Genomic DNA, 83,092 nt, shown 5'->3' on the forward strand with positions numbered 1-83,092 from the left:
GGCGTGGTCCGACCGGTTGGGTCTACCTCGACTCTGCTGACCTCAACTTCTCGAACCGCCCGGTGCGGACCCGCATGCCGGGTGGTGTGGCAGGGGCGCGGCCAGATGGCCGTCCCCTATGCCGATTGCAAAAGCGGCAAAGTAACCAAAGCGCTTTCGCCCCAGCGTACGGCCCTCGCTGCGCTCAGGTGTCCCTCACTCCGGTCCCGCTCCGTGGGCCCGCCGTGACGGGCCATCCCTGGCCCAACACGGCTCTCCCGGCATCCATGCCGGTCGACCCACTGCGCAGAACCTCCTCTCGGCCTCCCGAAGGGGCGGGCAGATCAAAAGCACTGCCCGCCGAGGCGGCCGACCGGCCGGCCTGGTTGGTGGGTTGCATTCACGACCTGTAGTCGCTGACGAGTCGTGCGAGGCTGCGTTCGGCTTGGTGCGCCATTGCGACGTAGCAGTCGTGAAATCGGCCTGCACGGTTAATCAGGCACTGCGCGTGTACCTGTTTTGCGACCGCTGTGCGATCGAACGCAGCCTCGCACGACTCGTCAGCGACTACAGGGGCGCGCCGCTCAATGCCCTTCAAACCGCGCTGCACGTTTCTCGATAAATGCCTGCATCCCTTCTTTTTGATCCCTGGATGCAAACAGCAGCGCATTGGCCTTGCGCTCAAGGGCCAGCCCGGTCTCCAGCGGTGCGTCCACGCCCGCCAGTATCACTTCCTTGATTTGCTCGGCAGCCAGCGGGGGCATAGCGGCGATCAACTGGGCCATCTCCAGGGCATAAGCCTGTACCTGGTCATCATCGACCACGTTACTCACCAACCCCGAAACCCAGGCCTCTTCAGCCGTAATTGGCTGCCCGGTCAGGGCCATGCGCATCGCCTTGGCCTTGCCCACGGCACGTACCAGCCGCTGGGTGCCGCCGATGCCCGGCATGATGCCGATGCGTATCTCGGGCTGGCAAAACCTGGCACTGCGCCCGGCCACGATGATGTCGGCCAGCATCGCCAGCTCGCAACCACCGCCATAGGCATAGCCGCACACCGCAGCAATGACCGGTTTGGGGCAATGCTGAATCGGCGCCCAGACCCGCTCGGTATGGCGCTGGTAAATATCAATCGGGCCGACCCCGGCCATGCTGTTGATGTCGCCGCCAGCGGCAAACACTTTGTCACCGCCAGTCAGCAGGATGCAGCGCACGTCAGGGTTGTGCGCCAGTTCCGTGAAATAGCGTGACAACAACCCTTGCAACTCAAGGCTCAGGGCGTTGGTGGCCTGGGGGCGATTAAGGCGCAGCAAGGCCACGCCCGGGGTCGGGAATTCAAGCAATACCGGCGCGGCAGATGGGTCTGACATGGGGTTCCTCGTTAACAGGGGCTGTCACCACAGCGTGCGCTGGATTGTTGCGTTCACCCGGTTGCGCTTCATCGTCCGTTCAGACGACGAGCAGCCCCCGGATTGCCCCTAGAGTGGCTCCATCAGTAGAAAAGGAGCATGTCATGGGCCAACTCTCAGGGCTGGACTACAGCGGTAAAGTGGTGCTGGTCACCGGCGGTACAAAAGGCATCGGCGCCGGTATCGCCCGCAGCTTTCTGCAAGCCGGGGCACAGGTGATTGTGTGTGGCAGGACAACACCTGAAATGTTGCCCGGGGCAGGCTCGACGCAGGCGATTTTCATGGCGTGCGATGTGCGCGACCAGGAATCGCTCAAGGCATTGTTCGAGGGCATTCGCGCTGACTTCGGTCATCTCGATGTGGTGATCAACAATGCCGGCGGCAGCCCGCCAGCAGAGGCTGGCAGCGCTTCGCCACGTTTCCACGAAGGCATTATTCGCCTCAATCTCATCGCCCCCTTGAATGTTGCGCAACAGGCCAACGCCTTGATGCAGCAACAGGCCGAAGGCGGCTGCATCGTGTTTATCGGCAGCATCAGCGCCTTGCGCGCATCCCCTGGCACCGCGGCTTATGGCGCGGCCAAGGCCGGGGTATTGGCGCTGGTGCAATCCCTTGCCGTGGAGTGGGCGCCCAAGGTGCGGGTGGTCGCGGTCAGTCCGGGGCTGGTACGCACCGAACAGGCGCATCTGCATTACGGCGACGAACAAGGCATCGCAGCCGTCAGTGCCGGTATTCCGGCCGGGCGCATGGCGTTGCCGGAAGACATCGGCAACGCCTGCCTGTTTATCGCCTCGCCCATGGCCGGCTATGCCAGCGGCTGCAATCTGTTGTTGCACGGCGGCGGCGAACGGCCGGCATTTCTGAGCGCTGCGCATTGACGACCTTCAGCGGCGACCACCGGGTTGCTGCACTTGACACGCAGGAGACGAACTTGGCTGATTCTCAATTGCTAACCGACGTGCGCGCCCTGGTGGGGCGTGAGTATGGTCGCGTCTACGCCTGGGACGAAGTCAACGCCCCGATGATCCGCCAATGGTGCGAGATCATGGGCGTGGACAACCCGCTTTACACCGATCCGGCCTTTGCCGCCATCAGCGCTCAGGACGGGCTGGTGGCACCGCCTGCGATGTTGCAGGTGTGGTGCATGGAAGGCTTCCACCTGAACAACTACGCACCGGGCTCGACCACCGAAAACCCCTATGAAGTGCTCAAGCTGATTGAGTCTTATGGCTATGCATCCGTGGTCGCGGTGAACTCCGAGCTGACCTTCGAACGCAATCTGCGTCCGGGGGAAAAACTCTACTACACCACCCGGCTGGACTCGGTAGGCGACGAGAAAACCACCGGCCTGGGCACAGGTTTTTTCGTCACCCTGGTGATGAACTACTTCGTTGAACACAAAAGTGGCGACGAAGCGGTGGGGCAGTTGCTGTTTCGCGTATTCAAGTTCCGTCCGGCCAACAACCACGCGGCCAAAGAAGCACCGGCCAAGGTCGAGGCAGCCCCGGCAGTCAAGCGTCCCAAGCCGGGCATGAGTGATGACACCCGTTTCTTCTGGGAAGGCTGTGATGCGGGCAAGTTGCTGATCCAGCGCTGCACCCAGTGCCAGACTCTGCGCCATCCTCCTGCTCCCGTGTGCATCGAATGCCACTCGTTCGATTGGGACAGCGTGCAGGCCAGCGGCCGTGCCAGCCTCTATTCGTTTGTGATCATGCATTACCCCGAAGTGGCACCGTTCGACCATCCCAACCCGATCGGCCTGATCGAGCTGGAAGAGGGCGTGCGTCTGGTGGCCGGGCTTACAGGCGTCAAGCGCGAAGAGCTGAGTATTGGCCAGCCCTTGCAGCTTGAATTCCAGACCTTCGACGGCGAGCTGACCTTGCCCATGTTCCGGCCTGTGGTCGAGTAAGGGGAGGGCAGCATGGATTTCGAATTCACCGAAGACCAAGGCGCCATCGCAGAAATGGCCGGCAGTGTGTTTGCCGACTATTGCACCGATGACCGCTTGCGTCAGTTCGACACCCGCGAGCAGGCCTACATGGAGCCGCTGTGGCAGCTGTGTGTAGAGACCGGCCTGCAAGCCCTGGCCATCCCTGAAGCGCAGGGTGGCAGCGGACTGGGCATGACCGAGTTGATGCTCGTACTGCAGGCCCAGGGTCAGGCGTTGGGGCAAGTGCCGTTGTGGCGTCATCAACTGGCGGCCGCCACGCTGGCGCAATTTGCCGACCCTTCCTTGCAGTCGTGGGCGGTTGACGCTGCAGCGGGCAAGGCGCTGCTGACCCTGGACTTGAGTGGTTTGTACAACGCCCGGGGCATTGGGTTGCACGCTCAATCTGTGGACGGCGGATGGTGCTTGAGCGGTCATGTCGGTGCGCTGGCGCTGGCTGAACAGTCGCAAGCGGCCCTGCTGCTGGTGACGGTCGAAGGGCAAGCCCGGCTGGCGTTGGTCGAACTGGCAAACAAAGCCGTCAAGCCTGTACCCGGTCGCATGACTCACGGTGAGGCGGTTGCCGATTTACACATCGACGGGCTGCTGATCAGCACCGGGCAATTGCTCCCCGCAGCCGCACTCGGCTGGCTGGAGCCACGGGCCATCGCCTCGCTGGCTGCGCTGCAACTGGGGGTCAGCGCCGAACAGATCCGCCGCACCGTGGAGTACGTCACCGAGCGTCGTCAGTTTGAACGCAGCATCGGCAGCTTTCAGGCCGTGCAAATGAGCATGGCCAACGCCCATATCGCCCTCGAAGCCCTGCGCAGCTGCCTGTGGCAATTGTGCTACCGCCTGGATGCCGGTCTGCCTGCGCCGAGCGAAGCACTGGCCACCGCCTGGCAGGCCTGTGAAGCGGGGCATGTGATTGGGCACAACGCCCAGCACGTACACGGCGGTATCGGCGTCGACCTGACGTACCCGATGCATCGCTTTCTCTACTGGAGCCGCGCTTTGGGCTGTGCCCTGGGAGGATCGCCAGCCTGCCTGGAACGCCTCGGCGACTGGCTGAGCCAAAACGACAAGCTGGGATGGAAATATGACCTTGCAGAACACCAAGCGCTTTGACGACGTGCGCCCCGGCGAAACCCTGCCGGAACTGGCGATCCCGATCACCGTGGGCCTGGTCACCGGCGGCGCTATCGCCACCCGCGACTACTTCCCCGGCCACCATGACCTGAACGCCGCTCAGGCCCTGGGCTCACCGCACATCTTCATGAACATCCTCACCACCAATGGGCTGGTGCAGCGGTATGTCGAAGGTTGGGCTGGCCCTGAGGCACGTTTTGCCTCGCTGAAAATCAAGCTTGGCGCGCCGAACTACCCCGGCGACAGCATGACGTTCAATGGCGCGGTTACCGGCCTGGACGCCGCCACCCGCACGGTGGAAATCACCCTCAGCGGCAAAAATTCCATGGGCAACCACGTGACCGGAACGGTCGCGCTGGTTCTGCCCTGATCGCGGGAGACAGCACACATGACGCAATCGACACTTTCCGGCAGCGCTGCCATCGTTGGCCTGGGCGCGACCGAATTTTCGAAAAACTCCGGGCGCACCGAATTGCGCCTGGCGCTTGAAGCCACGTTGGCTGCGTTGAAAGACGCGGGTATCGACCCGTCCGAGGTTGAGGGTTTCAGCTCGTACTCGGTGGACAAAGTCCCGGAATACGAGATCGCCCGCTTGCTGGGTTGCAAGGACGTCAAATTCTTCTCCCAGGTACCCCACGGTGGTGGTGCGGCCTGCGCGCCGATCATGCACGCGGCCATGGCCGTCGCCACAGGTGTGGCCAAAGTGGTGGTGGTCTACCGCGCCATGAACGAGCGCTCGTGGTATCGCTTCGGCAGCGGCAGCTACGGCTTTGCTTCCACGCCGATCTTCGAAAACGTCAACTACGGCTGGTACATGCCCCACGGCCTGCACACCCCGGCTTCATGGGTCGGCATGTTTGCCCAGCGCTACATGCACACCTACGGCGCCACCTCTGAAGACTTCGGTCGCGTGGCGGTGGCGGTGCGTGACTTTGCCGCCACCAACCCGGCGGCGTTCTTTTACGGCAAGCCGATCACTCTGGAAGAACACCAGGCCTCGCGCTGGATCTGCGAGCCGTTGCATTTGCTCGATTGCTGCCAGGAATCCGATGGTGCGGTGGCGATGGTGATTACCTCGGCCGAGCGTGCCAAGGACCTGCGCCAGAAGCCGGTGATGATCAAGGCCGGCTCCCAGGGGATCACGTCGGGCCAGCAGATCATGACCTCCTTCTACCGCGACGACATTACCGGGCTACCGGAAATGGGCGTGGTCGCCAAGGAGCTGTATCGCCAGTCGGGCCTGGGCCCGGAGGCGCTGCAAACCGCGGTCATCTACGACCACTTCACCCCGTTTGTACTGCCGCAGCTCGAAGAGTTCGGCCTGTGCGAGCGTGGCGAAGCCAAGGAATTCATCCGAGCCGGGCACCATGCCCGTGGCGGCAAGTTCCCGATCAATACCCACGGCGGGCAACTGGGCGAGGCTTATATCCACGGCATGAACGGCGTGGCTGAAGCGGTGCGCCAGGTGCGTGGCAGTGCGGTCAACCAGGTCGACAATGTGGAAAACGTGCTGGTGACTGCTGGCACGGGTGTTCCTACCAGCGGCCTGATTCTGGGAGCAGCCTGAATGTTCGTCGACCTCACGCCTGAACAACACGCCCTGCGCCTGAAGGTGCGGGACTACTTCCAAAACCTGATGACCCCGCAGTTGCGTGAGCAATTGCGCGGCAAAGAGGGCGGCGAACTGTACCGCGACACCATCCGCCAGATGGGGCGCGACGGCTGGCTGGCCGTGGGCTGGCCCAAGGAGCACGGCGGGCAGGGCTACGGCCCCACCGAGCAGTTCATCTTCTTTGAAGAAGCGAACATTGCCGGGGCGCCGCTGCCGTTTGTGACCATCAGCACTGTTGGGCCTGCGCTGATGGCTCACGGCACCGAATTGCAAAAGGCCAAATTCTTGCCGGGCATCGCTGCGGGCGAAATCATCTTTGCCATCGGCTACTCCGAACAGGATGCGGGCAGCGACCTGGCCGTGCTCAAAACCATGGCCCGCCTTGAAGGCGACAGTTTTGTGGTCAATGGCAACAAGCTCTGGACCTCGGGTGCCGAGTCGGCGGATTACATCTGGCTGGCGGCGCGTACCGATCCAGAACGACCACGGCACAAGGGCGTGTCGATCCTGATTCTCGACACCCAGGCGCAAGGCTTCTCGACCACGGTGATCCCGACCACGAGCAACCCGACTGCGGCCACCTACTACGACAACGTCCGGGTGCCCAAAGACATGCTGGTGGGCGAGCTGAACGGTGGCTGGAAGCTGATCACCGCCCAACTGAACCACGAGCGGCTGGGCCTGGGTGCCTGGTCGGACAAGGTTGTCGGACTGTTTCGCCGGGTGCTGATGTGGGCCAGGGAAGCGGATGAAAACGGCGTGCGTGCCACCGATAAAACCTGGGTGCGCGCAGGTCTGGCGCAGTGTTACGCAAGGCTGGAAGCCATGCGCCTGATCAACCTGCGCATTGCCGCTGATCTTGAGCGTGAGCGCATGGACGTGGCGCTGGCCTCGACCACCAAGGTCTATGGCTCCGAATCGGCGATCGAGATTCTGCGCCTGTTGAGCAACATCGTGGGTGCCAATGGTCTGGTGCGCGGCGGTTCGGCGGCGTCGTTGTTGCAGGGGGACCTTGAGTACGAAGTACGTGCCAGCGTGACCCTGACGTTTGGTGGCGGTACCAATGAAATCCAGCGCGAGCTGATCGCCCAATTCGGCCTGGGCATGCCCCGTACCCAGCGTTAACCATCGCCGACACTCTGTAGCCGCTGACGAGGTACGAGGCTGCGATAAGGGCCGCAGGACCTTCAAAATACCAGGGCCGCTGCGCAGCCCGTCGCAGCCTCGTACCTCGACAGCGGCTACAAGAACCGAAAGGTAGAAAACATGAACACCATTGACCAGTTCAGAGAGCAAACCCGCAGCTGGCTTGAGGCCAACTGTCCACCCTCGCAGCGCAAGGCGATTCCTGAAGGCGAGTTGGTGTGGGGTGCAAGGGATGTCGAGTTTCCCAATGCCGATGCCCAGCTGTGGTTTGAGCGCATGCGCGACAAGGGCTGGTTCTGCCCGGACTGGCCTGCCGAATATGGCGGTGCAGGGCTGAGCGCGGAATATAACGCCGTGCTCGAAAGTGAGCTGCGCCGCCTGAAGTGCCGCCCGCCACAAATCAATCTGGGCATCTGGATGCTTGGCCCGGTGCTGCTGGAGTTCGGCAGCGAAGCGCAAAAGAAAGACCTGCTCACCCCGATGACTCGCGGTGAAGTGCGCTGGTGCCAGGGCTTCTCCGAGCCCAATGCCGGCTCTGACCTAGCGAGCCTGAAAACCGCCGCCCGGGATGCTGGCGATCATTTTGTAGTGGATGGCAGCAAAATCTGGACCTCGTACGGGGACAAGTCGGACTGGATGTATGCGTTGGTCCGCACCGATCCCGCCGCCAGCAAGCACGCGGGCATCAGCCTGATCGTGCTCGACATGAAAAGCCCCGGGGTGAGCGTTGCGCCGATTGATTTGATCAGCGGCAAATCTGCGTTCTGCCAGGTGTTCTTCGATGCAGTCAAAGTCCCGAAAAGCCAGCTGATTGGCCCGTTGCACGGCGGCTGGAACCTGGCCAAGCGCCTGTTGCAGCACGAACGCAAAGCCATGTCCAAATTCGGCGAGTTCAGCCTGCCGACGCACTTTCACTTGTTGTCGTTGGTCGGCCAGTACTTGCCCGAACCTGCGGGGCAAAGCGAATCGGCGCTGGTGGCGCGGGCTGTGGCCTGTGCCATGGACGAGCACAGCTACAACCTGACCGTACAGCGCATGGGTGAAGAAGCCCGCGCCGGGCAAGACGTCAGCGGGCTGATGTCGATCATGAAACTGGTCCACACCGAACAGGAACGGGACAAGTTCGAAGTGCTGCTGGATGTCATGGGTTATCACGCATTGGGCTGGGACAAGGAGGCGTTCAGCCCCCAGGAGCAGGCCATCACCCGTGGCTGGCTCAACAGCTTCGCCCTGACCATTTCTGGCGGTGCCTCAGAAATCCAGCTCAACGTGATTGCCAAGCGGGTCCTCGGCCTGCCTGACGTGAAGTAAGGAAACCCACCATGAACCTGCTTTATAACGATGATCAACGGATGTTGGCCGACAGCGCCCGCGAGTTCCTGGCGGCGCGCAGCCCGGTGTCCCGCCAGCGCGCCTTGCGCGATGAGCCCCAGCCCGACGGTTTTGACTCGAGACTGTGGCAAGACGCAGTGGCGTTGGGCTGGAGCGCTATACCGTTCCCCGAAAACCTCGGCGGGCTGGACTTCGGTTGCATGGGCCTGGGCCCTGTCTTTGAATCCATCGGTTGCACGCTCAGCGCCTCGCCGCTGCTCTCCAGCGTAGTGCTCAGCGGTTCCTTGCTGCACCTGCAGGGCAATGCCGAGCAACAGGATTGCTGGCTGTCGACGACCATCAGCGGTGAGCGGCGCCTGGCGCTGGCGCTGGACGAACACGCGCGTCACAACCCGCAAAAGGTCTCGTTGCAAGCCGTGCCCAATGGCGATGGCTACAGCCTGACCGGGGATAAATATTGTGTGATCGACGGGCTCGGTGCCGACGGTTATCTGGTGGCAGCACGCACGGGCACCCAGGGTATCAGCCTGTTTCTGATACCGGCCGACGCTGCGGGCCTCACTGTGGTTGCGTTACCGCTGATTGACTCGCGCAACCATGCACGGTTGCAGCTGGATCAGGTACAGGTCGGGCCACAAGCACTGCTCGGCGAGGCCGGATCTGCCATGCCTGCGTTGATTATTGCGCTGGATCGCGGTCGAGTGTGCCTGGCTGCCGAGATGCTCGGCATGTCTGAAAAACTCTTCGGGATGACCCTCGATTACCTCAAGACCCGCGTCCAGTTTGATGTGGCCATTGGCTCTTTCCAGACCCTGCAACACCGTGCGGCGCAGCTGTATGTCGACCTGGCACTGGCGCGCAGCGCGGTGATGGCCGGGCTGGCGGCGCTGGACGATACACGCCTGAGCGAGGTCGAGCGTCAGCGCCTGGCCAGTCTGGCGAAGTGGAAGGCCGGGCAGACGGCGATCAAGGTCGCGAATGAAGCGGTGCAGATGCACGGCGGCATTGGCGTCACCGATGAGCTGGATGTGGGCTTGTACCTCAAGCGTATCCGGGTGGCTCAGGCAATCCTGGGCGATGCCGATTTTCACTGCGAGCGCTATGGCGCCCTGGAACTGGCGCACGCGCACGCTTGAGCCTGTTGTGAACGGTTCGAGTCAGGAGAATAACAAGATGAAACTTGAGCAATGGCAGAGCGCCTGGCAGCAGTTGGTGGGGGTGGGCTCGCCTTTTGAAGTCGTCACGCCGCCAGAAGGCGGGCCGAAGTATTTTCGACACACAGCAGCCAGCGTCTGGGCCGCCATCGACAGTGGCCGGGTGCATGCTGACCGCGAGTTTCTGGTGTGGGAGCAGCAGCGCCTGACGTTCAGTCAGTTTTTCGATCAGGTGGATCGACTGGCCGGGCAGTTGGTGCAGCGCTTTGGTCTGCACAAAGGGGATCGCGTCGCGATTGCCATGCGTAATCAGCCCTCCTGGCTGGTCGCGTTTGCAGCCATCCAGCGATGCGGTGCAGTGTGTGTGCCGCTCAACAGTTGGGGGCTGCGTGACGAGCTGTTTCATGGCCTGCAGGACAGCGGTGCGTGTTTGTTGCTGTGCGACGAGCCTCGCTTGCAATGGCTTGCCGCTGACCTGCGGGATCAAGGGCTGGCAACCATTGTGGTTGGCCTGTGTGAAGACGCGCCGCTGGAGGAACACTGCCAGCGCCTGGAAGACCTGCTGGCGGCACCCGCGTTGAGTACGCCCGTGCAACCCGTCAGTGCCAGCGACCCGGCCATGATTCTCTACACCTCGGGCACGACCAGTCTGGCCAAGGGCGTGCTGTCAACCCACGGCGCAGTCTGCCAGGCGCTGGTGGCGCTGGAGTTCCAGGGTGCGTTTTGCGCGCTCAGTTCACCGCAGCGCATCAGTGTGGTGATCAACAGCGGTTATGCACCCACCACCTTGATGGCAGTCCCGCTGTTCCATGTCAGTGGCTTGCATGCGCAGTTTTTGCTGGCCTTGCGCAGCGGTCGACGCCTGCTGCTGATGTACAAGTGGGACGTGGAAAAAGCCTTCGATCTGATCCGCGATGAGCAATGCACCCAGTTCAACGGCGCACCGGTGATGATGCAGCAACTGCTGACGTCGCCACGCTTTGGCAGCCCTGACACGGCCAGCCTGTTTGGTCTGGGGCTGGGGGGTGCGGCACCGTCCAGCAGCCTGCTGGAACACCTGACCCAGCGCAAACCCGAGGCAATCGGCGGCAGTGGTTATGGGCTCACCGAAAGCAACGGCATCTGCGCAGCCATTGGCGGTGATCAGTTTGTCTACAAACCGGCATCGGCAGGCTGGCCCTTGCCAATTGTCGAGGTGCGCATTGGCGACAGTCCGGATCGACCACTGCCCGGCGGTGTCAGTGGATTGATCTGGGTGCGCTCGCCAACGCTGATGAGCGCGTACTGGAACCTGCCCGAGGCCAGCGCACAGACCCTGCGCGATGGCTGGCTCGACACCGGCGATATCGGGCTGCTGGATGATGAAGGTTTCCTCTACATCACGGATCGCGCGAAGGATTTGATCAATCGCGGCGGCGAGAAGATTTCCGCTGCCGAGGTCGAGTCCTGCGCCTGTGAGATGCCCGGTGTGATTGAGGCCGCAGCCTTTGCCGTCCCTGACGATGTGCTGGGCGAAGTGGTGTTTTTGGTGGTGCGTGGCGACCCGGCCTCAACCCCGGACCGGGATACGGTGCGAGGGTTTATCGCCCAGCGTCTGGCGAGCTTCAAGGTCCCTGCGCAGATCCATATCCAGCACACGCCGTTTGCCCGTAATGCGTCGGGCAAGATGCTTAAAAGCTTGCTCAAAGAGCTGTTGGTAACGGCCTGAATAGTCTTTGTGGACGATGTACTCGCCTGTGAATGGCGAAGAATGGACGCATACCCCTCAGCAAGCTTATTCGCGTAGGAGGCAATACATGAAAATAACAAGAACAGGCGTAATGCTCGCAGCCGCCATAGCCGTCAATGTGGCGGCCATCGGCACGGCATCCGCCCAGGTATCTCCCGCAGAAGCGGCCAAACTGGGTAAAGAGCTGACCTGTGTAGGTGCAGAACAGGCAGGTAACGCCGCGGGCACTATCCCGCCCTACACCGGCAAGTACCTGGGCGAAGTTCCGGGCTGGAACCATGTGAAGTTCTCGGGCGACCAACCGGTTGATCCCTATGCTGCAGAGAAGCCGATCCTGGTGATCACTGCGCAAAACATGGCGCAGTACGAAGACAAGCTGACCGAGGGCCAGAAAGCGCTGCTCAAGCGTTATCCGACCACTTACAAGATGAACATCTACACCGGTCATCGTGATTTCCGCTACCCGGACTACGTGTGCCGCCGCGTCATGAGCAACGCCTTGAATGCCAAGCTGGTGAACGATGGCATGGGCATCGAAGGGTTGGGCCAGGTGCCGTTCCCGATCCCTAAAAGCGGCATGGAAGTGCTGTGGAACCACCAGCTCCCGGCACGCGCCTGGACCGAAGAGAAAACCAGTGACCTGGCGTCCGTACTGCCCAATGGCAGCATTGGTTGGGGCCGTGCCTATGCGCGGGGCCTGTCACAGGCCAACTCCCCGACGGTGGAGCCAAAAACCGAAGACAAGATTCAGGCAATGGGCAACAACACGACGCTCAAACCTGCCCGTGACAACGGCGTGATCAGCATTTCCCACGAACCCTACGACTTTCAGACCAACCCGCGTCAGGCCTGGAGCTACAGCCCATCCACCCGTCGCGTTCGCTTGCTGCCTGGCTACGGCTATGACCAGCCGATGATTGGCACCAACGGCACCATGACCGTCGACGAAGACCGTTTGTTCAACGGTTCGCCAGAGCGCTTCAACTGGAAATTGATCGGCAAGCGTGAGGTTTACATCCCGGCCAACGCCTACAAGCCCAACGCAGGCACGGTGAAGTACGCAGACATGCTCACGCCCAACCATCCCAACCCTGACCTGATGCGTTATGAACTGCGTCGTGTGTGGGTGCTGGAAGGGGACTTGAAAGAAGGCTATCGCCACGTGTACGGCAAGCGTGTGCTGTTTATCGATGAGGACACCTGGAACTCGGTGATGGCAGACAACTACGATGCCCGTGGGCAGCTGTGGAAACACGCCATGATCAACTACTACTATCATCCGGACATGAGCGCCTGGCAGGCGGGTTCGCAGTTCTTCATGGACTTGAACTCGGGGCAGTACACCGGCTACGGCATGACCAACGAAGCCAAGAAAGGCCCGATCCTCAACGAAGGTAAGTTCACGCCTGACCAGTACACCGCGGATGCGGCACGGGCGATGGGACGGTAAACGCCAGGCTGCACGTTTTGAGCAACAAGCAAAAGCCCCGTCGGTGTTGCGCCGACGGGGCTTTTTTCGGGTTTATGTGGCTGCCGACCATACCGCCAGTTCGTAGCCGTCCAGGTCGGTGAAGTGAAAACGGCTGCCCCCCGGGAACTTGAATTCGGGTCGGGTGATTTTGCCTCCGGCGTCAACGATTGCCTGCTGTGCACGGGGCAGGTCGTCGGCATACACAATGATCAGCGGGCCACCCGGGCGCACGGCCTCGCCAGTGGTGAAACCGCCGCTCAGGCGGCCATCGCTGAACTCGGTGTAGGTGGGGCCATAGTCAGTGAAAGTCCAGCCAAATACGGCGCCATAAAACCCTTTGCTGCGCGCGATGTCGTGGACGTTGAATTCGATGTTGTTGATGGTGTTGTGGTGGTTTTGTGTGGTCACGGGCATCTCCTTATGTGCGTGAAATATAGATAGCAGCAGGGATAAACGCCACCTGGCCGCCGGTTGCGATCCCTGGGACTGAGGCGCGTTCGGGCAAGATCGCGCATTGGCCAAAGCAGTCATTCAGCTTGAGCGGTTTGACCATTGTTGCAGAGCCTTCCCAGGGCGATTATCAACAGGATTGTTCACGGTTCCCATCCTAAAAATAAAGACCGAGGGATTCTGCTGATGCGCGACTATCTGACCGCTATGACTGATTTCGACTACCAACGCACGGTAACGGGCGCCCTGGACGGCCACCTGGAGGCAGTCAATGCCTGTGTCGAGTGCTGTGACCGGCATGCCTTGCCGGGCCGCATTGCGTTGTTCTGGGAAGGGCGCGATGCCAGCAGCGCAACGTATACCTTCACCCAGTTACAGGATCAGGCTGCACGCTTTGCCAATTTTCTGTTGGCCCAGGGCGTAAAACGCGGCGACAAGGTGGCCGGTTTGCTGCCGCGCAATGTCGAATTGTTGATTGTGGCGTTTGCCACCTGGCGCATTGGTGCCATCTACCAGCCACTGTTTACCGCATTCGGCCCTAAGGCCATCGAACACCGGCTCAACAGTTCCGGCGCCGCGCTGGTGGTCACCGATGGGGTGAACCGGGTCAAACTCAACGAAGTCAACGAGTGCCCGGCGATTGTTACCGTGGCCGGCCCCAAAGGGCAGGGCCTGGTACGCGGCGACTTCAGCTTCTGGGCCGAACTGGACAACTACACGGCGGACTGTGAGCCGGTCATGCTCACCGGCGAAGACCCGTTTTTGCTGATGTTTACTTCGGGTACCACAGGCCCTGCCAAACCGCTGCTGGTGCCGCTCAAGGCAATTGTCGCGTTCCAGAGCTATACCCGTGATGCGGTAGGGCTGCGTCCTGAAGATTCGTTCTGGAACCTGGCTGATCCGGGCTGGGCTTACGGGATCTATTTCGGGATCACCGGGCCTTTGTCCATGGGGCACCCGATCACGTTGTACGATGGCCCGTTTACCGTTGAAAGCACCTGTCGGGTGATCAAGAAATACGGCATCACCAACCTCACCGGTTCACCTACCGCGTATCGCATGCTGATTGCTGCCGGGGCTGCCTTCTCCAGCAAGATCAAGGGCCAGCTGCGAGTCGTCAGCAGCGCCGGTGAACCCCTCAATCCCGAGGTGATTCGCTGGTTTGCCGATGAGCTGAACGTCACCATCCATGACCACTACGGCCAGACCGAAGTCGGCATGGTGCTGTGCAACCATCACGGTCTCGACCATCCGGTGCATATGGGCGCTGCCGGTTTCGCCTCCCCGGGTCACCGGATCGTGGTGCTTGATGACAACCATCAGGAATTGCCGGTGGGCCAGCCGGGGATTCTGGCCGTTGACCGCAGCCAGTCGCCCATGTGCTGGTTTGGCGGCTATCAAGGTTTCAACACCAAGGCTTTCGTTGGCAACTACTACCTCAGCGGCGACACCGTGGAGCTGAACCCCGATGGCAGCATCAGCTTCGTCGGGCGCAGCGATGACGTGATCACGACCTCCGGTTATCGCGTGGGGCCTTTTGATGTGGAAAGCGCCCTGATCGAGCACCCGGCAGTCGTCGAAGCCGCCGTAGTGGGCAAGCCCGACCCCGAGCGCACCGAGCTGGTCAAAGCGTTCGTGGTGTTGAACCCCCAGTATATGGGTGATGCGCAACTGGCCGAAACCCTGCGTTTGCACGTCCGCCAGCGTCTGGCCGCCCACGCTTACCCCCGTGAAATCGAATTTGTCAGCGAGCTGCCGAAAACCCCGAGCGGCAAGCTGCAGCGCTTCATTTTGCGCAACCAGGAAATTGCCAAGGCCGAGCTGGTGTCAAGCGCCAAAGCCACGGCCTGATTTTTCACCCCCATTTTTGGTCAGGAACAACCATGCAAATCGAAAACAAGGTTTTTATCGTCACCGGTGGTGCATCGGGACTGGGTGCCGCCACAGCCGACATGTTGGTCAAGGCAGGTGCCCGGGTGATGCTGGTGGACATGAACGCCGATGCCGTGGCCGCACACGCGAACAAACTGGGCAGTTCGGCCCGCAGCGCCGTGGCTGACATCAGCCAGGCAGACGCCGCACAGGCAGCTGTTGCGGCCACGGTGGCAGCCTTTGGCGGGGTCAACGGGCTGGTCAACTGCGCGGGCATCGTGCGCGGCGAAAAAATCCTCGGCAAAAATGGCCCCCACGGGCTGGAGAATTTCAGCCAGGTCATCAACGTCAACCTGATTGGCAGTTTCAACATGCTGCGCCTGGCCGCAGCGGCCATTGCCGAGACCACCGCCGATGCCGATGGAGAGCGCGGGGTCATCATCAATACCGCTTCGGTGGCGGCGTTCGACGGCCAGATCGGCCAGGCGGCCTATGCGGCTTCCAAGGGCGCCATCGCCAGCCTGACCTTGCCTGCGGCCCGTGAACTGGCCCGCTTCGGGATTCGCGTCATGACCATCGCACCGGGCATTTTTGAAACCCCGATGATGGCTGGCATGACCCCTGAAGTGCGTGAGTCTCTGGCCGCCGGTGTGCCGTTTCCACCGCGCTTGGGCAAGCCTGACGAGTACGCGTCGCTGGTGCGCCATATCATTGAAAACAGCATGCTCAACGGCGAGGTGATCCGTCTCGACGGCGCCTTGCGCATGGCCGCCAAATAAGAGGTGTGAAATGACAATTGCCAATGATCCGGTCGTGATTGTGAGTGTTGCACGCACGCCCATGGGTGGCTTTCAAGGTGACTTCAAGGGCCTGACCGCGCCGCAACTGGGTGCTGCGGCGATCCGCGCAGCGGTAGAGCGGGCCGGTGTGGCGCCCGGTGGCGTAGAAGAGGTGCTGTTCGGATGCGTGCTGTCGGCAGGCCTGGGCCAGGCGCCTGCCCGCCAGGCCGCCCTGGGCGCCGGGCTGGACAAGGGCACACGCTGCACGACGCTGAACAAGATGTGCGGCTCGGGCATGGAAGCCACCATCCTGGCCCATGACCGCCTGCTGGCCGGGAGCGTCGATGTGGTGGTGGCAGGGGGCATGGAAAGTATGTCCAACGCGCCGTATTTGCTCGATCGCGCACGCAGTGGCTACCGCATGGGTCATGGCCGGGTGCTGGATCACATGTTCCTGGACGGCCTGGAAGACGCCTATGACCGTGGCCGCCTGATGGGTACTTTCGCGGAAGACTGCGCCCAGCTCCACGGCTTCAGTCGTGAGGCCCAGGATGCATTTGCCGTGGCGTCGCTGACCCGTGCGCAGCAGGCGATCAAGGACGGCAGCTTCAGCGCCGAGATCGTTGCGGTGCAGGTCACCGTGGGCAAGGAGCCGCGCCTGATCAGTGATGATGAGCAGCCGCCCAAGGCCAATCTGGCAAAGATCCCCACGCTGAAACCGGCGTTCCGGGAGGGTGGGACGGTCACTGCGGCCAACTCCAGTTCGATTTCCGATGGTGCGGCGGCACTGGTGTTGATGCGCCGTAGCGAGGCGCACAAACGCGGCCTGGAACCCCTGGCGGTGATCCACGGGCATGCGGCGTTTGCCGATGAGCCCGGTCTGTTCCCGACCGCCCCGGTGGGGGCGATCAAGCGGCTGATGAGCAAGACCGGCTGGGATCTGAACGAGGTTGATCTGTTCGAGATCAACGAAGCGTTTGCAGTGGTCAGCCTGGTCACGATGGCCGAACTGGATATCCCCCACGCCAAGGTCAATATCTACGGCGGCGCCTGTGCGCTGGGCCATCCGATCGGTGCTTCGGGAGCGCGCATTCTGGTGACCCTGCTTTCGGCACTGCGTCAGCAAAAGGCCAAACTCGGCGTTGCAGCGATTTGCATCGGCGGCGGTGAAGCCACGGCGATTGCCGTGGAATGCTTGTACTAAGGATTTTTTATGCTGCCCACATCCGAACAATTACAAATTCGCGAAGCAGCCCAACAGTTTGCCCAGGAGCGTTTGAAGCCCTTTGCCGCTGAATGGGACAAGCAGCACCGCTTCCCCCGGGAGGCCATTGACGAGATGGCGCAGCTGGGTTTTTTCGGCATGCTGGTGCCTGAAGAGTGGGGCGGTTGCGATACCGGTTATCAGGCCTACGCGATGGCCCTCGAAGAAATCGCCGCGGGCGACGGGTCGTGTTCCACAATCATGAGCGTGCACAACTCAGTGGGTTGCGTGCCGATTCTCAAGTACGGCACCGAGTATCAAAAACAAACGTTTCTGGTCCCGTTGGCCAGTGGTGCGATGCTTGGGGCATTTGCCCTGACCGAGCCCCAGGCGGGCTCCGACGCCAGTGACCTGAAAACCCGTGCCCGCCGGGAAGGCGATTTCTATGTGCTCAATGGCTGCAAGCAGTTCATCACGTCGGGGCAAAATGCCGGGGTAGTGATTGTGTTTGCGGTGACGGATCCGGCGGCGGGCAAGCGCGGTATTACCGCCTTTATCGTGCCCACGGACTCACCGGGTTACAGCGTGGCCCGAGTCGAAGACAAGCTGGGGCAGCACGCGTCAGACACCTGCCAGATCCTCTTCAACGACCTCAAGGTGCCGGTGGCCAATCGTCTGGGTGAAGAAGGGCAGGGCTACAAAATTGCCCTCGGCAACCTGGAAGGCGGGCGCATCGGCATCGCTTCGCAAGCAGTGGGCATGGCCCGCGCGGCCTTCGAAGCTGCACGGGACTATGCCCGTGAGCGCGTGACCTTTGGCCAGCCATTGGTTGAGCATCAGGCCGTGGCATTCCGCCTGGCCGACATGTCGACTGAAATCGCGGTTGCCCGGCAGATGGTTCGTTACGCCGCGGCCTTGCGTGACAGCGGTCAATCGGCGTTGGTCGAGGCCTCGCAAGCCAAGCTGTTTGCTTCGGAAATGGCCGAGCGAGTGTGCTCCAAGGCGTTGCAAACCCTGGGCGGTTATGGCTACTTGAGCGACTTTCCACTGGAACGCATCTACCGCGATGTGCGGGTGTGCCAGATCTATGAAGGCACCAGTGATATTCAGCGCATGGTCATTTCGCGCAATCTTTGAATCGAGGACATTAGTGATGAGCTACGAAACCATTCTGCTGGACATTCATGGGCATGTAGGCCTGATTACACTGAACCGGCCCCAGGCGCTCAATGCCCTGAATGCGCAGTTGGTCAGCGAAGTGAACCAGGCGCTGGACACGCTGGAAGCCGATAACGGGATTGGCTGCATCGTCATTACCGGTTCGAAAAAAGCCTTTGCCGCCGGTGCGGACATCAAGGAAATGGCGGACCTGAACTACCCGCAAATCTACCTCGATGACCTGTTTTCTGACAGTGATCGCGTGGCGACCCGACGCAAGCCGATCATTGCGGCGGTAGCGGGTTTTGCGTTGGGGGGCGGCTGTGAACTGGCGATGATGTGCGATTTCATTTTGGCCGGTGACAACGCCAAATTCGGCCAGCCGGAAATCAACCTGGGTGTGTTGCCGGGCATGGGTGGAACGCAGCGTCTGACCCGCGCAGTGGGCAAGGCCAAGGCGATGGAAATGTGCCTGAGTGGGCGCTTGATCGGGGCCGAAGAGGCCGAGCGTTCGGGGCTGGTTGCACGCGTGGTACCGGTCGATGAGTTGCTGGATGAAGCGTTGAAAGTCGCAGCGCTGATTGCCAGTAAATCCTTGCCGGTGCTGATGCTGACCAAGGAATGCGTGAATCGGGCATTCGAGATCAGCCTGTCTGAAGGTGTGCGTTTCGAGCGTCGGGTGTTCCACGCCATGTTCGCGACACATGACCAGAAAGAAGGGATGGCGGCGTTTGTGGAAAAGCGTGCTGCCGAGTTTGAAAACCGCTAAAAGTCACTGACTGTGGATGTGGGAGCGGGCTTGCTCGCGATTCAGTTAACCGGGTATGTCAGTCGTACCGGGGCGCTGACATTGCGAGCAAGCCCGCTCCCACAGGCTCAGCGCTGGTGTCTAGATCAGATAATTCTTCAATTCCCGCGCAATAACCATTCGCTGAATCTCGCTCGATCCCTCATAGATCTGGGTGATGCGCGCATCTCGGTAGTAACGCTCAACCGGGTAGTCTTCAAGGTAGCCATAGCCGCCATGGATCTGGATGGCTTTGGAGCACACATACTCGGCCATTTCCGAAGCAAACAGTTTGGCCTGTGAGGCTTCTGACAGGCAGGGCTTGCCCGCGCTGCGCAGGCGCGCCGCATGCAGGATCAGCAGTCGCGCTGCATTGATCCGGGTTTGCATGTCAGCCAGCATGTTGGCGATGCTTTGGTGTTCGATGATCGCCTTGTCAAATTGCACCCGGTCACGGGAATAGCCCAGTGCCGCTTCGAAGGCAGCACGGGCGATGCCCAGTGCCTGGGCGCCAATACCGATGCGTCCGCCTTCGAGGTTGGACAGGGCGATGGCCAGCCCCTTGCCGCGTTCGCCGAGCATGTTGGCTTCAGGCACGGTGCAATTGTTCAGGGTAACGGCGCAGGTGTCCGAGGCGCGAATGCCCATTTTGTGTTCGGTACGGTCGACGATGAAACCCGGGGTCGCGGTAGGCACCAAAAACGCCGAAATGCCTTTTTTGCCAAGGTTTGGATCGGTGACGGCAAACACGATGGCCAGCTTGGCGCGCTTGCCATTGCTGACAAACTGTTTGGCGCCGTTGATCACCCACTGGCCGTCGCGCAGTTCCGCTCGTGTGCGCAGGTTGTGGGCTTCAGAGCCCGCCTGTGGCTCGGTCAGGCAGAAGCAGGCGATGGTCTGGCCACTGGCAAGCTCCGCCAGCCAGGTTTGTTTTTGCGCCTCGCTGCCGTATTTGAGGATGGGCCCGCAGCCGACGGAGTTATGGATACTCATCAGCGCACCGGTTGCGCCATCACCGGCCGATATTTCTTCCACGGCCAGGGCGTAGGCAACGTAGTCGACATAGGTGCCGCCCCATTCTTCCGGAACCACCATGCCCAACAGGCCCAGTTCGCCGAGCTTGGCCACCAGTGCATCGTCGATCCAGCCGGCCTTTTCCCAGGCCTGGGCATGGGGGGCGATTTCACGGCGGGCAAAGTCGCGGGCCATGTCGCGGATCATCACTTGTTCTTCGCTCAGTTCGATATCTTGCATGGCTCAGGCTCCCGTCGCGTCGAATGAGGTGAAAAAGCTGACGACATGCACAGGGTCCAGTGCGTCCAGGGCAGGCGGGTTCCAGCGCGGGTTTTTGTCCTTGTCGATGATCAGTGCGCGCACGCCCTCCATCAGGTCGCCGCGATCGAACCATTGACGGTCAAGGTGCAGTTCGAGGGCAAAACACTGTTCCAGAGTCAGTTCACGGCCACGGCGCAGCATTTCGAGGGTGACGGCCATTGCCAACGGGGAGCGGGTTTGCAGAAGGTCGGCGGTTTCATTGGCCCAGTCGCGGGTTTCCGGCGCCGTGACAGCGCGCAGATGAGCGACGATTCGCGGTATATCGGCCTGGGCGAAAACGCTGTCTATCAGGGGGCGAAGCCTGGCCAGCGGCGGCTCGGGCAACACGGTCACTGCGAGCGTTCCGATCAGTGCTGTCAGATCATCAATGGGGGTGCCTCGCCATTCGAGGGTATCGAGGCTTCTATCCAGTTCAGGCAGTTTGCTGCTCTCCAGATAGCCGTCAGCCAGCCCGCAGTACAGTGCGTCACTGGCGCGGATTTGCACGCCACTGACCCCCAGGTAAGTACCAAGCTGGCCCGGTGTGCGGGTCAGAAAGTAGCTGCCGCCAACGTCAGGGAAATAACCGATTGCCACTTCAGGCATCGCCAGCTTGCTGCGCTCGGTGACAAGGCGCAGATCCGCGCCTTGCACCAGTCCCATGCCGCCGCCGAGGACAAAACCGTCCATCAAGGCAATCACGGGTTTGGGGTAGTGGTGCAGGGTCAGGTCGAGGGCGTATTCCTCTTCGAAGAACACCGTGTGCAGGGTGTCGTTGTTTTGATAACTGTCGTAGAGCGAGCGGATGTCCCCGCCAGCGCAAAAGGCTTTTTCGCCAGCGCCACGCAGCACAATGGCTTTTACCTGAGGGTCTGTGGCCCAGGCATCGAGATGCTGCTGAAGGCTGCGCACCATCTCCAGGTTGATGGCATTGAGACCGCTGGGGCGGTTGAGGGTCAGGTGACCAATGTGGTTGCGGACCTCGGCCAGAATCGTCTCGTCAATTGGAGCGATTTCCGGTGTCGGTGAGGAGGAAACCTGAGCAGTCATCACTAACTCCCTGCTTTATATTATTTTTAGTCGGTGTTCACGGGCGAACGATAACGGATGCTAACAGTGCAAATTTGCTCATTACAACCCTGATAAGTGCAGGGCTGGTGTGCATTTTTGCATGTTGGGTATGCAGCGATCCGCCCACTTATTGCGCCAGCCAACCGCCGTCCACGTTCCAGGCGGCACCACGCACCTGGCTGGCTGCCTCGCTGCATAAAAACAGCACCAGTTCGCCCAGTTGGGGCGGGGTCACGAACTCCAGGGAGGGTTGTTTCTCGGCCAGCAGATCGTGCTGCGCCTGATAGGGGTCAATGCCCTGGCTGATGCGCTGATCAATCTGTTTTTGCACCAGTGGTGTGAGCACCCAGCCTGGGCAGATGGCATTGCAGGTGATATTGCTGGTGGCGGTTTCCAGGCCAACGACTTTGGTCAGGCCGATCACGCCATGTTTGGCGGCCACATAGGCGGCTTTGCCGACCGACCCCACCAGGCCATGAACCGAGGCGATATTGACGATGCGCCCCCAGCCGCGCTTGCGCATGCCGGGCAGGGTCAGGCGAGTGCTGTGAAACACGCTGGACAGGTTGATCGCGATGATTGAATCCCAGCGTTCTACCGGGAACTCCTCGACGCTGGCCACATGCTGGATGCCTGCGTTGTTGACCAGAATGTCGATACCACCGAACTCGCGTTCGGCATAACTGATCATGTCGGCGATCTGCGCCGGGTCGCTGACATCTGCAGGATGGTGACCCACTTTGACGCCCAGTTGCTGGATGTCTGCAATGACTTTGCTGGCATCGCCAAAGCCGTTGAGTATCAGGTCGGCTCCAGCCTTGGCCAGGCTCAGTGCGATGCCAAGGCCGATGCCGCTGGTGGAACCGGTAACCAGTGCAGTTTTACCCTTAAGGCTCATGATCAATTCCTCAGAACGACGGGTTCGTGAATGAGGAAACGTAGCACGTGGTTTGCAGTTGCGGATACGAAACGGCCCACCAATAGGTGGGCCGTTTTCACGCAGCGCGGGGAGGATTAGTCCTGGCGGCTGGTGACTTCCAGCAGGTGATAGCCGAACTGGGTCTTGACCGGGCCTTGCACCACGTTGATTGGCGCGCTGAAGACGACGGTGTCGAATTCTTTAACCATCTGGCCTGGACCGAAAGAACCCAGGTCGCCGCCCTGACGGCTGGACGGGCAAGAAGAGTTGGCTTTCGCCACTTCGGCGAAATCAGCGCCGCCTTCGATTTGGGCTTTCAGTTCGTTGCACTTGTCTTCGGTGGCAACAAGGATGTGACGGGCAGTGGCTTTAGCCATGAGGGAGTACTCCTTTCAAGAAAGTGCCGAGCCTACCGGATTCAGTGGGTTTTTTCTCGGCAAAAGTTCTGTTTTGCGTTTTTGCTGACTGGCGGATCAATGCTTGACGTACTGCGACCGGACTATTTTTATAACCCTTTGTTTTTCAAAAGCTTGGCGTGTTCGACATAAAGCGTGAGCGGGTTGACGGTTTTTTTTCTCATGGGGGCCAGGTGATTAATGGTGTCGAGGTGATCAAGGGGGTAGTCCGAGCGGATCACATGGCCCAGATGGGAGCTGAATCGTCCCACCATTCCGTCATTTTCCTTGGTCTCACGGGTAAAAAAGCTGCCGAACACACGGCAGGCGTTGTGCAAGGGGTCGAGCAGGTTCAGCGATTCCGACAATCGTGAGCCTTTGATAATGCCGCTCCAGGAGTAATAGAACACATCGTTTACGTACTCGGCCCCCATGCCGCCCCAGGTTTCAGGCAGGCATTGGGGGTATTTAAGGTTAAATGCAGTAACTCCTTCGGTGGTCAGGGCGTTGAGCGCCTCAAGTGCGTGTTGCGGCAGTTGCGAGTGGCCGGTTATCGCTGACAGGAATGTGGAGAACGCTGTGGTCAGGGCGCCGGCGATGGTTTCGGGCAGTGTGCCCGGCACAAAGGCCTGACGCATGCGGTCTGCTGCTTCCGAACCATGATTCGGGCCGCTGACCGAGGTCACGGAGGCGACAAGATGTGGCGCGGTGGCAGCTGCATAGCGGGCGGTCAGGGCGCCCTGGCTGTGGCCGATCAGGTTGACCCGCTGTGCGCCGGTCTGGGTGCACACCCTGCGTATATGCTCAAGCAGTTGTTCGCCCCGTGTCTCGTTGTTGTTGGCGGCCGAAATGATCGGCACGAAAACCCTGGCGCCTGATTCAGCGAGCGCGTCCTCGATGCCTTTAAAGTAGTTGAAGGGGCCTATCCGGCCGAAACCGAACAGTCCGTGTACCAGCAGAATCGGGTAGTGGGTATTGGCTGAGTCATCCATGGGGTGTTTTCCTTGGTGTTGTTAACCGTAAAAAACACCTTAGTCGATATCGACTTCGCGCAGCCGTGGGCATATTCCCGGGCTGCACAGAGGTTTGCCGAGCAGGCTTGTCAGGCGATGACCCGGGCGACGCGGCGCTGTGTTTGCAGCTGTTGGGCGGCGTTGCGCAGCAAGTGCTCGGTGGCATCCCAGCCCAGGCAGCCATCGGTCACGGAAACCCCGTAGCGCATGTTCGCACTCAGGGGCTGGCAGCCTTCGAACAGATGGCTTTCGAGCATCATGCCAATCAGGGAGTGATCACCTGCCAGGCGCTGTTCGAGCACATCATTGAACACTTCCGGCTGGCGCAACGGGTCTTTGCCGCTGTTGGCGTGGCTGCAGTCGATCATCATGCGGGCCGGGATGGCGCTTTTTTCCAGTCCGGCGCGAGCCTTGGCCACACTGGCGCGGTCGTAGTTCGGGCCGCTGTGGCCACCGCGCAGTACCAGATGGGTGTCGGGGTTGCCGGGCGTCTCGACGATTGCCGGATGGCCCTGGCTATCGACCCCGAAATGACGGTGACTGTGCGCGGCAGAGCGCATGGCATCGCAGGCGATTGCCACGCCGCCGTCAGTGCCGTTTTTGAAGCCTACCGGCAGATCAAGGCCGCTGGCCATTTCGCGGTGAATTTGCGATTCGGTGGTGCGGGCGCCAATGGCCACCCAGCCCAGCAGGTCGTCGAAGTAGCCTGCAGCGATGGGCTGCAACAGTTCGGTGGCGACCGGAAGGCCCATGCGCAGGATTTCGAACATCAGTTCCCGTGACAGGGTCAGGCCGTGAGCCATGTCATCGCTGCCATCCAGGTGCGGATCGTAGGCCAGGCCTTTCCAGCCCACAGTGGTGCGCGGTTTTTCGATGTAGGCACGCATGACCAGTAGCATGTCGTCGCTCACTTCATGGGCCAAGGCTGCGAGATTGCTGGCGTATTCGAGTGCGGCGAGGGGGTCGTGGATGGAGCAGGGGCCGACAACCACCAGTAAACGGGAGTCTTCACCGTTGAGGATGGCGCGAATGGCCTGGCGCTGGCTGCTGATCTGCTCGCGAAGCTTGATGCTCAGGGGCAGTTGCTGTTTGAGTTGCGCTGCGCTGGGCAGGCGACGGGTCGAAATCTGGGTAGTTGCAGTGTGTACGGCTGGCAGAGCGGATACGGATGCGTTCATGGTGTGTGCTTCCTGGGCAGGCGGCGGGTTCTCCCGCGCGCTCAGCCCTACTGGGGTGTTCGACAATTGGCCAGACTGGCTATGAGTGCTTGCGTGCCACCAATGTGGGTCCGTTCGGAGGCGGCAGGCTGTCCCGAACGGCGGTTGATAAATCGCCATGCAGTGCAAAGGTCGAAGCGGTAATAAGTGGCGTAGTTCATGGGGTAAATCCTCAATTCAATAAAATGTCAGGGGCCAGAAAAACAAAACCCCCGGTCGGGAAGCCGACCGGGGGTGAGAATTCTCTGGTAGGCGACCCCTAAGTAGTGGGCGCCGTGTGGGTATCAGGCGCGCTAGTGGCTAAACCAATACCCAAAATAAAATCGTGCGGTGGAGTGCATGTTGTTCGCGCACACAGATTCAGCCAGACGCTCGTCGCGTGCGGTCTTACAAATGTCTGTGGGGGCGTGATGCAACATGGGTGGTCTCCGATTGATGGTTCGCAGCTTACTTGAGGCGAACGGGCGTATTCAATCAAAAAATACTATGTGGATTAACAATTCAGACTATTGCCATCAGAGTCAGGGGCAGGCGAGATGTTTATTCGAGCCGGTCACGAACACGTGAGGGCCCTGTTTGCGGGCATTTCGCCGCCGGTCGCCCAACATACTGTTGAGGTAAGGGCGTGCCTGAATACTAAATCGGGAGCTACGCCCGATTAGGCGCATACTCAAGCGAACTCATCACCTTCTGCCTCAACTGAATGTGTGGCTTGAGAGGCAATGATGCCGTCTTTCATGCCCAGAAGAACCGCTACCTTGTGGGCTTCACCACGCTTCCCCTTTTTGCGCCCGGCGAGCACTTGATAAGTGGTGGCCGGGTCGACGCCATGTTCCCGAGCGAACTCTTGAACGGATTTCCCCTGGTATTCCAGCCATGCCTTGGCTTGTGCGGCAGTACGAATTCCGGTCATAGTTCAAAACCGTTCAATTTTGTTTAAAATTTATGGATTATACCATCCTTGCGGGTGTTTAAAATGGGATCATACATCCAAATGAGTGGAATTAGTTTGCGCTTGCGCCAAGAGAGAGAGCGACTGGGTTTGTCGCAGAAAGCTTTTGGCGAAATTGGTGGTGTCGAGGCGAATGCCCAAGGCAAATATGAGAGTGGTGATCGCGCGCCCAAGGCGGACTACTTGTCGCGGGTCGCAGGGCGTGGGGTGGATGTGCTGTTTGTACTGACCGGCAGCCCAACCCCGACATTAGTCGATAACCTCAGTCATATAGAAGAAAAAGTCCTGACCAGCTACCGGGTCTTGCAAAAGGAAGATCAGGACGCCATCCGCCGCTTGACCACAACCTTGGCCGAGCTGTCTGTCGCTCACCCGGCAAAGGAACTTCGTGATCCTGAAGATATTGAGGCCGTCAAGGGCTGAATATTTACAAGGATTTAACGCTTTGGCGTGGATAGTTGACGCAAGTCGGTAGGTTGGTGGATTAGTTTTTGCTAAGGTGTCCACAATCAACCAAGACCAATTTGCGAGGTATCGACTTGATTCGGGTTCTAGTGGTCGATGACCACGATCTTGTGCGTACAGGGATCACACGAATGCTGGCCGATATCGAAGGCTTGCAAGTGGTCGGTCAGGCCGAGTCCGGTGAGGAGTCCCTTCTCAAGGCCCGCGAGCTGAAGCCTGATGTGGTTTTGATGGATGTCAAAATGCCCGGCATTGGTGGTCTGGAAGCTACCCGCAAGATGATGCGCAGCCACCCCGACATCAAGGTTGTCGCCGTGACGGTGTGTGAAGAAGACCCTTTTCCGACGCGCTTGCTGCAGGCAGGCGCCGCAGGCTACATGACCAAGGGCGCGGGTCTGGCCGAGATGGTCCAGGCAATCAGGCTGGTATTCGCCGGTCAGCGCTACATCAGCCCGCAAGTCGCACAGCAATTGGCACTCAAATCCTTTCAGCCTGCAAGTGACTCTCCGTTTGATGCCCTGTCCGAGCGCGAAATTCAGATCGCGCTGATGATTGTGGGCTGTCAGAAGGTCCAGGTCATTTCAGACAAACTTTGCCTGTCGCCCAAGACGGTCAATACCTACCGCTACCGCATTTACGAGAAGCTCTCGGTCAAAAGCGATGTTGAACTGGCCTTGCTGGCTGTTCGTCACGGCATGGTCGATGCTGGTTAACGATGACTGACGTGTTTGACGCAAGTGCGTTTCTTTCGACCTGCAGCGGTCGTCCTGGCGTGTATCGCATGTTTGACGGCGATGCACGGCTGCTTTACGTGGGTAAGGCCAAGAACCTGAAAAAGCGTCTGGCCAGCTACTTTCGCAAAACCGGCCTGGCGCCTAAAACAGCTGCCCTCGTGGCACGTATCGCGCAAATAGAAACCACCATTACCGCCAATGAAACCGAGGCGTTGCTGCTTGAGCAGACGCTTATCAAGGAATGGCGCCCGCCGTACAACATTCTGTTGCGCGACGATAAGTCCTATCCCTATGTGTTTCTGTCGGATGGTGAATTCCCGCGCCTGAGCATTCATCGCGGTGCCAAGAAGCTAAAAGGCAAGTACTTCGGGCCTTACCCCAGTGCGGGCGCTATTCGCGAGAGCCTGAGCATCTTGCAAAAGACCTTTCTGGTGCGTCAGTGCGATGACAGCTACTTCAAAAACAGAACGCGGCCTTGTTTGCAGTATCAGATCAAGCGCTGCAAAGCGCCTTGTGTCGGGTTGGTTGAGCCGCAGGAGTATGCCGAGGATGTTCGCCACTCGATCATGTTCCTGGAGGGGCGCAGCAGCGCGCTGACCGACGAGCTCAACAGTGCAATGGAGCAAGCCGCCAGCACCCTTGATTTTGAGCGTGCCGCTGAGGTACGTGACCAGATTTCGCTCTTGCGCAGGGTTCAGGACCAGCAAAGCATGGAAGGCGGGACCGGCGATGTGGATGTGATTGCCGCTTTCGTAAACCCCGGCGGCGCCTGTGTGCATTTGATCAATGTGCGCGGCGGGCGGGTATTGGGCAGCAAGAACTTCTTTCCTCAGGTCGGTATCGAGGAGGAGGTGGCCGAAGTCATGGCGGCCTTTCTCGGTCAGTACTACATCAGCAGCCCTGAGCGCGACTTGCCGAGCGAGCTGATTGTAAACGTGGAGCACGAGAGCTTCGGCGCAATCATCGACGCCATCGAAGAGCTGCGGGGCCGAGAGCTGGCCATCAGCTACAGGGTGCGTGGCACGCGGGCGCGATGGCAGCAACTGGCGGTCACCAATGCCGAGCAGGCGCTGGTTGCCCGGCTGACAAACCGTCTGCATGTTGCGGCACGCTTTGAGGCTCTGGCCAAAGTATTGAAACTCGACGAAATCCCACAGCGGCTGGAGTGCTATGACATCAGTCACTCCAGCGGTGAAGCGACCGTTGCATCCTGCGTGGTGTTCGGCCCCGAAGGTCCGATCAAGTCGGATTACCGGCGCTTCAACATTGAAGGCGTCACCCCGGGCGATGACTATGCCGCCATGCACCAGGCACTGATGCGCCGTTTCAGCCGGCTTAAAGAGGGGGAGGGCAAGTTGCCCGACATCCTGCTGGTCGATGGTGGCAAGGGTCAGCTCTCAATGGCCCGTGATGTGCTCAATGAACTGGCCGTGCCAGACTTGATCCTGCTTGGCGTGGCCAAGGGGGCAACACGCAAGGCGGGCTTCGAAACTCTCTATCTGAACGATGCTGCCCATGAATTCACGTTAAAGGGTGACTCGCCGGCCTTGCATTTGATTCAGCAAATCCGTGACGAGGCCCACCGTTTTGCCATTACCGGACATCGGGCGCGACGGGGTAAAACCCGTCGAACCTCAACCCTGGAAGGCATTGCAGGGGTAGGGCCGACTCGCCGCCGAGATTTATTGAAACATTTTGGTGGCTTACAGGAGCTATCTCGTGCCAGCATCGAGGAGATCGCCAAAGCACCCGGGATCAGTAAAAAGCTCGCTGAGTTGATTTATGCAAACCTGCACAGCGAGTAGAATGCCCCCTCACCTCGTAGCCAGTTGTGCCGATGAATATCCCTAATTTGATCACCGTACTACGCGTTCTACTCATTCCTTTCTTCATTCTGTTGTTTTACATGCCGTACAGCTGGAGTTATGTAGCCGCCAGCTCAGTCTTCGCGTTTGCGGCGGCGACGGATTGGCTCGACGGCTATTTGGCCCGTCGACTGGAGCAAAGCACGCCTTTTGGTGCCTTTCTGGATCCGGTAGCCGACAAGTTGATGGTTGCTGTGGCGTTGGTCCTGTTGGTGCAAGAGCACCACAACGTGTGGCTGACCCTGCCTGCGGCCGTGATTATTGGCCGTGAAATTGTCATTTCCGCGTTGCGCGAGTGGATGGCAGAGTTGGGAGCACGGGCTCAGGTTGCCGTATCGAACATGGGCAAATGGAAAACAGCGGCGCAAATGCTGGCCCTGATCATCTTGCTGGCCAATCCATCGGACTTCAGCTTCTGGGTGTTGGTGGGTTACGGGTTGCTGCTGGTGGCGGCCGGGTTGACCTTGTGGTCGATGCTTCAGTATTTGCGGGCCGCCTGGCCGCATCTGAAGACGACCTCGGTAAAATAAATAAAACTTTTTGAATCAATGGGTTGACGCATTCTTTTATTGCTATAGAATGCCCAGCACCAAGACGCGGGAATAGCTCAGTTGGTAGAGCACGACCTTGCCAAGGTCGGGGTCGCGAGTTCGAGTCTCGTTTCCCGCTCCAAACATGGCTTTACGAATTCATTGCAGTTCGATAGAGCAGAACAAAGGACCTTCGGGTCCTTTTTTCGTTTCTGGCTTTTCATCAGGGAGCTTGTCCAGGCGCCCAACGATGATTTCTTTGCGGCATCTCTCTCAAGTCACCACCCAGGATGCTCCGGATTTTCAGGGGTTTGAAGGCGAGGGTGGCTGGGTATTGCCAAATGCGCAACGCCAGACCCGCAAGTCGTCTAGTGACGAGGCTTCCAGTATCTGGCGCTGCCTGTGGGGCGGGAGTTGCAGAGTCTTCAGTTCAAGATAAACAGCCTGGGTGGCCGATCAGACACCGGCGACCAATGCGCCCTCGTTCATCCTGCGTTTGTAGGCACTGTCACGATTCGCCAGCCAGAAATACAACGGCGAAGTCACTACCAGCCCGACGATCCAGGACAAGTCCGCTCCGTTGATGTGTTCTGAAATCGGACCCACATACAGCGGCGTGTTCATGAACGGAATCTGCACCACAATACCGACCGCATACGCCAGCAATGCCTGGGGGTTGTAGCGCCCGTAAATCCCGCCATCCACACGAAAGATCGACGCAATGTCGTACTTGCCCTTATGGATCGCGTAGAAGTCGATCAGGTTGATCGCTGTCCACGGCACCAATACCACCAGCAACACCAGCACCATATCGACGAAGTGCCCGATAAAGTCCTTGGAGGCGAACACGGCTGCAGTTGCACACGTGGCCAGCACGATGATGGAGATCACCGCACGGCTTTTGGCTGTTGGAATCCAGCGATACGCAAAGGTCTGCACCAGGGTGATGATCGACAGTACCGCGCCGTACAGGTTGAGGGCGTTGTGGCTGATCACGCTGAGCAAAAAGAGCACCAGCATCAGGGGGCCGATGGAGCCCGTGGCGAGTTTGACCGCTTCCATGGTGTCCATCCCTACCGGGGTGGCGAGGACGGCAACGGCGCCAAAGATGAAGGACAGACTGGAGCCCAGGACCGAACCCAGGTAAGTGGTCCAGAAGGTGGACGCAACGGGGACGTCAGCCGGCAGGTAGCGGGAGTAGTCAGACACGTAGGGGGCAAAGGCGATCTGCCACAGGGCAGCCAGGGAAATGGTCGCCAGCACGCCTGCAATGTTGAACCCGCCGCGGGTCAGAAAGTCGGTGGTCTGTATGTGGGTGAAGATGTAGCCGAAACCGAGCACGATCCCGGCGCCCAGTACCCAGGTGCCAATGCGGTTGAGCACGTGGATAAAGCGGTAGCCGATGATGCCTATAATCCCGGAACCGATGGCGCCGATCACGATGCCGACCGGCACGGGCACCGAATCGACCACCCCGTGCAGGGATTTGCCCGCCAGCACGATGTTGGAAGCAAAGAAACCGATGTACATGACACCCGCGATCACCACCACCAGCAACGCGCCGAGGGAGCCGAACTGGGCACGGCTCTGGATCATTTGCGGGATGCCCATCTGCGGGCCCTGGGCCGAGTGCAGCGCCATCAGCACGCCGCCGACCAGGTGACCGATGAGGATGGCGACGATGCCCCACATCAGATTAAGGTTGAACAGTTGCACACCCAGTGCTCCGGTGACGATCGGCAGCGGCGCGATGTTGCCGCCGAACCACAGGGTGAACAGGTCTCTTACCTTTCCATGGCGATCTTCGGGGGGCACGTATCCAATCGTGTGTTTCTCGATGAGCGGGGCGTTGGCTGTTGCAGTGGTGACCATGACGAACTCCAAGGCAGGTGAGTACGTGGACGTACTTCGCAGTGCGCCGACAGGGCGGCGCTTTGTTGTTGGAGTGATCATCTGTAATGGGGGCAGGGAGGTAAATTAGTAAGTTTGTTGCTATAGACATTAAAAAAAGTATCTCCCGGGCTTTTTTGCTCCGGTATGTTGCATGCTCCGTGAACGCTGAATAAAACAGCTTTTTCTTGCACTGGTTTGGGGCGAAATCCCACGTTTCCCGAGGTTCCGATGGCTGCCTACAACCTGCGCCAACTCAGATATTTTGTGACCACGGCCGACTGCGGCAGCGTCGCCGAAGCGTCGCGCAAGCTTTACATCGCACAACCGTCCGTCTCGACCGCGATCAAGCAACTGGAAGACAGCTTTGGTGTGCAGCTGTTTATCCGCCATCACGCCCAGGGCGTGTCACTCACTCCCAGTGGCGCACGGTTTTACCGCAAGGCGCTGGAGTTGTTGCGAGTGGCCCATGAGTTCGAACAAAACGCCCTGGCCGACAATGACGTGGTGGCGGGGCAGATCGATATCGGCTGCTTTGAAACCGTCGCACCGCTGTACTTGCCGCGTTTGATCGCCGGCTTCAAGGCGCGTTGGCCCGGGGTGGAAATCCGCATTCGCGACGGTGAGCAGCAGGAGCTGGTACAGGCGCTCACCGCAGGCACTATTGATGTGGCGATGCTGTTTGAACACGACCTGGGAACCGCCATCGAGACTGCGCCACTGATGCCGCCGCAGCAGCCATACGCCCTGTTACCGGCCGATCACCGCTTTGCACAGCAAGCCAGAGTGTCCCTGGCGGATCTGGTCCTGGAGCCGATGATTCTGCTGGATGTGCTGCCCAGCCGGACCTACTTCGTGAGCATATTCGAAGAGCGCGGGTTGACGCCGAATATCGTGTTCAGTTCGCCGTCGATCGAGATGGTTCGGGGGATGGTGGGCAGGGGGTTCGGCTTTTCGATACTGGTGACCAAACCGTTCACCGAGTACACCTATGACGGCCAGAAAGTCGTGTGTGTGCCGCTTGCTGAAACGGTCACGGGTTCAGGCTTGTCGGCTGTGTGGCTGCGTCGCGCACCATTGACCAAGCCGGTGCAGCTGTTTGTCGACTACTGCCGTGAAGAACTGGCGCAGTTACTGGGCTAGAACTGTGGGAGCCGGGCTTGCCCGGCTCCCACAGTTGATGGGTATCGTTTGGGGTATCAGGTGCGGATCGAGTGCAGCATCCGCAGCAGCATGGCATCACATCCCGCCAACTGAGCCACACTCACAAACTCATCCGGCTTGTGCCCCTGGTCCATGCTGCCGGGCCCGCAGACCACCGTGGGAATGCCCACGGCATCGAACAGCCCACCTTCGGTGCCAAACGCGACGGTGCCGAATTCCCGCGAGCCGCTGAACGCTGCAATCAACTCAGCCGCCTGGCTGCGCTCATCAGTCACCAGGCCCGGGTACGCAGACAACTCGGTAAAGCGGATCGCACTCTGCGCGCTGACGGCCTGCATGCGTGGCAACACCTGTTGCTCGGCGTACGCCTTCAACTGCGACGCCACCTCACTCGGGTCCTGGGACGGCAATGCGCGAATCTCGAAATCAAACCGGCAATCGGCAGGCACGATGTTCAGCGCTTTGCCCCCGGTAATCACCCCGGTTTGCACGGTGCTGAACGGCGGATCAAAACGGGGATCCTGTGTCTCCTGTAGTTGGTGCCCTATACGCCCCAACTCGCCAATCAACGCGGCGGCATGCTCGATGGCATTCACGCCATAGGGCGCATAGGCCGAATGACACGCCTCGCCCTGCACATCACAGCGCATGGCGAGCTTGCCTTTATGGCCGAGTACCGGCTTGAGCTGCGTCGGTTCGCCGATAATGCACAACATCGGCTTCACCGGCCGCTGCTCCAGTACCTTGAGCAACGAGCGCACGCCCAGGCAGCCGACTTCTTCGTCGTACGACAGGGCGATATGCACCGGCATGCGCAACGGCGCCTGAATCAGCGCCGGGACCAACGCCAGCACACAAGCGATGTAACCCTTCATATCCGCCGTGCCCCGGCCAAACAGCTTGCCGTCGCGCTCAGTCAGCTCAAACGGTGGCACTGTCCATGGCTGGCCATCCACCGGCACCACGTCGGTGTGTCCCGACAGCACAATACCCGCCAGTCCTTGCGGGCCAATACTGGCGAACAGGTTGGCCTTGCTGCGCTCTTCGTTGTAGACCAACTCACTGGCCACACCGAACCCGGCCAGGTAATCGCGCACAAAGTCGATCAGTTGCAGGTTGGACTCGCGGCTGGTGGTGTCAAACCCCACCAGCTTGTGCAGCAGATCGCGGCTGCTACTCATCGATCATCTCCGGCCACGCCGTAGCCGGGGGAACGGTCGGGAGCGATGGCGCGGTCGATGTAGTCCTGCACTTGCGGGCGATAAGCGTCCCAGAGTTTCTGCAGTTCAGTGATCGGGCGCTCATCGGCCCAGTCCACCCGCAGGTTGATGATCGGCCAGGTCAGTTCGCCCACCACCACCAGCGCGGCGGAATGCACCGGGCCGGCCTCGCCGCCAGCGTCGATGGCGGCATGCATGGCGGCCAGCAGCCGGTCCGCCAGTTGGCCTTCGCCTTGCTCGAACGCCAGGACCATGGCCTCGATCACTGCGCGGTCGGCCAGCATGTTGCCCGCCGCCACGCATTGTTCGCCCGCGACCCCATTGTGGGTACCCAGGGTCTCGCTGCCGCTGAAATGCACGGTGCGGCCCAGGTGATCAATCGCCGTCAGTTGCCGGTACTGGCTGTAGCCATTGCTCGTAAGCGCCTTGTCCAGCGCTGCGGCCGGGGCGAGGCCCCGTTCCAGCAAGTCCAGCACGTCCGGGCCCAGGGCCGGCAGGGTGATGTTCTGGGTTGAAACCGCGCCAACACCGGGACGCAACCAGGGGCAGCGGGCCCCCACGGCAATACTCGATGAACTGATGGCGATGCCCAACTGGCCGGTGTCCGCGCAACGGCCAACGATTGAAAACGTCATGGGTAGCCTCCTTACTCCGGGATAACCGCGATCACATCGATTTCCATCAGCCACTGGGGCTGCCCGAGGGCCGACACCACCAGTCCGGTAGAGATCGGAAACACCCCCTTGAGCCATTTGCCGACTTCCTGGTAAACCGGCTCGCGGTAGCGCGGGTCGATCAGGTAGGTGGTGGTCTTGACGATATGGCTCAGGTCGCTGCCCGCTTCTTCGAGCAGTTGCTTGACGTTACGCATGGCTTGCTCGGTCTGGGCCCTTGGGTCTCCCAGGCCAACGAGCCTGCCTTCGAAATCGGTGCCCACCTGGCCGCGCACATACACGGTGTTGCCGGCGCGCACGGCCTGGCACAGGTCGTTGTCCAGGGTTTGGTTAGGGTAGGTTTCCTTGGTGTTGAACATGCGGATGCGAGTGTGAGTAGGCATCAAATAAACTCCGAAAAAAGTGATCAGGCGCTGACAGTCGGATGGCGAGCCACGGCAGGGGCTTGGCGGTAGTCGAGGTATTTGCGCTGGGTGGCGATGTGGTCGGCCACGTGCTTGGCGTCGTGCCAGACGCCCCAGATAAACGAAGAGCCTCGACGCGACTGCCACGGCAAGCCAAGGAAGTAGATCCCGGACTCGCTCGATACGCCGCGCTGGTGCTGGGGCTTGCCGGTGGCGTCGAACGCATCGACCTTCAACCAGCTGTAGTCCACGGCAAACCCGGTGGCCCAGATGATCGACGTGATACCCGCCGTGGCCAGATCCAGTTCCAGGATCGGGTTCTTGATGCACGGCGCATCAGCAAACACGCGACGGGCTTGCGGTTCCGCAGGTAAGTCCAGGCCGTTACGCTCTACATAGGCATCGGCGGCATCCAGCAGGGCCAGGTAGTTCTCATCACCGCGGGCCAGGTTTTCCAGCAGGTTGGGCTGGAAACGGGCGACGCTGCCATTGAACGATTGGGTCAGGCCAACCAGCGTCATGCCTTGCTGGGCCAGCTCGCGAAAATCGATGGTTTTGCCACCCTGGGCGCCGCTTACCGCAATGGTCACGTGCTCGCGGCCAGGCTTCATCGCCGCCTGATCCCACTCGCCCAGCACACCCAGCCACCAGCAGAAATCGCGGTTGCGATAGGCGCGGGGCGGGCGGTCGTGGGCACCGACGGACAGGTACACCTGGCGACCGGAGCGTTGCAATTCATCGGCGATCTGCACGCCGGAAGAACCCGCACCCACCACCAGAACGGCCCCAGCCGGCAGCTGCGAAGGGTTGCGATAGTCGGCGGAGTGAATCTGATGCAACGCGGTGTCTTGAGGTGCAATCGCCGGAATCACCGGTTTCTGGAATGGCCCGGTCGCCGCCACCACGCGGTTGGCTTCGATCACGCCTTCGCTGGTATGCACGGTAAAGCCCGGGCGTCCGATATTGCGGGTTACAGACAGAACGTCCACGCCGGTTCGGATCGGCGCATTGAACTTGCGTGCATAGGCTTCAAAGTAATCCGCCACCCGCTCTTTTGGCGCAAAGCCATCGTCGGCGACGTCATCGAATGCCATACCCGGAAACCGGTCATGCCAGGCAGGTCCGTTGGCCACCAGCGAATCCCAGCGCCCGGTGCGCCAGCGTTCGGCAATACGACTGCGCTCCAGTACCAGGTGCGGCACGCCTTGCTTGCTCAGGTGCTCACTCATGGCCACGCCAGCCTGACCGGCTCCCACCACCAGGGTGTCTATTTTTGTTATCGCTACCGTCATGTCTCTGTCCTTGCGTAATGCAGTTGGATTCAGTTCGTGCATGACTTCAAGGCTAGGGGGAGGGCAGTTTTAAATAAAATATTATTAAGCTGGGAAGTGAGCATAAAAATTGAATGCAGAAGTTCTCGCCCTGATTACTCAATATTGCCCCTGTATCAACGCGCGAAACGGCATGCACACGGTGCTCAGGACCCTTGTGCCAGACGGGCTGACGCCTTGACCGTGGCCAGGCCGGGGTGGCCAGGCTCCTCACCCTAACGGGTGATTTCGATGATTTTCAGGGTGTGGGAGTATCACTCCACTCCTTGGCGCCAGTGACGTGGTGTCGTACTCAACCGTACTTTCGGCGAGTCTTTGAAGTGGAAAACGACCGGCTTTCATCTGCGCAATGGTTCGAACAGATGGCCAGAGTGACCGAGAGCATCGGGCAAGCGGGCTTCACCGCTACGTTGTTCGAAGCCCTGGGATGTATCTGGCCCATTCAGGCGACCACGTTGTACCTGTACCCCCACGGGGGCATGCCCAGTGCGTTGTTCGAACTGGAAGGCCCCTGGTTGCCACAAGGCAATGTGCGCCAGTACCTGTCCGGGTTCTATTTGCTGGACCCGTTCTACGGGGCCTGCATCGAAGGCGTCAGTTCAGGGTGTTACAACCTTGAGGATGTTGCCCCCGATCACTTCGAACTCGGCGAATACTTCCAGTCGTTTTACCGTCACTCCCATCTGGAAGATGAGTTGAACTACATCCTGCAGTCCAGTGCCGGGCTGAGCCTGTCGGTGTCACTGGCGTTTACGCAAAAACTGGACGCAACCACCACCCAGCAGTTCAAGCGGATAGCGCCCTGGGTGCTGGCGGTGCTGGGCAAGCATTTCGTCGGTCTGGATGCCCGGGGATCGCGCTTCGAAAACCTGCTGGAACAGCGAATCCATTCGGCCCTGAACAACTTTGGCTCGTCGCTGCTGACCGAGCGCGAATGCCGGATTGCCCAGCTGATCTTGCGCGGCCACTCCACACGTTCTCTGGCCGAACGCCTTGGGGTCACGGAAGACACCATCAAGTCCCACCGCAAGAACATCTACAGCAAGCTGGATATCGGTACGCAATCGGAACTGTTTTCCCTGTTTATCGATTCCCTGGCAGAAGCCCAGGGGGTGCTCAGCAAAGACCCCCTTGAAAGCTACATGAGCAAGAACCGCTGAGCGGTGCGCTTGCCCTTGTGTGACTCCCAACAAAAAGAGAAAACCATGAATTTACCATTCGAGTTGAAGCGCCAGACTGAGGATTACCAGCAGGCTGACGCGGCCCACCACATCCACGCCTTTGTGGATCAAAAAGCCCTGAATGCCGAAGGCCCGCGAGTGATGGTGCGGGGCAAGGGACTGTATCTATGGGACAGCGAAGGCAAGCGCTACCTGGACGGTATGTCGGGGCTGTGGTGCACCCAGCTCGGCTATGGTCGCAAGGACTTGACCGCCGCTGCCGCCGCGCAGATGGACCAGCTGTCGTACTACAACATGTTCTTTCACACCACCCATCCGGCGGTGATCGAACTGTCCGAGTTGCTGTTCAGCCTGCTACCGGGTCACTACAGTCACGTGATCTACACCAACTCCGGCTCCGAAGCCAACGAAGTGCTGATCCGTACCGTGCGCCGCTACTGGCAAGTGGTCGGCAAGCCGCAGAAAAAAATCATGATCGGCCGCTGGAATGGCTACCACGGTTCCACCCTCGCGGCTTCTGCGCTGGGCGGCATGAAGTTCATGCACGAAATGGGGGGCATGATTCCCGACGTCGCCCATATCGATGAGCCGTATTGGTACGCCCAGGGCGGCGAGTTGACTCCGACTGAGTTCGGTCGTCGCTGTGCCCTGCAACTGGAAGAAAAGATCCTCGAACTGGGCGCCGAAAACGTAGCGGGCTTTATCGCGGAACCGTTCCAGGGCGCGGGCGGGATGATTTTCCCTCCAGAAAGCTACTGGCCCGAGATTCAACGCATCTGCCGCCAGTACGATGTACTGCTCTGCGCCGATGAGGTGATTGGTGGCTTTGGTCGCACCGGCGAGTGGTTTGCTCATGAGTACTTCGGTTTTGAACCAGATACCCTGTCGATCGCCAAGGGCCTGACCTCCGGTTACATACCGATGGGCGGCCTGGTGCTGAGCAAGCGCATTGCCGATGCGCTGGTGGAGCAGGGCGGGGTCTTCGCCCACGGCCTGACCTACTCCGGGCACCCGGTCGCGGCAGCGGTGGCGCTGGCCAACCTCAAGGCGCTGCGTGATGAAGGCATCGTACGCACGGTGAAGGAAGACACCGGGCCATACCTGCAACAGATCCTGCGCGAAGTGTTCGCCCATCACCCGATGATCGGCGAGATCCAGGGCACGGGCTTGCTCGCGGCCTTGCAGTTCGCCGAGGACAAGAGCACGCGCAAACGCTTCGACAATGAAAACGACCTGGCCTGGCAGTGCCGCACCTTTGGTTTTGAAGAGGGCGTCATCATTCGCTCGACATTGGGCCGCATGATCATGGCGCCCGCCCTGGTAGCAACCCGAGGCGAACTGGACGAGCTGGTCGAGAAGACCCGCATTGCAGTAGACCGCACCGCACGGATCGCGGGAAAACTGTGAAGTGATCGGCCCACCACCCCGCATCCGGGGTGGTGGGCGACATCGTTACATCGCCCTGCGTGCACATCACCACTTTCAACGAATGATTCACTAACGGTATCGATTTCATCGAATGCCGCGGCGCCCTGCATTCCAATTTCCAGGAGTCAGCAATGAATACAATAACAAACGTGGCCGATACTCCCTCCCATCATTCCTCCTCCAGCGCAACGTCGGCCCGCAGGTTTCGACAACCGCTGGGCCTTGTCGGACTGGTTCTTTTCGGCCTGGCCTACATGGTCCCGCTGGCGGTGTTTACCACCTACGGCCTGGTCACCCAGATGACCAAGGGGCACCTGCCGACCGCCTACCTGTTGACGCTCGCGGCCATGCTGCTGACCGCCTACAGCTATGGACGCATGGTTCAGGCGCACCCTTATTCAGGATCGGTCTACACCTATACGCGCAAGGCATTTGGTGCCTATTTCGGCTTTATTGCCGGCTGGACGTTATTGCTGGACTACATCTTCCTGCCGTTGCTCAGCTATTTGCTGATCGGCATCTACATGTCCGAGTACTTTCCCGCCATTCCGACCGCGGTGTGGGTGCTCGGCTCCATTGCCCTGGTGACGGTACTCAACCTGGTGGGTATCGAGTCCATCACCCGGGTCAACTGGATACTGATCGTTGCCCAACTGGTCTTCATCGTGGTGTTCGTGGCGTTGTCAGTGAACACCCTGAGCGGGCATTCCGAACCGCTTTCACTGCTCGAGCCCTTCCACCATGAAGGCTTCAGCGTGCCGTTGATCATGACGGGGGCAGCCGTGCTGTGCCTGTCATTTCTGGGCTTCGATGCGGTGTCGACCATGGCCGAAGAAACCCCTGACCCCAAGCGTACGATTCCGCTCGCCATCATGGTGGTGTCGTTGGTCGGAGGGCTGCTGTTTCTGGTGGTTTCGTATTGTGCCCAGATGGTTTTTCCGGAATGGAACAGCTTCGCCGACCCGGATTCGGCGTCGGTGGACGTGATGCGTCGCGTCGGTGGCGAACTGCTGGTGACTGCGTTTACCGCGACCTATGTGGCGGGCTGTTTCGCCTCGGCAATGGTGTCCCAGGCCAGTGTCTCCCGCGTGCTGTTTGCAATGGGACGGGACGGAGCATTGCCCCGCGTACTCGGCAAGCTGGTCTCGAAAAAACGGGTGCCTGCCAACGCGATCATCCTGGTCAGTCTGTTCTCTCTGATTGCCCTGTTCATCACCCTGGATACCGTCGCCAACATGATCAGCTTTGGCGCGCTGTTCGCGTTCTCGGCGGTGAATCTGGCAGTGATCAAGCATTACCTGATTGATCAGAAGCTGCGCGGACGCCGCAACTACCTGATGTACGCCGTGCTGCCGGGGCTGGGGTTCCTCAGCACCCTCTGGTTGTGGACGAGCCTTTCGAGCATGTCGTTCCTCATTGGTCTGTGCTGGATGGGCCTGGGGCTCCTGTGTCTGCTGGGCGTCACCCGGGGGTTCCGGGTGGGCATGCCGGATTTGAAAATCGCGGAATAACTACAAAAAAATCCACTTGGGAGTACTGACATGTTCAACCTTGACTACTGGCAGCAGCGTGTTGCCCGCCAAACCTTCATTGACACCGCGCTGATCGACGGCCAGCCAGTGAGTTCGATGTCCGGGGCGACCTTCGACGCCATCAACCCGGCGACCAATCAATTGCTGGCCCGTGTCGCCGCGTGCGGCGAACAAGAAGTCAACCTGGCAGTGCGCTCAGCACGGCGCGCCTTTAACACAGGCCCTTGGCGGCGCATGGCCCCGGGGGAGCGCAAGAAAATCCTGATCAAGTTGTCCGGGCTGCTGATGGCCCACCGCGAAGAGCTGGCGCTGCTGGATTCGCTGAACATGGGCAAGCCGGTGATGGATGCCTACAACGTGGATGTACCCGGCGCCGCACACGTTTTTGCCTGGTACGGCGAAGCCCTCGACAAGGTCTATGATCAGGTCGCACCTACGGCTCATAACGCACTGGCCACCATCACCCGGGAAGCGCTGGGGGTTGTTGCCGCGGTGGTGCCGTGGAATTTTCCGCTGGACATGGCCGCCTGGAAACTGGCCCCCGCATTGGCTGCCGGCAACAGCGTGGTGCTGAAACCGGCGGAGCAATCGCCATTTTCTGCGTTGCGCCTGGCCCAGCTCGCCTTGGAGGCCGGTATCCCGGAAGGTGTGCTGAACGTGGTGCCCGGCCTGGGCGAGAGCGCCGGCAAGGCCCTCGGCTTGCATCCCGACGTTGATTGCCTGGTGTTCACCGGTTCCACCCAGGTCGGCAAGTACTTCATGCAGTATGCCGCGCAGTCCAACCTCAAGCAGGTCTGGCTGGAGTGCGGTGGCAAGAGCCCGAACCTGGTGTTCGAAGACTGCCAGGATCTGGACCTGGCTGCGGAAAAAGCCGCCTTCGGCATTTTCTTCAATCAGGGTGAAGTGTGCTCGGCCAACTCCCGGCTCTACGTGCAGCGCTCCATCCACGACGAATTCGTCGAGCGCCTGATCAGCAAGTCCCGCGCCTGGTTGCCCGGTGATCCCCTGAACCCGGGAAGCGCTGCGGGCGCCATCGTCGACAGCGAGCAAACAGCCCGCATCATGAAAGCCATCGGCCAGGCCACTGCGGGTGGTGCCACGTTGTTGAGCGGTGGTGAACAGCTGACCATCAATGGCTCTTCAAACTTTATCCAGCCGACGATATTCGCCAACGTGAACAGCGCCATGAGCATTTCCCGTGAAGAGGTGTTTGGTCCCGTCCTGGCCGTCAGCGCCTTTGATACTGAAGAGGAGGCCGTGGCGCAAGCCAACGACAGCATTTACGGCCTGGCGGCGTCGGTGTGGAGCGATGACCTGAATCGTGCCCACCGTGTGGCCCGTGCCCTGAATGCCGGTACGGTGTCGGTCAATACCGTCGACGCTCTGGATGTGGCGGTTCCCTTTGGCGGAGGCAAGCAGTCCGGTTTCGGGCGCGATCTGTCGCTGCACTCGTTTGACAAGTACACGCAACTGAAAACCACCTGGTTTCAGTTGCGTTAAACAGGGGTGGGAGCGGGGTGATCGGACGGATTCAGAGGCTGGGCAGAACCCTCGTTTTGCGCCAGCAACCTATCTATCAAGCTGCGGATGACCTTTGGCAGAGCCTCAAGATCACGGACCAGAATGCTTCGCTCCCGCACGCGCCAGGGCTCGTCGAGCTCGATGACTGACAGGCCCATGGTCTGTTGATGTCGACGGGCCGAAGACTCCGGCAGGATGGCCAGGCCCACGCCCGCTTCGACCATCCGGCACATCGCTTCAAAGCTGTAGACCTTGATCCGCATGTTCAGCGTATTGCCGTGCAGGGCCACCTGTTCGCTCAAGAAACGCAGCAGGGTGGTGCCTTCGTGCAAACCGATGTGCGCATAGGCCAGGGTCTCCGCCAGCTTGATGGTTGTGCGCCCGGCCAGGGGATGGTCGAGGGGCGTGACCAGTACCAGCTGGTCAGTACTGAAGTGTATGACCTGCAAACTGTCGGCCTCGACCGGGCCGGCAATGATGCCCATGTCCGTCGAGCCCTCCAGCACGCCCCGAACAATGTCGCGGCTCAATCGCTCCTGCAGGTCAACCGTCACCCCCGGACGTTCGGCGAGAAAGCCTGCAAGGATTTCGGGCAAGAACTCCGTGGCCGCCGTGGTGTTGGCAAAGATCCTGATATGCCCCGATGACTCGGTGCCGTACTCGGTGAACTCGCTTTTCAGGTAGTCCACCTGCCGCATGATCACGCGGGCATGGTGCAGGAACAGTTCCCCCGCAGGTGTGAGTTCAACGCCCCGACTGTCACGGTAGAGCAGGCGGCTGGCGAGGTTTTCTTCCAGGCTTTTGATCCGGGCGCTGGCGGCTGCCGGGGAGATGAATGCCTTGCGCGCACCCTGGGTCATGCTGGGGGATTCGGCGATATGGATAAACAGGCGCAGGTCGACGAGATCAAAGTGCATGCAGATTTTCCCAGGGCATGAATGCTGCTGTGTGGCTGCGGCGTTAAGCAAAACCGAACGCCCCCTTACCGAAACGCAGATTCACAGATCGCTGTGCTTTTGGCAATCATGGTCAAAATAACAAGCCACGGGGCAATCACCGATGAGCGATAACGCACTGTCTGCCTGGATCGGTCGCACTGAAGAGTGCCATGACTGTCTGAGCCTTAACCTGGTCACCCGCATCGCCGCGACCTTCGGCGAGCAGGCGCCACTGGCCGGTGAGCCGCTGCCGCCATTGTGGCAGTGGTGTTTTTTCCAGAGCGCAGTGGCGCCGGGCGAGCTGGGTGGCGATGGCCATCCGGCACGCGGGGGCTTCCTGCCACCCGCCGATAACCGCAACCGCATGTGGGCGGGCGGGCGTATCGAATTCCACATCCCGCTGAAGGTGGGCGCTCAGGCGACGCGCCTCTCCACCATCACCGATGTCCAGGAAAAACACGGCAAGACCGGCGCTCTGCTGTTTGTCACGGTGCAGCATGACTACTTTCAAGACGGCCAGTTGGCGATCCGTGAAGAACAGGACATCGTCTACCGCGAGCCGACGCCTCCCAAGCTGGCGAGCGGCGACCCGATGCCCGAAGGCGCCTGGCAGGAGTCCGTCACGCCTACCCCCACCTTGTTGTTCCGTTATTCGGCCGTGACCTTCAATGGGCACCGCATCCACTACGACTGGCCCTATGCGACCGAGGTCGAGGGCTACCCGGGGCTGGTGGTTCACGGCCCGCTGATGGCCACGCTCAGTGTGCGCGCGTTCTGCCAGGCCAATCCCGATGCACGGCTGCGCCGCTTCGCTTATCGCGGCCTGCGCCCATTGATTGCGCCTCATCCCTTTGACGTGAGCGGTCGCATTGCCGCGGCGGGCAGGGCTGAGTTGTGGGTGGGCAATGCTGAAGGTATTGCCCAAAAGAGCGAAGTGACCTTCGACTGAATAATGACAATAAGGATCTGCAATGAATCCGTATCTGAACGAAGACTACAACGCTATTCGCGAGGGTGTGCGCGCCCTGTGTGCCGAGTTTCCCGCGCAGTACTGGCGCAGGATTGACGAAGAAAAAGGCTTTCCTGAAGCGTTTGTGGCCGCCATGACCGAGGCCGGCTGGCTGTCGGCGATGATCCCTGAACAGTACGGCGGCTCGGGCCTGGGGCTGGCCGAAGCGTCGATCATTCTGGAAGAAGTGAACCACTGCGGCGGTAACTCCGGCACCGTGCATGGCCAGATGTACAACATGTTCACTTTGCTGCGCCACGGCAGTGAAGCGCAAAAAAGCTATTACCTGCCCAAGCTGGCCAGCGGTGAGCTGCGCCTGCAATCCATGGCCGTGACCGAGCCCACCACCGGCACCGACACCACCAAGATCAAGACCACGGCCGTGCGTCAGGGCGACTCCTACGTGATCAACGGCCAGAAGGTCTGGATTTCGCGGGTACAGCATTCCGACCTGATGATCCTGCTGGCCCGCACCACGCCGCTGGCCGACGTGCAGAAAAAAGTCGACGGCATGTCGATCTTCCTGGTGGATTTGCGCGAAGCCATCGGCAACGGCCTGACCGTGCAGCCGATTGCCAACATGGTCAATCACGAAACCAACGAGCTGTTCTTCGACAACCTGCACATCCCCGCCAGCAGCCTGATCGGCGAAGAGGGCAAGGGCTTTCGCTACATTCTCGACGGGCTCAATGCCGAACGCACCCTGATCGCTGCCGAGTGCATTGGCGATGGCCGCTGGTTCAATGAAAAGTCTGCGCAGTACGCCCGTGAGCGTGAGGTGTTCGGCCGTCCGATCGGGCAGAACCAGGGCGTGCAGTTCCCGATTGCCGAGGCCTACATCGAGCTTGAGGCCGCGGACTTGATGCGCTGGCGTGCGTGCGAGGAGTACGACAGCGGGCGCAGTGCCGGGGCTGCGGCCAACATGGCCAAGTACCTCGCGGCCAAGGCCAGTTGGGAAGCAGCCAACACCTGCCTGCAGACCCACGGCGGTTTCGGTTTTGCCAATGAATATGACGTCGAGCGCAAGTTTCGCGAGACCCGTCTGTATCAGGTGGCGCCCATCTCCACCAACCTGATCCTGTCCTACGTGGCCGAGCACCTGCTTGAGTTGCCGCGTTCTTTCTAAGCATTGACCCGAATTTACATCTGGAGCCTTAACGGAGATTAAGCATGCAGATCAGCCATCTCGACCATCTGGTACTGACGGTACGTGATATTCCCAGGAGTCTGGATTTCTACAGCCGTGTGCTGGGTATGCAGCCGGTAGTGTTTGGCCAGGGGCGCCATGCCCTGTCGTTTGGTCAGCAGAAAATCAACCTGCACCAGGCCGGTGCCGAGTTCGAACCCAAGGCTACGCATCCACTGCCGGGGTCGGCCGACGTGTGCTTCATCGTCAATGACCGACTGGACATCGTCATCGAGCAGTTGCACGCCCAGGGCGTGAAGATTTTGGAAGGCCCGGTCATGCGTACAGGTGCCCGGGGACCGATCCGCTCGATTTACCTGCTTGATCCGGACCTCAACCTGATCGAACTTTCGAATGCCATGGAGCACGCTGAATGAGTCAGCACACACAAGCGCTCACCGGGTTTTTGGCCGGCCTGCGCTACGAGCAGTTGCCCGAAGCCGTGATCAGCCGTACCGAAGACCTGTTTCTCGACTGGCTGGGCTCGGCCCTGGCCAGCCAGGGCTCGCACCCCATCCCGTTATTCGAGTGCTATGGCGCAATGATGGGCCCGGCCAGCGGACCGGCAACAATTCTGGTCAGTGGCAAGACCACCTCCGCGTATTTCGCCGCGCTGATCAATGGCGCCAGCTCACACCTGGTGGAGCAGGACGACCTGCACAACAGCTCCGTGCTGCACCCGGCGACGGTGGTGTTTGCGGCGGTGCTGGCTGCTGCCCAGGATCTGGGTAAAACGGGCCGCGACCTGATCGTGGCCGCCGTGGCCGGTTATGAAGCCGGCATTCGTATTGGTGAATTCCTCGGTCGTTCGCACTACCGCATCTTCCACACCACGGCCACGGTCGGCACCCTGGCGGCGGCAGTGGGGGTGGGCAAGTTGATGGACTTCAATCAGGAGCAGTTCACTCACCTGCTCGGCACGGCGGGCACCCAGGCGGCGGGCCTGTGGGAGTTTCTGCGTGACGCGGCAGACTCCAAACAGCTGCATACCGCCAAGGCGGCGGCCGACGGCCTGTTGGCGGCCTACCTCACCGCCGAGGGCCTGAGTGGCGCTAAAAATATTCTCGAAGGCGAGCAGGGCATGGCCGCAGGAATGTCCAGCGACGCCAATCCAGCATGCCTTTCCGACAGCCTGGGCAGCCGTTGGGCCCTGATTGAAACCTCGTTCAAGTTTCACGCCTCGTGCCGCCACACGCACCCGGCGGCGGATGCCCTGCTGGAGGTGATGCAGCGCGAGAATCTGCGGGCTGAAGACATTGCCAGCGTGATCACCCGAGTCCATCAGGGCGCCATCGACGTGTTGGGGCGCGTGCAGGTGCCAGAGACCGTTCACCAGGCCAAATTCTCAATGGGCACGGTGCTGGGCCTGATCGCCGTTTACGGCAAGGCCGGATTGCCCGAATTTCATCAACACGCGTTGACCGATCCACGCATCGGGGCGTTTCGCGACAAGGTAAGCATGGTGCTGGACGAGCACGTCGACGGCGCCTACCCGCAGCGCTGGCTGGGCCGTGTGGAGGTGACGACGGTGCAGGGCCGGACGGTGTCCGGGAGCATCGATGAGCCCAAGGGCGATCCGGGCAACACCCTGAGCCGCGCTGAGCTGGAGGACAAGTTTCGCCGCCTGCTGGCCTTCTCGGGAGCGTGCAGTGACGAGCAGGCGACGGGGCTTGTGGAGCTGGTCTGGCACCTGCGCCATCTGGACAACCTGGACGTGCTGACCCGCACTGCCGCACCTGCAGGGACTGCATCATGAACGACACGGCATTCAAACCCCGCCCGCTGGACGGCATCACGGTTGTGAGTCTGGAACACGCCATCGCGGCGCCGTTTTGCACCCGTCAGCTGGCTGACCTGGGCGCGCGGGTGATCAAGATCGAACGCCCCGGCTCCGGTGACTTTGCCCGTGACTATGACGAGCGGGTCAATGGCCTGGCCTCGCATTTCGTGTGGACCAACCGCTCCAAGGAAAGCCTGACCCTGAACGTCAAGCAGCCCGACGCGGGAGAGGTTCTCGACAAGCTGCTGGCCACGGCCGATGTGCTGGTGCAGAACCTGGCGCCGGGCGCAGCCCAGCGTATGGGGTTGTCGTTCGAAGCCCTGCATGAGCGTTTTCCCAGGTTGATCGTCTGCGATATCTCCGGCTACGGCGAGGGCGGGCCCTACGAGCAGAAAAAGGCTTACGACTTGCTGATCCAGAGCGAAGGCGGCTTTTTGTCCGTCACCGGCGGGCCGGGGGAAAACGACATGGCCAAAGCCGGTTGCTCCATTGCCGATATCGCGGCGGGCATGTACGCCTACACCGGCGTGCTTTCGGCCCTGCTGTTGCGGGACAAGACCGGGGAGGGCAGCCGCATCGATGTGTCGATGCTGGAAAGCCTGGTGGAGTGGATGAATTACCCGATGTATTACGCCTACGACGGCGCGGCACCGCCTCCGCGGGCCGGGGCCGCCCACGCCACAATCTACCCCTACGGACCGTTCCCAGCGGGGGACGGCGGTACGGTGATGCTCGGCCTGCAGAACGAGCGTGAATGGCAACAGTTCTGCGACAAGGTGTTGCTGCAGCCGGGGTTGGCGGCCGACGTACGCTTTAATGCCAACGCGCGGCGCTCGGACAATCGTGCCGAGTTGCGGGCCATCATCGTTGACGAATTTGCCCGCCTGAGCGCCGATGAAGTCATCGCACGGCTCGACGGGGCGTCGATTGCCAATGCCCATGTCAACGACATGGCCGGGGTGTGGGCCCATCCGCAGCTTCAGGCCCGTGACCGCTGGCGCGAGGTGGACAGTCCGGTCGGCAAGTTGCCCGCACTGCTGCCACCGGGACGCAACGTCGCTTTTGAACCGCGAATGGATGCTGTGCCGCGCCTGGGCGAGCACACCGACAGCCTGCTTGGCGAACTGGGCTATGGCGCCACGGACATCCAGCGACTCCACCAACAAGGAGCGGTGTGAGGCCGTCGCCTCAGACTGCGGTACGGAGCATTGCCATGAATAAAATTGCCATGAATAAAACAGTCATTCGATCAGCGCTGTTTGTACCCGCCACTCGCCCCGAGCGTATTGCCAAGGCGCTGGCAAGCGGCGCCGATGCGGTCATCGTCGACCTTGAGGACGCCGTGGCGGAACACCTCAAGGTGCAGGCGCGGGCCAATCTGGAGGCGTTTCTGGAGGCCAATCCCGACGCTCGGGTGCTGGTTCGCATCAATGCGCCGCAGCATGAACAACAGGCGGCTGATCTGGACCTGTGCCGTCGCCAGCCCGGTGTGGTGGCGGTATTGCTGCCCAAGGCAGAGAGCGCCGTGCAGGTCGAATTGGCGGCGGCTTGCGCCAAGCCCGTCTGGCCGATCATCGAAAGCGCCAGGGGCTTGCTTGAAATAAAAGCCATCGCCCGGGCAGCGGGGGTTGAACGACTGACGTTCGGTGCCCTGGACCTTGGCCTGGACTTGGGCTTGAGCAGCACGAGCGCCGCAGCGCAGCGCATGCTCGACCAGGCCCGCTATGCCATTTTGCTGCACAGCCGACTGGTGCAACTGGCGCCGCCGCTGGACAGCGTTTTTCCGGATATCAAAAACATCGAGGGCATGGCCCGAATGGCTGCCGATGCCCGGGACATGGGATTTGGCGGCCTGCTGTGCATCCATCCCAGTCAGGTTGCTTTGATTCACGACACCTACATGCCGGGGGCTGAAGAGCTGGACCGGGCCCGGCGGATTCTGGCTGCGGTTGAGTCCGCAGGCGGGGTGTTCGTGGTTGACGGGCAGATGGTCGATGCGCCGGTGATCGAGCATTCACGACGAATCGTGCGGCGGGCAGGGGCTGCGCCTGTCTGACACAAACCGCACGAAGGCAACACCAGGCACTACCAAACTTATAACAACAAGAGGTATGTACCCATGTTCAAGCACACCCTTATGGCTTTGGCCTGCGCACTTCCACTATTGACCGGTCATGCGGGCGCGGCCGATCCCATCAGTATCAAGTTCGCCCACGTCGTCGCCGAACACACCCCCAAGGGGCAGGGCGCGCTGCTGTTCAAGAAGCTGGCCGAGGAGCGCCTGCCAGGGCAGGTCAAGGTCGAGGTCTACCCGAACTCCTCGCTGTTCGGTGACGGCAAGGAAATGGAAGCGCTGTTGCTGGGGGACGTGCAACTGCTGGCGCCGTCGCTGGCCAAGTTCGAGCACTACTCCAAGCCGATCCAGATCTTCGACCTGCCATTTCTCTTCGATGATATCCATGCGGTTGACCGCTTCCAGCAAAGCCCGCAAGGCCAGGCCCTGCTCACATCCATGGAAGGCAAGGGCATTACCGGCCTCGGTTACTGGCACAACGGCATGAAGCAGTTGTCCGCCAACAAGGCCCTGCAGGAACCCAAGGATGCCCGGGGTTTGAAGTTCCGCGTACAGGCTTCCGCCGTGCTCGATGAACAGTTCAAGGCCCTGCGCGCCGCGCCGCGCAAGATGAGCTTTGCCGAGGTCTACCAGGGCTTGCAGACCGGGGTGGTCAATGGCACCGAGAACACCTGGTCGAACTACGAGAGCCAGAAAGTGTATGAGGTGCAGAAGTTCTTCACCGAGTCCAATCATGGCGCGATCGACTACATGGTGATCACCAACACCAAGTTCTGGAACAGCCTGCCACCGGATGTGCGCAGCACCCTGGATGAGGTCATGGCCGAGGTCACGGTGGAGGTGAACAAGCAGGCAGAGGTGCTGAACCAGGCCTCACGGCAGAAAATCGTCGATTTTGGCAACAGCGAAATCATCAGCCTGACCCCGCAACAACGGGAGCAGTGGCGTGAAGCCATGCGCCCGGTGTGGAAGAAGTTCGAAAGCGCCATCGGCCCGGATGTGATCGAAGCCGCCGAAAAAGCCAACCAAAGCAGCTAAGGCCTTGTATGTCGTTGGCGACCCCGGGTGGGGTCGCCCGCGCTTGCATCGGTTCCATGTGTCGCTTTGCGACCGCTTTTTCAAGGGAGATAACCCATGCACGCAGTTGTTCGTGTCTGGAACCACGCGGAAGAAATGCTGGTGGCGTTCCTGCTTGCAGGAATGACCCTGGTCACATTTTCCTATGTGGTGTTCAACAACCTCTACGGCATTTTCTACTCGCTGGGGGATTCGCTTCCATTTGGCAACGAAGCCATGCTCAGCATCGGCGACGGTATTTTGTACATCGCCCAGGAGATGACCTGGAGCGTGGCGCTGACCAAGGCGATGTTCGGCTGGCTGATTTTTGTCGGCCTGGCCTGGGGCGTGCGGATTGGCGCGCACATAGGTGTCGACTTGCTGGTGCGCCAGTTCAATCCTGCCAACCAGCGCCGCGTGGCCTTGCTCGCCGTGGCCATCTGCCTGGGTTACTGCGCCTTGATGGCCTACTCCAGCGAGCAGTGGGTTGCCACGTTGTATCAAGTGGGGACCAGTGCCGAAGACCTGGACCGATTCGGCATTGCCCAATGGCAAATCGTAATGATCGTACCCATCGGTTTTGCCCTGATGTTCGTTCGTTTCCTGCAGATTTTCATCCGTATCGCCCAAGGCAAGCAGCAGGGACTGGGCTTGCACAGTGAGCTGGATGACGCCGTCAAGCTGGCGGAAAACGACAAGCAGGGGACCGACCAATGACCATTACCTTCCTTTTTTTCGCCCTGTTCGTGCTGATGTTCATTGGCATTCCGGTGGCGATTTCCCTGGGTTTGTCCGGGGCCATGACCATCCTGTTCTTCAGCAACGACTCGGTGCGTTCCCTGGCGATCAAACTGTTTGAAACCAGCGAGCACTACACACTGCTGGCCATTCCGTTCTTTCTGCTGTCTGGCGCATTCATGACCAGCGGTGGCGTAGCCCGTCGCCTGATCGACTTCGCCAACGCTTGCGTCGGTCACATCAAGGGTGGCCTGGCCATCGCAGCGATCCTTGCCTGCATGCTGTTTGCCGCCCTGAGCGGTTCGTCGCCGGCCACGGTGGCTGCGGTGGGTTCGATCGTCATCGCGGGCATGGTGCGTTCCGGCTACAAGCAAGACTTTGCCGCCGGTATTGTGTGCAACGCGGGCACCCTGGGCATTCTGATTCCACCGTCGATTGTCATGGTGGTGTACGCCACCGCGACCGAGACATCGGTGGGCAAGCTGTTCATGGCAGGCGTTGTGCCGGGGCTGTTGCTGGGCCTTGTATTGATGATCACCATCTACATCATGGCCCGCGTGAAAGACATGCCATCGCTGCCACGGGCCACGTTCAAGGAAATCATGGTCGCGGGCCGAAGGGCCGGTTGGGGCCTGATGCTGATCGTGATCATTCTGGGCGGTATCTACTCGGGCATGTTCACACCGACCGAAGCGGCTGCCGTGGCCGCCGTCTATGCCGCGTTCGTGGCCATCTTCATCTACAAGGACATGACCGTACGGCAATGCCCGAAAGTGATTATCGAAGCGGGCAAGCTGAGTGTGGTGCTGATGTTCATCATCGCCAACGCCATGCTGTTCGCTCACGTACTGACTACCGAGCAGATCCCGCAGTCGATCACGGCCTGGGTGGTGGAGCAGGGTTTTACGCCGATTGAGTTCCTGCTGGTGGTCAACGTCGTGCTGCTGGTTGCGGGCACCTTTATGGAGCCGTCCGCGATCATCCTGATCCTTGCGCCGATTCTGTTTCCGATTGCGATGCAACTGGGCATCGATCCGATCCACCTTGGCATCATCATGGTGGTGAACATGGAAATCGGGCTGATCACACCGCCGACCGGGCTTAACCTGTTTGTCACCTCGGCGGTGACGGGCATGCCGCTGACCCGCGTGGTGCGAGCGGTATCGCCGTGGCTGCTGGTGATGCTGGCGTTCCTGGTGCTGGTGACGTATGTGCCGTTTGTTTCACTGGCGTTGCCGAACTGGTTGGGGATGTAGGTGTAGCCGCTTCGCGCTCGATCGACACGCGGGATGGGTGAAGAATCTGTAGTCGCTGACGAGCCGTGCGAGGCTGCGATCGGCTGCGCAGCAGTCGTAAAGTCAGCTTCCACGGTTAATCAGGGATACCGCGCGTGCCGGTTTTGCGACCGCTTCGTCGCAGTGGCGCACCATCTCGATCGCAGCCTTCGTTCCTCGTCAGCGACTACACGCGGGATGGGTGACGAACGCTGTAGCCGCTGACGAGCCGTGCGAGGCTGCGTCCGGCTGCGAAGCAGTCGTAAAGTCAGTTTCCTTGGTTTATCAGGCACACCGCGTGCACCGGTTTTGCGACCGCTTCGTCGCAGTGGCGCACCATCTCGATCGTAGCCTCGTTCTACTCGTCAACTGCTACGCAGTGGTATGAGTTGCGACATTCGTAGCAGCTGACGAGCCGTGCGAGGCTGCGTCCGGTTTGGTGCGCCACTGCGACGCAGTAGTCGTAAAACATCATGACGCCTATCGCAGCCTTCGTTCCTCGTCAGCGACTACACGCGGCTACACAGCAATTGCCCGCCTCGCAGGTTTATACTCGGCACCTTCGCAATTCATCACTTCCCTGGGTATCGAGATTTCTCATGAGCCGTTCTCTTTCCATGTCTCCTGCGCGCAAGCCGGTCGCGCCACTGGTGGCTTTTGTCCTTTTGTTGTTTGGCGCTGCGTTCCTGCAAAACAGTGTCGGCTCGCGCCAGGTGCTGTTGCTGGTCGTCGGAGCCGCTCTGGGTTTGACGCTCTATCACGCGGCCTTCGGATTTACTTCGGCATGGCGGGTGTTTATCAATGATCGGCGCGGCGCAGGTTTGCGTGCGCAAATGGTGATGCTCGCTGTGGTGGTGGTGCTGTTTTTCCCCGCGCTGGGAGCTGGCACTTTGTTTGGCCAGCCGGTGGTCGGTCTGGTGGCGCCTGTCGGGATTTCGGTGGTGTTCGGCGCATTCATTTTCGGGATCGGCATGCAACTGGGCGGCGGGTGTGCGTCCGGGACCCTGTTCACCGTCGGTGGTGGCAATGCGCGAATGCTGGTCACGCTGTTGTTCTTTATCTGCGGCTCCCTGATTGCCACTCACCATGTTGATTGGTGGTTTGCGCTGCCCTCGTTTGCACCCGTTTCCATCGTCAAGAGCTTTGGCGTGGTTCCGGCTTTGCTCTTGAGTCTGGCCGTGTTCGCAGTCATTGCTGCGGTGACGGTGCGCCTGGAAAAGGGCCGTCATGGCACGCTGGAAGAGGGCGTTAGCAGCGAACATCAGGGGCTGCGCCGCTTCTTGCGGGGGCCGTGGCCGTTGGTGTGGGGGGCGATCGGCCTGGCGTTGCTCAATTACGCCACGCTGGCCCTGGCCGGGCGGCCCTGGGGTATTACGTCGGCCTTTGCACTGTGGGGCGCCAAGGCCGCGAGCGGGTTGGGCGTCGATGTCGGCAGCTGGGCGTTCTGGCAGATGCCGGGCAATGCCAAAGCCCTGGCCGCGCCTGTCTGGGAAGACGTCACCAGCGTCATGAACATGGGCATTGTCCTGGGTGCGCTCTTGGCGGCAGGTCTGGCCGGACGTTTCGCACCCAGCCTGAAAATCCCGGCCCGCTCGCTGGTGGCGGCGGTGATCGGCGGCTTGTTGCTCGGTTATGGTTCGCGTCTGGCCTACGGCTGCAACATCGGTGCGTATTTCAGTGGCATCGCGTCGGGCAGCCTGCATGGCTGGGTGTGGCTCGTGGCTGCGTTTATCGGCAATAGCGTGGGCGTGCGCCTGCGGCCATTGTTCTTTGAAGGCGAGCGTCGGCAGGTGGCGCTGAGCGGCTGCTGAGAAGGCGGGCGGTACGGGCGTGCTGATCCTTTCTCAGCAACGCCCGTATTAAAGCGACAGGAAATCTTTATGCCGATTTCCTGGGTTCAAGGTTGATCAGTGTTCTTGCTCGAAGTGCTTTTTACGGGGTGACGAGGCGTGCTCATGGTGCTCGTCGGTCTCCACAATCGGCACTTCCTTGCCGTTGCAGTCGAACAGCTTGCCATCGCGGAACACGTCACCGTCGTTGAGCCGGCTGATATCCCGTGAGTGCAGGATGCGATCGCTGGCGGCGACGAATACCGACTGTTGGTCGGAGTTACCGGCCCGCAGGTGGTTGAACAGCAGGTTGAGCAGGATGGCCATGATCGCTGCCGAGCTGATGCCGGAGTGGAAAATGGTCTCGAACCACGTCGGGAAGTGGTGATAGAAGTTGGGCGCCGCAATCGGGATCATGCCGAAGCCGATCGATGTCGCCACGATGATCAGGTTCATGTTGTTGCGGTAATCCACCTGGGCCAGGGTGCGGATGCCGCTGGCCGCGACGGTGCCGAACAGTACCAGGCCAGCACCACCGAGGACGGCAGTGGGTACGGCCGCCACCAGTCTGCCCATGACCGGCAGCAGGCCCAGCGTCACCAGGATCAACCCCGCCGTCGCCACCACGTAGCGGCTTTTCACGCCGGTGACGGCTACCAGGCCAACGTTTTGCGCAAAGGCACTCTGAGTGAAGGAGCCAAACAGTGGCGCCAGGGCGCTGGAGATCATGTCCGCCCGCAGGCCGTTGCCGAGGCGTTTCGAGTCGACTTTGGTTTCGATGATCTCTCCAACGGCGAGGATGTCCGCGGAGGTTTCGACCATGGTCACGATGATCACGATCAGCATCGACAGGATGGCGGCAAGCCTGAACTCAGGCATGCCGTAGTGCAGGACTTCGGGCAGTGCAACCAGCGAGCCTTCCAGCACATTGGAGAAGTCGGTCATGCCAAAGGCCCATGCGACCAGGGTGCCGATGACGATCGCCAGCAGAATCGACAGGCGAGAAATACTGGCGCTCCCCAGCTTGCTCAGCAGCAGTACGGTCACCAGCGTGAATGCCGCCAGGCCGATGTTGGCCGTGCTGCCAAAGTCTGCGGCCTGACTGTTGCCACCCATGGCCCAGCGGGCCGTGACAGGCATCAGGGTCAGGCCGATGGTGACGATGACGATACCCGTCACCAGCGGCGGAAAGTACTTGATGATGCTCGAAAACAACGGCGTGATCAGCAAGCCCACCAACGACGCCACAATCACCGCGCCGAACACCACAGGCAGCCCGCCAGCCCCGTCGCTGCCGATAATGGCCACCATGGTTGCGACACCGGCGAAGGACACCCCCTGAACCAGCGGCAGGCGACAGCCGAAGAAGGGAATGCCAAGGGTTTGCAGCAAAGTGGCCAGGCCTCCTGCGAACAGCGATGCGGCGATCAGCAGGCCAACATCGGCTGAAGAAAGGCCGGCAGCCTGACCGATGATCAGGGGGACAGCGATGATGCCTCCGTACATGGTCAGCACATGCTGAAGTCCGTAGGCCAGGTTGGCGCCAATACCGAGGTTTTCGTCCTCTGGACGAGATGAAGCGGAAGAAGTCATGGTGAGTAGCTCGCTTTTGTTATTTTAGATGCGTCTAACAGCACGTTCTCAGTCGCATTCGACGAGTGTTGGGCTCAGTAGCGGCCCGTCGTTGCCCTCAGTGCAGAGCGCAACGGTTTGAACGGATCATTCGCCGCAGACCAACTGACGGGCCAACTGGTTGTGGCGCTCCAGCACCCGGGGCAGGTCGACGGTGGTGAGGTGGCCGTCCTTTACCACCACACGACCATTGATCACGCTGGTGTCGACGTGGGTCGGGGTGCAGAACACCAGGGCAGCCAGTGGATCGTGAAGGGCGCCGGCATAGGCCAGGTGGCCAAGGTCGAAGGCCACGAAGTCCGCCACCATGCCGGGGGCCAGGGCACCAATGTCATTGCGGTTGAGTACTTTGGCGCCGCCCAGTGTTGCGATCTCCAGCGCCTCGCGGGCGGACATCGCGTCAGGGCCAAAACCGACACGCTGCAACAGCAGCGCCTGGCGTACTTCGCCGATCATGCTGGCGCCATCGTTGGAGGCCGAACCGTCGACGCCCAGGCCCACCGATACGCCGTGGTCGCGCATCGTGCGGATCGGTGCGATCCCCGAACCCAGTCGCATGTTCGAGCACGGGCAGTGGGCGACCCCGGTACCGGTGCGGGCGAACAGTTCGATGCCGTGCTGGTCCAGTTGTACACAGTGGGCGTGCCACACGTCGGGGCCGACCCAGCCCAGGTCTTCGACGTATTGGGCGGGGGTCATGCCGAACTTCTCACGGCTGTAGGCGATGTCGTTGATGTTCTCCGCAAGGTGCGTGTGCAGCGACACACCGTACTGGCGCGCAAGAACGGCTGATTCGCGCATCAGGTCGCGGCTCACTGAAAAAGGTGAGCAGGGCGCCACGACCATGCGCAGCATCGAGCCATGACGGGCGTCGTGGTAGTCCTCGATCAGGCGCTGGGAGTCCTTGAGGATGTCGCTTTCTTTTTCCACCACCGAGTCGGGCGGCAAACCACCCAGGCTTTGGCCCACACTCATGCTGCCGCGGGCAGCGTGAAAGCGCATGCCAATCTCTGCCGCTGCATGGATGCTGTCGTCGAGCTTGCAGCCGTTGGGGTAGATGTAGAGATGGTCACTGGATGTGGTGCAGCCGGACAAAATCAGTTCGGCCATCGCGGTTTGGGTCGAAACGGCGATCATTTCAGGCGTCAGTCGCGCCCAGATTGGATACAAGTTTGTCAGCCAGTTGAACAATTCGCCGTCCTGCGCCGCCGGTACTACACGGGTCAGGCTCTGGTACATGTGGTGGTGGGTATTGACCAGTCCCGGGATCACCACTTTGCCGGCCATGTCCAGAATCACGTCGGCGTGTTGGGGCAGGGTGTCGGCTGGACCGACCTGCCTGATCAGGTTGCCTTCGATGAACAGGCCACCGCGCCTGATCTCCCGACGTTCACCATCCATTGTCACCAAAAGATCTGCGTTTTTGACCAGTAAAGTTTTGGGCATGGGTTTTCCTCTTCCGTGATGGCTCAAGCAAGCATCGGTGTGCGTGTTGAATGACATGTCTGGATGACGCTCGATGGGTTCGAGCCGCTGTGGAGGTTGCATGGTTATTAACCGTCGCAGTACGCACCGGCGACTGCCGGGGTCGTAGGCGCGGATTTATGTAACCAGAATTTAAATAGATTGTATACAAGTAAAGTGGGTGCGCTGATTTGCCCGGTAACAGCGGGCGCCCGTTCCACCCGTCCAGTTCTTGGGTCAGGAAAAGGGAATGTTTTGCCATTACATTGCCATCACTCTATGATCAAAATGCGCTATTTACCGGACGCACCACCCTATGCCCGTTGACCTGGACGCTCTCTACCCCAAGCTGATTCATTTGATGCTGGACACGGTTTTTGTGGTCGACAGGGACAACCGGATTGCATTTGTCAGTAATGCCTGCGAGGCGCTGCTCGGCTACTTTGCCGAGGAACTGACCGGAACCGTTATTACGGACTACATGCATCCTGAGGATCTGACGACCACTCGGGCCTCTATTGCCCGGGTCATGAACGGCCAGGCTCACGTTGATTTTCGCAACCGCTACATCCGCAAGGATGGAAGCATCGTGCATATCCTCTGGGCTGCCTTTTGGTCCGAGGATGTGGGCGCGCGCATCGGTGTTGCGCGGGATGTGACGGCCCTCAGGGACGCCGAAGATGAATTGCGCTTCCTTGCCCATCATGATCCGCTGACAAAGCTGACCAACCGCTCGCTGTTCAATGATCGGCTGGACCTGGCCCTGCGGGCGGCGAACCGGCGCAAAAGCACTCTGGCCCTGCTGTTCGTGGACATGAATGACTTCAAGGGCATCAATGACATTTACGGGCATGCCATGGGCGATCGTGTGTTGTGCATGGCGGCTCGACGGCTGGAGAGCTGCGTGCGCGAGACGGACACCGTGGCACGGATGGGCGGCGATGAGTTCACGGTCCTGTTGACGGATATTGGCTCGCAGGACGTCGTGCTCGATAAAGTCGCACAGATCAACGCGGTCATGGCCCAGCCGCTGGGCGCCGAGTTTGGCGGGATGTATATGCCGTCCTGCAGTATCGGCGTGGCCTTTTATCCGGCAGACGGGGTGGATGCCGATACGCTGCTCAGCCATGCCGATGGCGAGATGTACCGGGTCAAGCGAAGCCGTTCTCTAGCCGGGTGAAGGTCCGTGCGGTGGCTTCGCCTGCGCCTTTTCGTGGCCGGATACGGCGCCGTTGGCATTTTGCTCCCCGGGGAGGGCGTTTTTTGGCGCTATGGGTTGAAAAATCAGATCGCCGTCTCTTCAACTTGCACGTCTCAGCGGCTAACATGCGCGCCCTGGTTTTGCATGCCCGGTCAGTGCCAAGGTTTGCGCCCAGCCTGCCTTGAACCTTTCCTGTAACTCGCCAGCCACGGCTGTGGCGTCGAACGAAGCTCAATCACACATACCTGTTTTCTCCTCCCGCCCCGGTCTTTGCCCGTGCCGGGCTGCACCTGCCTGTCGCGGGTTTTTCCATTGATCAATGAGGTCGTGAGTTAATTATGTCTGTGCAACTGCTGGCGATGGCGCTGGCACCTTTACTTGGGCTGTTTATCATCAGCATCGGCAACGGCATGCTTGCGTCACTGACGACATTGCGACTCGATACCCTGGGCGAGTCAGCCACCATGGTCGGCATCGTCTCTTCGGCTTATTTCATCGGCCTGACCCTGGGCTCGATTTTCAATGACCGGTTGATCGTGCGGATCGGCCATATCCGCGCCTACAGCTGCTTCGCCGCCCTGATCGCCACCATGATTCTGTTCCAGGGGATGAGCTCTGATCCCTGGACCTGGTTCGTGTTGCGGCTGATCACAGGCTGGGCCAGTGTCGGCGTGTTTCTTGTGGTGGAAAGCTGGTTGCTGATGGCGGCCGACCCCAAGATCCGCGGGCGCCTGCTGGCGCTGTACATGATTGCCCTCTACGGCGCAGGCCTGCTGGGGCAAGTCAACCTGGGTGCCATCGCGCAAACCGGTGACACCATTCCCTTCATGATTGCGGCCATCCTGGCCTCGCTGTCCCTGTTGCCCATTGTCATGATTCCCCGTGCAACGCCCATCGTGGAACGCGCCGAACCGCTGATGCCGCTGCAGTTACTGCGCACAACGCCGACCGGGGTCATCGGCTGCTTTGGTTCGGGCATTGCCATTGCGGCGGTGTATGCACTGCTGCCGCTGTACCTGCAACGCATCGGCATGGACGTGACTGAAGTCGGACACATGATGGCCAGTGTCATCCTCGGTGCCATGTTGTTGCAGTACCCGGTCGGGCGCTGGTCGGATCATCAGGACAGGCATCTGGTGCTGATCGTGCTGGGGGCTGCCTGCGCGGTGTTGTCGCTGATCATCCTGTTCCTGCCGCCTGGGTCGCCCTTGCTGGTCGTGGCGTTTTTCCTGCTGGGGGGCGGTATTTTCGCGATTTACCCGGTGGCAGTCAGTCACGCGGCGGATCGGGCATCGTCGGGGGCGATCGTGCGCATGATCCAGGGTTTGTTGCTGATCAACTCCCTGGGTTCTGCCGTCAGCCCGCTGGTGATTTCACCGTTGATGACCAAAGTGGGTGAAGGCGGGCTGTTCTGGGCGCTGGCTGCGCTCAATGTGTGCCTGGTGCTGTTGTTTATGTGGCGGCGCGGCAAGCGTTCGGAGCCTGTCACGGCCGCACCGTTCACTGCAGCGGCACAGATGTCGGCGGTGGGCGTGGAGATGCGCGTCACTGAAGACCTGGCCCAGGCCGTGCTCGATCACGAGCGGGATGCCGACGGAGATGACGAGCACAGGGCGCAGCGTCAGGCCTAGGGCCGCGCACGATGGAAAGGAAATGCGCCCCGGCAGGGGCGCATTGATCAGCTCACCGGCATTTGCGGGCGGCGTTTGACGCGGCGTTTTACAAACACGGCAATAAACAGCACCACCAGTGCCATTACGCTGAAGAACACCGTGTTGAACCAGGGGAAGGGTTCATCGCGGGTTTTGGTGGCTTCGATCGCGGTGATGTTCGGGAACACCGAGAAGATCTTGATGCGCCATCCGTAATATCGAATCAGTGCCAGCTGCTCGGCATCGCGGGAGTATCCCTGGGCCTTGGCCTGGATGTCAGCGGAGTCGAACTTGAAATACCAGGGGAAGGACCAGCCGGTATCCTCGTTGCGATAAACCATGACTTCCTTGGTCACCGGGTCTTCGGTGTTGATGAAGTACACATCGCGGGTCGGGCCGTCAGCCGGATTTTCAGCGTTGATGACGCCATTGTGATCGACCCGTTTGACTTCAACCCCGGTGACCATCACCACATCGTGTTGAGGCAGAAAGTAAAACAGCCCCAGCGCTACAGCGCCGACTGCAAGCAGGATCGCGCCCAGAATGATGCCCTTGAGCCACTTCATGCAAAAACCCCGTACATATTGATAATTCCTGATTGCTGTTGATTGAACCACTGGCGGAGCTTATCGCAGCCTACGTAAAGGACTACAAGTTCCGTGTGAGTTGCCTACATGATTTGTAGCAGTTTAGTTGTTCCTCTACACCATAAGCCGCTGTTGGCGCGTGGGGGCACGAGAGATGTAGTCGCTGCCGCAGGCTGCGATCGGGCCCGAAGGGCTCGCGCTGTGCAAAAGCCGAAGGTCCTTCGGACCTTATCGCAGCCTGCGGCAGCGACTACAGGTTTTGTGCACAAGTACGGCAGCTGTGCCCCATGGCAGGAGGAGCTTTTTAGCCTGCCGGGGGGTAGCATTGGGCATTATCACGGCATAAGAAATGGATCGAACCTTGATCGAGCGACGTCAATTCAGCACTGGCATGAAGGGCAAGAACCTTCGCTATCTCAACGACAGCCCCGCCGAGGCTGGCCCGGTGGTCCGCACGGGTTTTGTGCTGCTTGAGCATTTTTCACTGCCCGCGTTTACCCAGGCGCTGGACACCCTCATCACCGCCAACCTGCTGCGAGCCGGTTTGTTTACATCGCGCACCTATGGCTTGAGCGACGGTGAGGTCATCAGCGATCTGGGCCTGGTGATCCGCCCCGATGCGCGCATTGATCCGGGGATGATCGATGAACTGGACCTGCTGGTCATTTGCGGTGGCTACAGAACCGAACTCCACATCAGCGACGAACTGGTCAGCCTGCTCAGGGCCGCTTCCAGCGCGGGCATTAGTCTTGGCGGGTTATGGAACGGTGCCTGGTTTCTGGCCAGTGCCGGGCTGCTGGACGGTTACCGTTGCGCTATCCACCCCGAACACCGGCCCGCACTGGCCGAAGTGGCCAAGGCAGCCCAGGTCACCAGCGAGCCGTACGTCATTGACCGTGACCGCCTGACGGCCTCCAGCCCTGCGGGTGCGTTCCAGATGGCGCTGGGCTGGATCAAGGGCTTGCATGACAAGGCGCTGGTGGAGGGGATCGAGGATATCCTGGCGTTCGAAGAGTCCCGCTATCGGCGGATCAAGCCTGCGCAGAACATCTGCGTGAGCGCCCCACTGCGTGAAGTGGTCATGCTGATGGACGCCAACCTTGAGGAACCCCTGGAGCTGGAACAACTGGCGGTCTATGTCGGTCGTTCCCGTCGCCAGCTGGAGCGCCTGTTCAAGGAGCAGTTGGGCACCACGCCGCAGCGCTATTACCTCGAGCTGCGCATCACCGAAGCCCGTCGCCTGCTGCAACACACTGAGTTGTCACAGGTGGATGTGCTGGTGGCCTGCGGGTTCGTGTCGCCCAGCCATTTCAGCAAGTGTTACAGCGCCTATTTCGGCTACCGGCCATCCAGGGAAGTGCGCCTGGTCAAATAGCGTTGATGCATGGCGGCGCTGCACACGGCTGAACCTTGGCTATGCTGTTGGCTTGACTGCGCAGGCAGAAGCTCTGGCTTGAGGGACTTGAATGATTTCAGAATGGGAAATGATCGCGCGTCTGCTGTTGGCCTCGGTGTTGGGCAGCATGATTGGTTTGCAACGGGAGCATCAGTTTTGGACCGCAGGTTTGCGCACCCATATGCTGGTGGCGACCGGGGCGTGTCTATTTATGATCGTATCGGCCTTTGGTTTTCAACAGGCTCTGACCCAGCAGGGCACGCAACTCGATCCTTCGCGGATCGCCGCGCAGATCGTCACCGGTATCGGCTTTCTCGGTGCTGGCTCGATCATGATGCGCGGTGAAGTGATCAAGGGGCTGACAACGGCCGCAAGCCTGTGGGCGGTCGCGGCCATCGGCATGACCATCGGTGGCGGGCTGTATTTGCTGGGGGTGGCAGCGACCCTTCTGATTCTGCTTATCCTGATTACCATCGGGCCGATTGAGCACCGGTATCGCGATTACATAAAGGTGCATGTCATCAAGCTGGTAGCGCCGATCGGGGTGCTGAATCGCCAGAGCCTTGAGGACTTTCTCGGTGCCGATGCTGGCCGTCTCAAGCAGGTGGTTGTCGAGCAGGGGCCTGACATGGGCACCGAAAGCATCACGGTCGAGTTCAGGAAAACCAGTCGGGTGGAAACCGCAGAACTGTTGAAAAAGATTCTGACGATCCCGGATGTCCGTGAGGAACCGCCTCCCCACTGACAGCCGTTCGGCGTTGTTATCCGGTGTGCCGGGTGACTGTTCTCGTGTGCTGAACAGTGCCCGGCATCTGGCTCAGTGTGACGGCCCAGAAAACGAGGGCCGTCAGGCTGACGCCGGCGCCGAGCAGGCACACGCCGGTCCAGCCCCATGCCGCGTAAAGGGCCGTGGACGCCAGTGCGCCGAACCCGCTGCCAATGGCATAAAACAGCATGTAGCAGCCCACGACACGACTGTGTGCATCGGTGTGTGTGTGTTGAAAATCATGCTCTGGTTGGTGACATGAATGGCCTGGGCACCTAGGTCGAGGATCACGACGCCGACAACCAGCCAAACCATCGAGTAAGTCGTAAGCCAGAGTGCAGCCCAGGCCAGTATCAGCAATCCCAGGGATATGCCGGTTGTCCATTGCCCCATCCCTTTATCCGCCCAGACCCCGGCGCGGGTGGCCGCCAGTGCACCCACTACGCCCACCAGGCCAAATGTGCCGATGGTTGTGTGCGAAAACCCGTAGGGCGCCTGGATCAGGAGAAACACCAGCGCACTCCAGAAAATCCCTAGCACCGCAAAAATGAACAAGGCGAGCATCCCGCGGATTTGCAGCACGGGATCTTCCCTGAGCAATGTAAACATCGAGAGCACCAGCCGCGCATATCCAGCGGGTGTGGCTGACGGTCGCTGTGACGGCAAGACTTTGTAGAGGATCAAGCCGAGCGCCATCATCACCAGTGCTGAACCCAGGTAAACCCAGCGCCACCCGGCCAGGTCCGCAATCAGCCCGGCTGCCAGCCGCGACAGCAACAGGCCAATCACAACCCCGCCCTGGACCGTGCCCACCACCCGCCCGCGTTCTTGCGGCAAGGACGCGGTGGCGGCGAAGGCGATCAGGCCCTGGGTCATGGCGGTTCCCAGCAGGCCTATCCCGAGCATGGCCAGCAGCATGATCAAGGGGGAGTGGGTCATGGCCACGCAAAAAAGCCCGGCGATCAGTGCGCCGATCTGGGCCAGCATCAAGGTCCGGCGATTTACCTGGTCGCCCAGGGGCACGATCAGCAGCAAGGCCAGCACACTGCCGACCTGAGTGGCGGTAATCACACCGCCGACCGCGCCAGGGCTGATGGCAAAATCTTCGGCCACCTGGTCAAGCAACGGCTGGGCGTAATAAACGTTCGCCACACTCAGCCCGCTGGCGCAGGCAAACACCCCGACCAGCCCTCGCGGTGTGCGCAGCGGGATCGATGCAGTAACGGGATAGAGTTGATTGTTGGGCACGGGTAAACCTCTCGGCAATCCAGTCTCGAAATAAGACTGGTTTCATTCTAGGCCAGCCAGTCTTAAAATGAAACTTGATACGGGAAGTCACCCGGATTTCCAGGGCAAACAAAGGAGCGAGCATGGCAAGGCAGCACATGGATCCAGCCCCAACGTGTCCGGTGGCACGGACTGTGGACTTGATCGGCGATCGCTGGTCGTTATTGATCGTGCGCGACGCGTTCGATGGGGTCAGGCGATTTGGAGACTTCCAGAATGGTCTGGGGGTGGCGCGCAGCGTGCTGACCCAGCGTCTAAAGGGGCTGGTCGAGGCCGGTATTCTGCAGGTGCAGCCAGCTTCTGACGGGACCTCGTATCAGGAGTACGTCTTGACGGCGAAGGGTGAGGGGTTGTTCCCGGTGGTCGTGGCTTTGCGCCAATGGGCAGAGCAGCATGCGTTCGAGCCACAAGAGGCCCGCTCGCAACTCGTGGATACAGCCACAGGGCAGCCGTTGGGGTTGATGCAGCCCATCAGCGCCCAGGGACAGGTGATTGCCCCTGAGCAGACCCGGGTCATCAAAAAAACGCTGTGACTGGCAATGCTGTTCACTCAGGTTTTTTTTGGCTCTGTGGGAGCGGGCTTGCTCGCGATGGTCGTTAACGATGACGCGTCTTTACTGAGTTAATGCGGTGCTCTTAAGACCCTCGCGAGCAATCCCGCTCCCACACTTGAGCAGCGTTGCTCTTGAGTGAACGGTTCAGACGAATTGCATTTCCGGGACGTGGTCCGGGACGATCAGCTTGCCTGCGGTTTTGCGAACGATTTCGTCGACGCTGACGCCGGGTGCGCGTTCCTTGAGGATGAATGCACCGTTGTCTATTTCCAGGTAGGCAAGGTCGGTCAAGACACGCTTGATGCAACCCGCGCCGGTCAAAGGCAGGCTGCAACGGGACAACAGCTTGGACTCTCCGTCCTTGGACGCGTGGGTCATGGTGACGATGATGTTTTCCGCGCCGGCCACCAGGTCCATCGCGCCGCCCATGCCCTTGACCAGCTTGCCGGGGATCATCCAGGAGGCGATGTTGCCGTGTACGTCGACTTCAAAGGCACCGAGTACGGTGAGGTCGATATGGCCGCCGCGAATCATCGCGAACGACTCTGCCGAGGAGAAAATCGACGCCCCGGTGCGCGCGGTGACGGTTTGCTTGCCGGCGTTGATCATGTCGGCGTCCGCTTCACCGACGCGGGGGAATGCACCCATGCCGAGCAGGCCGTTTTCCGATTGCAGCATGACTTCCATGCCTTCGGGAATGTAGTTGGCGACCAGGGTCGGGATGCCGATGCCCAGGTTTACATAGAAGCCGTCCTGCATTTCGCGGGCGACGCGCTGAGCCATTTGTTCGCGGGAAAGAGCCATGGTTGTTCTCCGTGCTCGGGTTCAGGAGTTGGGCAGGGGATCAGGAACGCTCGGTGAGCTGTTCGATACGTTTTTCGAAGGTGCCGCAAATGATGCGGTCGACGTAGATGCCCGGGGTATGGATCTGGGTCGGGTCCAGTTCGCCGGGCTCGACGATTTCTTCGACTTCAACCACGGTAATCCTGCCGGCAGTGGCGGCCAGCGGATTGAAGTTCTGCGCAGTGTGGCGGTAGATCACATTGCCGAAGTGGTCGGCTTTCCAGCCTTTGACAATGGCGAAATCGCCCGTGATGGACTCTTCCATCAGGTAGGCGCGGCCCTTGAATTCGCGGGTTTCCTTGCCGTCGGCAACCGGTGTGCCGACGCCGGTTGCGGTAAAAAATGCCGGAATGCCGGCACCGCCAGCGCGCATTTTTTCGGCCAGGGTGCCTTGGGGCGTCAGTTCGACTTCGATTTCACCGCTCAGCAGCTGCTTCTCGAACAGGGCGTTTTCACCCACGTACGAGGCGATCACTTTGCTGATCTGGCGGTCTTCGAGCAGCACGCCCAGACCGAAACCGTCAACGCCACAGTTGTTCGAAACCACGGTCAGGTCGCGGATGCCCTGACGCTTGATCTCGTTGATCAGGTTTTCGGGGATGCCACACAGGCCAAAGCCGCCAGAGATAACGGTCATGCCGTCCTTGAGTCCGGCCAGAGCCTCCTCGTAGGAGCCCACACGCTTGTCGAAACCTGCCATACGCACCTCTCTTGTTTTTAGTGGGCTGTCGTTAGCCGTATGAAGCGAGTGTTACCGGATGCAATTGATTTGTTAAGTTGATTTTTAAGGTGGATTGATAGATAAAACAAATTAATAAGCGTGAGGCAAAACCATGACCGTGAAACAGATCCGCGCCTTTCTTGCCGTGGCCCAAAGCCTGAGTTTTGCCGTGGCCTGTGAACGCCTGCATTTATCGCAGTCGGCCTTGAGCCTGACCATCAAGGCGCTGGAGGAGGGGCTGGGTGGTCGCCTGTTCAGCCGCACCACGCGCCATGTGGCACTGACACCCGAAGGCGAGTCGTTGTTGCCGTTGGCCCGACGCCTGATCGCTGACTGGGACAACGCCGAGGATGAACTGCGCCAGCGCTTCACCCTGCAACGTGGCCGTGTGACTCTGGCGGCAATCCCGTCGTTCTCGGGCAATCAGTTACCGTCGATCCTCAAGGGTTTTCGCGTGCGCTATCCCAAGGTCAACGTCACGGTGAACGACGTCATCAACGAGCAAGTGCTGGAGATGGTGCGCGATCGCCTGGTGGAACTGGGTGTGGCTTTCGAACCGGCACCCGGTTCGTCGCTGACGTTTACCCCGTTGTACCTCGACCGTTTTGTCGCGGTGGTGCCCCGTGATTCCGGGTTGGCCGGGCACTCGTTGATTGACTGGAAGACCCTGCTGCAAGAGCCCTTTATTACCCTGCAACGGCCTTCTGCCGTGCGGGTGATGCTGGAGGAGCACCTGCAGGCGCGGCAGATGAAATTGCCGGTGGCATTCGAGAGTCATCAACTGGCCACGGTCGGGCGGATGGTCGCCAGCGGGCTGGGCGTCAGCGTGGTACCGGCGCTGTGCGCCGAGCAGATGCGTGAACTTGGCGCGTGCTGCATCACCTTGCATGAGCCCGTGGTGGAACGTGCCATAGGCGTGCTGACCAAACCCGGCCATGAGTTGTCAGCGCCAGCCCAGGCCATGTTTGACTGCCTGCTTGAGAGCGGCGGGGCCTTTCAGGTAGGTCAAGGTGATGCCATCGCGAGCAAGCCCGCTCCCACAGTGAGGGTATGAGGGAGCTGGCTTGACTGCGATGCCGACGGTGCGGCCTGTCCCTAGGCCTCGCGCCCGGCCTTGTGTCCGGCACTGATGGCACCCTCGATGTAGCCAATGCTCCGGCAATCGCCAATGCTGGTGGCGCTCAAGCCCGCACGGGTCAATTCGTCAAGCAAGCCGGTGTTGGGCTGCGCGCCGATCGCCAGTACCACCGAATCGGCCTCGCTGCGGGCACTGCTGCCATCCGCCAGTTGATAAAGCACGGCATGGCCTTCAATGGCCGTTACGCAGGCTCCGGTAATCATCTCGCCGCCATGCACGCGAATTTCATGCAGCACCCGCCAGCGACGCACGATGGCCAGTTCGCGGCCCAGATGGGTGCCGCTTTCCAGCACGGTGACCTGGCGCCCCCGAGCGATCAGGAACTCCGCCAGTTCCAGGCCCACCAGCCCGCCACCGATGATGGTCACGCGCTTGCCCAGCGGCATCCACACCCGTGACAGTTTTTCCATGGCTTCACGGCTGTCGGTCACCCCGGTCAGGCTGCCGGCTTTCATCAGCGCACGCTGGGTAAAGGACAGTTTGCGCCGGGCAATCTCGTCAGCCCGGTCGCCGGTCATCAGGCGGCGCAATTCGTCGCCACTCCAAACGTGGTCCTGATCGGCTCCGGGGATCGCCGGTGCCGCGCGTTCGGCGCCAACGGCCACCAGCACTTGATCCGCGCCCAGGTCGCGGAGCAGGGCAGGGCTGGCCTGGGTGTTCAGGCGCACATCGATGGATGATTGCTGTACCTGAACCTTGAGGTTGTCCAGCAAACGAGCGTTCTCGGCATAGGCCAGGCCCGCAAAAAACAGCGTACCGCCCAGGCGGTCGCTGCGTTCGAGCAGGGTCACGCGATGTCCGCGCAGGGCAGCGATGCGGGCGGCTTCCATCCCGGCAGGCCCGGCACCGACCACCACCAGATGCTTTGGCGTTGGGGTGGGACTGATGACGTATTCGAACTCATGGCCGGTCATGGGGTTGACCGCACACTTTACCCGCTCGTTGATGAAAATCTGGCTGACACACACGTAGCAGTAAATGCACGGGCGGATGCTGGTTTCCTGATCGTTGAGCAGTTTGTTCGGCAGTTCCGGATCGGCCAGCAGTTTGCGGGCCATGGCAATGAAGTCGCAGTCGCCCCGTTTCAGGGCGGCTTCACCGGCCTCAGGTTCGATCCGCCCTACGGCAATCACCGGCACTTGCACGCAGCGTTTGAGTGCGCCAGTCCACTCCATGAATCCGTTGGGCTTTTGTACCAGGGGCGCTTCGGTAAACACCACGCCGCTGGTGATGCGGGCACTGGCGGACACACTGACCGCATCGACCCCGGCGGCCTCGGCCATGCGCGCCACAGCCTTGGCGTCGTCCAGCGTGATGCCGCCGGGAGTGTGCAGCTCTTCTGCGTCCAGCCGCAGCCAGACAGCAAACTCATTGCCCACTTTGGCACGTACTGCCGCGATGATTTCCAGCAGCAGCCGGGCACGGTTTTCCAGGGAGCCACCGTACTCGTCTTCGCGCTGGTTGTAATAGCCGGAAAGGAAACCGGCAATGATGTAGCCGTGGGCCGCGTGCAGCTCCACACCGTCGAAACCGGCGCGTTTGGCCCGGTCGGCGGCCAAGGCAAACCAGTCGATCATGTGTGCGATATCAGCGCTGTCCATCACCCTGATCGGTGAGCCTTCGGCGCGCCGTTTCATGGAACTGACAAAGTTGGCCAGCTCTTCAGGTGTGAGTGCGGCCATCATGTCGCTTTGCAGCACAGGCGGCACCGAAGGCACCCACAGTTGCCGACCTTCAGCCATGTCGCGCACCGAGGTCTTGCCTGCGTGCTGAAGTTGCATGGCGATTTTTGCGCCGTGCTGGTGGACGCGCTCGGCGAGGCGGCTTAAACCGGGGATGAAGTCATCGCTGGACACGCCGACCTGGAACGGCTCGGCGGTCCCGGCCGGGAACGCCACCGAGCACACGCCCATGATCAGCAGTCCGGCGCCGCCTCGGGCGCGGGCTTCGTAATAGGCTTGAATCCGTTCGCCGCAATGACCATCGGCTTCGGCGAAGTTGGAGCCCATGGGCGCCATGATGATGCGGTTGCGCAGCTCAAGAGAGCCAATGCGACCGGGTGCCAGCAACTGAGGGTATTTTGTCATTATTCGTTCAGCCCGAGCGGGTGTTTGAAGAAGGGACGGCCGCCCGCAGGCAGCCGTCAGTCATGGGGTGTACACGATGATGGTGTTCAGCCGCGTAAAAATTCCAGGCAAGCCTTGTTGAAGAGTTCGCGATGTTCCACCTGCACCCAGTGGCCGCACTGGTTGAGCATGATAAAGCGCGCATTGGGCGCGTGTTTCAGCACTTTGAGTGCGCCACTGGCAGGGTTGAAGTTGTCATCGGTGCCCCAGAAACCCAGGATCGGTGCTTGCAGCTCTTCAAGGCGCTCGGTCATGTTCGGCACCATCATGGTGGTGAACAGATTGCGCGGCTGGTGCACGGCCACGGCCACACGTTCGGCCAAGAGGCTGTCTTCCAGCTGCGAGCTGTCGAACAGTTGCAGGCTCATGATCCGGCGCATTTGCTCGATGCCCAGAGGGCCTGCGTTGTACAGTTCGACCATGCGTTGAATGCCGACCATCTTGAAGTAGGTTTCGCGGTCTTCAACACCGCCGGGAGCCATCAGGACAAGTTTCTCGACGCGCTCGGGTTCTGCCAGCGCCAGGCCCAGGGCAATGGCCCCGCCCAGGGAGTTGCCGAGCAGGGTCGCCCGCTTGACCCCCACCGCCTTGAGAAACCCCGACAGGGCGCTGACGAAGAACTCCAGGTTGTACTGGGCGTCCTCAGGCTTGTCGGAGCGGCCGAACCCCGGCAAATCCAGCACCAGATTGCGAAAGCCTGCGGCCACAAACTGCGGGTAGTTGCCTTTGAAATTGCTGTAGCCGCTGGCGCCCGGTCCGCTGCCATGCAGCCACACAACCACCGGGCCGCTGCCTTCATCGAGAAAGTGCAGGCGCAGGCCGCTGTCCAGTGTCACAAAGTGGCCGATGGGCAGGGGAAGGTCTTGTTCTGTCATCACTCAATCTCCAAAAGTCAGGCTGTGGCCGCGTCAGCCAGCGATGCTGGGGTCGGGGTCTTGTTCATCAGGTGGTTGCGATAGCGCGGCAAGGCCAGGGCCAGAAAACACGAAGCCAGCACCAGCAACGAGACACAGGAGGCCAGGGCATAGCGCAGGCCTTCGTTGCCCAGGCGATGGGCGAAGCCGTCACTGAGCATGCCGATCAGCAGCGGGCCGACGCCCACCCCGAGCAGGGTCATGGACATCACGAAAATCGCGGTGGCCTGGGCCAGTCGGGTAGCCGGGAACAGATGGGAAATGGCCCCCAGGCAGGGTGTCGCCCACCATGTGCCGAAAAAGCTGAACACGCTGTAGAAAATAAAGGCGGTCGGTACAGGCGTGCTGCCCACATAAAATGCGGTACCAACCGGCCACAGGAAGTAAGCCAGCGCGAACGGTATGCTGATCAGCGTGCCCAGCAGCGGCACCCCGATCTGCCAGCCCTTGTCACGACGGGCCAGGCGATCACACAAAATACCGCAGGTGAGGGTGCCAAAGGTGGCCCCGGCACCGCCCGCCACCCCGGCCAGCAGCCCGGCGTCCTGCAGGCTCAGACCGTGAGAGCGGATCAGAAAGCTGGGGCTCCAGGTGCCGATGGCATAACCGGCAATGGCCGCAGAGCCGCCGGTGAGCACAATCCAGAGGAAGGACGGGGTCTGGAACAGCTCGCGCACCGTGACGGCCCAATTGGCCTGCGCAACCTGACTGGGGTTGACCAGCATCGCGGGTTTTGGCGCCCGTACGGTGAGCAGCAACAGCAGCCCGAGAAAAATCCCCGGTGCGCCGATCACCACAAATGCAAAACGCCAGCCGTAATGCTGCGCGATCCAGCCCCCCAGCCCCAGCCCGAAAATGGCCCCCAGGCTTGAGCCCAGCATCAGTACTGACAAGGCGGTGGAGCGGCGTTCGGGCGGATACAGGTCCGAGACCATTGCCATTGATGGAGCGGTGCCACCGGCTTCACCGATCGCCACCCCGATCCGGGCCACCACCAGTATCGCAAAACTGGCTGCGAAGCCGCAGAAAATGGTCATGACGCTCCAGGCGATACAGCTGAAGGCGATGACTTTCTTGCGTCCGATACGGTCAGAGAGCCGCCCCAGAGGAAAGCCGAAGAGGGTGTAAAACACCGCAAAGGTCACACCTGAAAGCAGGCCGATACCGGTGTCAGAAATGCCGAATTCTGCTTTTACCGGTTCGATCAAAATGGCCATCAGCAGCCGGTCGATGTAGTTGAAAACATAGATGGCAGCCAAAACGCCTAATGCGTAATGAGTTCGCCAGGTGGGGCGCAAGGGTATGGACACGACGGGCTCTCCCGGTTTTTTGTTCTAGTGAATCCGTTATTCCATAAAGTGCCTGGCGGGTACATCGTCCATTCAGACCAGCCGGTCATCTTGTAGTCGCTGACGAGCTCCGCGAGGCTGCGTAGCCGTCGTAAATTCGGATGTTGAGGTGACTCAGGAAAAGCCGGGAGTCAGGTTTTGCGGTCGCTACGTCGCAGTGGCGCACCAAACCGGACGTAGCCTCGTTCTACTCGTCAACTGCTACACAGCATTCGTAGCAGCTGACGAGCCGTGCGAGGCTGCGTCCGGCGGCGAAGCCGTCGTAAATCCGGATGTTGAGGTGCGTCAGGAAAAGCCGAGGGGTCAGGTTTTGCGGTCGCTACGTCGTAGTGGCGCACAAAACAGATCGCAGCCTCGTTCTACTCGTCAGCGACTACAAGGCGGGTAGGCGGGTTGGCGGTGAAATGTGTAGCCGCTGACGAGCCGTGCGAGGCTGCGTCCGGCGGCGAAGCCGTCGTAAATCCGGATGTTGCGGTGCGTCAGGAAAAGCCGGGGGCCAGGTTTTGCGGTCGCTACGTCGCAGTGGCGCACCAAACCGATCGCAGCCTCGTTCTACTCGTCAGCGACTACAAGGCGGGTAATGCGCCAGCACGGTCTGAGTGCTGCTTAGTCCCATCGGACGATGTTCAGCTTTTTTCTCCAGTCAATGATTGCTCCCATACACCGCCCCGGCTTCAGGGCGGCCGGAATCGGGCAGGCGGGAGAACTCTATGAAATTGCTGAATAAAGTGGCGTTTGTAACGGGCGCTGGTCAAGGCATGGGACGGGCAATCGTTCGTCATTTTGCCGAGCAGGGCGCAAAGGTTGTCGCAGCTGACATCAATCTGGAAGCCGCTCGCCAAAGCATTGAAGGGCTGGGCGAAAACGCGCTTGCCGTCAGTTGCAACGTGGCCGACAGCGATTCGGTTGCCACCGCAATGGCCGCCGTTCACGCGCATTTCGGCAGCCTCGACGTGCTGGTCAATAACGCGGGCATCGGTTCGATTGACGCTTTCGCGCAAACACCGGACGAGAACTGGCAGCGTGTCATCGGCGTCAACCTTACCGGTACGTTTTTCTGCAGCCGTGAAGCGGTAAAACTGATGCTGCAGGCCGCCACCCCCGGCGTGGTGATCAATATCTCCAGCACCTCGGCCCTGACCGGTGAAGGTCCCAGCCATTACTGCGCGGCCAAGGCCGGTGTGATGGGGCTGACCCGCAGCATGGCCCGGGAACTGGCAGGCAATGGCATTCGCGTCAACACCATCGTTCCCGGTCCCACCAACACCCCGATGATGGCCGATATCCCGGAAGACTGGATGCAAAGCATGCTCAAGGCCATCCCTCTGGGCCGCATGGGTGAAACCGATGAAATCGCTCGCGTTGCGGCCTTCCTGGCCAGTGATGACGCGGCATTCATTACCGGCCAGAACCTCGCGGTCAACGGCGGCATGGCGTTTATCTAAACGCCGGGCGCAGCAATGGGAGAGCAGATCATGGGTACTCGTTTACACGACAAGATTGCATTTATCACCGGCGCCGGTTCCGGCATTGGTGCTGCTACCGCACTGCGGTTTGCCGAAGAGGGCGCCCTGGTGGTGCTCTGCGGGCGTCGCATCGAGCCGCTGCAAGCGGTCGCCGCACAGATCCGTGACAGCGGCGGTCGCGCCGAGTGCGCGGTGGCCGATGTCAGCAATGAAGCAGCCTATGTCGCAGCCATCAGTGAGGCGGCGCAGCGCCACGGTCGACTGGATATTCTGGTCAACAACGCGATGGCCTACAGCTGGGGCGCGATTGACAGCACTTCGACGGCTGACTGGCATTCCAACTTTGCAACCACCGTGGACGGCACCTTCTGGGGGACGCGCACGGCACTGGGTCTGATGCGCGCACAGGGCAGCGGCTCGATCATCAATCTGGCCTCGATCTGCGGTCAGTTCGGTACGCCCTGGATGGCGGGCTATTCCGCCGCCAAGGCCGCCGTGATCAATTTCAGTCGCGCCGCCGCCAGTGAGGGCGCGAGTCACAACATTCGCTGCAACGTGGTCAGCCCGGGCGTGGTCGAGACACCCGCCACGGCCGGCATGCTCACCGACGACAAGACCCGCACCAATACCGAAAAACTGATCCCGCTCAAGCGCGTCGGCCAACCCGTAGAAGTGGCCAACGCCATTCTGTTTTTGGCCAGCGATGAAGCCTCGTATGTCACCGGCGCCTGTTTGCCGGTCGATGGCGGGCGCAGCAGCGAGCTGTACACGGTATTGGAATAAGGACCCTTTTATGGAACAGAACGCCTTGCTTGCCCGTCTTGATCGGCTGGAGTCGATTGAGGAAATTCGCCAGTTGGCCGGCAAATACTCGTTGTCGCTGGACATGCGCGACCTCGATGCCCACGTCAATCTGTTTGCCGAAGACATCCGTGTCGGTCGCGAAAAAACCGGGCGTGCGCACCTCAAAGCCTGGGTCGATGACACCCTGCGTGACCAGTTTCATGGCACCTCCCATCACCTTGGTCAGCACCTCATCGAGTTCACCGACCCTGATCACGCCGTGGGCGTGGTGTATTCCAAGAACGAACACGAGACCGGCCCCGAGTGGGTCACCATGCAAATGCTGTATTGGGATGACTACGAGCGGATGCAGGGGCGCTGGTATTTCCGCCGTCGCCTGCCGTGCTACTGGTACGCCAGTGACCTCAACAAACCGCCGATCGGCACGCAAAAAATGCGTTGGCCGGGGCGCGAACCCTATGCCGGTACTTTCCACGACCTGTTCCCGTCCTGGACCGAGTTCTGGGCCCATCGTCCTGACAAGGACCAACTGCCCCAGGTAGCGACAGCAGCCCCGGTCGAACACTTTCTTGCCACCCTGCGCCGAGGGGCTGGCGCACCGAAAATTCGCGTGCGCTGAGGACTGACCATGAGCATTTTGTTTGAACCTGTGCGCCTCGGTGAGCTTGAACTGGCCAACCGTATCGTCATGGCACCGATGACCCGCAGCCGTGCTGACCAGCATGGCGTACCCACTGCCGAGATGGTCGAGTACTACCGCCAGCGTGCGTCTGCAGGGTTGATCGTCGCCGAAGGCACTGCGCCTTCAGCCAGCGGCCTGGGCTATTGCCGTACGCCAGCGATTTATAACGCCGGGCAGATCGCTGCCTGGAAGGCCGTGACCGACGCGGTACACGCCGAAGGCGGTCTGATCGTGCTGCAACTGATGCACGTAGGCCGCGCTTCCAGCGCTCACAACAAACCGGCCGGGGCCGCGACGGTTGCGCCGTCGGCCTTGCGCGCACGCACCCAGTTGTTTACCGACACCGCCGGGATGGTCGATACCGACGAGCCCCAGGCCATGTCGCTGCAGGATATCGCCCTGGTGATCGAGGAATACCGCCAGGCTGCTTTGAATGCACGCCAAGCCGGATTTGACGGGGTCGAGTTGCACTGCACCAGCGGTTATCTGCCGATGCAGTTCATGGCGTCGGGCAGCAACCTGCGTGAAGACGAGTACGGTGGCAGCGTCGAGAACCGTGTGCGCTTCCCGGCACAGGTGCTGGCGGCAATGGCTTCGGCCATTGGTGCCGGGCGTGTGGCGCTGCGCTTGTGCCCGGGCAATCCGTTCAATGACATCGATGACGCAGACCCGTTGGCCACCGCCGTGGCGCTGTGCAAGGCCGCCGAGCCTATGGGCCTGGCGTACGTGCATATCATGCGTTCGCCCCTGACTGAGCTGGATGCCTTTGCCCTGGCCCAGCGTCATTGCAGCAACGGCCTGATCCTCAATGACGGTTTTGACGGTGAGTCGGCCGAGGCTGCACTGCAGGCCGGGCAGGGGGATGCGGTGTCGTTTGCCCGTCACTTTATTGCCAATCCGGATCTGGTGGAGCGTCTGCGCAAGGGGCTGCCGCTGGCCCGTTTCGATCGCAAGACCTTGTACTCCCCAGGCCCTGAAGGCTACAGCGATTACCCGCGGGTCGAGGCGGTGGCGCCATGAACGACATGTCACGCATCAGCGCGCTAACAGCGTCCAGGCAACGGCCCGTGCCCCGGGAGCACACCCAGGCGCTACTGGATGTGCGTTCTGCGGCCAGTGCCCGGATCAAACCGGCAGACCTGTACACCCTGGCTGACCGCCTTGAGGCCCAGGCGCTGGCTATCCCTGAACGGGTGTTTTTGATCGACGGCGAGCAGCGCTTCAGTTACGCCACCGTGAATGCACAAGCCGATCGCATGGCGCACGTGTTTTATGCCAAGGGCCTGCGCCCCGGCGACGTGTGCGCCATTGCCATGGAGAATCGCCCGCAGTTTTTCTTCAGCTGGTTCGGGCTGGTCAAACTCGGTGTCGTGGTGGCGTTTATCAATACCCAGGTCAACGGCAAGCCGCTGGTGCATGCCTTGCAATCCACCGCAGCCAAGGCTGTCGTGGTCGGTGAAGAGTGCGTGGCCAACCTGCTGGGCACTGAAGGTTTGCCTGACGTGCCGCTGTGGTTGGTCGCAGACCCGTCAAATCCGTTTGACGGTGATTTGGGCTGTGTTGACCGCCAGTTTGGCGAGCAGATTGCCGCGGCTCCAGGCACTGCGTTTACGCGTGAAGTGCGTGCTGCGATCACGGCTGAAACCACCACGCTGCTGATTTTTACCTCAGGCACCACGGGGCTGCCCAAGGCCGCGCGTTACAGCCACATGCGCTGGATGTCCTCGGGTGACGTGATGGAAGTCACCCTGGGCGCCACCTGTGACGATGTGTTTTATTGCTGCCTGCCGCTTTACCACGGCGCGGCGGCCACTTCGGTGACGTCTACGGCGCTGTGCGCAGGTGCGAGCATCGTGGTACGGCGCAAGTTCAGCGTGCGCGAGTTCTGGCCTGATGTACGCCGCAACGGGATCACCGTGTTCCAGTACATCGGCGAGATCTGCCGTTACCTGCTCAACCAGCCTGTGGTGGCCGGTGAACGTGAGCACAGTTTGCGTTACATGCTCGGTGCAGGCCTCACGCCTGAGTCGTGGCAGCGCTGGCTGGAGCGTTTCGGCCCCGTACAGGTCTTCGAAGGCTGGGGCGCCACCGAGGCCAACGCCAACCTGATCAACGTCGACAACTACGTGGGCTCTTGCGGGCGCGTGCCGGACTGGAGCCGCACCAACCTGCGCCTGGTGCGCTACGACGTCGAAAGCGACAGCCATCCCCGGGACGAAAACGGTTTTTATCAGCTGTGCCAACCTGGAGAAATAGGTGAGGCAATGGGCTTTATCGTTGACCACCCGCAGATTGGCGGCGGGCGTTTTGAGGGGTATACCAGCGCAGCTGCCAGCGAGAGCAAGATCCGCCGCAATGTGTTTCAAACCGGGGACGCCTACTGGAGTTCGGGGGATCTGTTGCGCTATGACGACGACGGCTATTTCTATTTCGTCGACCGTATTGGCGACACATTTCGCTGGAAAAGCGAAAACGTTTCGACCCTGGAAGTGGCGGACACGCTCAGTGACATGCCAGGTCTTGAGCTGATCAACGTGTACGGCGTGCAGGTACCCGAACACGAAGGTCGCGCCGGGATGGCAGCCATTTTGATGCAGCCCGGGCATGCCTTCGATCCTCAGGCTTTCTTCGAACTGACCCAAGCGCGTTTGCCACGCTATGCGGCGCCGATGTTTGTGCGGGTTTCGGCGGCGGCAGACCTGACCAGTACCTTCAAGTTGCGCAAGGTCGATCTGCAGCGCCAGGGCTACGGACCGGGCTTGTTTGACGATCCGCTGTTTGTGCGTGATGACAGTGCCGGTACCTATCAGCCGTACTCGCTGCAAGCACTGGCTCGCGCGGGTTTGCTGCCTTTTGCAGGCAGCAGCCATGAGTGAATTCGACGCCCGGGGCCATGAATGGCGTGATGGTCTGCGTTACCCCTGGCCCCTGGCTCCAGCCAGCGGTCAGGTGCAGGAAGTTGCCGAGGGCGTGCTCTGGCTGCGCATGCCTCTGCCTTTCGGGCTTGATCACATCAACCTGTACTTGCTGCGCCACGGTGACGGCTGGGTGGCGGTTGATACTGGCCTCAACAGCGATCAGTGCCGCGCCGTCTGGGAACAGGTGTTCGTTGACGTGCTTGAGGGCTTGCCACTCAAGGCGGTGATCTGCACCCATTTTCACAGCGATCACACCGGCGTGGTTGGCTGGTTGGCCGAGCGTTTTCGCTGCCCGGTTTTGATGACTCAAGGTGAGTTCCAGGCGCTGCATCACGGCCCGCCCAAGGCCGCCGAGCCGGACTGGGCGTTTCTCGATTTCTATCAAAAGGCCGGGTTCAGTGCAGAGCGCACCACCTCGTTGCTGCCGCTGATCCAGGGCGAACACTTTCGTCCACAACTGGTCGCGGGGTTTACCCGTTTGAGCCAGGGCAGCCAGCTCACCATCGGCGGGCGCCGCTGGGAAGTGGTGATGGGCAACGGGCACTCACCGGAGCATGCGTGCCTGTACGCCGCGGACGATGGTTTGCTGATTTCGGGCGACCAGGTGTTGCCCCGTATCACTTCGACCATTGCGGTGTATGTCCCCGAACCTGAAGCCAATCCATTGCGTGACTGGCTGGACTCGATCGAACGGCTGCGTGTGATCCCCGACAGCGTGCTGGTGCTGCCGGCCCATGAGCGGCCGTTTTTCAATCTGCATCTGCGACTGGATCAGTTGCGTGATCACCATCTCAGACATTTGCAGCAGTTGCTTGAGGCCTGCGCCCAACCGCGTACGGCGCTGGAGATGATGGCGGTGTTGTTTAAAAAGCTGTCAGGTCGTTTTGACGAGCTGATGGCGCTTGGAGAGACGTTGGCTCACGCCAATTACCTTATGGCCGAGGGGGCGCTCGTTCGTGAGGAGCAAGGAGGGCTGCATCGTTATCGACAGGCCCGGACAGGAGTCGTGAAGTTCGACCCGCTTGAGTTGCTTTGAGCACAACGCAATGACGCTTGAACCCATCGAGGCGGCCAACGAGTCGTCAACCAGGAGAGGCAGAGTGATCAATAAAAACAACAATAAATGTCAAGGGCTGCGCCCGCACCGCTATCAGGTCAGTGGCCTGGCCGTCGCCGTGGCACTGGTGTCCAGCCCCTTGTGGGCTGGGGAAACCATTGAGTTCGATGACGGCACCACGATTGACTGGACGGTGACCACCAGCTACGGCATCGGCATGCGCCTGGCTAATCCCAGCGACAGGCTTATGGGGAGTAACGTCGATGACCCGAACCGCAACTTCGAGCAGCACAGCCTCACCACCAACCGTGTGGGCGCGCTGGGCGAGATGATTCTGCGCAAGGACAACTACGGTGCGGTCGTGCGGGCCAGTACCTTTTATGACGATGTGTACCACCGTAAAAACGACAACGACTCACCGGCCACCGTCAACAAGTTCGGCAGCAATGACGAGTTCACCAGCGACACCCGTTACTACAGCGGCGGTCGCACTAAATTACTCGACGCCTACGTGTTCGGCGGCTGGCGTTTTGAGAATGACACCATGCTCGACGTCAAGGCCGGTCGGCACATCGAGTCGTGGGGCGAGAGCCTTTACTACCCGGGCGTGAACGGCGTGCAAAACCCGTCCGATGCGGTCAAGGCGGCGCAGCCGGGGGTTGAGGTCAAAGAGGTGTTGCTGCCGGTGGGGCAGTTCTCGGCGTCCTACCGGATCAACCCGCAATTTACCCTGGGCGGCTATGTGCAGTACGAGTGGAAGGGGACTGAATTGCCGCCGGTGGGCAGCTTCCTGTCGACCTCCGATGTGATTGGCCCGGGCCGCGAATTTTTGTTCATGGGCAACAACAAGGTGCTTTATCAGGGGACTGATGAGCCCCGTAACAGCGGTCAGTGGGGCGCTCAGGTCCGTTACCGCCCGGTCACTGACCTTGAACTGTCACTGTTCCATGTGGTGTACCACGACAAAAACCCGGCCACCGCGCTGATTGGCTGGGACCCGACTCCAGTAGGTCCTGGTGCTCTGGCCTACAGGGCCAGCGGCTACCGGGTCAAATACTTTGAAGACATCAAGCTGACCGGTATCAGTGCCACCACCAAGCTGGGCGACGTGCAGCTGGGGGCGGAGTGGTCGTATCGAGACGGTGCGCCGGTGATGGTCAATACCGGGCTGGGGCCGGTGCCTGCCAAGGGCAAGGGGCAACAATTCCAGTTGTCGGCGATGCGAATTCTGGGTGACCGTCCCTGGGCCAGCCAAACCACGTTGACCGGTGAAATCGTCACCGTGCGTGCTGACCACGCCGATGCGACCTCGGCCGCGCCGAACCTAGAAGGTGTGGGGCTGTTGCCGTCTTTGGTGCCGTCTGTTCAGCCGTCCAATGATTACACCTACAAGGCCGGTACTGCATGGCGCACCCGCTCATCGAGCGCATACACCGTGGGCGCCTCGTTCAGTTATCCGGGGGTGTTCCAGGGCTGGGACCTTGAGGTTCCGTTTACCTACTCGGATGTATTCAGCGGTGCTGCACCGATGTCGGGGACTATTTCCGGGGTGGCCGGGGATCGTCGCCTGAGCGCAGGCACGACCTTCAAGTACCTGAGCAACCTGGAAGTGTCGCTCAAGTACATCGGCTACCTGGGCTCGCCAGACCCGATGTACCGCCCGCTGGCAGACCGTGACTACGCCACGTTCTCGATGAAATACACCTTCTAAAACACGCCCCTGTAGTCGCTGCCGCAGGCTGCGAAGGGTTGCCTTGCAACCCGTTTCCTTGAAGGCCCTTAGGTCCTCATCGCAGCCTTCGGCAGCGACTACAAAGTTGGATGAACTGACTAAAGAGAGATAACCATGGGTCTTAAAGGTCACGCGGCCATTGTGGGCAGCGCACAGTACAAACCTGAGAAATACGCCACGGCGCCGCGCATGTTCCACCTGGAGCAGGTTGCCGATCTGGCGGCCCAGGCGTTACGCGATGCCGGATTGCAGGCATCGGACCTCGACGGGCTGGTGATCAATGGCCCGCAATTTCATGAAGCTTCGGTATTTGTCCCGGCCATGGCCGCTGAATACCTGGGCTTGCGCCTCAACTTTGCCGAAGTTGTCGACCTTGGCGGCTGTACTTCGGTCGGCATGGTCTGGCGGGCAGCAGCAGCCATCGAACTGGGTCTGTGCCAGGCGGTGCTGTGTGTATTGCCTGCACGCATGGCGCCAATGGGGCCGGATGAAGACGCGAGCTGGATGGCCCGGGCCATGCGCTTTGGTGGCCACAGCACCGCGTTTGGTGCTCCCGAAGCCGAGTTCGATCTGCCTTACGGTCACATGGGCCAGAACACCGGTTACGCGATGATCGCTCAACGGTATGCCGCGCAATATGGCTACGACCCTCGGGCGATGGCCAAAATCGCGGTGGATCAGCGCACCAATGCGCAGTTCAACCCCCAGGCCATGTTTTACGGTCAGCCGCTGACCATCGAGCAAGTGCTGGCCAGCAAAAAGGTCGCCGACCCGTTGCACGTGCTGGAAATCGTCATGCCCGTGGCGGGTGGTGCGGCAATGATCATCGCTTCCAGGGAAGTGGCTGCCCGTGCCCGTAAACGGCCGTCCTGGATCACCGGCTTTGGCGAGCACCTGGCGTTCAAGTCGCCTTCCTATGCCCAGGACATGCTGCACACCCCGATCGGGCCGGCCTCGCGCCGGGCTTTCGACATGGCGGGGCTCAAGCCTGCGGATGTGGATGCGGCGCAAATTTACGATTGCTACACCATCACCGCCTTGCTGACCCTGGAAGACGCCGGTTTTTGCGCCAAGGGTGAAGGCATGAGTTTTGTGCGTGAGCACGACTTGACCTGGCGCGGTGATTTCCCGATGAACACCCACGGTGGTCAGCTCAGCTTTGGCCAGGCCGGTTCGGCGGGCGGCATGAGCCAGGTGATCGAGGCCGTGACGCAAATTGCGGGCGAGGCGGGTGAGCGCCAGCTCGAACGATGCGACACGGTGTATGTCTCAGGCACCGGTGGGGTGATGAGTGAGCAGGGCGCATTGATACTTCAGGGAGCATGAACCCAATGTCGAACAACAAACCATTGCCGGTTCCGACCGAAATTTCTGCACCGTTCTGGGAAGGCCTTAAAGCTGAGCGCCTGTTGATTCAGCAATGCAACGAATGCAGTGACTGGGTGTTTTATCCGCGTCGGCATTGCCCGGCGTGTTTTGCCCACTCGCTGGCCTGGCGTGAAGTCAGTGGTGGGGCGACGCTGTACAGCTTCACCGTGACGCGTATCGCAACCTTGCCGGATTTTGCTGATGAGATGCCGCAAATGCTGGCGGTGGTCGAACTGGATCAGGGTGTACGAATCAACACCAATCTGGTGGGGCTGGACGAATCCGAAGTGAAGATCGGCATGCGCCTGCAACCGGTGTTTGCCGAGATAGACGGCAAGGGTAATCGGCTACTGCGCTTCACGGGTGTCGATAAGGATGCTGATGCCCTCAAGGCGTTGCGAGCGGTTGAGCAACCGGCGCAAGAGCCGGTCGCCACCGTGCGCCAGATTGCGCTGGATGACGAGGCGGCGCTGCAGGGGCTGGTTAGCGAGACGTTCAGCCCGTGGAGCAATCAGGTGGTGGTCGATCAGGCCCTGATTGACACGTTTGCCCAGTTGTCCGGGGATGACTACTGGATCCACACCGACCCTGAGCGTGCGCGCAAGCAAAGCCCGTTTGGCGGCACCATTGCCCACGGTGCGCTGGTGCAGATCCTGCAGTCGCGGATGAAACTGAATCTGGGATACGAGATCACCGGTTTCAGCAACATGATCAACTATGGATCTGACCGACTGCGTTTTCCGGCGCCGGTTCCGGCAGGCTCGACCATTCATGCCCGGGCGCGGGTCAAGCGGGTGGAGCGGGTCAAGAGCGGCACGCAACTGACCCTTGAGCTCAATACCCATGTCCTGGGCAGCGAGCGGCCGTCGGTGATCAATGAGCTGGTGATTTTGTACATGTAATGATTGCTGGCACCTGTAGCCGCTGAGGAGCGACGCGAGGCTGCGACCGACTGCGAAGCGGTCGCAGCCTTCGTTCCTCGTCAGCGGCCTGTATCTTGGCGCTAAAACGTTTTGTGCAAGGTCCTGTGGCGTCTGCGATGCATTTTGCTTTTGCTGGAGCCACACGTATGTCCAGACCACGCGAATGCCCACCACAGAAGGCCGAACGCAGGTGCTGTTATGGGGGGGCGCGGCAGGACGCCGCGCCAGCCGCGATGGGCCATGGATGGCCCGTCGCGGCGTGCCTCCATGACAGTGCCGGAGTGAGGGAACCACCGAGCCGGGGCGAGGCGGCCGTATGGTAGGGCAAGGCCTTTTTGGTTACTTTTTCGGCGTTTGGAAAAAGTGACCCGCCGTAAGGGCGGAACCCGTAGAGAACCGTGACACATCGAATGGATATGTACTCGGCATCGCTGCGGGCTCATCGCAAAACAACTGGCACACGGGGTACATATCCGGCATTCGCGGTTAACTGAAATATTGGTTTCGCTCTTACAGCGAGGCACTTGTGCGCCCAGCATGGGCGCCATCCTAGAGGTGAAAGTCCTCTCTTGAGCTGGCCACAGCGAATGAAGCGAAGCGCAACTGCATGAGGGTGACCAAGTGTGGGAAGGAAGCGTGGAGCATAAACC

At 60.5% G+C, this 83,092-nt stretch carries 73 protein-coding genes, 1 tRNA gene and 1 pseudogene; 50 read left to right on the top strand and 25 right to left on the bottom strand.

The window, feature by feature from the left end; genetic code table 11:
- Positions 1-563 precede the first annotated feature (563 nt).
- Complete coding sequence (locus AC19YQ_RS19485; protein WP_500595712.1) at positions 564-1,349, bottom strand: enoyl-CoA hydratase; 786 nt, start codon at positions 1,347-1,349, stop codon at positions 564-566.
- A gap of 143 nt (positions 1,350-1,492) precedes the next feature.
- Between AC19YQ_RS19485 and AC19YQ_RS19490 the strand changes: the two genes are divergently transcribed.
- The 10 genes from AC19YQ_RS19490 (at position 1,493) to AC19YQ_RS19535 (ending at position 12,887) form a co-directional block, all read left to right on the top strand.
- Positions 1,493-2,266 carry an SDR family oxidoreductase gene (locus tag AC19YQ_RS19490; RefSeq protein WP_500595713.1) on the top strand — a complete coding sequence of 258 codons (774 nt, stop codon included), beginning with the start codon at positions 1,493-1,495 and terminating at the stop codon, positions 2,264-2,266.
- Between the two features lie 53 nt (positions 2,267-2,319).
- On the top strand, positions 2,320-3,297 hold the full coding sequence (locus AC19YQ_RS19495) for an OB-fold domain-containing protein (protein ID WP_133077437.1): 978 nt from the start codon (positions 2,320-2,322) through the stop codon (positions 3,295-3,297).
- Positions 3,298-3,309: 12 nt separating this feature from the next.
- Positions 3,310-4,443: an acyl-CoA dehydrogenase family protein gene (locus AC19YQ_RS19500; RefSeq protein ID WP_500595715.1), complete on the top strand. Its 1,134-nt coding sequence runs from the start codon at positions 3,310-3,312 to the stop codon at positions 4,441-4,443.
- Positions 4,415-4,834 carry a MaoC family dehydratase gene (locus tag AC19YQ_RS19505; RefSeq protein ID WP_133077439.1) on the top strand — a complete coding sequence of 140 codons (420 nt, stop codon included), beginning with the start codon at positions 4,415-4,417 and terminating at the stop codon, positions 4,832-4,834. The genes AC19YQ_RS19500 and AC19YQ_RS19505 overlap by 29 nt, the downstream gene beginning before the upstream one ends.
- 18 nt (positions 4,835-4,852) lie before the next feature.
- Positions 4,853-6,031 carry a lipid-transfer protein gene (locus AC19YQ_RS19510; protein WP_048351818.1) on the top strand — a complete coding sequence of 393 codons (1,179 nt, stop codon included), beginning with the start codon at positions 4,853-4,855 and terminating at the stop codon, positions 6,029-6,031.
- Positions 6,032-7,201 (top strand): acyl-CoA dehydrogenase family protein, encoded by a 1,170-nt coding sequence (locus tag AC19YQ_RS19515; RefSeq protein ID WP_500595716.1) that lies wholly within the window; start codon positions 6,032-6,034, stop codon positions 7,199-7,201.
- 141 nt (positions 7,202-7,342) lie between these two features.
- Positions 7,343-8,533 carry an acyl-CoA dehydrogenase family protein gene (locus tag AC19YQ_RS19520; RefSeq protein WP_339474433.1) on the top strand — a complete coding sequence of 397 codons (1,191 nt, stop codon included), beginning with the start codon at positions 7,343-7,345 and terminating at the stop codon, positions 8,531-8,533.
- A gap of 11 nt (positions 8,534-8,544) precedes the next feature.
- Positions 8,545-9,690: an acyl-CoA dehydrogenase family protein gene (locus tag AC19YQ_RS19525; RefSeq protein WP_500595717.1), complete on the top strand. Its 1,146-nt coding sequence runs from the start codon at positions 8,545-8,547 to the stop codon at positions 9,688-9,690.
- A gap of 37 nt (positions 9,691-9,727) precedes the next feature.
- Entirely contained in the window at positions 9,728-11,416 is a 1,689-nt protein-coding gene (locus AC19YQ_RS19530) for a class I adenylate-forming enzyme family protein (RefSeq protein WP_500595718.1), read from the top strand.
- Positions 11,417-11,504: 88 nt separating this feature from the next.
- Positions 11,505-12,887, top strand: a complete 1,383-nt coding sequence (locus AC19YQ_RS19535) for a DUF1329 domain-containing protein (RefSeq protein ID WP_326397989.1) — start codon at positions 11,505-11,507, stop codon at positions 12,885-12,887.
- Positions 12,888-12,959: 72 nt separating this feature from the next.
- Here the strand turns inward: AC19YQ_RS19535 and AC19YQ_RS19540 are convergent, their stop codons facing one another.
- The gene (locus AC19YQ_RS19540) at positions 12,960-13,316 is read right to left on the bottom strand and encodes a VOC family protein (protein WP_500595719.1); all 357 of its coding nucleotides are present in this window, start codon (positions 13,314-13,316) and stop codon (positions 12,960-12,962) included.
- 228 nt (positions 13,317-13,544) lie between these two features.
- On the opposite strand from AC19YQ_RS19540, the gene AC19YQ_RS19545 reads away from it, so the two are divergent.
- Genes AC19YQ_RS19545 through AC19YQ_RS19565 form a run of 5 tightly spaced genes read left to right on the top strand, consistent with a single transcriptional unit; the run spans position 13,545 to position 19,140 of the window.
- A complete protein-coding gene (locus tag AC19YQ_RS19545; RefSeq protein WP_500595720.1) occupies positions 13,545-15,209 on the top strand; it encodes an AMP-binding protein in 1,665 nt (554 codons plus the stop codon).
- Positions 15,210-15,241: 32 nt separating this feature from the next.
- On the top strand, positions 15,242-16,009 hold the full coding sequence (locus tag AC19YQ_RS19550) for an SDR family NAD(P)-dependent oxidoreductase (RefSeq protein ID WP_500595721.1): 768 nt from the start codon (positions 15,242-15,244) through the stop codon (positions 16,007-16,009).
- A 10-nt stretch (positions 16,010-16,019) separates the two neighbouring features.
- A complete protein-coding gene (locus tag AC19YQ_RS19555; protein WP_500595722.1) occupies positions 16,020-17,213 on the top strand; it encodes an acetyl-CoA C-acyltransferase in 1,194 nt (397 codons plus the stop codon).
- Positions 17,214-17,222: 9 nt separating this feature from the next.
- On the top strand, positions 17,223-18,350 hold the full coding sequence (locus AC19YQ_RS19560) for an acyl-CoA dehydrogenase (protein ID WP_326397984.1): 1,128 nt from the start codon (positions 17,223-17,225) through the stop codon (positions 18,348-18,350).
- A 16-nt stretch (positions 18,351-18,366) separates the two neighbouring features.
- The gene (locus AC19YQ_RS19565; RefSeq protein WP_133077449.1) at positions 18,367-19,140 is read left to right on the top strand and encodes an enoyl-CoA hydratase; all 774 of its coding nucleotides are present in this window, start codon (positions 18,367-18,369) and stop codon (positions 19,138-19,140) included.
- 120 nt (positions 19,141-19,260) lie between these two features.
- Here AC19YQ_RS19565 and AC19YQ_RS19570 read toward each other — a convergent pair whose 3' ends face one another.
- The 7 genes from AC19YQ_RS19570 to AC19YQ_RS19600 form a co-directional block, all read right to left on the bottom strand.
- A complete protein-coding gene (locus tag AC19YQ_RS19570; protein WP_133077454.1) occupies positions 19,261-20,412 on the bottom strand; it encodes an acyl-CoA dehydrogenase family protein in 1,152 nt (383 codons plus the stop codon).
- Positions 20,413-20,415: 3 nt separating this feature from the next.
- Entirely contained in the window at positions 20,416-21,522 is a 1,107-nt protein-coding gene (locus tag AC19YQ_RS19575) for an enoyl-CoA hydratase/isomerase family protein (RefSeq protein WP_338647123.1), read from the bottom strand.
- Positions 21,523-21,670: 148 nt separating this feature from the next.
- Positions 21,671-22,441 (bottom strand): 3-hydroxybutyrate dehydrogenase, encoded by a 771-nt coding sequence (locus AC19YQ_RS19580; protein WP_338647125.1) that lies wholly within the window; start codon positions 22,439-22,441, stop codon positions 21,671-21,673.
- A gap of 116 nt (positions 22,442-22,557) precedes the next feature.
- Positions 22,558-22,839 (bottom strand): peptidylprolyl isomerase, encoded by a 282-nt coding sequence (locus tag AC19YQ_RS19585; protein WP_016781241.1) that lies wholly within the window; start codon positions 22,837-22,839, stop codon positions 22,558-22,560.
- Positions 22,840-22,967: 128 nt separating this feature from the next.
- Positions 22,968-23,849 carry a triacylglycerol lipase gene (locus AC19YQ_RS19590; RefSeq protein WP_500595724.1) on the bottom strand — a complete coding sequence of 294 codons (882 nt, stop codon included), beginning with the start codon at positions 23,847-23,849 and terminating at the stop codon, positions 22,968-22,970.
- 110 nt (positions 23,850-23,959) lie between these two features.
- Positions 23,960-25,048, bottom strand: a complete 1,089-nt coding sequence (locus AC19YQ_RS19595) for a 3-deoxy-7-phosphoheptulonate synthase (protein WP_500595725.1) — start codon at positions 25,046-25,048, stop codon at positions 23,960-23,962.
- 709 nt (positions 25,049-25,757) lie between these two features.
- Positions 25,758-26,000 (bottom strand): helix-turn-helix domain-containing protein, encoded by a 243-nt coding sequence (locus AC19YQ_RS19600; RefSeq protein WP_133077459.1) that lies wholly within the window; start codon positions 25,998-26,000, stop codon positions 25,758-25,760.
- An 81-nt stretch (positions 26,001-26,081) separates the two neighbouring features.
- On the opposite strand from AC19YQ_RS19600, the gene AC19YQ_RS19605 reads away from it, so the two are divergent.
- The 5 genes from AC19YQ_RS19605 (at position 26,082) to AC19YQ_RS19625 (ending at position 29,775) form a co-directional block, all read left to right on the top strand.
- Positions 26,082-26,462, top strand: a complete 381-nt coding sequence (locus tag AC19YQ_RS19605) for a helix-turn-helix domain-containing protein (RefSeq protein WP_500595726.1) — start codon at positions 26,082-26,084, stop codon at positions 26,460-26,462.
- Between the two features lie 116 nt (positions 26,463-26,578).
- Positions 26,579-27,217 (top strand): response regulator transcription factor GacA, encoded by a 639-nt coding sequence (gene gacA, locus AC19YQ_RS19610; RefSeq protein WP_019826343.1) that lies wholly within the window; start codon positions 26,579-26,581, stop codon positions 27,215-27,217.
- A gap of 2 nt (positions 27,218-27,219) precedes the next feature.
- A complete protein-coding gene (gene uvrC, locus AC19YQ_RS19615; protein ID WP_219263131.1) occupies positions 27,220-29,043 on the top strand; it encodes an excinuclease ABC subunit UvrC in 1,824 nt (607 codons plus the stop codon).
- Between the two features lie 32 nt (positions 29,044-29,075).
- Complete coding sequence (pgsA, locus tag AC19YQ_RS19620; RefSeq protein WP_048361487.1) at positions 29,076-29,633, top strand: CDP-diacylglycerol--glycerol-3-phosphate 3-phosphatidyltransferase; 558 nt, start codon at positions 29,076-29,078, stop codon at positions 29,631-29,633.
- A 66-nt stretch (positions 29,634-29,699) separates the two neighbouring features.
- Positions 29,700-29,775, top strand: a tRNA-Gly gene (locus tag AC19YQ_RS19625).
- Positions 29,776-30,089: 314 nt separating this feature from the next.
- On the opposite strand, the gene AC19YQ_RS19630 is transcribed toward AC19YQ_RS19625, so the two are convergent.
- Positions 30,090-31,505 carry a cytosine permease gene (locus tag AC19YQ_RS19630; protein ID WP_133076931.1) on the bottom strand — a complete coding sequence of 472 codons (1,416 nt, stop codon included), beginning with the start codon at positions 31,503-31,505 and terminating at the stop codon, positions 30,090-30,092.
- A gap of 249 nt (positions 31,506-31,754) precedes the next feature.
- Here AC19YQ_RS19630 and AC19YQ_RS19635 point away from each other — a divergent pair, with 249 nt between their 5' ends.
- Positions 31,755-32,666, top strand: coding sequence for a LysR substrate-binding domain-containing protein (locus AC19YQ_RS19635; protein ID WP_019826348.1), 912 nt, complete (start codon positions 31,755-31,757; stop codon positions 32,664-32,666).
- A 56-nt stretch (positions 32,667-32,722) separates the two neighbouring features.
- Here AC19YQ_RS19635 and argE read toward each other — a convergent pair whose 3' ends face one another.
- Genes argE through AC19YQ_RS19655 form a run of 4 tightly spaced genes read right to left on the bottom strand, consistent with a single transcriptional unit; the run spans position 32,723 to position 36,319 of the window.
- Positions 32,723-33,868, bottom strand: a complete 1,146-nt coding sequence (argE, locus tag AC19YQ_RS19640; RefSeq protein WP_500595727.1) for an acetylornithine deacetylase — start codon at positions 33,866-33,868, stop codon at positions 32,723-32,725.
- On the bottom strand, positions 33,865-34,542 hold the full coding sequence (locus tag AC19YQ_RS19645; RefSeq protein ID WP_019826351.1) for a DUF1028 domain-containing protein: 678 nt from the start codon (positions 34,540-34,542) through the stop codon (positions 33,865-33,867). The genes argE and AC19YQ_RS19645 overlap by 4 nt, the downstream gene beginning before the upstream one ends.
- A gap of 11 nt (positions 34,543-34,553) precedes the next feature.
- Positions 34,554-34,964: a RidA family protein gene (locus AC19YQ_RS19650; RefSeq protein ID WP_133076929.1), complete on the bottom strand. Its 411-nt coding sequence runs from the start codon at positions 34,962-34,964 to the stop codon at positions 34,554-34,556.
- Between the two features lie 23 nt (positions 34,965-34,987).
- A complete protein-coding gene (locus AC19YQ_RS19655) occupies positions 34,988-36,319 on the bottom strand; it encodes a flavin-containing monooxygenase (RefSeq protein ID WP_326397974.1) in 1,332 nt (443 codons plus the stop codon).
- Between the two features lie 359 nt (positions 36,320-36,678).
- Between AC19YQ_RS19655 and AC19YQ_RS19660 the strand changes: the two genes are divergently transcribed.
- From AC19YQ_RS19660 to AC19YQ_RS19675, 4 genes are all read left to right on the top strand, one after another.
- A complete protein-coding gene (locus AC19YQ_RS19660; RefSeq protein ID WP_133076927.1) occupies positions 36,679-37,476 on the top strand; it encodes a LuxR C-terminal-related transcriptional regulator in 798 nt (265 codons plus the stop codon).
- Between the two features lie 45 nt (positions 37,477-37,521).
- Positions 37,522-38,904: an aspartate aminotransferase family protein gene (locus AC19YQ_RS19665; protein ID WP_339474459.1), complete on the top strand. Its 1,383-nt coding sequence runs from the start codon at positions 37,522-37,524 to the stop codon at positions 38,902-38,904.
- A gap of 152 nt (positions 38,905-39,056) precedes the next feature.
- On the top strand, positions 39,057-40,436 hold the full coding sequence (locus AC19YQ_RS19670) for an APC family permease (RefSeq protein WP_500595728.1): 1,380 nt from the start codon (positions 39,057-39,059) through the stop codon (positions 40,434-40,436).
- A gap of 30 nt (positions 40,437-40,466) precedes the next feature.
- A complete protein-coding gene (locus AC19YQ_RS19675) occupies positions 40,467-41,957 on the top strand; it encodes an aldehyde dehydrogenase (protein WP_500595729.1) in 1,491 nt (496 codons plus the stop codon).
- On the opposite strand, the gene AC19YQ_RS19680 is transcribed toward AC19YQ_RS19675, so the two are convergent.
- Entirely contained in the window at positions 41,954-42,895 is a 942-nt protein-coding gene (locus AC19YQ_RS19680; protein ID WP_500595730.1) for a LysR family transcriptional regulator, read from the bottom strand. The genes AC19YQ_RS19675 and AC19YQ_RS19680 overlap by 4 nt on opposite strands.
- A 142-nt stretch (positions 42,896-43,037) precedes the next feature.
- Here AC19YQ_RS19680 and AC19YQ_RS19685 point away from each other — a divergent pair, with 142 nt between their 5' ends.
- The 10 genes from AC19YQ_RS19685 to AC19YQ_RS19730 all read left to right on the top strand — a co-directional run bounded on the left by AC19YQ_RS19685 (position 43,038) and on the right by AC19YQ_RS19730 (position 53,844).
- Entirely contained in the window at positions 43,038-43,865 is an 828-nt protein-coding gene (locus AC19YQ_RS19685; RefSeq protein WP_500595732.1) for an HTD2 family dehydratase, read from the top strand.
- Positions 43,866-43,887: 22 nt separating this feature from the next.
- On the top strand, positions 43,888-45,051 hold the full coding sequence (locus AC19YQ_RS19690; RefSeq protein ID WP_133076921.1) for an acyl-CoA dehydrogenase family protein: 1,164 nt from the start codon (positions 43,888-43,890) through the stop codon (positions 45,049-45,051).
- A gap of 44 nt (positions 45,052-45,095) precedes the next feature.
- A complete protein-coding gene (locus AC19YQ_RS19695; RefSeq protein ID WP_500595733.1) occupies positions 45,096-45,488 on the top strand; it encodes a VOC family protein in 393 nt (130 codons plus the stop codon).
- Positions 45,485-46,867: an MmgE/PrpD family protein gene (locus AC19YQ_RS19700; RefSeq protein WP_500595734.1), complete on the top strand. Its 1,383-nt coding sequence runs from the start codon at positions 45,485-45,487 to the stop codon at positions 46,865-46,867. Before AC19YQ_RS19695 ends, AC19YQ_RS19700 begins: the two co-directional genes overlap by 4 nt.
- On the top strand, positions 46,864-48,069 hold the full coding sequence (locus tag AC19YQ_RS19705) for a CaiB/BaiF CoA transferase family protein (RefSeq protein ID WP_339474466.1): 1,206 nt from the start codon (positions 46,864-46,866) through the stop codon (positions 48,067-48,069). Before AC19YQ_RS19700 ends, AC19YQ_RS19705 begins: the two co-directional genes overlap by 4 nt.
- Positions 48,070-48,119: 50 nt before the next feature.
- A complete protein-coding gene (locus AC19YQ_RS19710; RefSeq protein ID WP_500595744.1) occupies positions 48,120-48,947 on the top strand; it encodes an HpcH/HpaI aldolase/citrate lyase family protein in 828 nt (275 codons plus the stop codon).
- A gap of 63 nt (positions 48,948-49,010) precedes the next feature.
- Positions 49,011-50,003: a TRAP transporter substrate-binding protein gene (locus AC19YQ_RS19715; RefSeq protein ID WP_133076916.1), complete on the top strand. Its 993-nt coding sequence runs from the start codon at positions 49,011-49,013 to the stop codon at positions 50,001-50,003.
- A 96-nt stretch (positions 50,004-50,099) separates the two neighbouring features.
- Positions 50,100-50,738 (top strand): TRAP transporter small permease subunit, encoded by a 639-nt coding sequence (locus tag AC19YQ_RS19720; protein WP_133076915.1) that lies wholly within the window; start codon positions 50,100-50,102, stop codon positions 50,736-50,738.
- Positions 50,735-52,015 (top strand): C4-dicarboxylate TRAP transporter large permease protein DctM, encoded by a 1,281-nt coding sequence (gene dctM, locus AC19YQ_RS19725; RefSeq protein ID WP_500595735.1) that lies wholly within the window; start codon positions 50,735-50,737, stop codon positions 52,013-52,015. Before AC19YQ_RS19720 ends, dctM begins: the two co-directional genes overlap by 4 nt.
- A 617-nt stretch (positions 52,016-52,632) precedes the next feature.
- Positions 52,633-53,844 (top strand): YeeE/YedE family protein, encoded by a 1,212-nt coding sequence (locus AC19YQ_RS19730; protein ID WP_500595736.1) that lies wholly within the window; start codon positions 52,633-52,635, stop codon positions 53,842-53,844.
- A gap of 96 nt (positions 53,845-53,940) precedes the next feature.
- Here AC19YQ_RS19730 and AC19YQ_RS19735 read toward each other — a convergent pair whose 3' ends face one another.
- Together AC19YQ_RS19735 and AC19YQ_RS19740 are read right to left on the bottom strand one after the other, a co-directional pair.
- Positions 53,941-55,455, bottom strand: a complete 1,515-nt coding sequence (locus AC19YQ_RS19735) for a solute carrier family 23 protein (protein WP_133076912.1) — start codon at positions 55,453-55,455, stop codon at positions 53,941-53,943.
- 126 nt (positions 55,456-55,581) lie between these two features.
- A complete protein-coding gene (locus AC19YQ_RS19740) occupies positions 55,582-56,940 on the bottom strand; it encodes an 8-oxoguanine deaminase (protein ID WP_500595737.1) in 1,359 nt (452 codons plus the stop codon).
- A 334-nt stretch (positions 56,941-57,274) separates the two neighbouring features.
- Between AC19YQ_RS19740 and AC19YQ_RS19745 the strand changes: the two genes are divergently transcribed.
- Both AC19YQ_RS19745 and AC19YQ_RS19750 read left to right on the top strand, forming a co-directional pair.
- Positions 57,275-58,138, top strand: a complete 864-nt coding sequence (locus tag AC19YQ_RS19745; protein WP_133076910.1) for a diguanylate cyclase domain-containing protein — start codon at positions 57,275-57,277, stop codon at positions 58,136-58,138.
- 359 nt (positions 58,139-58,497) lie between these two features.
- Positions 58,498-59,790: an MFS transporter gene (locus AC19YQ_RS19750; protein WP_500595738.1), complete on the top strand. Its 1,293-nt coding sequence runs from the start codon at positions 58,498-58,500 to the stop codon at positions 59,788-59,790.
- A gap of 47 nt (positions 59,791-59,837) precedes the next feature.
- On the opposite strand, the gene AC19YQ_RS19755 is transcribed toward AC19YQ_RS19750, so the two are convergent.
- Complete coding sequence (locus AC19YQ_RS19755) at positions 59,838-60,377, bottom strand: DUF1523 family protein (protein WP_133076908.1); 540 nt, start codon at positions 60,375-60,377, stop codon at positions 59,838-59,840.
- A gap of 370 nt (positions 60,378-60,747) precedes the next feature.
- Between AC19YQ_RS19755 and AC19YQ_RS19760 the strand changes: the two genes are divergently transcribed.
- Together AC19YQ_RS19760 and AC19YQ_RS19765 are read left to right on the top strand one after the other, a co-directional pair.
- Positions 60,748-61,773, top strand: a complete 1,026-nt coding sequence (locus tag AC19YQ_RS19760; RefSeq protein ID WP_500595739.1) for a GlxA family transcriptional regulator — start codon at positions 60,748-60,750, stop codon at positions 61,771-61,773.
- Between the two features lie 91 nt (positions 61,774-61,864).
- Positions 61,865-62,539: an MgtC/SapB family protein gene (locus AC19YQ_RS19765; protein ID WP_133076906.1), complete on the top strand. Its 675-nt coding sequence runs from the start codon at positions 61,865-61,867 to the stop codon at positions 62,537-62,539.
- Between the two features lie 16 nt (positions 62,540-62,555).
- On the opposite strand, the gene AC19YQ_RS19770 is transcribed toward AC19YQ_RS19765, so the two are convergent.
- Together AC19YQ_RS19770 and AC19YQ_RS19775 are read right to left on the bottom strand one after the other, a co-directional pair.
- Positions 62,556-62,750 (bottom strand): hypothetical protein, encoded by a 195-nt coding sequence (locus AC19YQ_RS19770; RefSeq protein ID WP_500595740.1) that lies wholly within the window; start codon positions 62,748-62,750, stop codon positions 62,556-62,558.
- A gap of 35 nt (positions 62,751-62,785) precedes the next feature.
- Positions 62,786-63,808: pseudogene (locus AC19YQ_RS19775) on the bottom strand (MFS transporter); the annotation flags it as partial.
- Between the two features lie 122 nt (positions 63,809-63,930).
- Between AC19YQ_RS19775 and AC19YQ_RS19780 the strand changes: the two are divergent.
- Positions 63,931-64,380 carry a winged helix-turn-helix transcriptional regulator gene (locus AC19YQ_RS19780; protein WP_500595741.1) on the top strand — a complete coding sequence of 150 codons (450 nt, stop codon included), beginning with the start codon at positions 63,931-63,933 and terminating at the stop codon, positions 64,378-64,380.
- Positions 64,381-64,545: 165 nt separating this feature from the next.
- Here the strand turns inward: AC19YQ_RS19780 and AC19YQ_RS19785 are convergent, their stop codons facing one another.
- A complete protein-coding gene (locus AC19YQ_RS19785; RefSeq protein ID WP_133076903.1) occupies positions 64,546-65,205 on the bottom strand; it encodes a CoA transferase subunit B in 660 nt (219 codons plus the stop codon).
- 40 nt (positions 65,206-65,245) lie between these two features.
- On the bottom strand, positions 65,246-65,944 hold the full coding sequence (locus AC19YQ_RS19790; protein WP_133076902.1) for a CoA transferase subunit A: 699 nt from the start codon (positions 65,942-65,944) through the stop codon (positions 65,246-65,248).
- A 133-nt stretch (positions 65,945-66,077) separates the two neighbouring features.
- Between AC19YQ_RS19790 and AC19YQ_RS19795 the strand changes: the two genes are divergently transcribed.
- The gene (locus AC19YQ_RS19795) at positions 66,078-67,019 is read left to right on the top strand and encodes a LysR family transcriptional regulator (RefSeq protein ID WP_133076901.1); all 942 of its coding nucleotides are present in this window, start codon (positions 66,078-66,080) and stop codon (positions 67,017-67,019) included.
- A gap of 41 nt (positions 67,020-67,060) precedes the next feature.
- Here the strand turns inward: AC19YQ_RS19795 and AC19YQ_RS19800 are convergent, their stop codons facing one another.
- The 3 genes from AC19YQ_RS19800 to AC19YQ_RS19810 all read right to left on the bottom strand — a co-directional run bounded on the left by AC19YQ_RS19800 (position 67,061) and on the right by AC19YQ_RS19810 (position 71,453).
- Positions 67,061-69,190 carry an oxidoreductase gene (locus tag AC19YQ_RS19800; protein ID WP_500595742.1) on the bottom strand — a complete coding sequence of 710 codons (2,130 nt, stop codon included), beginning with the start codon at positions 69,188-69,190 and terminating at the stop codon, positions 67,061-67,063.
- 86 nt (positions 69,191-69,276) lie between these two features.
- Positions 69,277-70,104 carry an alpha/beta fold hydrolase gene (locus AC19YQ_RS19805; RefSeq protein WP_339474481.1) on the bottom strand — a complete coding sequence of 276 codons (828 nt, stop codon included), beginning with the start codon at positions 70,102-70,104 and terminating at the stop codon, positions 69,277-69,279.
- A 17-nt stretch (positions 70,105-70,121) separates the two neighbouring features.
- On the bottom strand, positions 70,122-71,453 hold the full coding sequence (locus tag AC19YQ_RS19810; protein WP_500595743.1) for a spinster family MFS transporter: 1,332 nt from the start codon (positions 71,451-71,453) through the stop codon (positions 70,122-70,124).
- A 749-nt stretch (positions 71,454-72,202) separates the two neighbouring features.
- Between AC19YQ_RS19810 and AC19YQ_RS19815 the strand changes: the two genes are divergently transcribed.
- The 9 genes from AC19YQ_RS19815 (at position 72,203) to AC19YQ_RS19855 (ending at position 82,421) form a co-directional block, all read left to right on the top strand.
- Positions 72,203-72,937, top strand: a complete 735-nt coding sequence (locus tag AC19YQ_RS19815; RefSeq protein ID WP_133076897.1) for an SDR family NAD(P)-dependent oxidoreductase — start codon at positions 72,203-72,205, stop codon at positions 72,935-72,937.
- A 30-nt stretch (positions 72,938-72,967) separates the two neighbouring features.
- Entirely contained in the window at positions 72,968-73,741 is a 774-nt protein-coding gene (locus AC19YQ_RS19820; RefSeq protein ID WP_133076896.1) for an SDR family NAD(P)-dependent oxidoreductase, read from the top strand.
- Between the two features lie 10 nt (positions 73,742-73,751).
- Positions 73,752-74,381, top strand: coding sequence for a nuclear transport factor 2 family protein (locus AC19YQ_RS19825; protein WP_019826411.1), 630 nt, complete (start codon positions 73,752-73,754; stop codon positions 74,379-74,381).
- 9 nt (positions 74,382-74,390) lie between these two features.
- Positions 74,391-75,464, top strand: a complete 1,074-nt coding sequence (locus AC19YQ_RS19830) for an alkene reductase (protein ID WP_133076895.1) — start codon at positions 74,391-74,393, stop codon at positions 75,462-75,464.
- A complete protein-coding gene (locus tag AC19YQ_RS19835; RefSeq protein ID WP_133076894.1) occupies positions 75,461-77,320 on the top strand; it encodes a long-chain-acyl-CoA synthetase in 1,860 nt (619 codons plus the stop codon). The genes AC19YQ_RS19830 and AC19YQ_RS19835 overlap by 4 nt, the downstream gene beginning before the upstream one ends.
- Complete coding sequence (locus AC19YQ_RS19840) at positions 77,313-78,398, top strand: MBL fold metallo-hydrolase (RefSeq protein WP_133076893.1); 1,086 nt, start codon at positions 77,313-77,315, stop codon at positions 78,396-78,398. Before AC19YQ_RS19835 ends, AC19YQ_RS19840 begins: the two co-directional genes overlap by 8 nt.
- Positions 78,399-78,462: 64 nt before the next feature.
- The gene (locus AC19YQ_RS19845) at positions 78,463-80,130 is read left to right on the top strand and encodes a DUF1302 domain-containing protein (RefSeq protein WP_133076892.1); all 1,668 of its coding nucleotides are present in this window, start codon (positions 78,463-78,465) and stop codon (positions 80,128-80,130) included.
- Positions 80,131-80,265: 135 nt separating this feature from the next.
- The gene (locus AC19YQ_RS19850) at positions 80,266-81,477 is read left to right on the top strand and encodes a thiolase family protein (protein ID WP_133076891.1); all 1,212 of its coding nucleotides are present in this window, start codon (positions 80,266-80,268) and stop codon (positions 81,475-81,477) included.
- Between the two features lie 5 nt (positions 81,478-81,482).
- Complete coding sequence (locus AC19YQ_RS19855; protein ID WP_326397963.1) at positions 81,483-82,421, top strand: bifunctional OB-fold nucleic acid binding domain-containing protein/MaoC family dehydratase; 939 nt, start codon at positions 81,483-81,485, stop codon at positions 82,419-82,421.
- Positions 82,422-83,092 lie beyond the last annotated feature (671 nt).

The sequence above is a fragment of the Pseudomonas sp. MF06569 genome (assembly GCF_059862735.1).

Excerpts from the sequence above, each read along its gene's own strand:
- AC19YQ_RS19690 (WP_133076921.1), top strand. The coding sequence starts at position 43,888 with ATGAATCCGTATCTGAACGAAGACTACAACGCTATTCGCGAGGGTGTG.
- AC19YQ_RS19485 (WP_500595712.1), bottom strand. The coding sequence starts at position 1,349 with ATGTCAGACCCATCTGCCGCGCCGGTATTGCTTGAATTCCCGACCCCG.
- AC19YQ_RS19805 (WP_339474481.1), bottom strand. The coding sequence starts at position 70,104 with ATGACAGAACAAGACCTTCCCCTGCCCATCGGCCACTTTGTGACACTG.
- AC19YQ_RS19750 (WP_500595738.1), top strand. The coding sequence starts at position 58,498 with ATGTCTGTGCAACTGCTGGCGATGGCGCTGGCACCTTTACTTGGGCTG.
- AC19YQ_RS19815 (WP_133076897.1), top strand. The coding sequence starts at position 72,203 with ATGAAATTGCTGAATAAAGTGGCGTTTGTAACGGGCGCTGGTCAAGGC.
- AC19YQ_RS19740 (WP_500595737.1), bottom strand. The coding sequence starts at position 56,940 with ATGCCCAAAACTTTACTGGTCAAAAACGCAGATCTTTTGGTGACAATG.
- AC19YQ_RS19855 (WP_326397963.1), top strand. The coding sequence starts at position 81,483 with ATGTCGAACAACAAACCATTGCCGGTTCCGACCGAAATTTCTGCACCG.
- pgsA (WP_048361487.1), top strand. The coding sequence starts at position 29,076 with ATGAATATCCCTAATTTGATCACCGTACTACGCGTTCTACTCATTCCT.
- AC19YQ_RS19655 (WP_326397974.1), bottom strand. The coding sequence starts at position 36,319 with ATGCACGAACTGAATCCAACTGCATTACGCAAGGACAGAGACATGACG.
- AC19YQ_RS19490 (WP_500595713.1), top strand. The coding sequence starts at position 1,493 with ATGGGCCAACTCTCAGGGCTGGACTACAGCGGTAAAGTGGTGCTGGTC.
- AC19YQ_RS19680 (WP_500595730.1), bottom strand. The coding sequence starts at position 42,895 with ATGCACTTTGATCTCGTCGACCTGCGCCTGTTTATCCATATCGCCGAA.
- AC19YQ_RS19715 (WP_133076916.1), top strand. The coding sequence starts at position 49,011 with ATGTTCAAGCACACCCTTATGGCTTTGGCCTGCGCACTTCCACTATTG.
- AC19YQ_RS19695 (WP_500595733.1), top strand. The coding sequence starts at position 45,096 with ATGCAGATCAGCCATCTCGACCATCTGGTACTGACGGTACGTGATATT.
- AC19YQ_RS19745 (WP_133076910.1), top strand. The coding sequence starts at position 57,275 with ATGCCCGTTGACCTGGACGCTCTCTACCCCAAGCTGATTCATTTGATG.
- AC19YQ_RS19835 (WP_133076894.1), top strand. The coding sequence starts at position 75,461 with ATGAACGACATGTCACGCATCAGCGCGCTAACAGCGTCCAGGCAACGG.
- AC19YQ_RS19515 (WP_500595716.1), top strand. The coding sequence starts at position 6,032 with ATGTTCGTCGACCTCACGCCTGAACAACACGCCCTGCGCCTGAAGGTG.
- AC19YQ_RS19520 (WP_339474433.1), top strand. The coding sequence starts at position 7,343 with ATGAACACCATTGACCAGTTCAGAGAGCAAACCCGCAGCTGGCTTGAG.
- AC19YQ_RS19500 (WP_500595715.1), top strand. The coding sequence starts at position 3,310 with ATGGATTTCGAATTCACCGAAGACCAAGGCGCCATCGCAGAAATGGCC.
- AC19YQ_RS19800 (WP_500595742.1), bottom strand. The coding sequence starts at position 69,190 with ATGACAAAATACCCTCAGTTGCTGGCACCCGGTCGCATTGGCTCTCTT.
- AC19YQ_RS19825 (WP_019826411.1), top strand. The coding sequence starts at position 73,752 with ATGGAACAGAACGCCTTGCTTGCCCGTCTTGATCGGCTGGAGTCGATT.
- AC19YQ_RS19795 (WP_133076901.1), top strand. The coding sequence starts at position 66,078 with ATGACCGTGAAACAGATCCGCGCCTTTCTTGCCGTGGCCCAAAGCCTG.
- AC19YQ_RS19830 (WP_133076895.1), top strand. The coding sequence starts at position 74,391 with ATGAGCATTTTGTTTGAACCTGTGCGCCTCGGTGAGCTTGAACTGGCC.
- AC19YQ_RS19560 (WP_326397984.1), top strand. The coding sequence starts at position 17,223 with ATGCTGCCCACATCCGAACAATTACAAATTCGCGAAGCAGCCCAACAG.
- AC19YQ_RS19665 (WP_339474459.1), top strand. The coding sequence starts at position 37,522 with ATGAATTTACCATTCGAGTTGAAGCGCCAGACTGAGGATTACCAGCAG.
- AC19YQ_RS19755 (WP_133076908.1), bottom strand. The coding sequence starts at position 60,377 with ATGAAGTGGCTCAAGGGCATCATTCTGGGCGCGATCCTGCTTGCAGTC.
- AC19YQ_RS19505 (WP_133077439.1), top strand. The coding sequence starts at position 4,415 with ATGACCTTGCAGAACACCAAGCGCTTTGACGACGTGCGCCCCGGCGAA.
- AC19YQ_RS19710 (WP_500595744.1), top strand. The coding sequence starts at position 48,120 with ATGAATAAAACAGTCATTCGATCAGCGCTGTTTGTACCCGCCACTCGC.
- argE (WP_500595727.1), bottom strand. The coding sequence starts at position 33,868 with ATGAGTAGCAGCCGCGATCTGCTGCACAAGCTGGTGGGGTTTGACACC.
- AC19YQ_RS19660 (WP_133076927.1), top strand. The coding sequence starts at position 36,679 with ATGGCCAGAGTGACCGAGAGCATCGGGCAAGCGGGCTTCACCGCTACG.
- uvrC (WP_219263131.1), top strand. The coding sequence starts at position 27,220 with ATGACTGACGTGTTTGACGCAAGTGCGTTTCTTTCGACCTGCAGCGGT.
- AC19YQ_RS19670 (WP_500595728.1), top strand. The coding sequence starts at position 39,057 with ATGAATACAATAACAAACGTGGCCGATACTCCCTCCCATCATTCCTCC.
- AC19YQ_RS19850 (WP_133076891.1), top strand. The coding sequence starts at position 80,266 with ATGGGTCTTAAAGGTCACGCGGCCATTGTGGGCAGCGCACAGTACAAA.
- AC19YQ_RS19600 (WP_133077459.1), bottom strand. The coding sequence starts at position 26,000 with ATGACCGGAATTCGTACTGCCGCACAAGCCAAGGCATGGCTGGAATAC.
- AC19YQ_RS19555 (WP_500595722.1), top strand. The coding sequence starts at position 16,020 with ATGACAATTGCCAATGATCCGGTCGTGATTGTGAGTGTTGCACGCACG.
- AC19YQ_RS19780 (WP_500595741.1), top strand. The coding sequence starts at position 63,931 with ATGGCAAGGCAGCACATGGATCCAGCCCCAACGTGTCCGGTGGCACGG.
- AC19YQ_RS19570 (WP_133077454.1), bottom strand. The coding sequence starts at position 20,412 with ATGCAAGATATCGAACTGAGCGAAGAACAAGTGATGATCCGCGACATG.
- AC19YQ_RS19630 (WP_133076931.1), bottom strand. The coding sequence starts at position 31,505 with ATGGTCACCACTGCAACAGCCAACGCCCCGCTCATCGAGAAACACACG.
- AC19YQ_RS19565 (WP_133077449.1), top strand. The coding sequence starts at position 18,367 with ATGAGCTACGAAACCATTCTGCTGGACATTCATGGGCATGTAGGCCTG.
- AC19YQ_RS19550 (WP_500595721.1), top strand. The coding sequence starts at position 15,242 with ATGCAAATCGAAAACAAGGTTTTTATCGTCACCGGTGGTGCATCGGGA.
- AC19YQ_RS19650 (WP_133076929.1), bottom strand. The coding sequence starts at position 34,964 with ATGCCTACTCACACTCGCATCCGCATGTTCAACACCAAGGAAACCTAC.
- AC19YQ_RS19840 (WP_133076893.1), top strand. The coding sequence starts at position 77,313 with ATGAGTGAATTCGACGCCCGGGGCCATGAATGGCGTGATGGTCTGCGT.
- AC19YQ_RS19675 (WP_500595729.1), top strand. The coding sequence starts at position 40,467 with ATGTTCAACCTTGACTACTGGCAGCAGCGTGTTGCCCGCCAAACCTTC.
- AC19YQ_RS19545 (WP_500595720.1), top strand. The coding sequence starts at position 13,545 with ATGCGCGACTATCTGACCGCTATGACTGATTTCGACTACCAACGCACG.
- AC19YQ_RS19585 (WP_016781241.1), bottom strand. The coding sequence starts at position 22,839 with ATGGCTAAAGCCACTGCCCGTCACATCCTTGTTGCCACCGAAGACAAG.
- AC19YQ_RS19685 (WP_500595732.1), top strand. The coding sequence starts at position 43,038 with ATGAGCGATAACGCACTGTCTGCCTGGATCGGTCGCACTGAAGAGTGC.
- dctM (WP_500595735.1), top strand. The coding sequence starts at position 50,735 with ATGACCATTACCTTCCTTTTTTTCGCCCTGTTCGTGCTGATGTTCATT.
- AC19YQ_RS19535 (WP_326397989.1), top strand. The coding sequence starts at position 11,505 with ATGAAAATAACAAGAACAGGCGTAATGCTCGCAGCCGCCATAGCCGTC.
- AC19YQ_RS19705 (WP_339474466.1), top strand. The coding sequence starts at position 46,864 with ATGAACGACACGGCATTCAAACCCCGCCCGCTGGACGGCATCACGGTT.
- AC19YQ_RS19580 (WP_338647125.1), bottom strand. The coding sequence starts at position 22,441 with ATGAGCCTTAAGGGTAAAACTGCACTGGTTACCGGTTCCACCAGCGGC.
- AC19YQ_RS19765 (WP_133076906.1), top strand. The coding sequence starts at position 61,865 with ATGATTTCAGAATGGGAAATGATCGCGCGTCTGCTGTTGGCCTCGGTG.
- AC19YQ_RS19820 (WP_133076896.1), top strand. The coding sequence starts at position 72,968 with ATGGGTACTCGTTTACACGACAAGATTGCATTTATCACCGGCGCCGGT.
- AC19YQ_RS19590 (WP_500595724.1), bottom strand. The coding sequence starts at position 23,849 with ATGGATGACTCAGCCAATACCCACTACCCGATTCTGCTGGTACACGGA.
- AC19YQ_RS19770 (WP_500595740.1), bottom strand. The coding sequence starts at position 62,750 with ATGCTGTTTTATGCCATTGGCAGCGGGTTCGGCGCACTGGCGTCCACG.
- AC19YQ_RS19525 (WP_500595717.1), top strand. The coding sequence starts at position 8,545 with ATGAACCTGCTTTATAACGATGATCAACGGATGTTGGCCGACAGCGCC.
- AC19YQ_RS19645 (WP_019826351.1), bottom strand. The coding sequence starts at position 34,542 with ATGACGTTTTCAATCGTTGGCCGTTGCGCGGACACCGGCCAGTTGGGC.
- AC19YQ_RS19700 (WP_500595734.1), top strand. The coding sequence starts at position 45,485 with ATGAGTCAGCACACACAAGCGCTCACCGGGTTTTTGGCCGGCCTGCGC.
- AC19YQ_RS19735 (WP_133076912.1), bottom strand. The coding sequence starts at position 55,455 with ATGACTTCTTCCGCTTCATCTCGTCCAGAGGACGAAAACCTCGGTATT.
- AC19YQ_RS19575 (WP_338647123.1), bottom strand. The coding sequence starts at position 21,522 with ATGACTGCTCAGGTTTCCTCCTCACCGACACCGGAAATCGCTCCAATT.
- AC19YQ_RS19605 (WP_500595726.1), top strand. The coding sequence starts at position 26,082 with ATGAGTGGAATTAGTTTGCGCTTGCGCCAAGAGAGAGAGCGACTGGGT.
- AC19YQ_RS19730 (WP_500595736.1), top strand. The coding sequence starts at position 52,633 with ATGAGCCGTTCTCTTTCCATGTCTCCTGCGCGCAAGCCGGTCGCGCCA.
- AC19YQ_RS19530 (WP_500595718.1), top strand. The coding sequence starts at position 9,728 with ATGAAACTTGAGCAATGGCAGAGCGCCTGGCAGCAGTTGGTGGGGGTG.
- AC19YQ_RS19790 (WP_133076902.1), bottom strand. The coding sequence starts at position 65,944 with ATGGCAGGTTTCGACAAGCGTGTGGGCTCCTACGAGGAGGCTCTGGCC.
- AC19YQ_RS19510 (WP_048351818.1), top strand. The coding sequence starts at position 4,853 with ATGACGCAATCGACACTTTCCGGCAGCGCTGCCATCGTTGGCCTGGGC.
- AC19YQ_RS19720 (WP_133076915.1), top strand. The coding sequence starts at position 50,100 with ATGCACGCAGTTGTTCGTGTCTGGAACCACGCGGAAGAAATGCTGGTG.
- AC19YQ_RS19595 (WP_500595725.1), bottom strand. The coding sequence starts at position 25,048 with ATGAACGCATCCGTATCCGCTCTGCCAGCCGTACACACTGCAACTACC.
- AC19YQ_RS19760 (WP_500595739.1), top strand. The coding sequence starts at position 60,748 with ATGGATCGAACCTTGATCGAGCGACGTCAATTCAGCACTGGCATGAAG.
- AC19YQ_RS19785 (WP_133076903.1), bottom strand. The coding sequence starts at position 65,205 with ATGGCTCTTTCCCGCGAACAAATGGCTCAGCGCGTCGCCCGCGAAATG.
- AC19YQ_RS19635 (WP_019826348.1), top strand. The coding sequence starts at position 31,755 with ATGGCTGCCTACAACCTGCGCCAACTCAGATATTTTGTGACCACGGCC.